Raw genomic sequence first — 112,554 nt, 5'->3', positions numbered from 1 at the left:
GGATCCCCGATGGCAGCTACGACCTGATGGTGATAGATGCCTTCAGCTCCGACGCCGTGCCGGTGCATCTGCTTACCCAGGAGGCCCTGACCCTCTACCTCCGCAAGCTCAAGCCCCAGGGCTGGCTGCTCTTTAACATCACCAACCGCCACCTGGACTTGGCGCCAGTGCTGGCCGCCTTGGCAAGAGCATTGCGGCTTCCCGCCTGGCAGCAAGCCCATGAAGAGCTCACCGCCGCCCAGCGCCGGGCAGGGCTAGCCCCTTCCCACTGGGTGCTGATGGCCAAAAGCCCTGGTGGCCGGCAAGACTGGGATCCCTGGCAGCCCCTTTTGCCCCAAGCTGGGGATCCCCTCTGGCGAGATGATTTTTCCAACCTGCTACATGTAATCCGCTGGCCCCAGCTTCCCCTGCTGGGAGATATCCAGATCCCAGCTCCGAAGCAGAATCCGGCTGTTATCGCTGCGCGACGCTTCGGCAATGCGTCAGCCTTATTCAGCAAGACGGCTAAAGAAATCTTTACAATGCAGATTTAGTATGAGTTATGATTGTTTGAAGCATAACTAATGTCTGCTCAGGAGCCTGGCTTATGTCTCCTTCAACCCTGCAAGCCCCTACTGTCGATTGGCAAGCCGTCATGGCTGAAGCCTCTGGAGCTTGTTTCGTGGCCATCGGCGGCAGCTTGCGGCCCAATTCTTTGACTTATCAGGCGCTAGAGGTGGTGCGGCGCGAGTTTGAGAGGTTGAGGCTTCTCTTGCACATCCTCGACCTGCGGCAAATGAAGTTGCCCTTTGCCGATGGTTCGAAATCCTACCCGGACTATCCCGACGTGGAGGTTTTGCGGGCAACAATGAAGCGGGCCGATGGGATCATCCTGGCTAGCCCTGAGTACCACGGCGGCATCAGCGGCAGCCTGAAGAATGCTCTCGATCTCTTGAGCTTTGAACACTTAGAGGGCAAGGTCTTCGGGCTGATCAGCGTTTTGGGCGGTGAGAGCAACAGCAATACCCTCAACCAGATGCGTTTAATTGTGCGGTGGGTGCATGGCTGGGCGATCCCGGAGCAGATTGCCATTGGTCGGGCTTGGAGCGCCTTCGATGAGCAGGGCAACCTCAAGGACGAAAACCTACGCCAGCGCTTGCAACGCTTTGTGCAGAGCTTGGTCACCAACACCTCCAAACTGCGCGGGTCCCGGCTCCCAGCTCCTTGAAAAGGGCCTAGGTTCCCCAGCAGCCCCATTTTCAAGAGGGGCTTCCCCTTTCCTGGGAGAGGGGCTGAAGCCCAAGTAACGGCATGGCTAAGGTGGGCCAAGAGAAAGCTGCGGCCGCTTTCCCTCTGCAGAAACCTGCATAACCCACGTCGGGCCATGGTTCAACCTCCTTCCCCCTATTCTTCCAGTGGAGCTGGCGCCATCTCTCCCCTAGTTGCCCTACAGGCAACCTTGCAACAGATGCGGGAGCAGAGCGATGCCAATGCCCTCATTCAGCTCACGCTGGAGTATGTCAAGGCGGTGTTTGGGGCGCCGCTGATCTGGCTGGCCTTTTATGACTATCAAAATCACCAGTTGCTGGGTCAGGGAGGGTTTAGCCTTGTGGAGGAGCCAACTCTCTTGCGAGGGGTGCATCCCCTGCAGCCGGGGGAGATCTTGGAGCAGGTGGTGATCGAGCAGCGGCCCATCAGCGTGCCCGATCTTTCCCAGGAGCCGCGCATGGGCCTTTGGCAGCGGGAAGCCAGGCGCCTGGGCGGGATCCAAGGCTGCTTCATCTACCCCTTTTCAGCAGCAGGGCGGCGGCGCTGCCTGGGGATCCTGATGCTGGGATCCCAGATGTGGGGGGTTACCACCCGCGAGGAAGAGAAAGCGCTCCTGGGGATTTTGCTGGGCCAGTTGGCCGCCTCTTTGCAGGAGCTGGAAAATGCCTGGAGGCAGCAGAGCGAAAAACGCTTTGAGGATTCGCTCCTGAGGCTGGGAACGGCGATATGCCAGGCGGGATCCCTGCAGGAACGGGTCAGCCTGGTGAGGCAGGAGCTGCAGACTTGCCTGGGCGCCGTCCATATCCAGGTGTACTGGCACGAGCGCAGCCGGGGGCGGTTTGTTCCCCATGGAAGCGCCTCTAGACCCAGCCAGCCACCTACTCCTGCCCCCATGTCCAAAGAGGCCAAAGCAGGAGCAGCGTCGCCAGGAGATGGCGGCCTTTCGCTGCGGGAGTTGGGAGATATGTACTACACCCTCGCCGATGGCCAGGTGGTGGTAGGCGGCACAGGGACGACCCGCTCCGAGATCCCCCTCAAGCTGATGCAGCAGTTGCGGGCCCAGGCGGCCTTGGCCGCCCCCATCTTGCTGGAGAAAGATCTGCTGGGGTTCATTTGGGTGCAATCGGATGTGCCCCGCACCTGGCAAGCTGTGGAGCGCCAGTTGGTGGCTGCCGCCGCCAGTGGGCTGGCCTTAGCCGCCCCCCTGGAAAATCTGGATCGCCGCATCCGCCAGTTGGCCGACGAGCAAGAGTTTGTGCAGCAGGTGGGCCGTTCGCTTTACAACCCGGCGGAGCTGCCGCAGGCTCTCCAGCAAGCCGTCGTCGGCCTGGGCCAGCGTCTGCAAGCCAGTGCGGTGGCCGTCCTGACAGTGGATCCCGATAGGCCGAACCCCCGCCTCTTCTCCGAGTACCGCAGCGAGGGCAAGCAGGCTCTGCCGCCGCAGTTCAGCTCCTTAAGCGAGCAAGACTGGCAGGATCTGCTGCGCAGCGAGGTGGTGGCGGCGGAAAACTACGACCAGGATCTGCGCCTGCTCTCCTGGCGGCAAGAACTGGCCCCTTTGGGGGTGCGCTCCCTCATGCTGACTCATACCGGCGCCAGCGGCACTGCCACCCCCGAAGGGCTGATCCTAGTGCTCCACCCGCGGCCAAGGGCTTGGAGCCGAGAAGAACGGCAACTGCTGCGCGGGACTGCCCAACAAGTGGGATTGCTCCTGCGGCAACTTCGGTCTCAGCAACGGCAGGAACGGCAAGAGCACTTGCTCAGCGGCCTGATCGCCACTTGTCTGACTTTGCAAAACCTGGCCACCCCTGAGGCTCTCTACGCCACCATCGCCCAACAGGCGGCCCAACTCCTCCAGATCCCTTTGGCGCTGGTGGTCAGTTGGCAGCCGGGGGAGAGCCGGGCCTGCTTGCAGCCGCCCTTTGCCGCTGCCCCCGAGTTCTGCCCCAGCGGCCCCACTGAGATCAATCGGCAGGATCCCTTGCTGGCCGCTGTGCTGCAGGCGAGGGGTCCCCTCCCGCTTGCCCAAGACCAGATCCCGGCTGCCAGCCGCGCCTGGTTAAACTCGGTGGGCCTGGGATCCTGGCTGCTGGTGCCCTTGGGGGAGACGGATCCCTCGTTGCCGGAGCCCCTGGGGGTTTTGATCCTGGGAGCAGAGGCGGACAGAGTCTGGGAGGCAGAGGAGCAGGCGGCTGTGACGTTGATGGCCCAAACCTGTGGCTGGACGCTGCGGCGCTTGCTTTGGGTGCAAACTTTGCAGGAGCGGCAGGAGGTGCTCAGCGAGTTGAATTGGTACAAGCACCGCCGCCTGCTGGATCTGCAAAATGCCCTGCTGGACGGCCTGCGCCGCCTTGGCCAAGTGCCGGGCATCCGGGGAGATGAGGCCACCCGCTGGCAAAAGGTGGTGGAAATCGGCAGGGAGCTGCGGGATCTGGCCGTCTTCGCCGAGCCGCTGTTGCAGACGGAAACGTGGCAGGTGCAGCCGCAGTTGCTGTCGGTGCCCCTAGCAACCTTGGTGCGCAAAAGCCTGCGCCGAGTGGAGGGCCTGACCCAAAAACGCAAGCTGTGGCCGCGCGCCCACGGCGACCTCAGCCTCGTCGTCCAGGGCGATGTCGGGCGATTGGAGATGATCCTCTGGGAAGTGCTGCTGGCCGCTGCCTTGCGCAGCCCGGAGGGGGGGCGGCTGGATCTGTGGAGCCAAGCCACAGAGGGCTATGCAGAGCTGCTGGTGGTGGATCAGGGCAGCTTCGATCCCCACCTGCTGACGGCCTTGCAATGGGATCCGCAACAGGTCATCTACGCCGATCCCCTCTTCCAATCGCCGCTCTCGGCGAGCCCCGGCCTGGAACTTGGCCTGTGCCAACGGCTACTGCAGCGGATGGGAGGGCAGCTCTCCTTCTATTCCTCTGGGGATGGGCGCTCCGTTGCCCGGCTGCTCCTGCCGCTGGCTGGCAAGGAACTGCGTCCCCCGGCCGTAGCCTCAGGGGGACAAGGCCCTCAGCAGCCAAAACAGGGGCAGCAGGGCCAGCGCCCCGCGATCTAGCTGCCGCAGGTGTAGGCGGTGCCAGCGCAAGGGGTGGTCGGGGCCGGTCAGCCCACGCGCCTGCATGGCCATGGCTGTCTGCTCTGCCCGCAGGAGCAGGTTTTCAAAAAAGCGCTCCACCAGAGCCAGCAGGGTTTGGATCCCGCCCCGGAAGCTGAGGGATCCCCAGCGGACATCGCGGGTGCGCACCGCCCGCACCAGGTTTTGCACCTCCTCCATCACCAGCGGCAGAAAGCGCAGCGCCAAGGTGAGAGTGAGGATCACCTCCGCAACTGGCCATCCCCAGCGTTTTAGAGGCTGCACCAGGTGGCCGATCCCCTCTGTGATCTCTTCTGGGGCTGTGGTCAGCAAAAACAAATTGGTGGCGTAGAGCAGCGTAAAGATGAGGGTGCCCAGCCGCAAAGCCACCGACAGGGAACGGCGGGACACCTGAAAGGTTCGCTCCCCTAGGGAAACCTGCAGCAAGCGGTAGCGGTAGGGAGTCGGCCAGGCACGGGTTTGCTCCCGCCAGGCCCGCTTGGCTGCTGCGCGGGATCCCTCTTCCACCCCCCCGTCATAGCCGGGGATGAGCCCATAGCCCACCACCTGCGCGTCCTGCCGCTGCGGCTGCGGGAAAACCCCCAACCCATCGGGAGCGAAGCTGGTGATCCCAAAAGTGAGCAGGCTGAGGGCTAACACCAGCGAGAGCTGGCCCGACCAGACCCGACGCGGCAGGCGGGCTGCCACCGTCAAGAACAACAGAACCGCCACCACGGCCAGGCGCCAGCCATTGCCAGCCAAAATTGGGCTGAGCAGAAAGCTGAGCAGCCAGGCCAGCTTCACGCGCGGATCGAGGCGGTGCAGCCAGGTGCGCGGCTCTTCCAGGTAGATTCCCAGCGGGGCATTGCGCAGAATATCCACTGCAGGCAAACGGGAGACAGGTTATCCCCCAAAAGGAGAACGGAAGCTGGCAGCAGGAAAGGCTTAGAGTCGCTCCACCAGACGGGTTGAGCCGGATTGGGCAGCGACCCATCCCCCTGGGGCCCCCTCTCGCTCAACGCGCAACCAGACAGGCACCTGTCCTTCGCCAGCCTGCACCTCTACCACCCGCAGCAAAGCTTGGCGCGGGGCGGCCCCGACGATAGCCCCAGTCAGGCTGGGCTGCTGGCGAATGTTAATGCCCTCATTGGCAATCACCCGCACCTGTCGCACACCCCGCCACTCGGCCAGAGGGCCGGTCAATTCAGGCTCAGGCGTGGGTTCTGGCTGGCCCGGAGCGTCGATGGCAACCGGCGGCTGCTCCAGTTGCACCTGGGGCTGCTCCAGCGGCGGCGCTGGCGGCGTGAACAGGCTCCTCAGCATCTGCCAGATCACCAGCAGGGAGAGGATGCCCACGCCGACCACTCCGGCCAAGCCGATGCCGAGGGGAATGGCAGGGCGCTCACCCCGACCACGGCGGGATCCCAGGCGGCTGCGGCGGTAACGCTCCACCTCCTGCGATCCCCACTCGTGGGCGTGTGGGATCCCTTCCTCGAAGGGGGGCTTGGCCGGCCCCTCGCCGCGCCGGTAGGCGGGCAAATCGGACATACGCGGGGGCTCTGGAGGAGGCGCTGTCCCTCCCCGCGGAAAGGGGGCGGGCGGGCGAGGCGATTCTTGTGTTTGCTCAGTTAGGCGTGGGCCACCCACCATAGCAGGCAAATGGGGTGCGGGGTGGAAAGATGGGGGAGATAGCGTCCCCGCCGGCGAGCTCTCGCGACTGGGCATCTCGTCCAGGTAAGCCTGAACCTGGGGGTTGTCGAAGTAAGCTTGCAAGGTTGCTTGGGCAGTTTCCAGGCCGCGAAACTCTGGGAACACCTCCTCTTGAAACCACCTTTCTGTGAAGCGGCACAGACCCGGCAGATGGTCAGGGGAGCCGGCGGAGTGTTCTTCGATAAACTGCAGGGCCTCTGTTTCTTGGCTGGAGCGCAGATGGTCAAGCGCCTCCTCGGTCTGCCCCAGCAACAGGCTGCAGATGGCCTGCTCCAGATGGACATCCTGCCGCTGGGCCAGGCGGGCCAAGTAGCCGCGGGCACGCCGCACCAAGGCCGGACGTTTTTCCAGATAGCCTGCTGCCAGCAACACCTGCACGGCCAAGTAGGCGGCCACCAGCGAGGGACGCTCGGCCTCTCGCTCAAACAGCTCCTGCTGTTCTTGGAGAGTAAGGTGACGGCGCACCCGCTGGATGAAGCGCAAGAAATCTTCTGTGCTGAGGCCAGAGCCATCCTGCCCACTTCCTTCAATGCCACCCCGCTCGTCCAGCATGGCTTTCAGGAGGGCAAGCCCTTGCTGCCGCGCCAGGACAGGATCGGCAAGCGCCTCTTTGCCGATTTGGGCGGGGGTGCTAGTCTCAAGGCTGAGGAGCTGCAAAATGCGGTAGGGACGCAGCTTGCCCAGATCAAGGCGGAGCTCTGCTTGCAGCTGCGGAAAAGCCTGATACTCCTCCAGCTCCGCCAGGCCCGCCTGCAGAGAGCGCGCCGCCTCTTCGTAGGATCCCTGTTGCCAGGCTTCCCGGCCCAGCTCCAACCGGGCGATGGCCCGCGCCAAAATGGCGTCAGAACGGGCAGGGTGGCCCTGCTCCAGCATCTGTTGAGCCAAATCTAAGGCCGCTTGGTACTCTCCGACTTCGCAATACAAACACAGCACTCCTGGCAAGAGGGGCTCTTCCACCGTCAGGGTGGGATCCGCCGGTGTCAGGTGTTCGTCGTAGTTTTGTCGCGCCTCTGGGTTAAGCAACACCGAGGCTGCCTCTTGAATAAGCTGAGCGCGAGCTTCCACGGCCTGCGGCGAAAACCCCAGCAGCCAAGAGCGCTCGCCCGGCTTGGGATCGAGCCGCTCTCGGTAGGCCTGCTCGATCTGATGCTCGTCCGCCCGTGGTGACAGCATCAAAACCCGGTAGTAGTCGAGGGGCACCCGCACCGTCATGGCTTTTGTCCGCTTTCCTGCTCGCGTCAAGGCGTCTTTGGACACCTGACCCCTATCGACTTAACTGTAGTCCTTTTCCTCGGCAAAAGGGATCCCCTCTTGCCTAGAGCCTACCAGTCCCAGCTCCCCGGCTCCCCCTTGAAGGGGCCTACGACCTTGGAGGTAATCCAGCCGCCGTAGAAATCTCCCGGCTGGGGCCGGACTCGTTCTCCATCCACCCGGCACTCCTGCACGCGGCCCGCATAAAAAGCGAGGTGGTCGCGGATGGGCCAAAACTCCGGGCTGGGATCCGGATAGCTCCAGGCGGCATCCACGGCCACCTGGGATCCAACTTGCACCGTCCAGTAGCGGGCAGATCCTTTGAACTCGCAGAAGGAGGTGCGGGCGCTGGGGCGGAGATACTCCAGCCGCACATCGGCGGGGGGGATGTAGTAGGTGGGCGGGTGGCTGGTTTCCAGGATGCGGTAGCAGCGGCAGCTGTGGGCGATGAGCTCGCCATTAAAGAAAACTTCCACCCGCTCGGCGGTTGGCTCCAGGCGGGGCGGGCGCGGGTAGTCCCAGACGGATTCTTGTCCGGGCCGGGGCGGGATGGGCCGGGGGCGCATGGGCAGTCTCCAAAACAGGACGGATGCACCTAGAGCAGGCGGGTGGCCTCTACCAGTTTGGCGTACTGCACCAGCAGCAGAGACTGGTGCTCCGGCAACACCTGAATCACCCCTTGCTGTTGCAGGCGGCCCAGCACCGCCGCCGCTACCTCCCGGCTGACCTGGCTGATATCGGCCAAATCCTGGAGGGGAGGGTAAACAATGCGCACGCCCTGCTCGGTTTTCTCGCCAAAGGCCTCTGCCAGTTGTACCAGCGCATGCACCACCCGCAGCGGGGGGCTTTGTCGATCCAGATCGGCCTGCAAATTGGCCAGGCGCAGGCGGCGGGAGAGGCTGCAAGCCAGGCGATAACACAGGTGCGGCTCCTGCAGCATCAGCGCCTTGAAGGTGGCCGCCGGGATCCCGGCCGCCCGCAGCGGGGTCAGGGCCAGCACATCCCGCGAGCGGGGGGCTTCGTCCAGCACCGCCATTTCCCCCACCCAAGCGCCCGGCCCGAGCAAAGCCAGGGTTTGGGCGCTGTCTTGTGTCCCTTCTGCTGTGCGAATCCCCACAGACCGCCGCACCTTGGCCCAGCCAGAGAGGATCAAATAAACGACGTTGCCCCAGGCATCCTGCATCAAGAGCGCCTGTCCTGCCGCAATATCCCGCAGCTTCACCTGGGATCCCAACCATTGCAGAGAGGCTGCTGAGAGTTGGGCCAGCGTCGGCACCGCCTTGAGCTCGGAGAGGAGGGCAGCAGAGACATCAGAATTCATGTCGGTTGACCCTAGCGCAAGCCCACTGTAGCCCAGTCGCCGGCTCAAGGGCTATCCTGCAGAGTGTTCGCCCTAGGTCGGGTCCCCTGCCCCAAAATCCGAGAGCTTGTAGCCGCTGCGGCCTCTGGAACCTTTGCAGCTGCCTTGAGTTTGGGGAGTGGGGGCCGAGCGGGAGGAACTCAAACTGCGCCATTATCGTCTAGCTAACAGAGGTTCTGCTTGGGAGGGGATCCCTCCGTCGTTGTCCTTCGATAATCTATGGGTACCTATGGATGCTGCCCTCAGCGACATCAGTGGCCAGCGCTGGTCGGTCTGGGTGAAGGACGTGCCTGTGCGGCCCGAAAAGCTCGCTGACGTGGATCTGGTGCTGCTCTGCCAGCAGGGATCCCGGCCCCACCGCGAGGCCTTCGCTGAGCTGATACGCCGTCACCAGGCCTATGTGGACAAGGTGCTCTACCACCTGGCCCCCGACTGGCCTGACCGGCACGACCTGGCCCAGGAAGTCTGGATCCGGGCCTACCGCCACCTAAAGCGGCTGCAGGAGCCGGCGAAGTTTCGCAGTTGGTTGGGGCGGATTGCCACCAACCTGTTCTATGACGAGCTGCGCAAGCGCAAACGGCAGCAGCAGCCCCTTTCTTTGGATGCCCCGATTTCGATGCGGGACAGTGAGGTGGAATGGGAGCTGCCCAGCGAGAGCCCTAGCCCCCATGAGCACCTCACCACCTGCGAGTTTTACGAGCAATTGCACCAAGCCGTCCGCGACCTGCCTCAGGTTTTTCGCCAGACAATCCTGCTGCGGGAAATTCAGGGGATGGCCTACGAGGAAATTGCCGAGATCACAGGAGTGTCTTTGGGCACCGTTAAGTCTCGCATTGCCCGCGCCCGCGCCCGCTTACAATCCACCCTAAAACCCTACCTCGATGGTGAATGACCATGGTTCGCGGCAACCTTAACCCCGACCGCGAGGACTCCCAGCCAGAACTGCCGCTGGTGGAGGAGCGCTTTGAACAGTTGAGCGCCTACCTGGATGGGGAATTGTCGCCCCAAGAGGCGCGGCAGGTGGAAGACTGGCTGGCCAGCGATCCCCAAGCGCGGCAACTGTACAGCCAACTGGCAGCCTTGCAGGCCGGCTTGGCCAACCTCAAGGCCCCAACTTTGGATCCTGGCCAAACAGAGCTGCTGATCAGCCGCGTGTTCGAGGAGCTGGACCGCAGGCCGGCGCTCGATCTGAGCTGGCGGCGGTGCAGGGGCACCCCTTGGGGACGGGTGGCAGCGGCTGGGGTGGCCTTGGCGGGAGCCGGCTGGGCGGGCTGGCGTTGGTCGCATCCCCAGCCGTTGGTGTCGCTAGAGGAGCCGCCGGTGCGGGTGGCCATCGTGCCTGCCTCTGCCCGGGTTGCCCAGCGCTATCTGTTCGAGCCGGGGCAAAAACAAGATGCCTACTCAATTTTGTTTGAGACAACGCCGAACCTCGGCGACGAGGTGAGCTGGGAATGATTCTGAGCAGGCTTGAGAAAGATTGAGGAGTGGAGGGTGGAAAAAGCTGTTCGCGGAGCTTGCGGTTTGGCAGTTTGCCTTTGGCTAGTTAGTCTGGGATCCTTGTCGGCCCAGGCTGACCCCAGTGGCAGCCATTTCGCAGCGCCGCAGGACTCACGTCCTTATCCCCATGCCCTGGAGCCCACCAACCTGCCCTCACCCAGATCCCGTCTCACCCAACCGCTGGCCGGCTCTCAGGCTTCCACCCCCGCCCAAAACCAACCGGCCTCTCCCGAGATAGAGCTATCGCCTTTTCCCGATTTCCCCCTCCTTAAGGAGTTGGATCCGCCCCTCCCCACCTTGGCCGACCTGGGCATTCATTGGGATCGCCTGGCTCTGCTGCCCGACCTCGAGCTGGCCGAGGAAATGGATAGGGAGTTCAGCCGCCGCTTGGCCCGCCTGAACCGGCAGATTGCCAACCAACAAGAGCGCCTCTACCGCCTGTTGCAAACCTGGGACTCTGACGAGGCCGATATCCGTCAAATTCAGGCCCAACTGAGCCAGTTGCGCACAGAACGGGATCGCCTGGCGCTGGAACACCTGTTGCTGCTGCGGCAGTTGCAAGAGAACTTCGCCCTGCCTCTACCGGCCCGCTCTGCCGCCAGCTCTCCCTGAGGTGGGCCCAAGTTATGATCGGCAGAGGGCAACCACTGACGGAGCTGAGCGATGGCCCAAGTGCCCAGCAACCCAGAGATCGAGCAGTTGGCCGCTGCCATTGGCGAGGAAGTTTACATCGATGTAGCCCGCTGGCACCTCTACCTGCGGGATGCCCATCTGCACACCCTCTTGGCAGAACAACTGGCCCCCCAGGTGAGGGCAGGCAAGGTGGATGAGGACGCGGTCACGGAGATCTTGCAACGGATCCCGGTAAAAGTGGGGGGTGGGCGCAAAGAATTGCCCCTGGCGGATCTGTTGCCGATGCAAAGCCTGCTGAACTTGTTGGATGTGCTGGAGGAGTTCAGCCGCAAATGGGCTCAGTAGAGGGGGAGAAAGCATTGCAGCATCAGCTCAATCGGCTCAAGCAGTCTAGGCGGTCGCTGCCTCCAGCCGGCACCTGGCTCAGGGCCGCTGGTTTTGCCTTGCTGCTGGGGCTGTTGTCGGCCTGTCAGGGAACCGAGTGGGGAGAGCGGCTGCAAAGAGCGGTGCGACCGGTGGGCCTGCCTCCCCCTCTCTCCGCCGACCGACCGGAGACGCCCACGCCTCTGCCGGGATCCCGCTCCCCCTCTGCTCCTGCCACCCCCCCTGCTTCCTTCACGCCCCCGCCCAGCCAGGTCAGCAGCCGTTTCACGGATCTGGAGCCCGGATCCCTGGTGGCCCGTGCTGTCTCTGATCTGGATCGGCTGGGTGTCTTTGCCGATATTGTTGGCAGTGAGTTTCAGCCGCAGCGTAGCGTTCGTCGCGGCGAATTTGCCCGCTGGTTGGTGCTGGCCAACAACGCCATTCACGCCGACCAGCCCAGCCGCCAAATCCGTTTGGGATCCGCTGGCGAGCGCCCCTTGTTTTTGGATGTGCCGGAGGAGGATCCCAACTTTCGCTACATCCAGGCCCTGGGAGCTGCCGGCCTGGTGGTCGGCGATGCCAACCGCGAGTTCCGCCCCAACAGCCTGCTGTCGCGGGCAGAGCTGATCCGCATGAAGGCACCTCTGGATTTGCCGCCCGGCCAGATCAAGGGATCCCGAGCAGAGCTGGAGGAGCGTTGGGGCTTTACCGATGCGGCCCAGATCCCCGACGAGGCCGTTGCCCCCCTGGTGGCGGATCGCAGCCTGGAGAATGCCTCCACGGTGTTGCGCACCTTCGGCCCCATCCGCACGTTTAACCCCTTTGAGCCGGTCAGCCGCGGGGAAGCGGCGATTGCCCTTTCGGCCTTTGGGGAGCGAACGGCTCAGGAAGCTGCCTTGCCAACCCCAACTCCCGCAGCCGAGCCCCCCGACCCTGAGCCTTCTCCTCCTGTTGCCGAGCCAGACCAGACCCCTTCCCCTCCTCCCACCCCTGAGGGCGACCCCTCTCCCAGCGCCACTGGCAACTCTAAACCTCCAGCCGTCACCCCAGGGGCAGGGGAAATTGTGACGCCGCGCGAGCCTCAGCCCTAAATTGAGGGCGATCCCAGCGTAGAAGCGGAGAGGGCCGCAGCGCTTAACCCCCTCTCCTGCTTCGCCCCCCTGAGGCTGGATTGCAAAAGGACCAACCCCCTGGCTGCTCTTGTTGTTGGCGGCGGAAAAATGCTAACTCTCTTGCTGCTCCACAGGGCAAGCTCCTCCCCGCCTATAAAATGGGAGAAGCCAACTTGGAAAATCGACAGGGATCCCGTCTGTGTCTGCGACTGTTCCCGAAATTCGCTCGGAAGACCTGCTGCGCTACACCGTAATCGGGTCGCGGCGGCCCAGCGTCTACTTTTGGGCGGTGGCGCTGACAGGGGGTGGGCTGGGCTTTACCCTGGCGGGTCTTTCCAGCTATTTCCACCGCAACTTGCTCCCCTTTTCCGATCCCGCCAGCCTGGTGTTCATTCCCCAGGGCATTGCCATGCTCTTCTACGGCGTGCTCGGATCCCTGGCGGGGCTGTATCAATGGCTGAGCCTGTACTGGAACCTGGGGGGCGGCTACAACGAGTTCGACCGCCGCACCCAGAAGATAACCCTGGTGCGGCAGGGCTTTCCGGGCAAAAACCGCGAGGTGCGCCTAGAATACGACTTTGCCGAGGTGCAAAGCCTGCGGGTGGAGCTGCGAGAAGGCCTCAACCCCCGCCGAGCTATCTACTTGCGAGTGAAAGGACGCAGTGACATCCCCCTCACCGGCGTTGGGCAGCCGCCTTCTTTGGCCGAGATTGAAAACCAAGCCGCCGAGATTGCCCGCTTTCTTAATGTCAGCCTAGAGGGTATTTGATCCCTTCTTCAAGATCCCCGTTGCTCTAACCACACCCTACCAGTCGACCTAAGCGAGAGGAAGTCCTGTGATCGTGCGACGGCAAGGTCATTGAGAAGGGGCTGGAACAGCGAAGTCAAATAGAGTTAATGCGGCGAAGCAGCATACTTTTGCTGCTATCTTACAGTAGATTTGACTTGCGACTAGTCAAAAAGCAAACCCAATGACAGCACAGGTACAACTTGAACTACAACTTGAACAAAGTATCCACGAGGTAGCGAAGCCGAGCAAGCCAGAATTGGTATGGAAGTCCAGTGATGGATTGTCCTGCCTGTACCATGGTGATAGTTTGGAACTCATGGCTTCGCTGCCTGCTGAGAGTGTGGACTGTATTTGGACTGATCCCCCGTATAACCTTTCAAATGACGGGATTACCTGTGTTGCTGGGCGCATGGTTAAGGTGAATAAAGGCGAATGGGATCGCAGCAAAGGTGTTGAGCTAGATCATGAGTTTAATAAAGCTTGGCTGGCTGCTTGCTATCGCTTACTTAAGCCCACAGGTACCATATGGGTCACAGGTACTTTGCACGTTTATCCATCTGTTGGATTTGCTATGCAGCAGCTTGGGTTTCGGATTATCAATGACATTATTTGGGAAAAACCATCTCCACCTCCGAATTTAGGGTGCCGCTGCTTTACTCATTCAACAGAACTAATTCTTTGGGCGACTAAGGCACGTAAAGGAAAGGAGCGTTACACTTTTAATTATGAGCAAATGAAGGCTGAAAATGGCGGTAGACAGATGAAAAATATCTGGCGAATTCCTCCTCCAGGTAAAGCCGAGAAGGTTTATGGAAAGCACCCAACTCAAAAGCCGGTTGCTCTAGTTTCCCGATGCCTTCGCGCTAGTACTAACCCTGGCGACTTGGTTTTCGATCCGTTTGCGGGTTCCTCCACGACTGGAGTTGCCGCTTTGTTGTTGGGTCGGAGGTTTATTGGTTGTGAAGCAGATGCACGCTATGTTGAACTATCAATTAGACGATTGAGCAACCTTGTTTGACTAAGTTGCCACCTGCATTGAAGCAAGACTGTCTATGGAAAGGGCAGAGGCGGTTAGCAGGCTCACTACGTTGGTAGGTCAGGATCTACGGCAGCTAGCAGACCAACTTAACGTCACGGTTTGGAGCAAAGACAATAAGAAAAACAAAGGCTGGGCTGGTCATACGATTGAGCGTTACTTAGGCTTGGCTCTCAACTCATCTCGATCACCCAACTTTGGGAGCTGGGAACTAAAGCTAGTCCCATTAGTAGTTCGAGTAGTTCGAGGATCAAGGGTACTTCGGGTAAAAGAAACAATGGCAATCACTATGATAGATCCTGTGGAAGTTGAAAGTAGAGAGTTTGAAGAAAGTCACCTCTTCAACAAATTACAGAGAATCGTTGTCGTAGCACGTATATTCGAGAGCCAAGCAGATGAGCGTTCTATTGTTCACTCAGTAGCTTCCTTCGATCTTAATGACCCCGAAATTTACGATCAGGTGAAAGCAGACTACAACCTTGTTCGAGAAACAATAAGAACCAAAGGATTTTCAAGTCTTAGTGGCAAGATGGGAAAACTTGTGCAGCCAAGAACGAAGGGACAAGGTCATGGAAGTACCTCTCGGGCATTCTATGCTCGCAAAGAGTTCGTCGCGCACATCTTAGGATTGAGAGAGGACTGATCGATTACCTTGCCCGCTCCACCTTTCTGGATAATTTTATGCTAGTTGCGGCCTGTGTATCCAAAGACAGCTCCTCGCCTATACCTCGACAAGTAACCTGAGTTTCCCAACACCATACTCAGCACTGTGCATGGAACACTCCCTGAGGCCGAAGTGCAGAGAGAGCAAGCTGCTTGATCCAGGGCTGATGAGGCAACTTTTTAGAGGGATGCCAAGCACTAAAGCTGTGGTCTCGAACGCTGCACAACACTTTGTCAACTTTGTGAAGACGAGGTGGGGAGAACCCCAAAAACTATCCTTTGCCAGCCTGAGCAGACGAACCCAGGGCTTCCTCGACTACCATCTGCGGTCTTTGACCCTGGAATGAATGCCTGGGCTGTCGGGAACCCCAAAAACGGGCTACGCTCCACTGCCTGAACAGAGAGGGTAAACAGGGGATTGGAGAGGATGCCAGCGAAGATGGTGGCCACCAGCGTCACCACCATGCCCACTCGCAGAGCCGGCATGCCCTCTGCCTGCCAGTCGGTTGGGGGGTAGTTTTGCACCGAAAGCGACATCTCCTGCGGCTCTTTTACCACCATGGTTTTCACCACCCGCACGTAGTAGTAGATGGAGATGACGCTAGTCACCAGGCCCACCAGCACCAGCGTGTATTCTCCTGCCTGCCAGCCGGCCCAGAAGAGATAGAGCTTGCCGAAAAAGCCGGCCAGCGGCGGCAACCCGCCCAGGGAGAGCAGACAAATGCTCAGGCAAAGGGTGAGAAAGGGATCCTTCTGATAGAGGCCGCTGTACTCGTTGATTTCGTCGGTGCCAGTCTTGAGGCTGAAGAGGGTGACACACAGAAAAGCCCCTAGGTTCATGGCCAAATAGACCATCAGGTAAAAAATCAAGCTGGCATAGCCCGCTTCGGTGCCCGCCACCAAACCGATCAAGACAAAGCCCGCCTGCCCAATAGAAGAATAGGCCAGCAGTCGTTTGAGGCGGGTTTGGGCAATCGCCACCACATTCCCCAGCACCATGGTCAAAATGGCCAGCACCGAGAGCACCGCCCGCCACTCTTCTGTCATCGCCGGAAAGACGGTGGCCAAAAAGCGAATGGCCAGGGCAAAGCCTGCCGCCTTGGATCCCACCGACAAGAAGGCCACCACCGGCGTCGGGGATCCCTCATAGACATCAGGAGTCCACTGGTGGAAAGGCACCGCCGCCAGCTTAAAGCCAATGCCGCCCAGGCAGAACACCAAAGCGAGGATCCCCACCAGCCCGGCATTGGCCAGGTAGGGCGCAATAGCCGCCAACTGGGTCTGCCCCCCCGACAGGCCATAAAGCAGCGACATGCCGTAGAGGAAGATAGCGGTGCTGCTGGCCCCCGTCAACAGATACTTCAGGGCCGCCTCGGAAGAACGCGGATCCCGCTTGGTGTAGCCGGCCATCAGGTAGCTGGCGATGCCCAGCGTTTCCAAGGAGACGAACACCATGATGAGATCCGTCGCCCCGGCGAGGAACATGCCCCCCAAGGTGGCCGTGAGGAGCAGCACATAGAACTCGCCCGTGGGCGCGCCTGCCTGGAGGAAGTAGCGCTCCGCCATCATCACCGTCAGGGCTGCCGTCGCCACCACCAGGCCGCGGAAGAGAATGCTCACCGGATCCGCGGCAAAGCTGCCCAAGAAGCTCTCCAACTGGGGCTGCTGCCATTGCAACACCAAGGTCACCAAGGCCCCAAGCAAACCAAAGAGGGAGAGGGCCGGAAGACTTTTGCGCGCCGCCGACCCACCCACCAAATCCACCACCAGGACGATCAACAGCGTGAGGGTAACCACCACCTCCGGCCAAATGGCGCCGGCATGCAGGTTTCCGGTTGGGGCGAAGACATCCATAGGGGAAGACTATGAAGAGAGATTAACGGGATCCAAAGCCAGCATACCGCGATTTCCGGCCTCCCTAGCTTGCTTCTGGCATTTCTTCTCCCAATTGTCTCCATCGACACTTCCTGGTTTCAAGAAAGCTTGGCGCTGGAGGTGAGCACCAATCGTAGGCGAGCGTGGATGAGGCTTAAGTCGGCCAAGCCCAGGTCGATCTCGCCGTCGATGACGATCCCGGTGTTGATCAGCCGATCCAACAGTTCCAGCAGGGATCCCTCGCCGTGGGGTTGGCCGGGGTAGTAGTCCCCCTGGCGGGGCAAGAGAGAGCCCAGATCCCCCAGATCTAGGTTGAGCTCTGCCGGGTCGATCTCCAGCAGGGCGCAGAGTTGCCGAATTTGCTGCCGCAGGGCCTGGAGGCTGCTGCCGGCCCGCTCGATTTGCTCGGCAGAAAGGCGGTTGGCCTCCATCTGCCGCACCACTTGCGCTTCCATCAACTGCCGCAGCAGCTCCACCAAGGTCAGCACCAGCGAGGCCAAACCGGCTTCCGGGCGTTTCCGGCCAGGGGTGAGCCGGGCCCGGCTCAAGTCTTCCGGGCTGGCCGGGCTGATAGCAAGGCGGGGGGAAGGAGCAGCCAACCACTGCTCAAAGGGCTGGAAGAGCTGTTCCAGGCTAAGCAAATGGAGGTGGGGATCCCGCGCCGCCTCTTGCCGCTCTTCGGGCAGGTTGTAGCCCCAGGCAGCCAAAAACAAGAGCACCTGCTCCAGGTCCGGCACCCTTTGCACCTGGCGCAGCGTCTGCAGGCGATCCTCGACAAACCAGAGTTCCTCAGGCGCTACCTGGGTTGCTGCTAGCAGCCGCCGGAGGGTGGTGGCCTTGGGGGCGCGCACCTCCTTGCCCAGGATACGGTGGCGCGGCAGTTGGATCCCTTCGCGGAGCAAAAGCTGCTGGATAAACCGCCCCTCCTTGGTGCTGAGAATGGCCAGGCGGGGCTCGCCAGCAGCCTGGATCTGGCGCATCCAAGCCGCCACTCCCGGATAAAAGCGGTGCAGCCCCAGCCAGCCCTGCAGATCTTCTTCGATCCAGCGATCCCGCACCTCATCCAGCCTTTGGGCTAAAGCCTGCTCGGAGATCCCCGCTCCCTGCAACAACCGCTGCCGCCAGCCGGGCCAGTCTTGGCGCAAAGCGTCTTCGGGGATCCCTTGCTGCAGCCCCCACAGCAGCAGGGGCATCTCCCAGCCGGTCTCGATCAGCGGGCGCAGGCGGTCGAAGGCAGGGCGCAACGACTCCAACTGGGCAGGAGCAAGGCCCCACACCTGGGCGCAGACCCGACAGGAAGAGGCAAAATACTCCGCCCGCCCGTCGCAGAGCACACCATCAAAATCCAGAGCCAAAATGCGGGGGGACATTCGCCGGGGCCTAGCGAACTCCATACCTGAGTCCCCCATAGAGCAAGTTGCAAAAATGGGGCCAGAGGCCAAGTTAATTTAACCAAACTGTTTTGCCGGATTGGCCCAACCTAGTTCGATTCCGAGATGCGAACAGACTTGATCTCCACCGGCTTGAGGGGACGATCCTGCGGGCCGGTGGGTGCAGTAGCAATTTTATCCAACACGTCCTCCCCCTCGATTAGTTGCCCAAAGATGGTGTAGTTGGGCGGCAGGGGATAGTCGGCATGCATGATAAAAAACTGGCTGCCGTTGGTGTTGGGGCCGGCATTGGCCATGGCCAAGGTTCCTCGCGTGTAGGGGCGCTGCACCGGCTCATCGGGAAAGCGGTACCCCGGCCCGCCTCGCCCCGTGCCGGTGGGATCCCCGCCCTGAATCATGAAGCCCCGAATGACACGGTGAAAGATGACGCCATCGTAGAAGTGATCCCGGGCCAAAAAGACAAAATTGTTGACGGCAAGGGGAGCTTCCTGCGGGAACAGCTCCAAAACCATCGTGCCGGCGGTGGTCTCCAGCGTGGCCGTGTAGGACTTGGCCGGGTCGATCACCATGGGGGGAGGACTGTTGTAGGTTTTCACGGTTTTGCCCAACTGTTGTGCCAGGAGCAAATCGTAAGAAGAATGCGGGCGGGCCAGAGCCGAAACAACGCCGGATCCCACCCAAAGCAGCACTGCCAGCAAAGCCAGCTTGAACAGGTGGGTGATGCCAGAGGGCACGCGCACGTTTCTTGCCAGAAAGCTCCGCCCCTATCCTACCAGGATCCGTCCGGCCTTACTCATCCCCCGACCGGAATGGGGGTTTGGCCCGCCGCACCAGCCAGTAGCTAACGGAGAGGGCTAGCGTTGCCGCTGCCAGCCCAATGAGATCTAGACTCCCCAGCTTCTCAAAATCAAAAATAATGATCTTGCGCGCCACCGCGATCAAAGAGGTAACAATCACCAGCTCCACCTGCACCACCTGCTTTTGCAAGTAGGCGGTAATGTTCTCCAGAATCTCCAGCGCGATCAGGATATTCAAAAAAAGGCCGAAAATCTCGATCAAAGTAGTGGAGAAAAACCCGGTTGGCTCCCGCAGCAGATCGGCCACCAGGAAGCGGGCCAAATCCACCACGGCCACCACAATCAGGCCGATCATCAAGATGGAAAGCAGCTTCGAGATCAGGCTTTCGATGCGGGTGATGGCCCGCAAAAAGGGATCCTCCTCTTCGGTTTCGTGAGGATTGTGCAACAGCCACTTGAGAAACCGCATCGACAACCCTTCCCCCCTGCGTCCGGGATCCCATTATCTGCCCTAACCGTTAGCTGGAAGAGATCCCTTGGGGCGACGGTTGCGACACCGCTCAGAACAGTATTTCACCTCTGACCAACAGTCGGCCCACTTCTTGCGCCAGGTGAAGGGCCTGCCGCAGGTGAGACAGATTTTGCTGGGCAAATCCGACTTTTTTCGGTGGCGGGGCATAGCGCGCTAGAAACGACAACTCTTGAATTAACCCCAATGCCCTAGCCTGTGTTCTGCAACTGCAGGGCTTGTGGCCGGGAACGGCTGCGCAAAGCAGCCTCGATCAGCCCCAAAAAGAGGGGATGGGGACGGTTGGGGCGGGAGCGAAACTCGGGATGGAATTGGGTGGCGATGAAAAAGGGGTGGCTGGGCAGCTCGATAATTTCCACCAGGCGGTTATCGGGCGAGACACCACTAATCACGTAGCCGGACTCGAGGAATAGGCTGCGGTAGGCGTTGTTGAACTCATAGCGATGGCGGTGGCGCTCATAGACAATTGACTCACCATAGAGCTTGGCTGCCAGGGTGTCGGGCAGAATGCGGCAGGGGTAGAGGCCCAGGCGTAGGGTTCCCCCCAAATGTTCCACATCTTTTTGCTCTGGCAACAGGCTGATGACGGGGTGGGGGGTGTCGGGATCGAACTCATAGCTGTTGGCCCGCTCCAGGCCGGCAATGTTGCATCCCCAGTCGATCACCGCACACTGCATGCCCAAACACAGCCCCAGAAAGGGAATGCCCCGCTCGCGCACGTGGCGAATGGTGGCCACCTTGCCCTCGATGCCGCGGTTGCCAAACCCCCCTGGCACCACTACGCCATCTACCCCCGCTAGCAGAGTTTCTGGTCCCCGCTCCTCGACTTCCTCAGAAGAGATCCAGCGCAGGGTAACGCCGGCATTGAGAGCCAGGCCCGCATGGCGCAGGGCTTCCGCTACCGAGAGGTAGGCGTCGGTAAGGCGCACGTATTTGCCGACAATGGCGATCTCCACTTGCTCTTGAGGGTGGTGCAGCCGCTGCACCAGGAGCTCCCACTCGCGCAGATCCGGCTGCTGCGGCTCCAGGTTGAGGATCTGCAAAACCCGCTGCGCCAACCCTTCCTGCTCCAGCACCAAGGGCACATCGTAGATGCTGGGGGCATCCTGGGCCTGGATAACACATTCCACCGGCACGTCGCAAAACTCGGAGATCTTCTCCTTGATGCTGCGGGGCAAGGGCTGCTCGCAGCGGCACACCAACACATCTGGCTGAATCCCAATCGAGCGCAGCTCCTTGACTGAGTGCTGAGTGGGCTTGGTTTTCATTTCCCCCGCCGCCTTGATGAGAGGCACCAGGGTAACATGCACATAGGCCACATTGGCCCGGCCCACATCTTTGCGAAATTGGCGGATGGCCTCCAAAAAGGGCAGAGACTCGATATCCCCCACCGTGCCCCCCACCTCCACCAGCACCACGTCGGGGTTGGTCTCGCGGGCCACCCGCCGGATGCGCTCTTTGATCTCCTGGGTAACATGGGGGATCACCTGCACCGTGCTGCCTTGGTAATCCCCCCGCCGCTCTTTGTAGATCACCGCCTGGTAGATGGCGCCGGTGGTGACGTTGTTGAGCTTGGACATGTTGGTGTCGGTGAAGCGCTCGTAGTGGCCCAAGTCCAAGTCTGTCTCGGCGCCATCGTCGGTGACGAACACTTCCCCATGCTGGTAGGGGCTCATGGTGCCGGGATCCACATTGATGTAGGGATCCAGCTTCAAAATCGACACGGTGTAGTTGCGGGACTTGAGCAGACGGCCCAGGCTAGCCGCTACAATGCCTTTGCCAATGCTGGAGACGACCCCGCCGGTGATGAAGACAAACTTGGCCATACCCCCGACCCTTGCCCTTTCTTGATGATTATGCCAGGGATCCCAGGGCTTCCTCAGCGCCGGGAGCGAATGGGGCCATTGTAGAGGATGGTGGTCTGAAAGGTGCGCCGATCCACCCGCACCTGGGTTTCAATGCTGGGCTGGACGAAGCCGGGCTCGCCGCCGCGGAAGGTGAAGATCCAGGCATCTTCCAACTCTTCAAAGGGCGCGTCGATGGCCGCCCCGTGCATGGCAGCTTCGGCGCGGTAGCGCTGCAAGCCCCCGTTGGCAATTTCAGCCGCTTGGCGGGCCAAGTTCTTGGCCCGGTTGAGATCGCGGAAGTAGCGGCTGATTTCCTCAAAAGTCCCCGTCGGCAGCGGCCTTGGCCGGGGGGGTGTGGGCGGCACAGGCCGCGGATCTGGCACAATCGGCAGAGTGGGAATATCCTGGCTAGGGGGCAGCGGCTCGACTGGAATCGGGGTTCTGGCAGGTTCTGGAAAAAGGGGGGTGACCACCTGCGCCTGGGCAGAAGGCAGGAATCCCCAGATTACAACGCCGCCCAGGCAGAGACGGAAAATGGACTTCATAGAGCCATGCCGATGTGAATTTTTCAATCCCCACTCTACTGAGCCTCTAGTTAGGAAAGTAGAGGCAAAAGCCCGGACTCTTTTTCCACCAGCAGCTAGGCACGTGGGTTGTCTGCGCAACCGGCTTTGTCCTCCCCTGGCGCCTGTTAGCATCCTGAAACGGGATCCTTTGCAGAAGTTGCCATGGAGTTTGTTACACTTGCCAAGACGGGGCTCCGGCTGAGCCGCGTGGGGTTGGGCACCTGGAGCATGACCGGGGATTGGTGGGGGCCGGCGGATCCCCAGGAGGCCTATGCCACCCTCCGCAAGGCCATTGACCTAGGGATTACCCTCTTTGACACGGCTCCGGCCTACGGCCGCGGCCTTTCGGAAGAGCTTTTGGGACGGGCCATCCGGGATGCCGGCTGCCGGGATCGAGTGGCGATCGCCACCAAGGCCGGCCTGCAGTGGATAAACGGCAAGGTGGTGCGCAACTGCAGCCTCAGTTGGCTAGCTCAGGATCTGGAAAACTCCCTTCGCCGCCTGCAAACCGACGTGATCGACATCTACCAGGTGCATTGGCCGGATCCCTTGGAGCCGCTAGAGGAGACAGCTGCCTTTTTCGGCCGCCTACTCCAGGAAGGAAAGATCCGCGCCATTGGGGTGAGCAACTTTTCTCCAGAGCAGATGGAGCGCTTCCGCCAGGTGGCTGTATTCTCCCTGATCACGATAGTTGGGACTTTCGTATCTGAGATGACACTTTTGCCGGGGTTGAGTGCCTAAACTGACTCGATAACCCTAGTAATTCTAATGATGCCGGTACTTTCAGAACTTGCCCGCAGCCAGGGTATTGATTATTTCCTGATCTCATTTACGGATTTGTTTGGCACGCAGCGCTCCAAGTTGGTGCCTGCTTCAGCAATTGACCGCATGGCCGATGGGCAGGCAGGTTTTGCGGGATTTGCTACGTGGTTGGATTTGACCCCTGCGGATGCGGATGTGTTTGCCCAGCCGGATCGCCAGCGCCTATTCCAATTACCTTGGCAACCAGAGGTGGGGTGGATGCCTGCGGATTTGATTCAGGCCAACGGGGAGCCTTTGGAACAAACGCCACGCTGGGTGCTGAAAAAGGTGTTGGCGCAGGCAGAACGCCTGGGTTTCCGGGTCAGGACGGGGGTGGAATGTGAGTTTATGCTCCTATCCCCTACGGAGTGGGCCATTTCCGATGGGCAGGATTGCCAAGCCAAGCCGTGCTACGACCAGCAAAGCCTGATGCGTCGTTTTGCGGTGATTCGGGGTATCTGCGATGGGATGCAAAAGCTGGGTTGGCATCCCTACCAGAGCGACCACGAGGATGCTAACGGGCAGTTTGAAATGAATTGGTTATTTGACGATGCGCTGGTTACCGCCGACCGTCATGCCTTTTTCAAATACATGGTGAAAAGCATTGCGGAACGGCACGGCTATCGGGCGACGTTCATGCCCAAGCCATTTCCCCATCTGACGGGCAATGGTTGCCATACCCATCTGTCGGTTTGGGATGTGACCGGGACAACCAATTTGTTTGCCGATGCCAAAGGGGAACTGGGTCTCTCGTCGCTGGCGTATTACTTTATCGGCGGGGTGCTGTACCATGCTCCGGCGTTGTGTGCCCTGACCAACCCGACGGTGAATTCCTATCGCCGTCTCCATGCGCCGCCTACGGCTTCGGGGGCCACCTGGGCACCTGCCACGATTAGCTACAGCGGCAACAACCGCACCCACCTGATTCGCATCCCTGAGCCGGGTCGGTTTGAGTTGCGTTTGGCTGATGGTGCGGCTAACCCCTATCTCCTGGCGGCGGGTCTGATTGCAGCGGGGCTGGATGGGATTTGTCACCAGCGTCACCCTGGTACTCGTTGCGACAACAATATCTACACCGACCCGATTCCCGGATTGCCGACTCTGCCTACGTCCCTAATAGAAGCGCTGGAACATTTGGATCGCAGTGCCATGTTTCGGGCGGCTTTGGGGGATGCTTTCGTTGATGCTTACGTGAAGTTGAAAAAACAGCAATGGCAGGAGTACAGCCGCCAGATTACTCCCTGGGAACGAGAAACAACCCTGGACTGCTAAAGGGTTGCCTAGGATACGATGGCAACGGCAATGTTTGTCTAAAATTACCGGGGAATATGTTGACTCCAATGGGCTTTTATGGCGGGTATGTCAGCCAATCGTACTGTGGAAGCGTGGCCATGTGATCCCCACCGTCTGATTCCAGCAGAAGTGCTCAAGCAACTCCATGTGCGCTCCGACCGGGCGGGATGGGTGCAATTACTGATGCACCTAGCAGTTATGGGGGTCAGTGGGAGTCTGTGGTGGACCCAGATGGGATGGCGCTGGTGGGTTGCCCTGCCTGCGTTGGTGGTTTACGGAACCAGTTTGGCGACCATGTTTGCGGCGTTGCACGAATGCGTCCATCGCACGGCTTTTGCCAGCCCCAAAATCAACGACGGTGTTGCTTGGTTTGCAGGGTTGCTGTCGTTTTATAACAGTACCTTTTACCGCTACTACCACACGTGGCATCATCGCTACACGCAAATTCCCGGCAAGGACCCGGAGCTAGAGGATGGCAAGCCCCAGAATTGGCGGCAGTATCTGCTGGAACTCAGTGGTATTCCCTGGTGGATCGGCAAGCTCAAGACGTACTTTTACCTGGCGACAGGACAACTGCAGCGATACCCTTACGTTCCCGAAGCGGCACGGGCAGAGGTGATCCGCTCGGTGCGGTGGCAGTTGGCTGTTTATGCCCTGGGGATGGCTATCTGGGTAGGGACGGGCTGGCCTGGGTTCCTGGTACTGTGGTTATGGCCTTTGGCGGTAGGGCAACCGATTTTGCGCTTTATTCTGCTGGCGGAACACACGGGCTGTAGCCAGGATGAGAATCCTTTGACCAACACCCGCACGACGCTTACGCTTTGGCCGGTGCGGTTACTCATGTGGAATATGCCCTACCATGCGGAGCACCATCTGTACCCTTCGCTGCCTTTCCATGCACTGGCTCAGGCCCATGCCTACCTGCGGCCCCATCTGGCACACGTGGAGGCGGGATACCTGAGGGTGCATTATCAGATCATCCAATCCTTGACCGGATGAGGACCCAGTTCTGGCAGTTGGAGCATTTTGAGCTACAGTGTGGCGTCTGTTTACCCCGGGTGACGCTGGCCTATGCCACCTACGGTCAGCTTTCTCCCCGGCGGGATAACTTGGTGCTGTACCCCACGTCCTTCGGAGCGCACCATTCGGATATTGATTGGCTCATTGCCCCCGATGGCATTCTCGACCCGGAACGCTGGTTTATTGTCATTCCCAATATGCTGGGCAATGGCTGTTCGACTTCGCCCAGTAATGACCCCAACTGTGGGCTGCGGGAAGATGGCTTTTGGTTTAGCCACTGGGACAATGTGCGACTGCAAGAGAGTCTCGTGCGGCAGCATTTCGGGGTTGAGCGGATTGCCCTCATCTACGGCTGGTCTATGGGGGCGCAGCAGGCCTATCACTGGGGGGCGCTGTTTCCAGAGCGGGTAGAACGGATTGCGGCTCTGTGCGGTACGGCTAAAACTACGGTTCACAACCGGCTGTTCTTGGAAAGTTTACGGGCGGCGCTGACAGCGGATGCGGCTTGGAATGGGCGGCGGTTTGTGGGGGTACCTGACCGGGGGTTTCGGGCTTTTGCCTACATCTACGCCAGTTGGGCGGTATCCCAGCCGTTTTTTAACCAGAGGCTCTATGAGGGGTTGGGGTATGCCTCGCTGGAAGACTACCTGGTTCGTGGTTGGGAGGCCAATTATCGCCGCCGTGATCCCCATGATTTGCTGGCGATGCTCGAAACCTGGATTCGCTGTGATGTCAGTGATAACCCCATTTACCAGGGCGACTACCAGGCGGCTCTCAGAAGCATTCGTGCCCATACGTTGGTCATGGCCGGGCAAACCGATCTCTATTTCACCCCCGCAGACTGTCGGGCCGAGGCGGAATACATCCCCAATGCGATGTACAAAGAGATTCCTTCCCTGTGGGGGCATCGAGCCGGTAATCCCTACCAAAATCCGGTAGATGCGGCATTTATTCGGGATGCCATCCAGGAACTCATCCACTGTTCCTGAGTAAGGGCAGTGCAACAAATGCTACAACAGGAGTAAGATACTCTTGTCAGCGGTACCGGAGCGGGGCACCCTGATACTGACAACCGCAAGGGGAGGCGAAACCATGAAGCGGGTTTTGGCGATTATTCTAGGCGGCGGTGCTGGAACACGGCTGTATCCCTTGACCAAATTACGGGCAAAACCTGCTGTACCCCTAGCTGGGAAATACCGTTTGATTGATATTCCTGTCAGCAATTGCATTAATTCAGAGGTGCATAAAATCTACGTTTTGACCCAGTTCAATTCCGCTTCGGGAACGTAAGGGTATCGCTGCAGTTGTCCTGTCGCCAGGTAAAAGTACGTCTTGAGCTTGCCGATCCACCAGGGAATACCACTGAGTTCCAGCAGATACTGCCGCCAATTCTGGGGCTTGCCATCCTCTAGCTCCGGGTCCTTGCCGGGACCCCTACACACGGCCCAGCCGCCCTATAACCTGTTTGAGCGCCAGATCGAAGCAGATGTCCTGCCCTACTGCCAGGCCAACGGCATTGCCACGCTAATCTACAGTCCCCTCTGCCGGGGGCTGTTGGGGGGAAGGCTGACTCCGCAAACCAAGTTTCCGCCTGGAGATCTGCGCGGCGGCATCGATCCCAAGTTTGCAGAGCCTCGCTACTCCCAGTACCTGCAAGCGGCAGAAGAGCTGAGCCGGCTGGCGCGGGAGCGCTACGGCAAAACGCTGCCCCAGTTGGCGGTGCGCTGGCTCTTGGATCAGCCAGGGGTGAGTGCAATCCTATGGGGAGCGCGCAAGCGCCAGCAGCTGGATGACCTAGCCGGAGTTTGGGGCTGGTCTCTGGAGGCGGAGGCAATGCAGGCCATCGACGAGATCCTGCAAAGGCACGTCCCCGAACCCCTTCCCCCCAGCTTTATGGCTCCTCCTACCCGCCCAGGGATCCCAGCTTCTCAGAATTGTCCGGAGAATCTGAAATAGGACCTCGCATGGCGCTGCAAGGGGTAATCCTAAGCTGGAGCGGTGTGGTGGCCGACGACGAGGGGCTGCACCTCCACGCCATCAACCAAGTGCTGCTGGAGGAGAACCTGCGTCCCTGGGATCTGGGATCCCCGGCGCAAAAAGAGCTCTATCGGCTACACCATCTGGGCCAACCGGATCGGGAGGGTCTCCTTGCCCTTTGGCAAGCCCAGGGACGGGTGCTCAGCCCCAGGCAGCAAGAAGGACTTTTGCAGCGCAAGGCCCTTTACTACCGGCAGGCGTTGCAGGAGCAAAAGGGATCCCTTCTTGTCCCCGGTTTGGCAGAGGCCCTAGAGAAGCTGGAGCGGCTGCAGCTCAAGGTGGGCCTAGTGAGCGGCCACGCCGCTGCTGAGGTGGAGGCTTTTTTGGAGCGCTTCCCCTGTCCAGCTCTGGCGCGGCTGACTCATGACTTTCGCTACCGCGTAACCGGCGAGGCAGGGGATCCCGCCCTATCACCGGGGCAGTTGCACCGTCTGCTTTTAGAGCGGATGGGGCTTTCCCCTCAGGAGTGCTTGAGTTTTGAAGCCACCTACGCCGGCATTCAAGCAGCTCGCTCGCAAGGGATCCCGGTCTTGGCCCTAGCCACCTTCTTCCCGCTGCACATGTTGCAGCGGCGGGCCAACTGGGCAGTGGATGGTTACCCCCAAGTGGAATGGGAGCGCCTCCAAACTTGGTTTGCCACTGGCCAAGACCGTCCTGCCGACCCTCCTGGCAAACCCTTAGCCAAAGGGCAGGGTTCTCCCTAGGGCAGGATCAGCATGCCGTCCCCAAAGGAGTAGAACCGATAACCCTCCCGGATGGCCTCTTGGTAGAGATCCAGCAAACGCTCTCGCCCGATCAAGGCTGCCACCAGCATCATCAGGCTGGAGCGGGGCAGATGAAAGTTGGTGATCAGCCCCTGCACCACCCGCCAGGAGTAGCCGGGGTAGATAAAGAGGTCGCTTTTTCCCTGCCAGGGTTGCAGGGTGCCGCAGAGGGCTGCCGTTTCCAGTGCCCGCACCACCGTTGTCCCCACGGCAATCACCCGCCTTCCCTGGGCCTGGGTTTCGCGAATAGTGGCCACCGTTTCCGCTGGCACCTTGAGCCACTCGCTGTGCAAGCGGTGGTCGGTTACTCGCTCCGCCTCCACCGGGCGGAAGGTGCCCAGGCCGATGTTGAGGGTGATGTAGGCAGTTTGGATCCCCTTTTGGGCCAGCCGCTCCAAGAGCTGGGGGGTAAAATGCAGCCCGGCGGTGGGGGCGGCCACCGAGCCCGGGTGTCTGGCCCAGACCGTTTGATAGTCTTCAGGTCGGACTCCCGCGCTTGTCGGATCAAGGGCGTGGGCAGCTTTCAGATAGGGAGGGAGCGGGATCCGCCCCACCCGCCCCAGGATCTGCTCAAAGGTATCCGCCCCTTCCCAGGTCAACTGCACCACCCGGCCACCCGTCTCCGCGTCCACGGCCAGCACTGTGGCCCCCAGTTCAGCCGGGGATCCCTGGCGATCCCAAAACCGGATTTGATCCCCCACCTTGACCCGTTTGCCTGGCCTAACCAAGACCCGCCAGATTTGCTCCTGCTTGGAGGTGTTGGCCGGGATGGGCTCCAGCAGCAAAACCTCCACCCGTGCCCCGGAAGCGTCCTTTCCCGGCAAAACCTTAGCCCCCCATAGCCGGGCTGGGATTACCTTGGTGTCGTTGAGAACCAGCAGATCCCCGGCCTGCAGGTAGTCGGGGAGGTCGCAGAAGCGGCGGTGCTCGTGCCTATCTGGGTACACCACCAGCATTCGCGCCTGATCCCGTGGCTCCACAGGGGCTTGCGCGATCCGCTCAGGGGGCAGGGAGTAGTCGTAGCTAGCCGTTAGGAGATCCGGGTTGAGCTCTCCAACGCTCCCTGGAAGAAGCTGGCCGGGTTCGGCTTGGCCAGCAGAAGCAGCCAGTAGGAAAGAATGGCTCATGGACAAACACAGCAGCACGCCTCCAGCATAGCCGACGGATGCCGGTTGCCAGAGGCTTTGTCCGGGAGGGATTGGGGGGAGGGTGTGCCACCTAGACCTTGGCCACCACCACCCGCTGGGGTTGATCCTGGTACTTGCCCTGGCGGTCGGCGTAGGTGGTCTGGCAGGGATCCCCTTCCAAGAAGAGGAGCTGCACCACCCCTTCATTGGCATACACGCGGCAGTCGGCGCTGGAAGCGTTGGAGAACTCCAAGGTGAGATAGCCCCGCCACCCCGCCTCGGCTGGGGTGAGGTTGGCGATCAGCCCTACCCGCGCGTAGGAGGACTTGCCAATGCAGATGACGGTGATGTTATCCGGGACTTGCAGCCGTTCTAGGGAGACGCCCAGGCCGTAGGAGTGGGCGGGGATGATGAAGTAGTCCCCCATCTCGTCGTGGTGCAGCTCCACAGGTTCCAGGTTTTTGGGGTTAAACCGCTTGGGATCCACCACCGTGCCGGGCACGTGGCGGAAGATCTTGAACTCCACCGGTGACAGGCGAATGTCGTAGCCGTAGGACGAGAGCCCGTAGCTCAAGACGGGCCGCATCTGGCCGTTCCACTCCACGCGGCGCACCAGCTCAGGACAAAACGGCTCGATCATCCCCCGTTGCGCTTGCTCGTAGATCCAGCGGTCGTTTTTTAACATGGCTGCAACAGGCTGCCCGACAGGCCAGAGAGTTTGGAGAAGAGAGCGCAGTCGCTGCTGGCAAGGCTACGAGCTGCTGACCCGCTAGGGATCCATTCTCGGCGGGGGGCCGCCCTCTGGGGAAGGAGGAACGAGGACTGGATCCCGCCGTGGACGTAGCTGGGTGATCAGATCGGCGCGCTCCAGGAGAGAATCCGGCATCTCCGGCCCGGTGATCACCATGTCCATCCAGACTGGGCGCTGATCGATCAAATCCAGCACCTGCGCCTCCGGGATCAGGCCCAGCTTGATGGCCAGGCCCAACTCGTCTAGCACCACCAAGCCATAACGGCCACTCCTGACCGCCTCCTGAGTAAATTGCCACAGCTCGTCCAGAGCCACCCGCTCCTCCGGCTCCAGGTGAGGCGTATCGATGCAGCGGTGCAGACGACAGCGGGCCCACTCCAGCGAGCTGCCCAGCAAAAGACGATTTTCCGGCCCCTGGTTGATCCCGCCCTTGAGAAATTGCACGATCAACACCCGCGTCCCCTGGCCGGCCAAGCGCAGTGCCTGAGCCATCACAGGAGTGAACATGCCCCGGCTGGGATGGGTGTAGAGCTGCAGGGATCCCTGGGGGATCAGCTGGGCAGAAAAGGCTCCGTCCCGCTGGAAAAAGCGGTCGCCGGCAGCAGGGTTGGCCTGGGCTGCAGGCTGTTTGATGCGGGCAACAGGAACGGCATCCTTGGGGGAGGGCATAGGATTGGGTGAGGCAGTGCGAACCACGGTTTTATCTCGTGAGGGGGCTAGGGGACAAGGCCCTTGGTCTGGGCGGCTTTGCCGAGGAACAAAAGCCCTATCCGTCACCGTTGCGGAGACGCGAAGGAGAGCCACAAGCAACTACCGCCTGCCAAGGCAAACGGCAACTGATGGGACGCAAGGCTTACAAGTGGTGGAAAACATTGACTACGGATTCCATGAAACACCACCTGTGCCTATTCGTCAACGAGTCAGTTCTGTTTCCCGTCGACACACAAATCGCCCCGAATACGGTGTTAGAAAGTATAATCCTTGCCCATCCTAGCTTTTTGCCAGGCGGAGGCGATGGGCGAGAAGAAAAGCTTTTGGATGAGATCTTAATAAAACTTCCGCCGAGGTGTAAAAGCTTAAGCGTCTAGCCATCTTGCTTAATCACGAAAATGTGCCCCAAAAAGATGCAAGCAAAAGATCACTTTTTCTAGATAAGATTAACTCTCAATACATGAGAAGGCCAATGACGGCGGCTTGCTCAACTCAATAGAAAAGAGACTTGAGGCGTCCCAGGAGCCTTGCTCGGCATAGACTATAGACTAATCCGCTTGATTGGAAGTCGAAGAACTTGTGTGCATTCCAAAGTAGTTCATTTGAGAAAGGTTGCGACCACAGAGCCAGAAGGTCTACTTTCTTAGGTCGATAAACGCAGATTGTTTACTGCCGTCATAAAGATGGTCTTTTGATAAGGTCTATCAGGATCGGCGGTTAATTGGAAAATAATGTAAAACTTATTGCAAGACCAATTTTTCGTACAGTTGGTTGTTTGATAGTTTTTCTGTTGAATTAAACTTCAGTATTTCTATATAGATTGCGTCGCTGTTTCCTGATCAAATGAATGGGAATTTCTATTGGGTTTTTGCCAACTTTATGAGGGTTCTGTAGGCAAGCAGGATCGCTGCAGACAAGGAACGGATCCGTAGCGGCTCCCGTCAGGGTTGCCGGAAAAAGCTGGGGTTGGATCCCATTTGAAGCCGGTCACTCCGCGCTCCAGATCCTTGGGTACCGATGTTGCCGGGATCCTATGGCGCAAGGGGGGCAAGGCTCTTTCTTCTCTGAGAAGCCTCCTTTAGTCTCAGAAAAGTAAGTAGAACCTTGGGGCTCTGCCTCAAGGGGCTGTCTAGGGGTGGCTTGACAAGGCCTCTACGAGTTCGTTTGTGGACTGCGCCTTCAGGCAGAGGGAGTGTCAAGCTGATTAAAAAGTAGCCAGAAAGCAGATGGGGATCCGACGCTCGAGCCGTACATCAAAAGAACCATATCCTGCTGCCGGAAGAGTTGTCTTGGTTTGCCGCTAGCGACTTAGGTTGGAGAAAAAACCCAAGCCATTGTGAACCCGGGGTAGGCGCCGCCGAGATCTCGTTGTATTGGGATCAGTCTCGCCGTCGGCTAGTCCGATCTCTGGCTCCAGATTGACGGCTTCTTCCCCCAGCACCAGTGTGGAAGAGCGGCCTCCATCTAGGTTCAAAGCGTGGCGACAGCCCAACTGCCGCAACAACTGCGCCATCTCCAACAGGGTGAGCCCTTGGTTTTCCTGGGCATTGCCGGCGGCCACCAGGAGCAGATCCCTGTTGTCCGGTTGCCCCTGCCGCAGACAGATGGCGCTGCGGGCAGCCTGTTGCCGGCGGAAGAGAGGCTGAAACCCCTCCAATTCGGCATCCAGGACCACCTGGCCGTCCAAGAGCAAGAGCGGCCCTGCCCCCAGAATGTGGGGGTAGGCTTCCAGCTCCAGCGGATCCACCGTCCAGTCCAGCCGGAGGCGATCTCCTGGGATCAGCTTGCCGGCTTCTAGAGCGCCCTCTAGCCCTCGTGCTGCCAGTATGTAGCCTTTGGGAGGGATCGGCACCGTCACTTTGCCGGCCACGCCTGCCGACAGGATCTGCTGCAGCCGGTCTTCTTGCACAATGAGGAGAACTTCGTCGTCCGTCTGGGTGGTGTAGGTGGATCCCCAATCAGGGGTGTACTGGGCGATCCCGGGCAGGATGTAGCCGCTGTTGATGCCGACCAAGGGGATCCGATCCCCCAAGTCGTTGCGCAGCTCTATTTGCATCCGCAGGCGGGCAAAGCGCACCGGCTCCAAGCCAGGGGGAGAATTGGCGGCGTCAAACCAGGCAATCGCCCCTCGGCCCAAGATGGGGCTGGAGATCCAGCGGCCTTCCAGGCGAATGGCCCCCAGCGGCTGGCGGGTATTGCGGTTAAAGAAGCCGCCGTTGATAGCAGCCACCGCTCCCCGTTCGCGGCTAAAAGCGGGCAGCTCCCCCAGGCCCACTAGACTGGCAGGGTCGGCCCAAATGGGGCGCAACTGGCCGGCGGCTAGGGAAACTGCCACGACGGAAACCAGGATCCGTCGATCCTCCAGCCAAACCATCCTTTGGTACAAAGGGATCCCCTCTACTACCCGCACAGGCTGCCCGTTGAGGAGCGTCTGGGCAGGGACAGGTAGGTTGCTGAGCAAGAGGAGAGCTGCCCCCGCCCAGGCCACAGCTTTGGACCAAGAGACCCACCTTGCCGGCACCACCCAAGGCGCCAAGTTGGGAAACTGCATCTGGCAGGAAGAGGGCAAGTTTTTGGCTTTGAGCAAGCTTGGCAGCTCCTATCCGCCGGCGGCAAAAGTGGCCATCAAAATCAAAGACAGCAGAATGCCCGGAAAAAGCAGCAGCACCAAGGTCAAAAACTCAGAAAGGGTCATGGGCTGAAGACGAGAAGAAGAGGCAGAGGCTACAGCTCCTAACCTAGCGATTCCGGCATCCCTTCCCATCCTCCCTTTGGGATCCCTTAACAGTTCTGAGGCTTTTCCCACCCCCTTCTGCCAGCGATATCCTGGCAAAGGGGAAGTCATCTTCGAGAGCTCTGATGGGCATCCAAGGCAGACGCATAGCCGTCGAACCCGACCACCTCCGACCCTGGTTAAAAGAGGCAGTCCTGGCGGGGGGTGGCGAACTGGTGCCGCTGGCGGAAGCGGAGGCTCTGGTGTGGGCCGATGCCTTTGACGTGCCCAAGCTCAAGCAGTGTCTTGCCGAAGGAAAGGGGATCCGCTGGGTGCAGTTGCCCTGGGCGGGCGTGGAGCCTTTTGCCCAGGCAGGGATCCTGGATCCCGCCTATGTGTGGACCTGCGGCAAGGGGGTCTATGCCCAAGCGGTGGCCGAGCATGCCCTGGCCCTCACCTTGGCCGGCCTGCGGGATCTCAAGCACCGCGCTCTGGCCCAGACTTGGCAGCCGGGATCCGGCACCAGCCTCTGGGGCAGCCGCGTGGTCATCTTCGGGGCGGGGGGCATTGCCCAGGCCCTGATCCGCTTGTTGCAGCCCTTCCAGTGTTCCGTTGAGGTGGTGCGGCGCAGGGCGGATCCCTTGCCGGGAGCCAGCCGGGTGGTGACGTTGGCGGAGCGGCAGGCAGTGCTGGCAGGAGCGGATGTGGTGATCCTGGCCTTGGCCCTCACCCCCGAGACAGAGGGGATCATCGCCTGGCCAGAGCTGGAGCAGATGGGATCCGGCTGTTGGTTGGTCAATGTGGCGCGCGGCAAACATATCGTCACCCCTGACCTGGTGGCCGCCTTGCAGGAGGGGATCATCCGGGGTGCCGCCCTGGATGTTACGGATCCAGAACCGCTGCCCGATGGACATCCCCTCTGGCGCTTGCCCAATTGCCTAATTACCCCCCACACGGCCATCACCGACGCCATGATTGTCCCTGCCCTCTCCGAGCGGGTGCGGGAAAATGTGAGCCGCTTTCGGCTGGGAGAACCCTTGCTGGGGGTGGTGGATCCGGTTCTAGGTTACTGAGCCCTCACCCTCTCCCGAGGGAAGCAGGGATCTAGGACTCGATGGGAATAGGATCCTGGGGAGGAGCCATCTCCTGGACGCGGGCGGCGATGGCCTCGGCCATCTCCTGGGTGCCCACAGGCTCCCCTTGCGCCAGGTCATAGGTGACGTATTTGCCTTCGGCAATGACCGACTGCACTGCCGCTTCTACCCTCGCGGCGGCTTCCCGCTCGCCCAGGTAGCGCAACATCATGGCCCCGGAGAGGATGAGGGCAGAGGGGTTGACCTTATTTTGGCCGGCATACTTGGGCGCTGAGCCGTGGATAGCCTCAAAAACCGCAATGCCATCGCCGATGTTGGCCCCTGGCGCCACCCCCAGCCCGCCGATCATCCCGGCGCACAGGTCGGAGATAATATCCCCATAAAGATTGGTGAGCACCAGCACATCGTAGAGCTGGGGCTTTTGCATCAGTTGCAGGCACATGTTGTCGACAATGAGATCTTCAAACTCGATGTCGGGGTACTCCTGGGCCACCTCCCGTGCCACCTGCAAAAACAGGCCGTCGGTAAACTTCATGATGTTGGCTTTGTGAACGGCCGTTACCTTTTTGCGGCCATTCTGGCGGGCGTATTCGAAGGCAAACTTGACAATGCGACGGCTGCCAAACTCCGAAATGGGTTTGATGCCAATGGCAGATCCCTCGCGGATGAACTTGCCAGAAAGACGCATCATCTCTTCGCGAGCGTGGGCTGCTTCGGGGGTGCCTCGCTCGAACTCGATCCCGGCGTAGAGATCCTCGGTGTTTTCCCGCACCACCACCAGGTCAATGTCTTGAAAGGGGCTTTTGATGCCGGGGAGGGACTTGGCCGGGCGCAGGTTGGCGTAGAGATCCAGCTCTTTGCGGATGGCTACATTGACTGAGCGAAAGCCCGTGCCTACAGGGGTGCCGATGGGCCCTTTGATGGCCACTCTGGTTTCCCGGATGGACTCCAACACCTGCGGTGGCAAAGGCGTGCCGTATTTCTCAATCACCTCTACCCCTGCTTCTACTCGGATCCACTCCAAGTCCACCCCGGTGGCCTCCAGGACTGTGGTCATTGCCCTGGTTACTTCCGGGCCAATGCCATCGCCGGGGATCAACGTTACACGATAGGCCACAAATCCTTCTCCTCCCAGGATTGACGCTGGCAGCTTGACGGGATCCCGCCTAGCGCCGGCCTTTGAGCCCGTGGGGGATCCCTGAGCTTAAACGAAGCTTAAACGACTATAAAACAGGTTGGGGCCATCCAACGCCAAGCTGCGGCAAAACTGCCGCCCCTAGAGGATCCGCAGCGGATCCACATCGAGGCTGACGCGAATCCCCTGGGGAATATGTCCAAGGGCGCGGCGCAGGTGGGTATCGATCTGGGCGCGATCCCAGGGCTGATCGGGAAGCTGTTTGAGGAGGATCTGCCAGCGGTAGCGGCCGGCAACCCGCTCCACTCGGGCCGGTCCTGGCCCCAACACCTCCGCCGGGATCCCTTGCAGGCCCTCAGCTAGGCGGCTGCAGTAGCGCTCTAACGCCTCCAGGCGGCTGCTGCTCAGGCGAATTAAAATCAACGCCCGGTAGGGAGGGTAGCCCCCCTCTTGGCGTTGGCGCAGCTCGGCCTGGACAAAGCCCTCGTAGTTGTGGGCCAGCACCGCTTGCAAGATGGGGTGCTCTGGCAAATAGGTCTGGATAATGGCCTGGCCTGGCAAGGATCCGCGGCCTGCCCGGCCCGCCACCTGGGTCAGCAGTTGAAAGGTGCGCTCGCCAGCGCGGTAGTCAGGCTGGTGCAGCAGCCCGTCGGCGGCTACCACCCCCACCAGCGTCACCTGGGGGATGTCCAGCCCTTTGGTGAGCATCTGGGTGCCCACCAGCACCTGGGCCTTGCCGCTGCGAAACTGCTCCAGCAAATCCCGGTGGGATCCCTTACGGCGGGTGGCGTCGCTGTCGTAGCGCAAAATCGCCACCTGCGGCCAGTGCTGCTGCAGCACCTCCACCACCTTCTGGGTGCCGGTGCCGAAGTGCTTGAGGTAGGGCGAGCCGCAGGCAGGACAGTGCTGGGGGTGGGGTTGGCGGGCGCCGCAGTAGTGGCAGCGCAGCTCCTGCCCGCCCTCCAGGTGAAAGGTAAGGGAGACGTCGCAGTGGGCGCAGGTGAGGACAAAGCCGCAACTGCGGCACAAGACAAAGGTACTGTGCCCCCGCCGGGGGACAAAGAGGATGGCCTGTTCCCCCCTCTTCAAAGTCTCGTGCAAAGCTTGATGCAGGCGGCGGCTGAGAATGCTGCGGTTGCCCGCCTGCAGCTCCTGGCGCATGTCCACCAGCTCCAGCCGGGGCAGGGTGGCCGGGATCCCCGCCTGGGGGATGCGCTGCGGCAAAGGGAGACGAACCCAGCGCTGCGGATCCTGCAGGTGGACCGCATAGGTTTCCACTGCCGGTGTGGCGCTGCCCAGAACTAGGGGACAGTTGGCTAGCTCAGCCCGCCACTCCGCCACCTGACGGGCGTGGTAGCAGGGCTGGGGCTGATCCTGCTTGAAGCTGTCGTCGTGCTCCTCGTCCAGAACGATGAGGCCCAGGTTGGCCAAGGGGGCAAACACCGCCGAGCGGGTGCCGATCACCACCTGGGGGACAGCAACCAACATCTGCCGCCAGAGGTCGTAGCGCTCGCCGGCTGAGAGGCCGCTGTGGTAGGTCCACACGCGGGATCCCAGCCGCGCCCGAAAGCGATCCGTCAGTTGCGGGGTAAGGCCGATCTCCGGCACCAGCACCAAGGCTGACCGCCCCTGCTGCAGCACCTGGGCAATGACTTGCAGGTACACCTCTGTCTTGCCGGAGCCGGTGACCCCATGCAGCAGAAAGCGTTGGTTTCGCCCCAGGGCTTGCTGGATGGCCGCCACTGCCTCGGCCTGGGCTGGCGTCAGAGGCTTGGGCAAATCTTTCTCCACAGGCCGCTCGGCCTCTCCCAGCCGCAGCAAGGGTCGCTCGTAGAGGTGCACCCGGCCTTTGCGGGCTAGGCTCTGCAGCACTGACCGGCTCACCCCCGCCAGGCGCTCCCACTCGACCAGCAGCAGCTCCCCCCCCTTTTGCTTGAGGATCTGCAGCGCTTTCTGCTGGGGCAAGCTCAGCCCCTCCAGCGAGTCCTCCACCAAGGTGGCCGCCTGTTGGGTTTTCACCCTGCCCCCCTGCTGCTCCTGCCAGAAGCTTTCCACCCAACCCCGCCGCTGCAGCTCCCGCAGAGCGACCTCGGCGCCAGGCACCTGCTGCTGGAGGTAACGCCAAGACAGCTCCCCTCCCTTCTCCCGCAGCAGCCGCAGCAAAGCCTGGGCAGCCGGCGAACATTCCCCTGGCGGGGATCCAACCAGGCGGATCCGCCGCTGGGAGCGGCTCAGCAAGCCCGGCGGCAAAACGGTGCGCACCACCTGGGCTAGGGGGGTGAGGTAGTAGTTGGCTACCCGCTGCAGCAGAGGCCAGAAATCCTTGGGCAGGATCCCTTTGGCCACCACCGCTTCAATCTCTCGCACCGACTGGGGATCTACTCCTGTCGGCAACTCCGAGCGCCAGCCCAGAGCCACCGCCCCCGCCACCTGTTGGCCAAAGGGAACGCTGAGGAGATCGCCCGCTTCTGGCTCCCATCCCTCTGGCACGCGGTAGGTGAAGCAGCCCCCCAAGTGGGGATGATCCACCCACACCTCCAGCCAGCGGGGAGGAGCAGGCTGCGCCACCGGATCCCTCACGGTCGGGGCAAGAACCGCGGCAGATCCACTGCCCGCTTATCAGGGCGAGCCAGCAAAGGCCGGGACTGTTCGCGTAAGCGGGACGGAGTCCATAGGGCAGACTTGGGCTTGGCGGCCTGGAGCGAAGCGAGAGACTCAGACCGTGTTGGCGTGTCGGCAGCATTGGGAGCCGCTGCACCAGCGCGAGGCGGGATGTCTATTCCCTTGCGCTCCAAAGCCGTCTTCAGGCTGAGCAGGTGCATCTGCTGCTGCTCGTACTTCTCTCTCAGGGAGCGGTTTTCTTCGGCGAGGGCGGCGCGTTCCGCCTGCAGGGCCCTCACCTGCCCCTCCAAGGCCTCTGTTTGCTCCTGCAGATGGGTGACGGCGATCTGGGCAGAGCGCAATTGCGATTGCCAGGTGGGTTGGTCGGCAAGCTGGGCCAGAGCTGCTTGGAGCCGCTGCTCCAGATCGCCGAGGCGCTGCTGGGCCTGGGCGTACCGTTCCTCCAGACGGCGGTGCTCCTGCTGCCAATGGGCAATTTCCGCCTGCGCTTGGGCGAGGGCAGCTTGCAGCGCTTCGACCTGGGCTTGCCACTGCTGTTGCTGCTCCCGGGAGTCCTGACGCCATTGCTCTTGCTGAGCTTGCAAAGCGGCCAGTTGCGCCTGGGCATCGGCCAGCGCCGCTTCCAATTCCTGCCGTTGTTCCTGCCAGCGCTGCTCCGCTTCCGCCTCTGTCTCGGCATAGCCCGCCAGACGCGCCTCGAGATGTTCCCGCTGTTCTTGCCAGGCTGCCCGTTGGTCGTTGTACAGAGCCCGCAGGCTGTTCAGCTCCGCCTGAGTTTCTGCAATTTGGGTGCGGGCCAACGAAAGCTCTGCCTTGAAACGCTGCAACATCTCCACCCGTTTTTCCGCCAGGTCTTGAGCTTCCACCAGAGAAGCCTGTAGCTCCTGCTGACGGTGTTCCCACTGACGGCGCTCCTGAGCATGGGCCAGCCGTAGCTGCTCGATCTGCTCCTGTAGGGCTTCGATATCTTGGCGCTGCCGCTCGTTGAGGCGTTGCCGCGCCGCCAGCTGAGCTTCCTGCTCCGAGAGCTGAACTTTTTGCTCTGCCAAAGTCTGTTGCAACTGGCGCAGGGCATGTTCCCGCTCCTGCAGCGCCTTTTCTTGCTCGGCCACCTTCTGGCGCAGGGCTCGGCATTCGGCTTCCCAAGCAGCGTCTGCAGGCGTTTGGGCTTTCAATTGCAAGAGCTCTATCTGCTGTTGCTGCTTGCGAGACTGCAGTTCCCTCTCGGCCAGTTGACTGTGCAGCGCCTCTACTTCAGCTTGTAGCTTTTCCTGAAGGGCACGCCGCTCCTGCAGCTCCGCTTCGGCTTCGAGTAGCCGAGCCTCCAACTGCTGCCGCTGCCTCAGGGCCGAATGCCGCTCTGGATTGGGATCCGATTCCGTTCGCGTAAGCGGGACGGAGTCCTTGGCCGACTGGCCGGCTTGAGCTTCGGGAAAGGTGGGATCCGAGTCGCCTGAGGAGGGAGCACGCATAGGTTAAAGCGAAGATGAAGAAGGGGAGGTACAGGATAAAGTTCCCTGCAGTATAGAGAAGTTTTCCGGTGGGTTCAAGCCAGGGGAGGGATCTTGTAAGGTTTCTTTCCGATTCCGAGGCCTGTTGGCCGCCCTTCTTGTCTTGGGGGCTCCTCATCAGGGAGTTGAGCTGGCAGCGGAACCTGATACATTTACGCTGAACACTGCTGAGCATTACTGCTCAGCGGTGAAGCGATAGCATTCTGTCCGTTTCCGTTGTCACTACGCGATGCTGACGCGACCGCGCTACTCGGACGGAGTCCAAACAGAAAGGCGGTATCCCGCAAAGCCCTGAGCATAACACCCAGAGCGCCTTGCCAATCTCGTGGTAGCCTATGGTTGCACTTTGGGCATCTAAACACCTTTGCGCCACCCAACTTGGTGTGGATGTGCCCGCACTTGGTACAGGTTTTGCTGGTGTACGCTTCCGATACTTCCACGACAACCACGTTTTTCTTCTTGGCTTGAAACTTCAGGAACTGCTTGAACCGATAGTGCGCCCAGGTGAGCATCGCCCTTGCTGTCTTGCTACCAAACTTCCTCCCTGCCTTGGCAACCATCTTGGCTGACTCGAAAGTGGGGAGGAATATCAATCGGTAGTTATCCGTTAGGAACGCCGCTACCTTGCGATGGCACTCGTCCACCAAGTTCCTGATTCTCTCCCGCAGACGAAACGCCGCTTGCCGCATTCGCCTACGCTTGGGTCTCGGTGCTTTACTCAGCCTAGATTGCAGATCGTCTAGGTGGTAGCACAGCCGAACGATCCTGCCAAAGTCTCCCTTGGCGATATCTACAAAGCCCGCCCCATCAAACCCTGTAAGGAAGCTTCTTACTCCAGGGTCAAGCGCAACAACCCCCTTTGCTAACGAACACTGCTCGTTCACGGGCTCAGGAAAGATGGCATACCATCTGTCTTTCACCCGCATTAGCTCAGTTCCACGTGCCCATTCTCTGGGCATCTCCTCGGATGCACGGAACGCCAAACCTCGGGTGAGTTTCGGATACCACGTCCCATTGCGAAAGTTGCCGGCGTTGAATTGCAGCGTATGCGACCTGTCCCGCACACTGCGAAACCTCGCGTCTTTGCTTCGGCGAAACGCCAACCACGCCTCGACGACCGCGTTCTGCTTGATGTGGCAGGGGGCGTCCTTCACCCACCCGGGCAGGTCGGAGCGCAGGATGATGTCCCGCAGCTTTCTGGCCGTTTTTGGGGCACCATGCTGACGCTGATAGGCAATCGCTTGGTTGTAGCAGTACCGGCACGCCGCTTGCCACCGATTCCAGACTTTAGCCAGCGCTGGCTCCGGATAAATCCGTATCTTTCTCGATTGCAGCCCGGTATTTTCTGAGTCCGTAGAGCCGACTGCTGAAGCAGTGCAGGATGGTGAGGATATCCTCAACCAGTTCCTGTTGGGGAGAAAGGTGATCGTCATCGAGAACCAAGATTTCGCACCCGTATTGACGGCAGTACCACTCAACGAACTCAAATCCAAACCGGCAGAGTCGATCCCTGTGAGCGACCACAATTGTTCCGACATCTCCCGCACGAACTCGTTCCAATAAGGCAAGGAACTTTGGTCTTTTGAAGTTGAGACCGCCGCCAACCTCTCCGACCACTTCGGCTCCAGGATAGAGGTCAACCAGTCTTGCAATCTGTCTCTCCAAGTCTGGTTTCTGCCCTCGACTGCTGACTCGGGCGTACAAAACGACTCGTTTGGCTTTCTTTGGCGTTCTGATGTAGCTGTCGAGGTCATACCTTCTTGCCCTACCAGATGGAGTACGTATTGCTTTGATCCAGCCTTTCTGTTCCCATCGCCTCAAGGTGTGGAGACACACCCCAAAATAATCCGCCGCTTCTCTCGGTTTTACATACCTAGCCATACCAAGCAGCCATACTGAACATATTGTACATTATTTTCAGTATAGTCCAGCATATCATTGACTAGAGTCATGCTCTATCAGTTCTGGATCGGCTCTGGGATCCCTTCTGCAACCAGGACGGCAGCGGTCTCGGGTTTTGGTGAAGTAAACCTAGCTTCCGTTCCGGGGTGCCCTGGGCTCGCCTCCAGCTTCGCCCTTGGGCTGGGCAGCGGATCCCGCTTTGCGGGCGCTTTTGCAGCAAACGGTGGCCGGCCCGATGGCCATAGCCAATCCCATGCTGTTTCCTCCGCCCAGGGATCCCTTGCCTTAGAATCAGGCTGGAAGGCCTCCCCAGCAAGGTCTGGTTTCCCCTTGGTTTGGACAGGCTGAGGGGAGTTGCTGTCAACCTCGCTCCTTTCCCCATGCAAGCCTGTACCCTGATTGCCCGCGCCAAGATCAATCTCTACCTAGAAATCCTCGGCTCCCGCCCCGATGGCTATTCCGAGGTGGCCATGATCCTACAGAGCATCACTTTGGCGGATCGCGTGCATCTCCAGCGCCGTCCCCACGGGATCCTCTTGATTTGCGATCACCCGGAAGTGCCGGCAGATGCCCGCAACCTGGCCTACCGCGCGGCTGAGCTGCTGCAAAGGGAATGTCGGGCTGAGCTGGGAGTGGAGATCCAGCTGGAAAAACAGATCCCAGTAGCAGCGGGCTTGGCGGGCGGCTCAGCGGATGCGGCGGCAGTTTTGGTGGGTCTGAACCAGCTTTGGGGCCTGGGCCTGACGGTAGGAGAACTGCAGAGCTTGGCGGCCCGTTTGGGATCCGATATTCCCTTTTGTGTGCAGGGGGGGACGCAGTTGGCTACGGGACGGGGAGAAGTTTTACAGCCGCTGGCCGACTGGGAAGGGATCCCGCTGCTGTTGGCCAAGCCCCGGCATCTAGGGGTTTCCACCGCCTGGGCCTATCAGGCCTTTCGGGCTCGCCACGCCGCTGCCTCGCCTTCTGGCGCGCCCTCCCGGCCCACCTTGCCTCAGGTGCTGGCTGCTCTGGAGCGTCGGGATCTGCTGGGCTTGGCCCGCAGTTTGCGCAACGATCTGGAGCAACCAGTTTTGGCCGAGCACGCTATCGTGGGAAAATTGCGCCAGGCCTTGCTCGAGGCAGGAGCGCTGGGATCCCTGATGTCGGGCTCAGGGCCGACGGTGTTTGGGATCATGGCCAGCCTGGAGAGGGCCGCCCAAGCCCGTGACAGTCTGTGCCACCACTTTCCAGAGGTGGATTTCTGGGTAACCCAGTTTGCTCCCACCGGTATTCTGCTGGAGCCGGATCCCCAGGCCCTCCGTCTCCCCTAGGGCCGGTCAGCTCAACTGGGCTAGCCCGGCCTTGGGAAAGGTGCTTTGCCCGCCCCGACCTCTGACTTGACAAGCTTTGGTAACAAGTAGGACATTGAAGCTCTACGGAAAGCAGCTCAAAACTGGCTTGGCCGCAGGCCGGAGAGGAAGATGAGCGAGAGGACGTTGTTCGACAAAGTCTGGGACGCCCATACGGTGCGGGTTTTGCCCTCGGGGCAGACGCAGTTGTTCATCGGCCTGCACCTCATCCACGAGGTCACCAGCCCCCAGGCTTTTGCCATGCTGCGGGAGCGCCATCTGCCGGTTCTCTTTCCGGAGCGGACGGTGGCTACGGTAGATCACATTATCCCCACCGACAACCGGGCGCGACCTTTTGCGGATCCCTTGGCAGAGGAGATGATCCAGGAGCTGGAGCGCAACTGTCGCCAATATGGCATCCGCTTCTACAACAGCGGCTCCGGCCAGCAGGGGATCGTGCATGTGATTGCGCCGGAGCAGGGGCTGACGCAGCCGGGGATGACCATTGCCTGCGGCGATAGCCACACGTCTACCCATGGGGCCTTTGGGGCCATTGCCTTCGGCATCGGCACCAGCCAGGTGCGGGACGTGCTGGCCACCCAAACTCTGGCCTTGTCCAAGCTCAAAGTGCGCCGCATCGAGGTGCACGGCAGGTTGGGGCCGGGGGTTTACGCCAAGGATGTGATCCTCCACATCATCCGCAAGCTGGGGGTCAAAGGCGGGGTGGGCTACGCCTACGAATACGGCGGCAGCACCATCGAGGCCATGAGCATGGAGGAGCGCATGACCCTCTGCAACATGTCCATCGAGGGGGGAGCCCGCTGCGGCTACGTCAATCCCGACGCGGTAACCTTTGAGTATCTAAAGGGACGGGAGTTTGCTCCTCAGGGATCCGACTGGGAGGAGGCAGTGGCCTGGTGGCAAAGCCTGGCCAGCGGCCCCGACGCCGTCTACGACGACGTGGTGGTGTTTCAGGCCGCAGAGATCGCCCCCACCGTAACCTGGGGAATCACCCCTGGTCAGAGCATTGGGGTGGACGAGCGGATCCCGGCACCGGAAGAGCTGCCGGAAAGCGAGCGGGAGCTGGCCAAGGAAGCCTATGCCTACATGGGCTTGCGGCCGGGGGATCCCATCGTGGGCACGCCAGTGGATGTCTGCTTCATTGGCAGTTGCACCAACGGCCGCTTGAGCGATTTGCGGGAGGCGGCCAAGATTGCCAAAGGACGGCGAGTAGCGCCTGGAGTGAAGGCGTTTGTCGTGCCCGGCTCGGAGCGGGTCAAGCAGGAGGCGGAACGCGAGGGCCTGCGCGAGATCTTTGAGGCGGCAGGGTTTGAGTGGCGGGATCCCGGCTGCTCCATGTGTTTGGCCATGAACCCAGACCGCCTCGTAGGCCGGCAGATTAGCGCCTCTTCTTCCAACCGCAACTTTAAGGGTCGCCAGGGATCCCCCAGTGGGCGCACCCTGCTCATGAGCCCGGCCATGGTGGCGGCGGCGGCCGTGAGCGGCAAAGTGGTGGACGTGCGGGAACTGCTCTAGCCAGCGGGGCCGTTCAACCTCCCCCGGCAGCCTGAGCGGCTGCCGGCTGCGAAGAAGGGGGCTAAGACTGGAGAAGCGGGTAGAAGTGCCCCACCGGCCCTTGTCCTGCGCCGATGGCCAGAGGATGCCGCAGGGCTTCGGTAACATAGGCCTTGGCTGCTAGCGTCGCCGCCAAGGGATCCTTGCCCCAAGCCAGTTGCGCCGCAATGGCTGCCGAGAGGGTACAGCCGGTGCCGTGGGTGTGGCGGGTGGGGATGCGCTCGCTTTTGAGGATCTCCAGCCGCTCGCCGTCAAACCACACATCCACCCCCTGCAGTTCCCCTGGCATACCTCCCCCCTTGACCAAAACCGCCTTACAGCCCAGGGCGTAGATGCGGCGGCCCGCCTCCTCCATATCCGCCAATGACTGCAGCTCCATCCCTGCCAAAATCTGGGCCTCGTAGCGGTTGGGGGTAACGACCTGGGCCAGCGGGATCAGCCGCTCGCGGATGGCCTGGATGGCGTCTTCTGCCAGCAGCTTGGCCCCGGTGCGGGAGACCATCACCGGATCCACCACCAGCGGCTGCAGGGCCCACCGCTCCACTTGGCGGGCCACCTCCCGCACGATCTCGACATTGAGCAACATGCCGGTTTTGATCCCTTGCACCCCGATATCCTGCACCACCGCCTCAATCTGGGCGGCCACCGCCTCCGGCGGCAGCGCATCCACGCGGTTGACCCCGAGGGTGTTTTGGGCAGTTACGCAGGTGAGGGCGGAAGTGCCATGGACGCGCTGGAAGGCAAAGGTGCGCAGATCCGCTTGAATGCCCGCTCCGCCGCCGCTATCGGATCCGGCAATGGTGAGGGCAACAGGGGGATGCTGCTCGGCCAACATTGGAGCCGACATTGGTTCAGATGTGGGGACAGACATTGGCCAAAGGACAAAAACTGCCGAGGGTACCGCTAGCCATTTCTGTCCTTCAGCGTAGCAACGAAATGATTCCCGCTAGCCTCTGAGGTCTTGGGAAAACTCTTTCAGACCCGATAGGCAACGCAGTTGCGAACGCGCCGGCGGCGCGGGCGCTATCCCCAACTCCCCTCTTCCTAAGGAGAGGGGTGGGCTGTCTTCAATCGGAATGGCCATCGTCGGTAGTAGCTACTACCTCCACCCAAGCCCTATCCCCCTCCACCGCCGTCAGGCTCCAGCGCAGAAGCTGAGCTGGCTGTCCTAGCTCCTGGGCCACCTGCTCGGTAAGGGATCCCTCCAGTCGAGCAGCAGAAACCGGCAGGCTTAGGGGCAGGGAAAGGCGGAGAAAGTGCAGCTTCACAGGCCGTTAGAACTCCTTTGAGTAACCCGCACAGAATTGCCCTCAACGGGGGTGGATATCCAAGCAGGGCTAGGAGCCAAACTGGAGACGATAGACCTCCTCCTCTTGGTCCGTCTCCACCTCTAGATCGGAAGTAGGATAGGCTACACACAGCAGCACAAAGCCCTGAGCCTTGAGTTCCGGCCCGATCCCCATGGCGTCAGGCTGGGCCACGGATCCCGACTTCAGTCGCCCTGCACAGGTGGTACAGACACCTGCTTGGCAGGAAGAGGGCAGCTCTAGGCCGTGTTCGAGAGCCGCCTGTAAAACTGTCTGATCTGCCGCCGCGGTAAACCGGTAGGTTTGGCCCCGGTGATGAACGGTTACCTGGTAAACCATAGCCGTCATCAGGAACGAACCCGCGAAGGAGTGCGGACCACCGTCAGCGACTGCGGCTGGCGCATTTTCTTTATCTGAACCTCGATCTTCTCAGCCCCCTCCGCCTTCAGGTCGGCGATGTAGCGACCTTTATGCGCCTCTGCTTCTTTCTCGCTGGCGAAGGGGCCGTAGTAATAGGTGCAGTCGTCGGTGGTGATCTCAACCCAGACTGCTAGGCCCCGCAGCCTATCCAACAGCCAGACCAAAGGGTTGCCCACGGGATCCATCCCCCCTATTAAGCGCAAAGGATGACTCAGGATCTTTTGCAATCACCTAGATTCTACTGCCTTCGTTGAGGATTTGTTGAGAAATGTTTCGACCTCGGTGGGGGGAGCGCTGCCGGTGGATCTCGTAGAGGGCGATGCCCGCCGCCACCGAAGCATTCAAACTTTCCGTGCGGCCCGCCAAGGGGATCGACAGCAGTTGGTCGCAGTGGCGCTGGGTGAGCAAGCTGATGCCTTCCCCTTCGGATCCCACCACCAAGGCAATAGGTCGGCGAAAGTCGGCGCTGTAGATAGGGGCAGCCCCCTGGCTGGTGGTGCCATAGACCCAAAACCCCTGCCCTTTAAGATATTCCAGGGCGCGATTTAAGTTCACCACCCGCGCCACCGGCAAAGTAGAGAGGGCCCCCGCTGCCACCTTCATCACCGTCGCAGTGACGCCTGCCGCCCGCCGCTGTGGGATCACCATCCCCTGCATGCCAAACGCCTCCACGCTGCGGGCAATAGCCCCCAGGTTGTGGGGATCCTGGATCCCGTCCAGCACCACCAGCACCGGATGGGGGCCGGACTGGCGGCTCTGTTCCACCAGCTCTTCCAGATCCACATAGCGGTAAGGGGTGGCCTGGGCGGCGATCCCCTGGTGGTTGGCTCCAGCGGTGAGAAGGTTTAGCCGCTGGAGAGACACCTCATCGATGACGGTACCCCGTGCTTTGGCTTCTTCCAACAAAGACCAAAATTGGGGGCTGTAGCGCAACCGCGGCAGCACCCACACTCGGTTAAGGGTGGCCTGGCTTCTCAGCGCAGCCAACACGGTTTGGCGACCGTAGATGATCTCTTGTTCAGGTTCGGCTTCGGGATCCCGGTTAACCTGCAGCTCCCCGTCTTCTGGACTGGCAACGGGAGGGCTGGGATTTGGCTGGGGGCGCTCCTGCTCAGCCTTGCGACGAAGCGGCTTTACGGGCGGCTCTTGCGCCGCCGGCTGGAGATGGAGCGGGGAGCCCCCCTCGCGCCGTTTGGTCTGCTTGGGCTTGTTGAAGGGTTGCCCCGCCCCTTGCCGCTGCAGCTTGCTCCGGCGAGACAGCCGTAAGGGAGGTTTGCATTGGGAAGGCTTGGGCATGGGCAGAGAACGGTGCAGAGTAAAAGCCGATCTTAACCTTCCCCCTCGCCTATCGTCTTGGCCAAAACATCGGTGAGAGCGAGAATGTGGCGTAGCCGCTCGGGATCGGTGAGGTAAAGGTAGCCCAAGATGGTTTCCAGGCCACTGGCATTCTGGTAGTCGGCCAAGGGCAAGTGGCGGGGTGGACGACCGCAGCCGTTGCGGCCCCAGCGGACGATCTCCCGCTCTTCAGGGCTGAGATAGGGCAAAAGCGCCAACAACAATCTGGCCTGAGCAGATCCGCGTACCCGCCTTACCACCTGCCGATGGTAAAGCTCTGGCCGAGTGGGAGGAAACAACTGCTGCCGTCGCACGTGCAGTTCGTAAATGGCATCTCCCAGGTAGGCCAGGGCTGCAGGCGACAGGCGACCGATCTCAGCCAAAGAGAAGCTTGCAGAAGTGGGATCGGACAGGAGATCGCTCACGACAGCTTACAAAAACTATTTGGCTATTTGGAAAAATGCCTAGAACCGCTGCCGTCGGTTCATAGCAAATTCGAGACTCCACTGGCTGGCTCAGTCTATGCTAGGGCAAGCTTCCTGCCTTCTGCCAGTCTCACTGCTGCCCTGAACTTTTCCCTCGCCTGCTCAGGTTATTGGATCACAAAGACGCTGCAAGCCTTGAAAAGCCAGCTGAAACCCCGTCAAGAAGCTGGAGAGCAAAATCCAGGGAAGCTGTGGGCAAGCGGGCCGGCATCAACGCGAAAAGCTGGAAAGCAGAGCCCATCTGGCCAAGCCGCCGCTCAGCAGAGGATGGAGAGACTCGCAAGGCCGTCCAAGACAAGGGGATGGATGGAGAGGGGAAGCCGCTTAACCAAAATTGGGAAACAACAGATCTCCATTGAGCAGAAGCAGGTAGGCGACGATTGCCCCGCCCATGCCCCCTACCAAAAAGCCGGCGGCCAGTTCGCTCCAAGATTGGGATCCCTGCACCGGCCCGTCGTTACGCTGCGGGGAGACGGTGCCGTAGAGAGAGAGAGCTGCCGTCATGATTAAGATCAGGCCACAGGCTCCCAGGAAACCGCTCAGCAGGCCGATGGGCTCGCTGCGCAGCGGCCCCAGCTTGGCAAAAGGCCCCACCAACCAATAGCCGTGGGCCATGCCAATTTCCAAACCCCGCCAAATGGAGCTCAATCCCGGCCGGTTGATGGGCAACCAGTCTATCAACAGACGGACAACAGGCGCGTGGTTGATCGGCGTCCAGAAATCGCCAATCTGCGGATCCCCTTCCGGGACGGCGATATATCCCCTATTAGGAGAAACGGTATCGGCAGTGGGTTCAACCATGTCGGCAACTCTGGTTCCAGTGCAAAAAGGGTTAGAAAAACCTCAAATTCCAAAAAGTCTGGCTTAAAAGACCAGGGATCCCTGTGGGTGTTGCTGGCGCGGCTGGGGATCCCTGGCTTGCGAGTTCAGAACGTCAAAATGTCGGGGAAGAAGCGGTTGATCTCGATGAACAGCGCAAAAACGAAGCTGGAAAACAAGATAAAGGCCACTGGAGCCGTGGTGAGAAACTTGGTGAAATCAGACATACATACCTCTCAAGTTGGATGGGTGAAGCTAAGCCAAAAGCCGAGGAGAAGCCCCTTCTTCAGCGAGGAGAGATGGGCACGGCCTCTTCCGGCTCCTGAATTTCGCCGCTGGCAATTTCCTTGAAAGCAGCGGCAGGCCAGGCCAAAGCCGTGAGGAAACAGCGCAGCGCCAAGGGGACGTCGATGATGCTTTCTTTCATCTCCGGCTCGTCGCTATTCCGGACAGCAATCAGATAGGAGCGCCCAGCCCAGCCCAGCCAGCCGGCGATGTAGAGGAAAAGCAGGCCAGGGATGAGAAACTCGCCTGCATGGCTCCAGCGGCCATCGGTAACCAGGTGGGGCAAGCCTTCTTCGCCACAGAGCAGCTTGCTGTAGCGCTCAAAGCGCTTCTCGGTTTGGGCCAACTTTTGCTGGTAGAGAGGAGCCAGGTTAGGGCTGGCATTGAGGATCTTCTCTTCGAGGCTGCTCAGCCGTTCGTTCATCAGGGCCTGAAAAGCGGGAACTTCGCTGCAAGGCTTCAGACCGATCAAGGGCTCTGCCTGCACAGCCTGGGCGAGGCCAAGCGCCAGGCAAAGGGCTAAAAGGAGACTCAAAAGGGTTCGCATAGCAGGATGTGTCCTTAAGCTAGGGGTCTAGGTCTGTTAAATGTGCAGGAATGCTAAGTGCAGCAACGGGCACTAAACGGTTAGTATCATACTCCCGAGTACCTCGCTCCAACGGATTGCGAGTTTTAGCTCACACAATTCTTAAGGAAACTCCCGCCTTTCCTCTATGCCCCGCCTCCTCGCCATTGAAACCAGTTGTGATGAAACAGCTGTGGCTGTGGTGGAGGCAGATGCGGCCTGGCCGACCTTTGCCCCACGGCAGCTCAGCTCTGTGGTGGCTAGCCAGATCGACCTCCATGCAGCCTACGGGGGCGTGGTGCCGGAGGTGGCTGCCCGCCGCCATGTGGAAACTCTGCCCTTTGTGCTGGAGTCCGCCCTGCAGCAGGCTGGGCTGGGCATGGCCGAGGTGGATGCTGTTGCCGTCACCTGTGCGCCGGGCCTGGTGGGATCCTTACTGGTGGGGCTGATGGCGGCCAAGACCTTGGCGCTGCTCTACAACAAACCTTTGATCGGGGTGCACCACCTGGAGGGCCACCTGTTCAGCGGCTTTTTGGCAGCAGCCGACTTGCGTCCCCCCTGCCTGGGCCTTTTGGTTTCAGGAGGCCACACCAGCCTGATCTGGATGAAGGACTACGGGGAGTACCAGACGATGGGCCGCACCCGCGACGACGCCGCCGGCGAAGCCTTTGACAAGGTGGCGCGGCTGTTGGGGCTGGGCTATCCGGGCGGGCCCCAGATCGACCGCTGGGCGCAACAAGGGGATCCCGATCGCTTCCCTTTGCCCGAGGGCAAACTGGATCACCCCTACGACACCAGCTTCAGCGGCCTGAAGACAGCGGTGCTGCGCCTGGTCCAACAGTTGCAGCAGGAAGGCCAGGAGCTGCCTGTGGCCGATATTGCCGCCAGCTTTCAGGCCTGCCTCACCCGCGTGCTCACAGAAAAAGCCGTGGCCTGTGCCGAGGCGCTGGGCCTCTCGACGCTGCTGGTTACAGGGGGGGTGGCCGCCAACCGGGAGCTGCGCGCTCGCCTTCTGGAAGCGGGTCAGCAAAAGGGCCTTCGGGTGGTGATCCCGCCCCCAAACCTCTGTACCGACAACGCCGCCATGATTGGGGCAGCTGGCCTTTGCCACTGGCTGCGGGGAGAGACCTCGCCCCTGGAGCTGGGGGTGGCCTCGCGCCTGACCCTGGAAGAGATCCCTGCCCTCTACGGCCAGGGGAGCGGCGGCTGCGGTCAGGCCCCGACGGGAGCTGCAGCAGCCGTCTTCTGACGTTGTCTCACCTCTAGGTAGATGAGCAGGGCATTGATGTCGGCGGGGTTGACGCCGCCAATGCGGGCCGCCTGGCCCACGGTCAGAGGCCGGACTGCCGCCAGTTTCTCCCGCGACTCTTTGGAGAGGGTGGGGATGGAGTGGTAGTCCAGATCGGGGGGCAGGGGGCGGTGGTACTGCTTGCTCACCTGCTCGATTTGGCTCTGTTGCCGCTGGATGTAGCCGCTGTATTTGACAGCAATTTCTGCTGCCTCCTGCTCAAAGGGATCCAGCTCCTCATTTCCCAACCCCAGCTCCAGCAGGTCGGCGTAGTGGATCGGGTTGCGGCGCAGGAGCTCGGCCAAGGTGGCGGATCCTTTGATCCCCTGGCCGGTCAGTTGGCTGAGGTGGATCCCGGCGGGGTCGTGGGCCTTGACCCGCTGGGTTTCTAGGCGCTCGATCTCGGCGGCAATGCGGGCCTGCTTGGCCTGGAAGAGGGCCCAGCGGCGGTCGTCGATGAGGCCCCATTCCCGCCCCAGGGGGGTGAGGCGTTGGTCGGCGTTGTCGGCGCGTAGGATAAGGCGGTATTCGGAGCGGCTGGTGAGCATGCGGTAGGGCTCCCGCAGCTCTTTGGTACAAAGGTCGTCGATGAGGGTGCCGATGTAGCTGGACTCCCGCGGCAGGGTTACCAGCGGCTTCCCCTGCACCAGGCGGGCGGCGTTGATCCCGGCGATCAGACCCTGGGCTGCTGCCTCTTCGTAGCCGGTGGTGCCGTTAATTTGGCCGGCACAGAACAGCCCCTGCACCTTCTTGGTCATCAGGGTGGGGTAGAGCTGGGTGGCCGGCAGATAGTCGTATTCCACGGCGTAGGCAGGCCGCAGCATGACGCACCGCTCCAGGCCGGGCAGGGAGCGCAGCATCTGGATCTGGATCTTTTCTGGCATCCCCGTCGAGAACCCCTGGATGTAGAGCTCCGGCAGATCCCGCCCCTCTGGCTCAATAAAAATTTGATGGCTTTCCTTGTCGGCAAAGCGGACGATCTTGTCTTCGATGCTGGGGCAGTAGCGGGGCCCCTTGGCCTCCACCCAGCCGCCGTAGACCGGCGTCTCGTGGAGGTTTTCGCGGATGATGCGGTGGGTCTCCGGCGTGGTGCGGGTGAGATAGCAGTCCATCTGCTCCCGCGGCACCCACACCTCCGGGTCAAAGCTAAACCAGCGCAGGTCGGGATCCCCTGGCTGCCGCTCCATCACGGAAAAATCGACGCTGCGGCGATCCACACGGGCAGGGGTGCCCGTCTTCAGCCGACCTGTCTCAAAGCCCAGTTGGCGCAGGGTGTCGGTCAGGCCTTCGACGGCAAATTCCCCCGCTCTGCCAGCAGGCTGCCAGTGGCGGCCAATCCAGATGCGCCCTCCCAGAAAGGTGCCCGTGGTCAGGATCACCGCCCCACAGCCGAAGACGCTGCCAAAATGGGTAACCACGCCCACCACCTCATCGTTGCGCCCCAGCACCAGGTCGGTGACAGTGCCCTCGCGGATGCTCAGATTGGGCTGGTTTTCCACCACCGAGCGCATTACCCGCGCGTACTCGCGTTTGTCGGTTTGCGCCCGCAAGGCCCATACCGCCGGCCCCCGCGAGCGGTTGAGCACCCGCTTTTGCAAATAGGTGCGGTCGGTAACTTTGCCCATCTCGCCGCCAAGGGCGTCGATTTCGTGCACCAGTTGCGACTTGGCCGGGCCCCCCACAGCGGGGTTACAGGGCTGCCAGGCGATCTTGTCCAGGTTCAACGTCAGCATCAAGGTATTACAGCCCAGCCGCGCTGCCGCCAGGGCCGCTTCACAGCCAGCGTGTCCCCCACCCACGACGATCACGTCGTAGTGGTCGAGAAAGTCCACGTTGTCCCGTCCAACTTTGAGCATAGGATCGCCTCCGCGGAATACCGGGATCCCCTATCCCAATTAGGTTGTTACAGCTTGTTTCTCCAGTCTAGCGACGGATAGAGGGCTATCCCCAAATCTCGGCAAGAGAAAGCCAGACCTCCACCAGTCTGCCGCTCCGAGGTTGCCCAAACCGGCTAGGATCCCGCTCTCCCCAGCCGGATCTAATTCAGACTATTTTAGTCGGGTTTAGTTGACGGGGTCGATCGCGGGTGATAAGATTGCCCTCGACGACGGGTAAACAAGATCCAGCCCTTTCTCCTGTCTGAGGCTTCCTATGACCCAAACCCTTTCCCACCGCCCGCTCAGCCCTGCCGATTTGCCGCCCAGCTCGGCCTTGCGCACCCTCCAGGTGGGCTTTAGGCGCTTGCGCTGTCGGGAATGTGGGGCCGAGTATGAGCCGGTGGCCAAGCACGTGTGCGACCTGTGTTTTGGCCCCCTGGAAGTGGTCTATGACTACGACTGGCTCAAGAGCGTTGTCAGCCGGCAGAGCATCCAGGCCGGGCCGCTCTCCATCTGGCGCTACCGACCTTTCCTGCCGGTCCTTTCGGAGCGGCCCATCGATGTGGGCACCGGCATGACGCCGCTGGTGAAGGCGGAGCGGCTGGGCCGGCGGCTGGGGTTAAAAAACCTCTACCTCAAGAACGACGCCGTCAACATGCCCACCCTCAGCTTTAAGGATCGGGTGGTGTCGGTGGCCCTGACCCGCGCCAAGGAGCTGGGCTTTACCACCGTTTCCTGCGCCAGCACGGGCAACTTGGCCAACTCCACGGCTGCCATCGCCGCCCACGCCGGCCTGGACTGCACCATCTTCATCCCGGCGGATCTGGAGGCGGGCAAGGTGCTGGGATCCCTCATCTACAATCCCACCGTCATGGCCGTGGAGGGCAACTACGACCAGGTCAACCGCCTCTGCGCCGAGGTGGCGGATCGCTATGGCTGGGGCTTTGTCAATATCAACCTGCGCCCCTACTACGCAGAAGGCTCGAAAACCTTAGCCTACGAGGTGGCGGAGCAACTGGGGTGGCAACTGCCGGATCAGGTAGTGATCCCGCTAGCGTCGGGATCCCTGTACACTAAGGTTTACAAAGGTTTTCAGGAGTTCGTGAAGGTGGGCCTGGTGGCAGAAAAGCCGGTTATTTTCCACGGCGCCCAGGCCCGGGGCTGTGCGCCCATCGCCCAGGCCTTCCGCGAGGGGCGGGATTTTGTTACTCCGGTTAAGCCGAACACCATCGCCAAGTCTATTGCCATCGGCAACCCTGCCGACGGCATCTACGCCCTGGAGATTGCCCGCAAAACCGGCGGCCAGATCGAGACGGCCACGGATCCCGAGATCGTGGCCGGCATCAAGCTCTTGGCCGAGACCGAGGGCATCTTCACCGAGACGGCTGGCGGCACCACCATTGCCGTGCTCAAACGCCTGGCCGAATCGGGCCAGCTTGATCCTGAGGCGGTTACGGTAGCCTATATTACCGGCAATGGCTTGAAAACCCAGGAGGCGGTGCAGGCGCACGTGGGCCATCCGCTGGTGATCTCGCCCAAGCTGGAGAGCTTTGAACAGGCATTGGAGCGCGCCCGCACTCTGGAGCGGCTGGACTGGCAGGAGGCTTCGGTTTGAAGCGAGAGGGATCCCCCTGGGCTCTTAACGGCGTCTTAATGAAGAACTGTTACGATCCCTGGCACAGACCCACTCGCTCAGGAGCTCTGCACCATGCCTATCCTCCGTTCTGTCCGTCACTTTGCGCGTCGCTGCTTGCCGGTGGCAGTGGCGGTGTTGACCCCCCTTGCTTTGGCTCCCACGGCTCGGCCTCAGGGGCTGAACACCATTGCCGTTGAGCTGGAAACTTTGCCCAGCAGCTACTCGACGTTGGCGACGGCTTTGCGGGCGGCGGGGCTGAACACGGCGTTGGCGGGGCCGGGGCCGTTCACGGTCTTTGCCCCTTCCGATGTGGCCTTTGGGCAACTGCCGCCGGGCACCGTGGAGACGTTGTTGCAGCCGGCCAATCGGGATCAGCTCACCCGCATCCTCACCTATCATGTGGTGCCGGGGCGGATTACCTCGTTTGACCTGCGGCCTGGCCAATCGGCCACTCTGACCACCTTGGCGGGGCTGCCGCTGCGGGTGCAGGTGGGAGCCGATGGCAGCATCCGGGTCAACGGGGCCAATGTGAACTTGGCGGATATTCCGGTTTCCAACGGGGTGATTCACGGCATTGACGGGGTGCTGCTACCCTAGTCTTCTAAGGTTGGTCGCTGGACGAAGCATTGGCTTATGGCAGTCAAGGTGTTAATTCCCACCACGCTGCGGGTGCTCACCCGGGATCAGGAGGTGGTAAGTTGCGAGGGATCCACCGTTCGGGAATTGCTGGAGGCCTTGGAGCAGACCTATCCGGGCATCAAGGCGCGGCTGTGCGATGAAAAGGGGGAATTGCGCCGCTTTGTCAATCTCTATGTCAACAGCGAAGACATTCGCTTCCTCCAGGGATCGGACACGCCTCTACAGGATGGGGATGAGGTGAGCATCGTCCCTGCTGTTGCCGGGGGATGAAAGTTGCCGAGCCGGCTGTGGCTGCTTGGGAGTGGTTAAGCAAGCCGGCGCCGCTGGTGGCGCCTACGTTGCTGGGCATGGTGCTGGTGCGGCAATTTGCCGATGGGCTGCAGGTGCGGGCGCAGATTGTGGAAACGGAAGCCTACACCGCCGGCGATCCGGCATGCCACGCCTATCGCCGCAAGACCCGCCGCAACCAGGTGATGTTCGGGCCGCCCGGCCATCTCTACGTCTATCGCATCTACGGCCTCTACCACTGTCTCAACATCGTCACCGAGGCGGAAGGGATCGCGTCAGCGGTTTTGATCCGGGCAGCCCAGTTGGATTGCCTGCCGGAGTGGATCCCGGCGAACAAGCGCTTGAAACCGGCGCGGGTGGCGGCGGGGCCGGGCCTGCTCTGTCAGGCGTTGCGCATCGACGGATCCCACAATGGCTGGCGGCTGGAACCGGTGGCAGCCGGCCAGGAAGGCATTTGGCTAGAGGGATCCCCTGCTTGGGAGGCACAGTTCCCCATTGTCCAAACTACCCGCATCGGCATTACCCGCGGGGTAGAGCTTCCCTGGCGCTGGTACATTAAGGGGCATCCGGCGGTGTCGCACTATTAGTGGGGGCAAGCCGACAATGCTGCCGCAAGGCAAAGACTCCTGGCAAAGGCTGTCTGGGCTGGTCAGCGGCGTTGTGCTGCTCCTGCCCGCGTTGGCCCAGCCGGTTGCAACTTCTCCAGGACTCTTGACAATGCAAGCCCAGCGCCACTCCCCCTATCGCACCAGGTTGCAGCGCTGGCATGCCCCCCAAGGTTTTCAGGGCTGGTCAGCCCGCGGGATCCGGCTGAACGCCCAAGGGCAATTGGTCTTAGATCCAGAGAGCTGGCGGCAAGAAGTCAGCCTTGAGGAGCCGCAGTCGCCATTGCGCGGACGTCCTTTTCATCCCCCCGGCAGCTATTGGGTGGGAGAAGCCATCAGCCCGGAAGTTCCCGCCAGCTTTCCTCTGGTGGAAGCAATCGTCTCCTGGAATGCCACCACCCCTCCCGGCACCTGGCTAGAAGTGGAGATCCGGGCCAAGCTTGCGGGTCGCTGGACGAAGTGGTATCACGCCGGCGTGTGGGCTGCCGATCCGCCCACCCTGGCCAGCCACTCCGTGCGCGGGCAGGAAGACGCAGATGGCAACCTGCACACGGACTTGTTGGTGATCAAGGATACCCACAACGGGGCAGAGGCTTTCCAAGTCAGGGTGCGCCTGTTCACGCAAGAGGCGGGCCGCTCTCCCCTGGTGGATCAGGTGGCGGTTGCCTTTTCCAACCAGCCGGCCCAGCCCGACCGCCTCTCCCCTGGGGATCCCAGCCGCTGGGGCCAGGTCTTGGAGCTGCCCTTGTGTTCCCAAATGGTCTATGCCGACGGGGGAGCAGCTTGGTGCAGCCCCACTGCCTTGGCGATGGTGATGGCCTACTGGCAGCGGGATCCCCCCCCCTGTGAGCCGTTGGTGCGCGCCGCGGCGGCCGGGGTGTACGACCGGGTTTACCAGGGCCACGGCAACTGGGCCTTCAACGTGGCTCATGCCGCCGAGCGGGGTTTGGCCGGCGTGGTGGCGCGGCTGCAGAGCCTGGCCCAGGCAGAAGCCTGGATCGCGGCCGGCGTGCCGGCTATCCTCAGCTATGCCTGGGGCGAGGGCGAGCTGGAGGGGGCGCCGATCCCCAAAAGCAACGGCCATCTGGCGGTGCTGGTGGGGTTCGACCGCCAAGGGGATCCCATCCTCCACGATCCGGCGGCCAAGACCAACGAAGAAGTTCGCCGCACCTACCGCCGCGACCAGCTAGAGCCTTTGTGGTTGGCCCACTCCGGGGGTACCGTCTATTTGATCTATCCGCGAGGGTGGCCAATTCCGGACCCATAGGTTAGCCCTGGCCTTCCACCGGGCTGGAGGCTTCTGCTCGAAGAGGCTGGGATATCGAGCGCACAAAAACGAACATGGCTTGGCGAGCATCCGATTGCCATCTGGCTTTTCGACGGGGATTTGAGTAAGGATATTAAGAAGTGAGGAGTGCAACTCACCCTTGGGTGAGACGGCTTAAGCATGGATAGGGTTAGGGTTCAAGGCCTGCGAGGCTGGCTGAGGGGTTTCCCTATGCCGAGCAGGCGGTGGGGCGCGGCTGTCCGCAGAAAAAGTAGCGGGGCAATTTCTGCCGGCTTTTACGTGAGTTGCTATCGACATGGAGGTTTGGGTTCCCGCCGCTTCCCAGTTTGTGGGAGAGGATGAGCTGCATCATGCCACGACGGGCTTCCCCTGCACCGCTATCTTTGCCGGCGCTGAGTGCTCTGGTGCTGGCCCTCTCGGCCTGCGGCGAGCTCTCTTCCTCTAATTTGTCTCCCAGCGTCGTTTCCCCCTCTGCCCTGCAGCCGGTTTCCACCCCAACTCCCCTCGCCCCCGCCGCTCTCACACTCGAACAGGCCCGCCAATCGGGTTTGGCGGTGCCCAACAACCGCATCGTCCTGCTCCTCCAGGAACAAGGATCCGATCTGGTGGCCCAGCTCCCTGCCTCCGAGGTGGATCGCTGGCTGGCTCGTACCCCCACCTGGCCGGGGGTGGAGGGGATCGATCTCAGCATTACCCTGGGCAGCTATCGCCAGACCGCCAACGCGCCCCTGCGCCTAGGGCAGCCGGCCACCTTCACTTTTACCAACCCACCTGCCGGGGAAGCGGAGCTCAGCGCCATTGCCTACCGGGGATCCACCACCTTGGCACAAGGAAAGGGATCCCTGACTCTTTCTGCCCGCTCTGGAAGCGCTGACAGCAGCAGTCGCCGCCTGAGCCTGCTGGTGCTCTCCGAGGTGGAAGTGCCGCTGCTGCACGCAGGGGCAGGGGTGCCGGCGCCTGGCCAGCCGTTGTTGCTGTCGGGGGAAAATCTGGAGCGGGTGGAAAGCGTTCTTTTTGCCTCAGCCGCCAATCCGGAGCGCATCCTGAGGGGGGAAATTCGCTCGCGCAGCCGCAACAGTCTGACGGTGATGCCGCCAGCCTCTCTTTCCGGCACTGTTTGGGTGGCCGTTGCCGATGCTGCAGGGCAGGGGTTGGGAACCCTGGTTTACGAGTGGCCGGCCCCTACCCCCTCACCCACCCCTACTGCGGCAGCAGCCTCAGCCTGGCGGGTGGAGACCTTGCTGCATGGCCGCACCTCCTCGGCAGTTAACCCCGGGAACAGCGCCTCCGATAGCGGCGGCGAGTCCAGACTCTCCCTCGGACAGATCGGCGGCATTGCCGTCGACCCGGAAGGATTCTTTTACTTAGCTGACCCGGCCCAGCACCGGATTTTTCGGCTTTCTCCCGAAGGGGAACTGGAGGTGTGGGCGGGCAGTGGCAAGGCCGGCCATCGAGACGGAGCAGCGGATCAGGCGCAGTTCGACTCTCCCCAGGGGCTGCTCTGGGATCCCAAGGGAGGATTGTGGGTGGCCGACAGCGGCAACCATTGCCTGCGCTACATCAGCCGACAGCGGCGGGTGAGCACCTTTGCCGGCACTTGTGCAGCCGGCCACCGAGATGGAGAGCGCGACGAGGCGCAGTTTCGCGAACCCTTTGGCCTGGCCCTGGGTCTGGACGGCAGCCTTTACGTGGCCGATCGCGCCAACCGCCGCATCCGCCGCATCACTCCCACGGGCAAGGTGACGACGGCCGCTGGCACCGGCCAGCCGGGATCCGCGGATGGGCCGGCAGACCAAGCCCAGCTTCTGGAGCCGACAGCTCTGGCAGTGGACAAGGCGGGTAACCTCTGGATTGCCGATAGGCATCGCCTGCGCCGGCTCTCTGCCGACGGACACCTGACCACCCTCTCCCAGGCGGAAGCAGGCTACCGCGATGGCCCTCTGGCGGAGGCCCGTTTTCAAACCCTTGCGGGGCTGGCTTTCGACAGTGCGGGGGTCCTCTGGCTGACTGACCAAGACAACCGCCGCATTCGCCGTCTTCAGCCCAGCGGGCAGGTCTCTACCCTGGCCGGGGGGGATGAGCCGGGCTGGCAGGATGGCCCGGTGGTCTCAGCTCGCTTCCAGCGGCCTGGCTCTCTACTTGCCTTGCCAGACGGCAGCTTGGTGGTGGTGGATGCTGGCCTGCCTGGCTTGCGGCGTCTTAGCCGCGTCGTCCCCCAGCCCGCCACTCCCGTTTCGAGGGGATCCCCCTAGCCGCGGCGGTAGCGGGCCAGGGCCGCTTCGTAAGCCCGCCGACTGGCCTGCAGGGACTTTTCCAGATCCACCACGGGGCGGGGATAGTCCACCCCTAGCCGCACGCCAAACTGCTTTTGCTCGGCGGCGCTGAGGCGGTAGGGCTCGTGGATCTTGTCCCCCGGGATTCCGGCCAGCTCCGGCAGCCAGTGGCGTAAGTAGTGGCCCTGGGGATCGTAGTCGCGGGATTGCTTGGGAATGTGGAAGTAGCGAAAGCCGCGGGCATCGTTGCCCACGCCGGCGGTGTAGTTCCAGTTGCCGTAGTTGCTGGCCACGTCGTAGTCAATCAGCAGCGACTCAAACCATTCCGCCCCCAGACGCCAGTCGATCCCCAGGTTTTTGGTGAGGAAGCTGGCCACATTCTGCCGCCCGCGGTTGGACATGAAGCCGGTGGCGGCCAGCTCCCGCATGTTGGCGTCCACCAGGGGGTAGCCGGTCTCGCCGCGGCACCAAGCCTGGAAGCGATCCCCGTCCTGCTGCCAAGGGATGGGGATCCCCTGGATCCCTGCGGGGCGAAACAGCTTGGCCCCATGCTTGGCCAAGATGAAGCGAAAGTAGTCCCGCCACAGCAGCTCAAACACCAGCCAGTAGGTGGATTCGTTGCGCACCCGCTCCTCCTCGTAGCGCTTGACTTCGGCGTAGACAACGCGAGGGGAGATGCAGCCCAACGCCAACCAGGCAGAAAGGCGCGAGCTGTCGTTGGGATCCAGCATGCCGTTGCGGGTTTCTTTGTAGACGCGCAGCCGGTCCAGATCCCAGATATAGGTCTGCAGGCGCGCCTGGGCAGCGGTGCTGCCGCCGGTATAGACAAAGCGGGCGCGGGGATCCGGCGGCGGCAAGCTCAACCCCAGCGCCGCCAGGGTGGGCAGGGGGCCAGGATCTAGCCCCGGCGGCAGGGGCGGCAGGGAAGGGATGGGCAGGGGAGCGCGAACTTCGGCCTTGGCTTCCACCTGCTGGCGAAAGCGGGTAAACACCTCCGGCAGGTCTGCCAGGGCAAAGGGGAGATCTTCGGGGTGGTAGAGGGTGTGACCCCAGTCCAGATGGAGCCGGATCCCCAAGGGCTGCAGCGCTTGCTGCAGGGCCTCAGCAACCGCCTCCTCCTCGGTGCCCACCTCTTCGTGGGCATAGACGGCCTCCACCCCCCACTCCCGCGCCAGGGCCGGGATCACCTGCTCCGGCTGGCCTTGGCGAATGACTAGGTCAGAGCCGCGGGCCCGGAGCTGCTGCCGCAGGTCGGCCAGGCTCTCCAGCAGGAACTGGGCGCGGAAAGAGCCGGTCTTGGGAAAGCCAAAGGCCGTCTGTCCAAAGTGGCGCGGATCTAGGCAATAGAGGGGAATGAGGAGAGATCCCTGCTGGCAAGCCCGCGTCAGCGGCTGGTGATCTAGCAGGCGCAAATCGGTGCGAAACCAGAGCAAAACGGCCATTCTAGACGGATGCCAGCGCTTCCGCTTCTTCTTGGGGATCCCTCCTGGGTCGCCCCAGTTCCGGGCTGGGGACGAAATGGGGCACCTGGGCAGCGGGGATGTGGATGGGGGCCTTGGTGCGCGGGTGATAGGTTTGCCGGGCCGGGCGGTAGCGCAACGAGAAGGTGCCAAAGCGCGCCAGCCGCACCGATCCTCCTTCCGCCAGACATTGGCTGATGCTGTCTAGCATTGCCTCCAGAGCAGCGGCAGCCATTTTGACGGTCAGGCCATCCACCTGGGCGGCCATCTGGCGGGCCAGCAAACGACGATTCAAATGGGGAAGAGAAGCCACGACCACTTATCCAGACAACGGCAACGGGACAACAGCGGCCCTGAGCTTGATGCTCCCAACCTGATATGGCGAGAACTCCATCGGAAAAGAGAACGGCATCTCCCAGGCCGGCTACCTGAAGCTGAAATGTAGGCTTGAGGAAACTGAGAGCTGGGGCGGCCACCTTGCGGCAACTTACACGCAGAGAGGATCCGACACCGCAACTGCCACTAATCCACTGTCTAGCCGGTAGCCAGACTGCTCAACTCGGCTCATCCTTGGCGTGGCCGGAATCGACCACTTCCAGCTCGCTCTCGAAAAACCAGTGCCGGGAGCGATCGGGAAATTCCAAAATGTAGCCGATGCCACTGCCATCGACCACCCGCCGTGCCAGCACCACAGCCTCCTTGCCCACCAGCGCGCTCACCTCTTCTTGTCCGCGATCCTGAATAGAGCGCACCCTAACCTTATCCCCAACTTTGATCACCATAGTCGATCAGGGTAACCGCGAAGAGCTTTACCACTCAAGATGGTACGCCAAAAAGGATCCCTGCCGGAATCTGGCCCGACCGGGCTGAGGCCAACGGGGATTGGCTAGGATGGAAAAAGAGCGTTGTGCCCCCGACTGCCCCTGTGATTGCCCTCTCCCTCAAGCCAGCCCACTGCTCCTGGAGCGTTATCAGCTTTCCCTCCACCCTCTATACCCAGCCGGTTCTGGATTTGTTGATTGCCAAAGTTCCCCCCCCCTGGAGGGCGGAGGTGCGTTTGGGCCTGCAAGAGGCGATCATCAATGCCGTTCGCCACGGCAATGGCCTGGATCCCAACAAGAGGGTGATCGTCGAATACGCCAGCTCCGAGCCGTTTTATCAGTGGCTGGTGCGGGATCAGGGATCCGGCTTTCGTCCCCAGGAGGAGCTAAACCGCTGCCGCTGCGGCATCCTGGAAACGGAAGAGTCAGGGCGGGGAATGCTCCTGCTCACCCAAATTTTCGACTTTGTGCAGTGGAACGAGACGGGCAACCAGCTCTACTTGGGCAAGTACATTCACCCCGGCTGCCGGGATCCCTGGATAGTTTGACGGGCTCCACTCAGTACCACTGCCAAAATAGCTTGCCCCTCTGGAGGAGCCAGTGCCCCCGATCCGGATAGGGAGCCTCGGACAGCGTCAGGGCAGTGGTGGCGAAGGCCAGGCGCGTGGACGACCAGCGGGATCCCTGCAGTTGGGGCAGCCAAGTTTCCGGTAGAACCCCCAGGGATCCGTACCCATAGCCCAGGTTGCGGTGGGGCAGGGGGGCCACCAGGCTGCGCCAGGCGCGGCTGGCGCTCAAGGGAGGATCCGCCAGGGCCGCTTCCAAAGCCGCCAAAGAAGAAGCCAGGTAGGAGTAGCCTTCCCGGTCGGTGTGGTACACCTGGGCCGAGAGAGGCGATGCTTCCGGGATGGCGGGCAGGGCTTGGGGAAGAGCCTCTGCCGCCTGCACCCGGGGAGAGCCTCCCCTGCCGCTGACCTGCAGCAGCCCACCGGCCAAGAGGGGGATGTCTTCTCGCGGCGTGGAGTGGCTTGGCTGGGGTTGCGGCTGGGCCGCCGGCTTGCTCCAGACAGTGGCGGTGCCATGCTTAGTTGCAATCGACACCACCTGCCAGCCCTGGGCGATTGCCCGCTCATCCAGCGTTGGCGCATCCGGCCTCTTGCCAACCCACAGCCAGGCCAGTTCCCCATCCGTGGGCAAAAAGGCAAGGGCGAACTCTCCCCTTTCCGGCAACAAGTGCTGCCAGTCCAGCTCCACCTGCAATTGCAACTGCTGCAGCCATTGGCCGGGATCCAGCCGCAGGCCGAAGAGGCTCAGGGGTTGCATCCGCCCCAAGCTCTGCCAAAGGTTGGCCCAGTTCTGTCCGGAAATTAGCGCTAGCGTCTCGTCGGGCAGATGCCGAATAACCTGCGGATGAAAAGCTTCTACCGTCGGCAAAGCGAACTCAGCAGGCGTATGCCAAAGGGCGGCAGTTTCGGCCACCAACCCCCGAAAGTTGACCCCCAGCCCCAGCCCCACTGCCTGCAACGCCAGAGCGTCGGGAGAGGGCGATTCCGGATTTTGCCAGAAAGCCCAACCCACATGCGCCTCCTGTAGCGGCTGGATCACCTGCCGAAACTGCGGCTTGCTCACCAACGACAACTGCGGCAACTGCCACGCATCGATGGCGGCGCGAATGGCAGCAGCCTGTTCTGCCAGCAGCACATAGCGCTCGCCGAAAAGGGCTGCCGTGAACCCCTGCAACTCCGGAAGCGGGCTGGACACCACCTGAATGCCCTTGTAGGTATCCACCTGCACTGGCAAGCCGGCCAAGCTCTGCCGCTCCCACAACAGGTTCAGCTCGAATTGGGCAAGCGCCGCGTCGCGAGTTTCCAAGGCAACCAAGGTGCCCCACTCCGGCAAGCTGGCCAAGAGGGTGCTTTTCCCCAGCCAGGGCTGCACCTCCCGCTCGAAATTCAGGGCTCCCCCGGCCAGCATGGCTCCCAACCAGCCCGGGCCTGCGCCGGAGAAAAACTTCCGCCACTGCTGACGAGTGGCGCGTCGCTGGGAAGCGGGGGTTGCCGCTTGCCAAAATGCCTGCAAATCCTCGAGAGGGGCGGCCAGCAGCAACAGCGCCTGGGTGGAACGGGGAGCTAGGCCCACAATCGGCGGCAGCGCCGGGCGAGATAGCAACAAAGCCAGAGGGCTTTGGGTGAGCAGCCAGGTGATAGCCCACACCACCAGGGCAGCCAGAAGGCCCAGACCGATCAGGATCCCGCGCAAGAGTTGCCGTTGTCCCATACCCACATCCACAGCCTGAAAGACGCGCCGTCTTGCCTCGATGCCAGTACCTCGGCACGGCGTAACCATCTTACCTGCGAGGGGAAGTTTGCGCGCCTTGCTTGCCTTTGGCCCGAACTCGGAGTGAGCGATAATGGGTGCGGCGTTTGCAGCGATGGCTCAGCGATGCGCATTTCCTTGAAGTGGCTGCGGGAATTGGTGGACTTTGAGCTTTCCCCGGAAGAATTGGCAGAAGCCCTCACTCTGGTGGGGTTTGAGGTGGAGGAGATTGAAGATCGCCGCAGTTGGGCAGAAGGGGTGGTGCTGGGCAGGATCCTAGCCGCCGAGCCCCATCCCAATGCTGACAAGCTGCGCGTTTGCCAGGTGGACTTGGGATCTGAGCAACCGGCCACCATCGTCTGCGGAGCGGCCAACGCCCGCGCCGGCTTGCTGGTTCCTGTGGCCACGCCGGGCACTCATCTGCCCGCTGTGAACCTGACCATTGCCAAAGCGGAGAAACGGGGAGTGCTCTCGGAAGGCATGATCTGCTCTTTGGCCGAGCTGGGGCTGGAGAGGGCTTCGGAAGGGATCCACGAATTTCCGCCTGATTTGGATCTCAAGGCCCACCCGCTGGGGTCTGACGCCCGCCCGCTGCTAGGCCTGGACGATGTGGTGTTGGATCTCACTTCCACCGCCAACCGCGCCGATGCTCTGAGCATGGTGGGGATCGCCCGCGAGGTGGCCGCCCTCACCCGCAACCCGCTGCGCCTGCCGCCGGTTCAGCCCCTACAGGCCAAGCCCATCCCCAACTTCAACCTGCGCATTGCCGACGCCAAGGCCTGCCCCGCCTACAGTGGCGTGTTGATCGAGGGAGTGAAGGTCGGCCCTTCTCCCGACTGGCTCAAGCATCGCCTGGCCGCCGCTGGCATGCGCTCCATCAACAATGTTGTCGATGTTACCAACTTGATCTTGCTGGAATGGGGCCAGCCCCTGCACGCCTTCGATTGGGATCGCCTGCTGCAGGTCATAGGCAAGAAGAAGCCCACTATTGAGGTGCGCTTTGCCCAGGCGGGAGAAACCCTGAAAACCCTGGACGGCCAAACCCGCACCTTGCACCCTGAAAGCCATCTCATCGTGGCCGGCGGCCAGCCGGTAGCCCTAGCAGGTGTGATGGGGGGAGAAGAGACAGAAGTGAGCTCGGCCACCACCAGCATTTTTTTGGAGGCCGCCCTCTTCGACCCGGTGGTGACGCGCCGCTCGGCCCGCTCGCAGGGACTGCGCACGGAAGCCTCGGCCCGCTATGAGCGGGGGGTTAATTTTGCCACCCTCGACCTGGCGCGGGATCGGGCGGTGCAGTTGATTTTGGAGCTGGCGGGAGGATCGGTGGTTGGCCTCACCAACTTTGACCAACGGCCACCGCTGGAGCGGACGCTGAAGCTGCGGCTGTCGCGCCTCATCGACGTGTTGGGGGAAGAGGTGCGGCCAGAGGATGTGGAGGAGATCTTGCCGGCCTTGGGCTTTCAGCTTTCCCGCTGTCAGGCAGTTGCCCCGGAGGCTCCCCCCCTCCCTGCTACGGAGACAGCAGGCGTGGCCGGCTGCGTTTGGCAGGTGTCTGTTCCCCCCTACCGCCTGCGGGATGTCGAACGGGAGATCGACTTGATTGAGGAATTTGCCCGTCTCTACGGCTACGACCGCTTCTCGGAAACCCTGCCCACGGAGCCGCAGGTGGGATCCCTCTCTGCACGGGAAACTTTGACCCGGCAAATTCGCGAGGTGATGCGGGGCATCGGCCTGACGGAGGTGTACCACATCTCCCTCTGTCCGGCAGAGGAGGACAGCTCCTTGGTCAAAATCGCCAATCCGCTTTCCCCCGAGTACTCCGCTGTGCGCAAGGCGCTGTTGCCGGGCTTGGTGGAGGCTTTTCGCTTCAACTGGGATCAGGGCAACGGCCCGCTGCAGGCTTTTGAGATTGGCCACGTCTTTGCCTATGCCCCTCCCTCCAGCCCTGAGCCCTATCAGGAGGCGGAGCACTTGGGCGGCATCCTGGGCGGGGACCTCAACCCCAATGACTGGCGGCACCACAACCGGCCCATGGACTGGTTTGAGGCCAAGGGGCTCTTGGTCTCGGCGCTGGAGCGGCTGGGGTTTACTTCTGAGTTTCGCCCGGATCCCCCTGAGGCGCAATCGCCGCTGTTGCACCCCGGTCGCCAGGCCGGCATCTGGATCGAGGGATCCCGCATTGGCCTATTTGGGCAGTTGCACCCCCGCCTTTGCCAGGAGAAGGATTTGCCGGAGGAGGTCTATGGGTTTGAGGTGGATCTGGATCCCTTGTTGGCCAGCCTGGAGAAGCGGGGCCTAGTGCAATTTTCCCCCTTTTCGCCTTTTCCGGCCTCGGATCGGGATATCGCCTTCTTTGCGCCGCTGGAGCTGTCGGTGGCAGACATCGAGAAAGTAATCCGCCAGGCGGCAGGCCCTCTGCTGCAGTCGGTACAGCTTTTCGACGAGTACCGCGGCCAAGGGGTACCGCCGGGGCAGCGCAGCCTCGCCTTCCGACTGGTGTACCGCGCTCCGGATCGCACCCTCACCGATGCCGAGGTGGAAGCTGCGCAAAACCAGGTGAGGGCGCAGCTAGAAAAACACTTTCCCGTTACCCTGCGCAGCTAATGGCTTGCTGTTTTTGGCAGTGGCCGGCGAGCGCCTTGCTGTTTGGCAAAGAGAGGGGCTGCCGCTTGCAAAAAACCTAACCCGGAGCCCGACGTTTGTCTGCAGGCAATATTACGATCTTCTGGGTCAAGGTTTCGTGTTGTGAGGGACGTCCGGCAGTGCAGACCAACGCTTCTCTCCCCGCGGCGACCGGTTCGCAGGCTGTGGCCTGTGATCCCCTGACGCGGGCGCAGATCCTCATCGAGGCTCTGCCCTACATCCAGCAGTACCAGGGCCGTGTCATTGTCATCAAGTACGGGGGCGCCGCCATGGTGCACCAGGAGCGGCGGGCCGAGGTGCTGCGGGATATTGTTTTTCTGGCCTGTGTCGGCATTCGGCCGGTGCTGGTGCATGGCGGGGGGCCGGAGATCAACAGTTGGCTCCAGAAGCTGGACATCCCCTTCAAGTTTGTGGACGGCCTGCGGGTGACCGATGCGGCCACCATGGAGGTGGTGGAGATGGTGCTGGTGGGCAAAGTCAACAAACAGATCGTGCAGCTCATCAGCCTGGCCGGCGGCTCGGCGGTGGGGCTGTGCGGGCGGGACGGCAATTTGATTCGAGCCCGCTCCCAGGGCCGGGCGGAAATCGGCTTTGTGGGGGAAGTCAGCAGCATCAACCCCCAGTTGGTGCAAACTCTGTTGGAGGGCGGCCAGATCCCGGTGATCTCCAGCGTGGCCGCCGACGAGACAGGCCAAGCCTACAACATCAACGCCGATACTGTGGCGGGAGAGCTGGCGGCCTCTCTGGGGGCAGAAAAGCTGATCCTTCTCACCGACACCCCTGGCATTCTCAGAGACCCTGAGGATCCCAGCTCCCTGATTACGCTCCTGGATATCGAGACGGCCCGCCAGCTTATCCAGACAGGGGTGGTCAGAGGGGGCATGATCCCCAAGGTGCAGTGTTGCATTCGCGCTCTAGCGCAGGGGGTGCGGGCTGCCCACATTCTGGACGGGGGATCCCCCCACTCTCTGTTGTTGGAGCTACTGACCGATGCCGGGGTGGGCACTAAGCTGATCCCCTCTCAGTTTTCTGCCCAGTTGCGGGAGCAGAGCATGCCTCTAACCCCCAAAACCCTGAACTTTGCTGAATTTACTGAGCTTTAGGCGGTTTGGCAAAAGTCATTGAGAGGGATATAGTAGACCAAGTTTCCCCCTGATCCTTGAGTCCACCGCAACGGTTGCCGGGAAGTGAAGGGGGAAAGCGCTCGGGGGGTATTCCTCAGGGCTTTGCGGGATACCGCCTTCCTGCTCAGAGATAGGCAGGATGCGATCGCTTCTTTCCTGAACCATGTTCAGGAGAGTTCAGCGTGAATGTATCAGCAACGGCTTCCGCTAAGGCTTGTCTTCTAGGCCTCTTTGAAACCTGCCCCGGCAGGCCCTGAAACTGCCGGTTTTCCATCTGTCCCCTAGCAACAAGCGGCGCCCCCAACCCCCCTCTCCCAGAGGGAGAGGGGACGGGGGTGAGGGCCAAGCCTCATCAGGGAGAGAGCTTAGAGTAGATCAGGGCTCTCCATGAGTCGTCTTCATCTTTTTGGGTGTAAGTCCGTGAGCCTTGCCACCTCTTCCCCCGATGCCGATTTGAGTAGGGATCCCCGCAGCGACTGGCGGCTGCTGCGGCTGCTCTGGCCCTATGCCCGTCGGCACCTGAAGCTGTTGTTGGCGGCCTTGGCCTTTTTGCCGCCCCTGGCCCTAGCCGATGCGGTGCAGCCGTTGATCCTGCAGCGGGCCCTGGACGGCCCCATCGCCCAAGCGCTTGCCCAAGGCGACAGTGGGATCCTCGCCGGCCTCTGGCCCTACGCGGGCCTGTTGATCCTCACCCTGCTGGCCCGCTGGGTTTTTCAGGCCCTGGAAGGGTATAGCAGCCAGAAGCTGGGGCAGTTGATGACCCGCGACATCCGCAACGATCTCTTCGCCCACGTGCTGGCCCTGCCGGCCCAATTTTTCGATCGCACCCCGGTGGGCAAGTTGATCACCCGCATCACCAGCGATGTGGAGGCCTTGGGAGATGTGTTTTCCACCGGCGCGGTCGGCATCGTCAGCGACCTCTTTACCCTGCTGGTAATCGGGGTGGTGATGCTCAGCCAGCGCTGGGATCTGGGCCTGCTGCTGATCCTCATCGTCCTGCCAGCCAGCGCTGTAGTGGTCGAGCTGCAGCGCCGCTTTCGCGATGCCAACTTTCGCGTGCGGGAAGAGCTCTCTAAGCTCAACGCCTGGATCCAGGAAAACGTCTTGGGCATTGCCGTGGTGCAACTGTTTCGGCGGGAGCGGCTCAACAGCGAGATTTTTCAAACCATCAACCGCCGCTACATCCAAGAGGTGGATCAGACCATCCTCTACGACGCTGCCCTTTCCGCCGTTTTGGAGTGGGTTGCCTGGCTGGCGGTGGCCGCTCTCCTCTGGGTGGGCGGGCAGCAGGTGCTGGCAGCCGGCAGGGGGGAGTGGCTGGGATCCCTGCCCCGAGAACCTCTCACCTTCGGCAGCCTCTACGCCTTCATCCTCTTTTCCCAGCGCTTTTTCAACCCGCTGCGCCAGTTGGCGGAAAAGTTTACCGCCCTGCAGGCGGGGTTCACCGCCGTGGAACGCATCGACCACATCCTCCGCCTGCCCGTCGCCATCCGGGATCCCGTCAGCCCCCGCCACCTGCCCCCAACCGCCAAAGGAGAGGTGCAGTTCGAGCATGTTTGGTTTGCCTACAACCCCGGCGAGTGGGTGCTCAAAGACCTCAGCTTCACCATCCGCCCCGGCGAAAAGGTCGCCCTCGTGGGGCCCACCGGCGCTGGCAAAAGCTCCATCATTCGCCTACTTTGCCGCCTTTACGAAGTAACTCGCGGCTGCATCCGCATCGACGGCGTGGACATTCGCCACCTGCCTCAGGCCGAGCTGCACCGTCACCTGGGCGTGATCCTGCAAGATGGATTCTTGTTCTCTGGAGATATCCAGCAAAACATCACTCTAGGAGAGGAGGGCGAGCTGGCAGAAGTGGAGCGGGTGGCCCGTCAACTCCACCTGCACGAGCTCATCCGCGATCTGCCCCAGGGCTACGCCACCCCCGTGCGGGAGCGGGGCAGCAACCTCTCCAGCGGCCAAAAACAGCTCATCAGCTTTGTGCGGGCCCTGTGGCGGGATCCGAAAATCTTGGTCTTGGACGAGGCCACCGCCAGCCTAGATGTGGGCACCGAGGCCCTGATCCAATCCGCCCTGGAAACCCTGCTGCGGGATCGCACCGCCCTGATCATCGCCCACCGCCTCTCCACCATCCGCCACGTGGATCGCATCCTCGTGCTGCAGCGAGGGGAACTGAAAGAACAGGGATCCCACGCCGAGCTCATGGCCCTCAACGGGCTCTACGCCCACCTCTACCGGCTGCAAGATTTGGGCAGCTAGCGACCAGAACCAAAGCGAGACCGAAGCGCCCGCAGGGTGGTGAAGCTGGCATCCGCAAGCGCGATGCGGGCTTTGCAGAGGAGCAGATTGCCATTATCTAAAGCCGTGTCTTTCAGGCTGGCCAAACCGTCGCCGGCCTGCACCAGAAACCGACGGCTCCAGGTGGAGAAGTTTTTGCTGAAGGTGTTGATCAGGCGTTCCATGGGGACTGCTCGTTCCGCTTTGAGTCTCCTACTTAGCCTACTCCGCCGGCAAGCGATCTCCGCAAGCCTGAGCAATTCCCGAGAAAATTGTTACAGATTATTAAAAACTTGCTGTCAAGGCGGCAGACTAGCTATCATGAACCGCAAGTCCGGCATGCAACGAGAAACAGTTAGCCATGAGTCAGCGGCCAGAGGTTGTGGAAGGCGCAGAGGCCAAGCAAAAGGTGACGTTGTATCTCCCACCCGAGTTGCACCGGAATCTGAAGATTCGGGCTGCCGTGGAGCGGGAGCCGATGTCGGCAGTAGCGGAGAAGGCCCTCACCTTCTACCTGCTTCACCCGGAGGTCATCGAAGGGGTGCAAGGCAGCGCCTACCGCGTCCACCGCTGCCCTGAGTGCGGCCATCCGTTTGTCATCCGCAATGGGGAGGTGGTTTCGCTTCACCAGCAGTCCGCTTCTGAAGCCATCCTCGAAGAGGTGGAGCCGGAATACTGGGGAGCGGCCTCGGCCTCCGAAGAGCAACGACAAGACGAGCTGGTGCCCTGCTAAGGCTTTTTGCGCTGTTTCAAAGGTATGCCTCTTTGTGAGCTTGAGCAGACAGGAGGGGTATAAAACAAGGGTTAGTAAAGAGCAAGTCAGGATATCTCAAGTACTTTGAAGACAGGCAAACTCCAGACGCCGTTTTCCTTCCTTTCTGTCGGTTTCGCTTAGATTTCCCTCCGCGCAGTTGGTGTTTCCCATGCAAGAGCTCAGCATTCTCATCCAAGCTCAATACCCACTGCTCTACCTGGTCACTCCAGAGGAAGAACGGGCGGAGGCAGCTCTGGCGGCGATCGCTCGCACCCTCAAGCCGCAGCGGCGCCTGTTTGTCTGGACGGTTACCCACGGCATTGTTGAATACGGCAACCCCCGCAGCCTCACCCAGCACAACACCCAATCCCCCCAGCCGGCTATTCAGTGGGTGATGGAGCAAAAAGATCCCGCCATCTGCGTCTTCAAAGATCTGCACGACTTTTTGGACAACACCGAAGTCAAACGCTGGCTGCGCGATGCCATCGCCAGCTTGAAGGGATCCCACAAAACCATCTTGCTGATGTCGCCGGTGCAGGTAATTCCCGTCGAGCTGGAAAAAGACATTTGCGTGGTGGACTTTCCCTTGCCGGACATGGCCACCCTGGAGCGCACCCTCAACCGGCAGTTGGAGCAGCTTCCCCGCGGCGGATCCCTGAGCCCTGAGGCGCGGGAAAAGCTGGTCAAGGCAGCCCTTGGCCTAACGCAAGACGAGGCGGAAAAAGTTTACCGCAAGGCGGTGGTGATGCACGGCCGCCTCAGCGAGGCAGAGGTGGATATCATCCTCTCTGAGAAAAAGCAGCTGATCCGGCGCAACGGCATCCTCGAATTCATCGAAGAAGACGAGACCATCGACGCCGTCGGCGGCCTAGAGGAGTTAAAGCGCTGGCTGCTGCAGCGCTCTGAGGCCTTTACCGAGCGGGCCCGCGCCTATGGCTTGCCTCAGCCCAAGGGACTCTTGATTCTGGGCGTACCTGGCTGTGGTAAGTCCTTGATCGCCAAGACCACCGCCCGCCTCTGGGGCCTGCCGCTGCTGCGCCTGGATATGGGCCGGGTCTACGATGGCTCTATGGTCGGCAAGTCGGAGGCCAACCTGCGCAGCGCCCTGCGCACTGCTGAATCGCTGGCGCCGGCCATCCTTTTTATCGACGAGCTGGACAAAGCCTTCGCCGGAGCGGCAGGTTCCAGCGACTCCGACGGCGGCACCTCCAGTCGTATCTTTGGCTCCTTTCTCACTTGGATGCAGGAGAAGCGCTCGCCGGTGTTTGTCATGGCCACGGCCAACCGCGTGGATCGCCTGCCGGGCGAATTCCTGCGCAAAGGCCGTTTTGACGAGATTTTCTTCGTGGATCTGCCCAACATTAACGAGCGCATGGAGATTTTCCGGATCCACCTGAAGAAGCGGCGGCGCGACATCAGCCGCTTTGATCTGCGCCAGCTAGCCGCCGCCTGCGAGGGCTTCTCCGGCGCGGAGATCGAACAAGTTTTGATTGCTGCCATGTACGAAGCGTTTGCCCAGAACCGCGAATTTACCCAACTGGACATTTTGGCAGCAACGAAAGCAACTCAACCGCTATCTCGCACCATGACGGAGCAAGTGGTAGCGTTGAGGGAATGGGCCCAGCAGCGGGCTCGGCCTGCAGCAGCCTCTGTAGCCGAGTACCAGCGGCTGGAGTTCTAGCAGGGGGGTGAAAGGCCAGAATCGCCTTGGCAGAGGCAGAGACGGCTAAAGCTCAACCTTCCCCGCTAGGCGTTGCCCATTGTTTGTGTTGATGTTCCAACCCCTACACATACACAAAGGAGAGAAACACCATGTCTCATTTTAGCACCTTGCGCACCAAGATCACCGATGGCCAGATCCTGGTTAACTCCCTGCGCGATCTCGGCTACACCGTTAAGCTGAACGCCGATGTGCGTGGCTACAACGGCCAGCGTGTTCGTGCCGACATCGTGGCCCAGTTGGAGGGCGACTACGATCTGGGCTGGTCCAAGAACCCCGACGGTTCCTACGACCTGATCGCCGATCTGTGGGGCGTGGCCAAGAAGCACAACCAAACCGAGTTGATCAACTCCATCAACCAGAAGTACGCCGTCAACAAGACCTTGGCCGAGGTGAAGCGCCCTGGCTTGAACAACGCCAACGTTAAAGTGGTGATGCACTAAGCCGGATCCCGTCTCGCCATTGCTGCGGCCATCTGCGCCGAGCAGATTAAAAGAGGGGCTGAACTCAGCCCCTACTTTTTTGCTTTTTGCTGCTTTTGGGTTAATGAGCCGAGCTACCCTACGCTTCGCTAAGGGCGGCGATGCCGGGCAGCTCTTTGCCTTCCAGCAGCTCCAGGCTGGCGCCGCCGCCGGTGGAAATGTGGGTCATTTTGTCGGCTAGGCCCACTTTTTCCACAGCCGCCACCGAGTCGCCGCCGCCGATAATAGTGATGGCACCGGCCTGGGTGAGGTCGGCCAGGGTGCGGGCAATGGCTTCTGTGCCAGCGGCAAAGCGGTCGAACTCAAACACACCCATCGGCCCGTTCCAGACTACGGTTTTGCACCCTTGCAGGGCGGCCTGGAAGGCTTTGACCGATTCGGGGCCGATGTCCAGGCCCATCCAGTCTTCCGGAATGGCGTGGATGGAAACCGTCTGGGCGTTGGCGTCTTTGTCAAACCTATCGGCGACCACCACGTCCACCGGCAGCAGCAGCTCCACGCCCCGCGCTTTGGCCTTCTCCATCAGGGAGCGGGCCAGATCCAGCTTGTCGGTTTCCACCAAAGACTTGCCGGTTGGGATCCCTTGGGCTTGGTAGAAGGTGAAGATCATGCCGCCGCCCAGCAGAAGCTTGTCCACTTTTTCCAGCAGGCGCTCGATGACGCCAATCTTAGTAGAGACTTTGGAGCCGCCGATGATGGCCGCTAGCGGTCGCTGGGGGTTCTCGATGGCGCCTGATAAAAATTGCAGCTCCTTTTCCACCAGGTAGCCGGCCACAGCGGGCTGGAGGTAGGCGGTGACGCCGGCAGTGGAGGCGTGGGCGCGGTGGGCGCTGCCAAAGGCGTCGTTGACAAACCAGTCGGCCAGGGAGGCCAGCTTGCGGGCAAATTCTGGATCGTTGGCTTCCTCTTCGGGGTGGAAGCGGACGTTTTCCAGCAGGGCCACCTGGCCGTTTTCCAGAGAGCTGACCACGGCTTCGGCCTCAGGGCCAATGCAATCGGGGGCAAAGGCCACCGGCTGGCCCAGGAGCTGGGCAAGGCGGACGGCCACAGGGGCGAGGCTATTGCCCTCGCGGGCGATCTGGATGGCGCCGGTCGCCTTGTCTTTCTGGATGGGGCGGCCCAGGTGGCTGGTGAGGATGACCTTGGCGCCCGCCTGGGCCAAGGCTTGGATGGTGGGCAGGGAGGCGCGAATGCGGGTGTCGTCGGTGATGTTGCCCTGGGGATCCAGAGGGACGTTGAAGTCGGCCCGCACCAGCACACGCTTGCCCTTGAGATCAAAGCCGGATGACAGCAGGGATCCCAGTGTTTGTTTGGCCATCGTCGTCCCTCCCCCTGGAGCCAAGAGAATTTTTTTCTAGTTTTTCTCCCGTATCCTACCAGGGATCGGATCCCGGCGGGAAACCCGGGCTCTGGAAATCCTCTCCTCCCTGCCTGCGGCCTGAGCGATTGTAACGGTTTGCAAATAGAATGAAAGTGTTGCTTGATCGTCATCATCATGCGTGTTGCCATTGCTGGGGGAGGGCTGGCGGGGCTGGCCTGTGCCAAGTATCTCTGTGATGCCGGGCATCAGCCGCTGCTGTTTGAGCGGCGGGAGGTGCTGGGGGGGCTAGTGGCCGCCTGGAAAGATGCCGACGGGGACTGGATCGAGACGGGGCTGCACAACTTTTTCGGCGCCTACCCCAACACCCTGCAACTGTTCCGGGAGCTGGGCATCTCCGACCGCCTGCAGTGGAAGGAACACAGCTTGATTTTCAACCAGCCGGACAAGCCGGGCACCTACTCCCGCTTTGACCTGCCGGACATTCCCGCTCCCTTTAACGCCATTGTCGGCATCCTGCGCAACAACGACATGCTCACCTGGAGCGAAAAGGTGAAATTTGCCCTGGGGCTGGTGCCGGCCATGGTGCGCGGCCAGCGCTACGTGGAGCAGATGGATCGCTACAGCCTCTTAGAATGGCTGCGCCGGCAGGGCATCGATGAGCGGGTCAACACGGATATTTTCATTGCCGTCTCCAAGGCGTTGGCGTTCATCAACCCGGACGAGATCTCGGCCATGGTGCCCCTGACGGCTCTGAACCGCTTTTTGCGGCAAAAGGACGGCTCTAAGATTGCCTATCTGGATGGCGCCCCGCCGGAGCGGCTTTGCCAGCCGATGGTGGACTCCATCGTGGCCCGCGGCGGCCAGGTGCATTTGAATGCGGCATTGCAGGCCATCGACCTCAACCCCGATGGCAGCGTGGCTGGCTTCCGCTTCGCCACCCCTGCCGGGCCCTTGCAGGTCACTGCCGACGCCTACGTGTCGGCCCTTTCGGTGGATGCGCTCAAGGAGCTGCTGCCGGCTCGGTGGTGGGAAATGCCCTATTTCCAGCAACTGCGCGAGCTGGAAGGGGTGCCGGTGATCAGCCTGCAGATTTGGTTTGACCGCAAGCTCACCCACATCGACCACTCGCTCTTTTCCCGCTCGCCGCTCTTGAGCGTGTATGCCGACATGAGCAACACCTGCCGCGCCTATGCGGATCCAAAGCGCTCGATGCTGGAGCTGGTGCTGGCCCCGGCTGCCGAGTGGATCGAGCGCAGCGATGAGGAGATCTTTGCCGCCACGCTGGAGGAGCTGAAAAAACTCTTCCCCCAGCACCTCACCGGCCCCAACCCCGCGCGGGTGCGCAAATGGGTGGTGGTGAAAACGCCGCGCTCGGTCTACAAAGCCACGCCAGGTCGGCAGCAATACCGCCCCACCCAAGTCACCCCCATTCCCAACTTCTTCCTGGCCGGCAGCTACACCTTGCAGCCCTTTCTGGGCAGCATGGAGGGGGCTATCCTCTCCGGCAAGTGGGCGGCTGAGGCCATCAGCAAAGGGATCCCGTCTCAGCCAGCTTCTGCTTCGCCTGCGAGCTTGGCGACAGCAGGGGTTTAATGCCGCCGAAAGGCAATTTCCTGGAACTTGAGCGTCTGGGCTATCCAGCCTGTCCGCTTTCCCGTAGTGTTGAGATGTGCCCTCGCTGTCCCCATCTGGCCCCGCGCCCCTGGAGATAAGCCCGATGAGTCCGCTGGAGCAATCTTTTGCCCTCTGTCGCCAGATTACGGCCAAGCACGCCAAGACGTTCTATTTGGGATCCCTGCTCCTGCCCCGACCTAAGCGGCGGGCCATCTGGGCTATCTATGCTTGGCTGCGACAGACGGACGAGCTGCTGGACGGGCTGGAGGCCAGCCAGGCTGAGGTGGAGGTCACCCGCAGCAAGCTGGAGCAGTGGGGATCCCACCTGGAATCTTTGTTCCAGGGGGGGGAGCCGCAAGTTCCCACCGACCTGGCCCTCATCCACACCATCCGCACCTACCGCCTCTCGATTGAGCCCTTCCGCGAGATGCTGCGGGGGCAGAGCATGGATCTGGACATTCGGCGCTATGCCACTTGGGAAGAGCTGCGGGTCTACTGCTACCGGGTGGCCGGGGTAGTGGGCCTGATGTGCTCGGAGATCATGGGGTTTGTGCCGGGCCGGGATGGCCGCGAGGAGGCGGTGGCGCTGGGGATCGCCATGCAACTGACCAACATCTTGCGCGATGTGGGGGAAGATGCCCGCCGCGGGCGGATCTACCTCCCTCTAGAGGATCTGCGCCGCTTCAACTACTCGGAGCGGGATCTGTTTAACTACGTCATCGACGAGCGCTGGATGGCCCTGATGGACTACGAGATCCGGCGGGCTCGAGAGCTCTATGCCCAAGCGGAACGGGGGATCCCCACGCTGCAGCCGGACTCCCGCTGGCCGGTGGCGGCATCTCTGATGCTCTACCGGCAGATCCTCAACGCCATTGAGCGCAACCACTACCAGGTGTTTCGCACCCGCGCCTATGTGTCTACCCTGAGCAAGGCGCTGGCGCTGCCGGTGGCCTGGTGGCGGTCGTGGCGCTCCAACTACTACGGCTACTAGCTGCGCTGGCAAGAGGAACATCTATGCTGAACCAGGCCTTGCACCGACCCTATCGGCAAATCTGGGAAGACAGTTTAACCATCTTCTGGCGCGACTGGCTGGATCTGCGCGGGCGGGTCTGGCAGGTGGTGGCTTCGGGGCTGGTGGCCCCCCTCATCTACATCGTCGCCTTTGGGGTCGGGCTGGGCGGATCCCTGCGGGCCGAGGCTTTGGCCGACGTGGCCGGAACCACCGTAGCCGGTTCTTACTTGCGCTTCATTTTGCCGGGGATGGTGGCTCTTTCGGCCATGACCATCAGCTTTGCCGGCACCACCTTCTCCATTTGCGGATCGCGGCTGTTTACCAAAAGCTTTGAGGAATTGCTGTTGCTGCCGGTACACCCGCTGGCGCTGCATTTGGGCAAGGTGCTGGCGGGCATTGTCCGCGGCTTGCTCACGGCTTTGGGGGTGTTGGCGGTGGGGGTGCTGGGCACCGGTGCTTGGGGCCTGCTCCATCCCCTGTCGCTGCTGGTGCTGCTTTTGGATTGCGCCGTCTTTGCCGGCATTGGGGTAATCGCCGGCTTGAAGGTGCCCAGCCTGGAGAGTGTGGGGGTGCTGACTAACTTTCTGATTACGCCCATGTCCTTTCTGGGGGCCACGTTTTTTGATCCCAGTCAGTTGCCAAGTTACCTGCAGGTCTTGGTCTATTGCCTGCCCCTTTCCTACGCCAGCATCGGCATGCGGGCAGCCGCCTACCAGCCCCTGGCGGAGTTCCCTTGGTACACCGTGGCGGTGCTGGCAGGGTTGGCGGCCATCCTGGCCCTGGTGGGAGCTTACCTGTTTTCCCACCAGCAGGATTAGTTGCCCTTGCCAAACACCTCTGGGTAGCGAGCCAGTTGCTCCCGCAGGTCTTGGTCGTAGCGCAGGGCAATTACTCGGTAGCCGTGCCCCAAAAGCTGAGAGCGCAGTTGGCGATCCTGGGCAGCCTGGGCGGGATCGTCGTGCACTGCGCCGTCGCAGAAGATGCAGATGTTGGGATCGTAGAAGAAGTCGGCCACGCAGCGGGGCTCGGCGAGGGCTTTCTGGGCCTCATCGGGAAGGCGATAGCCCCCTTCAGCCAGCAGCTCCAGGAAGGGGCGCTCCAGTTCCGAGCGGGGATCGATGAGCTGGCGCAGCCACTCCAGGTGCTCCTGGCGGGAGCGGCCCAGGGGACGCAGCTCGGTGCGGCTATGGGCCAGCTCCCCCAGAAGATCTCGAATCTTGTATCGGTCGAGCTCCAGCGCCTCCCGTTGGTTGGCGTAGCTGAGCAGACACTCGTAGCAGGCTGCGCGGCACTCGGGCCGCAGGTCTTGGATCCCGGCTTCTGAGAGCTGGAAGTGGCAGATCTCTAGCGCCGCCTGGGCCACTTCGGCAAGGGCCTGGGGTTCCTCCACCAGCCGCCGCAGGACGCCGGCTCCCCCTTCTGCCGTCTCGTAGAACAGCAGGGCCCGATGGGATCCCTGGCCGATGGACTCGGCCGCCAGCTCCGTCTCTTCCAGCTCAAAAGTCTCTTCGATCCCCCGCTTGAGGGCGTAGCGCAGGGTCGTTTCTAGCGCCTGCAGGTTCCCCCCGCTGGGCTGAACCAGCCGCACCAGCAAGAGGTTTTGGGTAGCGCGCACTGCCAGGCGGATGGGCTGCAAGGACATCTGGCTAGACGAGCTGGCTCTATGGCCCTCCAGCTGAGCTCGAGAAGGGACTTCGCCGTTGTCAAAGTTGACCAGGAAACCTCGCCCCCCACTGCCCCGCCAGCCGGAGTTGATGCGCAGTAGCGTGGCGGCTGGGGCATAGCGCAACTGCAGCAAGGGAGTTTCGCCCCTTAGCACGTCGGCTTCCTGGACGCGGTAGCCCGAACTTTCGGGAGCAAACTGAAAGAAAGTCTGCAGCTCGTATCCCTGTCGCCGCCGCTCTTCTTCGTCGGCAGTAATGCGATCCCGGCGCCGCATGCGCACATTAGGCATTTCCAGAAGCTGCGTTAAAAGGCTATTTTGCCCATCGAAGCGGGTACCGCAGACGGGGCAGCAATCCAAGGAGGGATCCCCAAAGGCCCCACAGCTAAAGCAGAGCTTGTGGCTGCTTTTGCGCTCCTCCAGGCCGCCGGGCGGAGCCTGAAAGGCCACCGATTCCCACTGGCAGCCCTCGTGGTAGAGGAAGTTGTGGGGGGCAAACTCGCGAATGGCCAAAAACCGGGGCCGGGCGATGAACTCCCCTTCGCTGCCGCGGGGCACCCAGGCGCGCACGGGCAAGGCGGGGAAGTTGTAGCCGGGCAGGAACCCCTCGCTGGCTAGGTAGCGGTAGGGGTAGAAGTCGCTTTCCTCCCGCTGGGTATCGATTTGCAACAGCAGGTTCCGCTGGCGCAGAGCCTCCTGCTGGCGGCGCCTGGCTTCCTGCTGGTCTTCCCGGCGGCGAGCCGTCTGCAGTTGCTGGTTAGCGGCTTCCAACTGTTGCGTGGCGGCCCGATAGAGCTCCCGCCAGCGGTCAAAAGCGCGGTCAAAGGCGCGGGGGGCTTCTTCAATAACCTGCTGGATCCAGCGCCGGCTAAACCAGCCGCTGCGCTCTAGCACTTCCCGGTCAGCAGCCAAGAGCGCCTCCACCCGCTCTGCCACCTCTTGGCGGGCTGCCTCCCCTAGCTGGATGGAGGCAACCACCTCTTCCCGCAGGGGCAACTCTGGCCGATCCAAGTCGATGACCGTTTCGATGGAGTTGCCCAAGGGCAAGCGCACCTGGGCCAGCCAGACGGCGTGGATGTGGGCCCGCAGCAGCGACTCATTGGCCAAGTCCAGGCGGGGAGGTCGCACCCGTCCAGCCACCATTTCGGCCCGGCGGCGAAAGTAGTACTGGTCGTGGCTGTTGAAGGCGCCGCAGTAGCTGAGGATGAGCCCCGGCTGCCCCTGGCGACCGGCCCGACCGCTGCGCTGGGCGTAGTTGGCTGGCGTTGGGGGAACGTTGCGCAGGTGCACCAGATCCAGATCGGCAATGTCGACCCCCAGCTCTAGGGTGGGAGAGCAAATGAGGTAGGGAAGGCGGCGCTCCCCGGGCTCATTGCGGAAGCGTCTCTCTCGCCGCTCCCGCTCCCCCGGCTGGACCACCTGGGCGGTGTGCTCTCTGGCTTCCAGGGATCCCAGCCCTGCTGCCCCGGCCTGGTAGAGGCGCTGGAAAAAGAGATTAACGGGGCGGCGGGCAGAGGAGTAGCCGCTCTGCTCGGCCCGGCGGGAATACAGAGGATCTGGCGGCGGCGAGCCATTGCCCAGGCACCAGCGCAGACAGCCAGCGTTGAGCTGGTAGGCTTCCTGGCCATTCTCCGAGTGGCGCCGCAGCAGGTCGTAGCTAACTAGGAGAGAAAGCAGGGATCCCAGAAGCTCGTCGTAAGCTTCTCTGGTCAGCTCGAGATACTTGATGAGAAAGCGCCCAATAGCGCTGCGGTGGCCCAGGCTGAAAGTTGTTATGTCCTTTCCGTCGCAGCTTTGGCGGGCAAACCAGGTGGCCGTCCGCAGCTCGTCGTACTCTTCTAGGCCCCAAAACTCGTTGAGATGTTGCTCGGCCCGCCGGCGCAGCGTTCTCTGGGGTTCTTTCTCGAGCAGACGGACATCGATGGCCAATTTCCGCCGAAACTGATCCAATACGGCCCGCAGCAGGCCCTCTCGCTCGCCAACGGTTGCTTGGCCAAACCAGGGGTGAAGGGAAGCCAGGGCAGGGCTTTGGCAAAGCTCTTTGAGCCCGCGGTATTCGATTTTCAGCAGCCCCACCTGTTCCAGGTTGGGATGGGTGACCCGCCAGCCGCGCCGCAGATCTTCGTAGAGACGGTATTCTGTCAGGTCTGTAAAGGTCTGCCAAACGTCCTGAGCAAGGGAAGACTGGGGATCCAAATCGGGGTTTTGGGTAATGTCGGCAAGGCTCAAGCCTGAGGCCTGCACCACTGCCGGGGCTACCTCTGAGAAGTCCAGCTCTTTTTTCTCCTGCAGGGCAGCATAGAGCGCGGCCCGCAAAAGGGCCACGTGGACAAAGTCGTTGAAGTGGCCGGCCTGCAGGGAGGCGTCCTGGCGGTTGTCGGTAAAAGTCAGCAGCTTGCTGCAAGCGGCCTGGGTTTGCTCGGCATGGCGCAGCAGGGAGGTGGCAAGGATGGTGGTGGCGCTGGAGCGGCCTTCGCTAGAGAGGGAAGCCAGCTTGACAAACTCCCGCTCGCGGCCACTGTAGTACTCGCCGCAAGCTAGGCAAAGAGAAAAGGGCTGGGGCTGCCACCACATCTTCTGCGCCTCCGCCTGGGGGTACTCGGAAAAGGAGCCATCCGGGCGCACCCAGACCGCTTGGGGGACGCGCTTTCCCCAGTTGGGCCAGAGTCTGCCCTCAGGGGTGTACCAGTCTTCGGGGATCTGCTCCAGCGACCACTCGTTGTCAAGAGGATCCAAGCTCAGGTAACCGGCTTGCTGGTCTTCGTCCTGCTCTACCTCTTCTCCCACGGGATAGGGCAGGAACTGATCCCTGGACTTGAGGACGTGGTAGTAGTCCTGCCCACACTGGCGGCAGAACTTGACGGGGAAAAAGAGCTTGCCCTCCCCCGCCTGCATCTGCCCTTCTAGGGAAAATTGCCGCTTTTCCCGACTCTCCAGGGTGGCGTAGAGGGTGCGGCCCTGGGAGATAAACTGGTGCAGCTTGAAGGCCACTCCTCGGCTGCGGTCGTCTTTGAGGCTGCTGGCGTGGGCAAGGAACTGGCGCAGCGTTGCCGCACAGTTTTCGCTAGCGGTGCCGGTCAGTTGGGCCAGTTGGGCGGCCACCTCGGAGAGCTCCCTGGGCACGCGGCGCTTGATGCCGTCGGGACTTAACTCTAGGCCCAGCTCGTACTCCAACCAGCGCATCAAGGGGTGGCGGCGCAGGCTAGCTAGGTCGGTGGGCCAGGGGGGATCGAGGGCGGGTTTGAGCTCTTCAGGTGAAGGCGGGCCACCTTCGCTCAAAGGGGCCAGGGTCTCCTCGATAATCTGCTCCGGTGTGAAGGGATGGCCAAAGAAGCGGCTGGCGAAGTCGGCCACGGTCTGGCGGCGCTCCAGGGCACTGGCCTCGGGGCGGGAGATCATGGTGGCGCTGGTGCCAATGTGCACCAGGTTCTTGGCGGCGCAGCGTCCCTTGAGGCGGCGAACCAGCATGGCCACGTCGGCCCCCTGCCGACCCCGGTAGGTGTGCAGCTCGTCAAAGACCAGAAAGCGCAGGCCGTTGGGGCTGAGGAAGCGCTGATCTTCGGGGCGCACCAACAGTAGCTCGGCCATCACGTAGTTGGTCAGCAGGAGCTGGGGTGGATCCCGGCGCAGATCTTCCCGGTCGCTTTCTGCAGTTTCCCCGGTGTACTTGGCAAAGCGCAGGGGAAAAGGGCGACCGTAGCGTCGCTCGTAGCGTTCGCGCAGGGTTTGCAGGGCCTGGTATTGGGAGTTCACCAGGGCATTCATGGGATAGACCACCAGGGCCGTTACTTGGTGTGGGGATCCCCCCTGGCGAATCCAGTTGTCAATGATGGGCAAGAAGTAGCAAAGGCTTTTGCCAGAGCCGGTGCCGCTGGTAACGACAAAACTCTTGCCTGCTAGGGCCTTGGCAACAGCTTCCTCCTGGTGGCGGTAGAGGCGGAAGGGTCTGCTATCCTCAAAGCGGAAGATGCGGGCTGTTTCTTCAGTAATCCGCCCCGTTTCAGCCAACTCATCAACGGTTGGGCCGGCTACGTAGGCAGGGCTAAGCTGCACAAGCGGCTCTGGCCAGAGGTGGATCCCTTCTTCCAGGGCTTGGTCTACAAACGCCTGTGCCCGTGGGTCGGCAATGAGAAAAAAGGAGCGGACGAAATTGGCGTAGTCCTTTAGAACCCTCTCGTGCAGGTCAAAAATGGTGGCCATCGGGGCTCTCCAAAGCCATTTTGGCTAGGTTAAGCCTAGCAGGTGTTCTAGCGACTGCAAGAGGATCGCCCTGAGGCTTGGGCTGGGAGATCTTAGGGAGAGGAGAGGCGTTGCTCGTGCAGATCTCCCTCCCATTTCAACTTGCCGCGTAAGTTGCGGATCTCGGCTTGCTCGTAGAGCCGAATGAGGGTGCGCAGCGCTTCGTGAATTATCTCGCGCTTGGTCTTGAGGCCGGTTAGCTGGCGAGCCCGCTCGATCAACTCGATCAGCTCGTCATCCAAGACAACGTTAGTCCGCATGGGAAGCTCCCCTGTTTACGCATAATGATTAGTGTTGCGCCAGCTTCTCCCATGCCTCTAGCACCAGCCGCCGGGTGCGGTACTCGCCAAATTGGCGGATTTCTTTTTCCTTGAGCACGCGAAAGGTTTCGCCGGGGAAGGTGCTAGCAGCAGCGCGGGTAGCGTAGCCAGCCGGCTCGAGCGGGTCTGCCACCTCTTCCCGCGGGTCGAGTATGTCTTCCAGTTCGCGTTCGGTGAGGTCTGCCGGGTCGAGGATGTAGCGCAGTTGCTTGCGGGTGAGGCCGTAGAGCCGGGCGTAGTACGCATCCAGTTCAGCGCGGAGGATGGCGCGGCGTTCCTCGTTCCAGGTGAACGGCGGGAAGGGGAAGCCCTCACCCAGTGCTGCGGGCGAGGGGGTCGGGGGGTGAGGTCTAATCACAGCCCGCAATCCTTCGTCTGCCTCTCGCCATACGTCGTCGGGGAAGGGTTTCATGTCCCACGCGGTGTAAACCAGTTCCAGCACGCGCGGGACGATGAAGCGCAAATCTCCGGCAGTGTAGACGGAGGGCGGCAGGACGGGGAGTTGGCGGAGGATGAAGAATCCAAGCGAAGTACCGCCAATTTTCTGGCGAGTGACAAAATCCAAGACCAGACTGCTGAAATTTGCCAACCATGCTGTAACAAGCACAGCAGATTGGGATTCAGGGAAGATAAGGGGTGCTTTATGTCCCACCCCCACCCTCGGCAGCAGGCTGAAGATGGCGGTGCGCTCATCCGTAGAACGTGCCACATCCCGGAAGCCGAGCAGCCAGCCGCGTCGCCACTCCTCCAGGCGGGCTTGCACCGCCTCGGCGGGCACCCAGTACCAGGGCTGGACAACAAAGTGCGGGTCGGCGTGCTGGTGCTCATCAGGCGTGGGCAGTTGGGTGCTGGAGCGGTCGCGCACGCCCTCATAGGTGCCGTAGCGGTGGTCATAGTGCCAGATCATCTTGGCTTCGTAGAGGGGGAGGTAGCCCTCACCCCCTTTCTCCCCCTCTCCCCAAGCTTGGGGAGAGGGGGACGGGGGGTGAGGGGATGGATGCTCGTAGGAATGGGCAGTGACATAGGCAGCAATCTCTTGGAGGACTTGTTCTGTGTGGTCGAATATCTGCTCATTGGTAAAGCGCAGAATGGCAAAGCCATGTTCGCGCAGGATTTCCTCCCGCAAACGGTCGCGTTCCTGCTGAGTGGGTTCGCGGTGCACGGCGCCATCTATCTCAATGATCAGGCGGGCATCGTCACAGAAAAAGTCAGCGATGAATTGTCCAATCGGATGTTGACGCCGGAATTTTCGGCCTAGCAGCCGACGGTCACGCAACAATTCCCAGAGCAGGCTTTCGGCGGTCGTCGCCTCGCGACGCAACTGCCGCGCCCTGGCAATCAGTTCCCGGCTGGCCCTGGGTAACTTGTACTCCCCCTCTCCCGCAGCGTGGGAGAGGGGGCTAGGGGGTGAGGGCACAAACCGGTTCCCCACCAGCCGGTAACCTTGCTTTTCCAGCTCTGCACGGGTGCGGAAGAGGTGCGAGTCGTTGGACATGTGGAACATCGCCATGAAGCGCACGTCCCAAGGGTTTTCACCCGTGCGTTCGTTCACCAGTACCGGCACGCGCTGGTAGATGGCGCGGGTGAGGTCGGCGTCTTGCCGGGTGCGGAAGACCGGCAGGGTGCGGGTGTTGGGGTTGATGACGGCTAAGTCGTGTGGTGCCAGAGGCAAAAGTTTCAACGGATTCCGTATATCTTCAGGACGGTGGCAGAAAAATGCGAAATGAATCTGTCGTTTTGGATCGCCTGTCCCGCAGATCGTGAGCAAGCAAAACTTCATTAGTGAAATAACCGACGGAAATAACTTTTCACGATTGTCAAAGTCGAACAGGCTGAGCAGTTGCCCTTTTTCCACCAGATCGGCGAAGAAGAACTGATTGGTGGCGTCGGTGGCAATGCCGGTAGGAATGATGATGCCGGCCCGTCCGCGGGGGCTGAGCAGGCTACGCACCCGTTCGGCAAAGACCGAGTAGGTGTTGATGTCGCCGCGCCCGGTGAGGGGATATTGACCACTGCCCCGTAAAAAGCGGCTGGTGCTTTCGGCGCCGTGCAGGGCACGCTGGTAGTCCTGCCAGAGGGCGGGGTTGGTCTTGGGTAGGTCGGCGATCAGCCGTTTGCGGGCGGCGGCATTCGGAGCCCGAGCAATGGCGGTATTGCGGCTGGCAAAGAACTCTTCTTCCTGCAACTTGATGCGTTCCCAGGGTGGATTGCCGAGGATCACATCAAAGCCGCCACTTTCAAACACCTCCGGGAACTCCAGCGGCCAGTGGAAAAACCGGTTCTCGACGGCGAGGGCCTGAGCAGTGGCAAGGGCCTGGGAGGGGGTTCTCTCCTGCAGTCGATCAGCCACGGCTTGGGTGGTAATGGCCCTAGAGAAGTCAGGGATCAAGGGCTGGAAAAAAGCGGCTGTCCACAGGTTGCAGGCTTCCACTAGCTTTTGGTGTTGCGGGTCTTGGCAGTAGCGGCTGTAGAGCTGCTGCTTGCGGCTAACCTCTGCCGGGGAGTTGTCTGGAATGGCTTCTAGCTTCTGTCGCTCCTGGCTAAGCTCAGCCACCACCTGGTCAGTGTCAAAAGCAAGGGAAAGCTGCCCTGTTTGCAAACTCTGGCACTCGGTGCGATTGCGCTGCTTTAGCGAGCGGGCAGCCTCCTTGGAGTCAGCGCTAACCGGGGTAAAGGCTTCATCGGGGATGCCCTTTTCCAAAATCGCCAAATCCAAGACACCCACCAGCGAATCGCCGCACTTGATGTGGTGATCCAGGAAGGTGAGGGGCTTGCCGGCGCAGTGGGCCTCCAGCCACAGGGCCACGCGGCAGAGTTCCACCGCCAGCGGGTTTTTGTCCACGCCGTAGATGCAGTGCGCCACCACGTCGCGGATGGCCTCGCGCACGGTCTCAGGGGCAGGCTCGTCTTCCCCGGTGCGAACCTTGGCCAGCTCCTTGCCCAGACGCCGGGCAGCCGCCAGGAGAAAATGTCCAGAGCCACAGGCGGGATCCAGAACTCGCAGCGAGAGGATGGCCCGTTCCTTTTCCTCGCGGCTGGCTGCAGACTTCAGCCGCTCCTGTAGCACCGGCTCTAGGGCCGAGCGGACAAGTTCCGCCACCAGATCTGGCGGGGTGTAGTAGGAGCCGGTGCTTTTGCGTTCGGAGCCGTAGCTGAGCTCAAACTGAGGCGTCGCCTGCGCAGTAAACAAGATCTGGGGCCGGTAGTCGAGCAGGCTTTCGTAGACGGATCCCAGCTCTTCCACATCGAGAGCGGCATAGTTAACCCGGCGCGGCGGGGAGGTCGCGTTTTCTCGGTAGTAGGCCAGATGCCAGAAGGCCTGCAGCAGATCCCGGTTGCTCAGGCTGCACTCATCCAGCTCCAGAGGGGCAAACAGCTCTCCGTTGAGAGGAGCAGCCCCCAAAAGCTGGGCCAGCTCCTCTTGGGAGAGCACCCGCCAGAGCACTCGCAGGCTGCACCAGAGATCCTCATGTTCCGTAAAGGCGCTCCGCCGCTCCAAAAGCTGCCGCAGCCGACCCACGCCGTAGTGATCCCGGTAGAGAGGACTGGCGCTAATTAGCCCCCGCTCCTCCGAGACCAAGAGAAACAAAAAGCGATAGACCAGCCGCAGCAGTTGTCGGTAGAACTCCTCCGGGGTGAGGCGGTTCAATCCAGAAGAGGCCAGCCGCTCCCGCAGTTGGGAGTTTTTGGGATGGGCAAGAAAGCCGTTGGCCAAGCCCTTGAGGCATTCTTCCACCCCATCCCGCAGCCGCTCGCGGACTCGCCCCCCCTGTTCCAGAGCTTGCTGGTAGTACTTCTCCAGCCAACACTCCCGCGCCTGCTCCGCCCTTTGGGGCAGGTGGCTGCGGTGCAACAGGCGAAACAGGATGGCAAAGTCGTTAAAGCGCTGCTCCTCCAGGATCTGCTGCAGGTCAAACTCCACATAGGCCTGCCGGCGCACAAAGGTGCTGTCTCGCAACAGGCGGAGGATCAGCCCGTTGGTGACGATGCCCCAGAGGTGCTCGCTGCGGTTGAGATACTCCTGCAGCAGCGAGTGAGGGGCTAGACGCGGCCTGCCAGTAGGAGCCAGCCGTCCCAGCTCCTGGCGCACCCCCACAATGTGCACCGGCGGAGCGTCCTCTGCTTCGCCAGCTCGGTGGGAGATGGCAAAGGTGGCGCCGTCAATCTCGTAGGCCCGCTGGTTGTAGCGCAGCTCGTAGCCCAGAAGGCTGAGAAAGGGAATGACCCAGGCATCGCGGGTAACCGACGTGGCCGGATCCCCTTCTGGCAGACGGGCCAGCCGACGGCGGAAAACTTCCCACTGGGTGCGGGCATCGGCAAAGACGCTGGCCATCTCCTCGGTCAGGCTGCGCTTGTCGTCTAGCCCAAAGTCTCTCGGCTTCTGGCCCGGCAGCTCGCCGGCCAAAAGCTGCTCCAGGATGTCCGGCCCCAAGAGGCCCCCTTCAAGGCGTAGTGCAGGAAATTGGCTCATCTGGACAGCAGAGGTTGTAGGACAAGAATTCCCAGCAGATCCGGGGGAAACTGCGGCTTAACCTCCAGCCCGCGCACGCGCTGGGAGATAGCCTGTCGGATGCGCCTGTGGGCATCAGCCAGCTCGCCAGCCCGCCGGCAAATGGCCTCCCGGATCCCTTGCTGAAGGGGGTGTCCTAGGCCCCAGTTTTCTGCAGTCGGCGGCCAGGGGCTGAGGCTGTCTAGCACATGCTGCACCAACTCCTGCTTTTCCGCGAGCGGCAGGTTGGCATCTGGCGTGGCTTTGGCCAAAAGCTGGAGCGCTGCCCCAGTTTCCAGCCAGCGGGCTGCGCCTCTTTCCAGGCCAACCCCTCCCAGCACCAGCACCTCCTCCGCCAGCAGAGGCTGAGCCAGCGGCTGCTCCACCAGGTAGCGCACGCGCAGCAACAAGAGGGTGGTGAGCTCGGCCACAGCCCGCGTCCGCACAACCCCGCAGCGGGAGACGACGGCCTCTTCAGGATTATCTAGAGCCTTCTCCAGCAAAAAGTGGGCCAGGGCAGCGATGAGGCGGTGGTTGCGGCCAACGTACTCCGCTCCTTCTGGCGTGGGGGAGACAAAGCTAATCCGCCAGTGTCCACCCTTGGGCTGGGGCAGGGCTGAACGAATGGCCTCCGGCAGGGTTGCCGTGCCCTCTCGGCTGAGGTTGACCTGGAAGACTCCAGACTGCCGGTCAGGGATCACGGCCAGGCCCAGGCGCTGGGCGGCAGCGAGAAAAAATTGCTGTACTGCCTGCGGATCCCCCAGCACGGCGTCTGTAGCCTCCAGTTCCCGCTGCACTTCTTCAGGCTTGAGGGATCGCTGGGCAAAACGGGTGCGGTTGCGCCGCTCCTGCTCGGCAGAGCGATCCCACCGGGCGTGAAACCGGCTCACCTCTGCCATCCCCAGATCCAGCTCCAACTGGCGCTCCCCTGAGCCGGATCCCTGGCGCAAAAAAAGCGCCTCCAGCACCGCCTGGGTAACGCTTTCACTCGCTTCGGGAACAGGCACGTGGGTGCCAAGGGTGCGGCGAATTTCCCGCGCCTTGTCCAGCAGCACCTTTAGCACCACGCCGTCCACAGGGTTATCTCGCCCAAAAAAACGAATGACCTTGACCCGGGGGGCCCGTTGGCCGTAGCGATCCACCCGCCCCTCCCGCTGCTCCAGCCGGTTGGGGTTCCAGGGCAGGTCGTAGTGGATGACGGCTGTCAATTTTTCCTGCAGGTTGATCCCTTCCGAGAGGCAGTCGGTGGCCACCAGCACCCGTGGCTGGTCAACGGCCATTTCCGCAATCTTGGCCTCCCGCTCCTCGTCGCCCATGCGGCCGGTTACGCAGGCTACCTGAGTTGCGGATCCCAGGTGTTGTCGAAGGTGGTCGGCAAGATACTCCGCCGTGGCCACATAGCGGCACCAGAGAATGGGGTGAAAGCTCTCTTTGAGGAGCCGCTTCACTAGCTCGATGGCCCGCGCCAGCTTGGTGTCTTGGTCTACGCCACGCAGTTGACCAGCCAGGCGGGCGAGCTCGCGCAGCCGGCGGCGGTCGCTGTCGGGCAGAGTTTGATCTGCTGCTTCGAGGGCTGGCAGCGGTAATTCGTCGTCAGTACGCTCTTCTGCTGACTCGAACACCCAGCGGCTAAAGCTCTCCTCGGCCTCTTCAGCTTCTTCCTCCCGGGAGCCTGCACCGCGATTGGCCAGCGCTGCCAAGGCCGCTGCCGGACTGGACATGACACAGCGCAAAAGAGCCAGCGCCCCCCAGTAGCGTACTCGCCGCCGCCGCTGTTCCATCTGCTGGCCGGTGCGCACCAGCTCCGCGCAGAAGGCATAGGTGCGCTCAAACAGCTCGCGGTAGCGGGGCGAAAGGTCATAGGTCTCATCTTCAGCTTCTCGGCTTGGGAAGCAGGCGGTTTCTTGCCAGGTCTCCTTAATGTCCCGCCGCGTGCGCTGGACAAAGTGACGGGCCAGCTCGAGGCGCTGGCTCTCAGTGAGATCCTGAAAGTCCCACGCCTCAAACTCAGGCCGCAGCAGCCCCAGCAAGGAACGGAAGGCCTCTGGGATGCCGCTGTGGGGAGTAGCCGTCAGCAGAATCAGGTGGCGGTTGGGCGCTTGGGCAATGGCTCTCAAAAGGGCATGCCGCTCCTGCTGAGCTCTGCCGGAACTGGCCGCTGCCGCACCGTGCACTTCGTCGGCAATGACCAGCTCAGGACAAAACTGTAAAAATTGAGGGCGGTTGCGCTCTGTTTTGACAAAATCAATGCTGGCCACCTGCACCGGGAAGTATTCGTAGAGGCTCTGTCCCAGCGGGGTTTGCCGCTCCAGTTGCCCTACCGTCCCCGAGCGGATAACTACCGGCTCGAGGTGAAACTTCTCGGCCAGCTCCCTGGCCCACTGCTCGCACAAATAAGGCGGGCAAAGGACACAAAAGCGCCGGATCTCGCCGCGATCCAGAAGTTCTCTGGCTATCAGCAGCGCTTCGATGGTCTTGCCCACTCCCACGTCGTCGGCAATAAACAGCCGCACCGGATCAAGGCGCAGCGCCATGAGCAACGGCACAAACTGGTAGGTTCGGGGCCGGATGGAGATGCGCCCCAGCGAGCGAAAGGGAGTGGCGCCCTCGCGCAAGATAAGCCGCGCTGCCTGCCAGAGGAGATGGGCGGCTGCAGCATCGGCAACTCGGTCGGCGCAGGGCAGCGGGAAGAAGGCCGGCTCGATGCGCTCAAAGGGCAAGGTGCCGCCTACAAGGTTCATCAGTTGTCGGTGAATGTGAATCGCATCCTCTGGCGTACCAGTAAGGGGCCGCAGCACTACCCCTTCTTCGGAATCAGCGGGGAGCACCACCCACTCGCGGTGGCGGCAGCAAACAATTGAGCCAGGCTGCATCGATCGGGATCCCTAGAGAGCTTTCTCCATTTGAGATTTGTATACATCTTTGCCGCTTTCCGGGAATGACTGCCGAGCTTCTGCGGCTTTTTTGAGAACCCCCTACAGCCTGCCTGGACAGAACTTCTGCCGGCGCCATGGCCGGCAAAAATTCTACGTGTTGGAAAATGGCCCAGTTGGGTCTCGCCCAAGCCTTTTGCAGGGATCCCTCCTACCCAAAACGTGGGGTGACGGTAGGATGAAACAGAGCTGGCCCCAAGCACTTCCAGCCGCTTGCCCGATGAGCAGCAGCCGTTATCCGTTTGAGCGCGTTCGCGAGCACTTGCTCTTTCAGTCTTTGGAAGATGCTGAGTGGAAGGCATTGACGGCTGCCCTACTGCCCAGCCGCTTTTCCCCCGGCCAGGTGATCTTCCAAGAAGGGGATCCCAGTAGCGACCTATACGTAGTTCTCAGCGGGATCGTGGAGCTGCGTCGCCAGTACATGCGCCATCCCGGCGATTATTGGCTGGCCACGCTGCATGCCGGGCGCGTGTTTGGGGAACTTTCCTTGCTGACGGGACGGCGACGTTCCTTTACCGCGGTGAGCCTGACCGAAGTGCAAACCCTGCGCCTCTCCCGCGAGGGGCTGCTCCTATTGCCCCTGGAAGTCCAGCTGAAGCTCTACCGCGCCTGGACCCAGATCATCGGCGAGCGCGTCTTTTGGCTCGACAGCATGTTCGCGGATCTGCTGGAACAGCGGGGAGCCGAAAACGTGGCCTCGGCTATGGCCTTGCTGCAGCAGCGCTACCCCGCTTGAGGAAAGCCAACCCCTGCAGGCAGGCCGGGATCCCTAAAGTTAAATATCAGTTGATACTACTCAAAAAAGAGGCCAGAAATAAATCAAGCGGTGGGATCCCAAATTTTATCTTCAGAATAGCCAGGGGTTGCGGTATTATGTGCTAAGCAGCCCCAAAGCACTTCAAGCAGCGAGGTTAAGAGCAGTGGTCAGGGTAGCCATCAACGGATTTGGTCGTATCGGTCGCAACTTTTTGCGGTGTTGGCTGGGTCGCTCCCAGTCCAATCTCGATATTGTTGCCATCAACGACACATCGGACGCCCGCACGGCTGCCCATCTGCTCAAATACGATTCCATTCTCGGGCCGCTGCAAGGGGCGGAAGTGGAGGCCGTCGAGGGTGGCCTGCTGGTTAACGGCAAGCATATCCACGCCGTTTCCGATCGCAACCCCAGCAACCTGCCCTGGAAAGAGTGGAAGGTGGATCTTGTTATTGAAGCTACAGGGGTGTTCGTAGACTATCAAGGGGCCTCTAAGCACCTTGAGGCGGGAGCCAAAAAAGTAGTGATCACCGCTCCGGCCAAGGGGGGCGACATTCCCACGTTTGTATATGGCGTTAACCAACACACCTATGACCCGGTGCGGCACAACATTGTCAGCAACGCCAGTTGCACCACCAACTGCCTTGCCCCCATCCTCAAAGTGTTGCTGGACAAGTTCGGCGTCTTGCGGGCCACGATGACCACCACCCACAGCTACACCGGTGACCAGCGGATTTTGGATGGCGGCCACCGCGATCTGCGACGGGCGCGGGCGGCGGCGTTGAGCATGGTGCCCACCACCACCGGGGCGGCCAAGGCGGTGGCGCTGGTGATCCCCGAACTGAAGGGCAAGCTGAACGGGGTGGCGGTACGGGTGCCCACGCCCAACGTGTCGCTGGTGGACTTGGTGGTGCAGACGGAGCGGCGCGTGATTGCCGAGGAGGTGAACGCGGCTCTCAAGGACGCTTCAGAGACCACGATGAAAGGGATCATTGCCTACTCCGATATCCCCTTAGTCTCCATCGACTACCGCGGCCACGACTGCTCGGCGATTGTGGATGCCGAGATGACCAGCGTGCTGGACGGGGATCTGGTGAAGGTGATGGCCTGGTACGACAACGAGTGGGGCTACTCGCAGCGGGTGCTGGATCTAGCTGAATATATGGCTGCTCACTGGGTTGAGTAGGCTGTTGTTTCCTGCCTCAATCCCTCAGAGGCGGAGAGGGAGAATTCGGCAAAAACCTGCCAGCGCTTGCCGTCATGGAGGAGGAGGGTCAGGGCAGAGGCGAGAAAGGATCCCTGGAAGAGGCGAGCCTTGAACTGCGGCCAGGCGGCGCGGAACTGGGCCGGCTGGAGATCCCGGAAGGCCACAGTCATGTGGGGCACAAAGGGACGGGCTGGAGCCGTTGCTTCTTCTTGCTTGAGAAGGAGGCTCATGTGCCGCTGGGCCTTGGCCTGAAGCTGTTGCAGCTCGGGGGAGGGCTCGACGTGAATATAAATAACCCGTGGCGGGAAGGCGCCGAAGCCACAGAGCTCAACGGCAACTGGCGCCTGCTCCTTAGCAAATGCTTCTAGGGATCCTGTCAGGGCCGCCAGCTGGGCAGTGGGCCACTCGAAAGGAGGCACCAGGGTGATGTGAGGGGGCGAGCGCAGGGCTGCGCGGCTGGCGAATTGCTCGGCAAACTGTTGTTTAATGGCGGTCACTTGCTCCTGCAGGTCTGGTGGGGGAAGGAGGGCGAGAAATAGCCGCTGTTGGGGAGCATCGATCAGCATTGCCGGACAGGTGAGGGATCCTTTTATCCAGGCTAGGGCAGCACATCCCCAGGCCTCTACCCCATTTCCTAGGGGTCAGAAGGTTTGTCGGGATGCCCGACGTCTTCTTTAACTACTCATATAATTATCTAGTGATTATTCGGTGGCAGTAGGAGACACGGATCCTCACATGACCCAGCTTTCCGCTCCCCTTCCCACGCCGGCAAGCCCATCTGCAGAACCTCAGCCGGATCCGATTCCGTCTTACCATTGGCATCTGTTCCTCTGCGCCGACCAGACCAAGCCCAAGTGCTGTGAAAAGGCGGTGGGGCTGGAAGCCTGGGAATACCTGAGGCTGCGGATCCAGCAGTTGAACCTGGAGCTGGCGGGCGTGGGCCCTCTGCGCGTCAACCGCACCAAGGCCAATTGTCTGCGGGCCTGCAACTACGGTGTTCCTGGGCCGGTGTTGTTGGTGTACCCCGGCGGGTTCTGGTACCACTCGGCCACGCCGCCGGTGATAGAGCGGGTGCTGCAAGAGCACATCTTGGGGGGAAAGCCGGTGGCCGAGTATCTGGTTGCTCAAGATACTCTGATTGCCCCTCAGCGCCCCTGATCCAGGAGGGCATGGATGGCCTCCACGCAGGCCGCGGTTGCCTGCTGCAGCTCAGCTTTGTCGCTGGAAGCCGGCGGGGGGATCAGCCTGCCGATGCGCACCGTGATGGGGCAAAACAAGCGCGGCCAGCGGGATCCCTTGGGCAGCACCTTCTCGGTGCCCCAGAGGGCTACGGGGAGCAAGGGTGTCTGGGTGCGCGCTGCCACCAAGGCTGCCCCCAGGTGAGGCTGGGGGATGCGGCCATCGGGGGTGCGGGTGCCGTTGAGAAAGATTCCTACCGCCCAGCCCTGGGCCAGGGCTGCCTCTGTGGCCCGCAAGGCGCTGCGATCCGCACCTCCCCTTTTGACCGGGTAAGCCCCGTAGAGCCGGATCACCTGCTTCAGCACCGGCACCTGGAACAGATCTTCTTTGGCCATGAAGGCTACCGGGCGGCGCACCGCATTGGCCACCAGCGGCGGATCCAAGTGGCTGGCGTGGTTGCTGACGATGATCAGGGATCCGTGGCGAGGCACGTTTTCCTGCCCATAGGTGCGCCCAAAATACAGTCCCCGAAACAAGGGGTTGACCACCAGCCACTTGAGCAGCCAGTAGGCCAACCAATCCCGGCGGCGATAACCCATCTGTGAGTCCAACGATCCCTGCCACTCCGGCAGCAGTTCCCTTTCTGAGTGTAGTGGAGGGTGGGTGGTAAACTACCCGGCTCCGACCGCTAAGCGGTACGGAGCGGGCTTTCAGTAGCCCTGAGCCTGTTCTGCTTTACCAGAGAACAAAACAAGCCCGGACCTCTAGGCTGGTTTACGGCAGCCCCCAAGAGCGCAATCACATTCGCACCATTCAAATCCGCATCTCCTCCCCATCCACAGTGCCCACACTTGAACGACTTGCCACTGCGGTAGGACTGCGCAGGATCGGGATGGATGTGTAAACACTTGTGACAGGTCTGCGACGTGTAAGCAGGCGGCACAAGAACCAGAGAAACCCCTGCAACCCTCGCCTTGTATTCCAGAAACTGGCGTAGCTGGTAGAACGCCCAACTGTTGGCCCTGCGCCTTTCGGTTTTGCTGCGGGGTTGTTGATTGACTCTTTCCCGGATCCCTGTCAGGTCTTCCAGAGCAATAGCGCTGTTGGTAGCTTTTGCCCTAGAGACAATAGCTTTGGAGATGCGATGATTGACCCACGTTTGAAAGCGTCTCTCCTTGCCAGACAGCCGTTGCAACAGTTCTCTGCATCTGCGCCGCGAACTGCGTGTGCCCTTACTGGCTTTGCGTTGGAGTACCGCCCTCAACCGGGAGTAGTGGTCTCGGACTCTGCTCAACTGCTGTCCATTCCAGTGATCTCCTTCCGATGTATGAGCAATATCCGTCCTGCCCAAATCCACCCCGATCACCTTGTCGGTATCTTGTTGCTTGGGCGGGTTTTTCTCTACGCAAATCTGGATGTAGTAGGAGCCATCCTTCCGCTGGACTAGGGTGGCCGATTTGGGGTTAGAGCCAGCCAGCATTCCCCTCTGGTAGTTACCAATGGCTAGCTCAAAGCGTTCTCTCCCTTCCACCGTGGTCAGCGACACCGTCCAGTCTTTCTCGCGGAACGAGAAGATACGAGCGTCGTAGGTAGCGAACCTACGCTTGAACTCTTTAACTGGACGGTTGCGCTGTCTCGCCACTTTGCGGGCGCCGGCCACCCGCCTGCACACCTGTTGAGCCAAGTTACTGGACAAGCCGAACCGGGCTCGAATCTCGTAGTAGCAAAGGGATTGCAACTTGACCGCGTTGACGATCTTCTCCGGCGTGTTCTGGTTGACCCAGTTCAAGGCTTGGCCAAAGGCCTCCATCGTCGCGTCCAATTTGGCGGCTTGTGACGGGAACGCCTTGAGCTTACAGGATATGGTCAGGACTTGGCTCATAAGTCCATTGTACTTCATCAAAGCGCATTCCTCCCGGCACTGACCCTACGGGTACAGTGCGGGGCTCCTGCGATTTCTAGCTGAAAGGGATCCCTGGGCTTCAGCTCTCCAAATCGGGATCCTCACCCAAAGCCCGCAATCTTGCCGCCAGACGCTCCGCCCGTTGATGTTCTCGCTCCGCCCTTTGGCGTTCTTGCTCGGCCCGTTCCCGCTCCAACTCAGCCCGTTCATCGCCGGTCAGCAGCAACTGCCCTTGGGCATCACACCAGCGCAGCCAGCGAGCTTGTTTCCCCTCAAAAACGCCTTCCCACACCGTCAGGCCCAGCCCCACCTGTTCTAGCCAGGTCTCGGTCATTTCCGCGTAGTGGCGGCCCCGCAGTTCGAAAATGCGCAACTCCTCTGGCCCCAGCTCATGATTGGGATCGAAGACCGCGTAGTAGCTAACTCGCATCTGCTCATAACGGCTCAGCTTGCCTTCCAGCTCGTCGCCTTCGCGGTTGGAGACGATCTCGATCACCACATCCGGCGGCTTGTCAAATTGCCAGAGCAGGTAGCAACGGTTTTGCTTCTCCCACCATTGCTCCGGCACCGTGACGTCCAGGCTGAGAAAAACATCCGGCACAATCGGGGGCCGACCGATGGCGGTGTAGATGCCTACATTTGCCGCTGCTAAAAAGGTTTTGCCGCGCAAAGCGCTGTAGAGAGCTCCAGTCAGGAGGCGCTGCTGTTTTTCGGAGGCGAAATTATCCACCGGGGTATCGTCCTCCGTCACAAGGTCGGCAACGTCGGGAACCAGCAGTTCAGTATCCATGGGCAGATGGGGGTGGGGATGCTAGCGATCTTAGCTGCTCACCTCAGGGATCCTCTGCTCCCTGAGAAACAGAGAAAACAGAGTCCTCGAGCAAGCCCAGGTACAATCGAGAAAGCTTTACTTAACGATGATTTCTTTTTCTTCGCTGCTCGATGCAGATCGACATCCGTCCTGCGGAAAACTCGGACAGTGCGGCTCTGCTCCACATTTTGCAAGTGGTCTTTGCGGAGTATCCAGGCTGTGTATTGGACATCGAAGAGGTGCCGGAGTTGCTTCAGCCTGCCACAGCTTTCGCGGAGATGGGGGGATCCCTTTGGGTGGCGCAGCATCAAGGTCAGGTGGTCGGCTGTGTCGGCCTTGTGCCCGATGGGATCCCTGGGCGCATGGAGCTGAAAAAACTCTACACCCTGCCCGCAGTGCGCGGTCGGGGTTTGGGTCGGCGTTTGATTGAACAGGCCGAATTTGCGGCTCGGCAGCAGCAGGCGGACTCTCTGCATCTGTGGACAGATACTCGCTTCACGACAGCTCATCGGGTCTATGAACGGCTCGGCTATGTGCGTCTGCCGGAAATTCGTGAATTGCACGATCGCAGCAACTCTGTGGAGTATCACTACGAAAAGCATCTCCATTGAGGGTCGGGCTGTTGAACTGTGATGCGTTGGTGATTGGCTGTGGAGTGGTGGGCTGTGCCATCGCCTACGAATTGTCTGCGGCTGGCCTATCGGTGGTTGGGATCGATGCCGGGGATCCTGCCGCCGGCTCGACAGGGGCAGCTCTGGGGGTATTGGTGGGCATTTCCAGTCGGCAAGCGGGTGGGGAGACGGTTCAGCTTCGCCTGAAAAGCCTGGAGCTGTTCGATCCCCTAATTGCGCGGTTGGAGGAAGACCTGGGCCGGAGTTTGCCCGTCAATCGGCGCGGCATTCTCAAACTCCTCAGGGAGGAGGAAGTGGAAGCTTGGCAAGAGACCCTGGCGGCCCGCCGACAAGCAGGTTACCGCCTAGATCTGCTCAGCCCTGCCGAAGTGGGATCCCTGCAGCCCGGCCTGCGCAGCGACCTGGCGGCGGCCATCTACTCTCCCCAGGATCGACAAGTCCAACCCAAGCTCCTAACCCAGGCTCTCTTGGAAGCAGCCCAACGCAAGGGATCCCGCTTTTTCTTCCACCAGCCTGTCCAGAAGATTCAGCGCAGCTCGGATCCCCCCTTTCGCCTGCAAACGGTTTACACGCCCGCTCTCACCCTCTCGGCAGGGCACGTCATCCTGGCGGCAGGTCTGGGCAGCTCTCCTCTGGCCAAAGAGCTGGGGCTGCAGGTGCCGCTGCAAGCGGTCAAAGGTCAGGCCCTGCGGGTCAAAGCCCCCGGGATCCCCCTGGGGCCCGTGGTCACCGACGCGGATCTGCATCTGGTTCCCCTGGGGGATGGATCCCTGTGGGTGGGGGCAACCGTGGAGTTTCAGGCCCCCCATCCCCAGCCGACGCTGCTGGCCTTACAGGATCTGCTGGCCCACGCCATCGGCATCTGCCCGGCCCTAGCCGAAGCCACCCTGCTGGAGCACTGGGCCGGCCATCGACCCCGACCGCTGGGGCAGCGCGCCCCCATTCTGGGGCCGGCTCCCGGCTATGTCAATCTTTTGGTTGCCACCGGCCACTACCGCAATGGAGTGTTGCTGGCCCCGATTAGCGCCGCCATCCTGAGGGATTTGGTGCTGAAAGGGGAAACAGCCCTGTGCGATCTAAGCGCTTTTGCCCCAAGACCTAAACAGGGCTGAGCTGGCCTATCCACTGAGGTAGCAAGACTTATGTCAGAATAGAAGGTTGCCCGGCTCAGGCCGGGCCAGTGTGTGATCTGTCGAGTCCTGCAAAGGAGAAAAGAGCCTTGCCGAAATTTGCCCTGAAAGCCCTCTGGCTGGAAAACGATTTGGCCATCGCCGTGGATCAGGTGGTGGCCAAAAACCGCAGCCCCCTCACCCGCTACTTTTTCTGGCCGCGGGATGACGCCTGGGAACAGCTCAAAGCCGAGCTGGAGAGCAAAACTTGGATCAGCGAGGAAGATCGCATCACTCTACTCAACCAAGCCACTGAACTGATCAACTACTGGCAAAACGGCGGACGCGAGCGCCCCATCAGCGAAGCCCAAGCCCAGTTCCCCGACATCCTCATCGGCGGCAACGCCTAGCTCTCCCCTCCCCGCCGAGGCCGCGACTCCAAACCCAACCCATCTTGATGGGGATCCTGCTTTTGGGCTAGATTAGCACTCGGGATTTCAGAGTGCTAACTTTGGGCTCGGCCAAGCCAATGGATCGCCGGGGCCCTTCTGGGATCCCACTCCGCCTGGCAGCGCTAAGCGGCCCAGTTGAAACTAAGAGGATCGGGGATTCTATGGCAAAACAGATTCTGTTTAGGGAAGAGGCCCGCAAGGCATTGGAGCAGGGCATCAATCAACTGGCGGATGCAGTTAAGGTTACCATTGGCCCGAAAGGGCGCAACGTCCTTCTGGAGAAAAAGTTCGGCGCCCCCCAGATCGTCAACGACGGGGTCACCATTGCCAAGGAAATTGAATTGGCGGATCCTTTGGAGAACACCGGTGCCCAGCTGATGCGGGAAGTGGCCACCAAGACCAACGACGTGGCCGGAGACGGCACCACCACAGCCACCATTTTGGCCCAGAGCATGGTGCAGGAGGGGTTGAAGAATATTTCGGCAGGAGCCAACCCTGTAGCTTTGCGGCGCGGCATCGAGAAGACCACTGCCTACCTGGTGGAGCAAATTGCCGCTCAAGCTAAGCCTGTGGAAGGCCGCAAGAACATCGCCGAGGTAGCTACCATCTCTGCCGGCAACGACCCGGAAGTGGGGGAGATGATCGCCAGGGCCATGGATGCCGTGGGGCGAGATGGGGTGATTACGGTCGAAGAGTCCAAGTCCTTGGAAACCCAATTGGAAGTTGTCGAAGGGATGCAGTTCGACCGCGGCTACATTTCCCCCTATTTCGTCACCGATACGGAGCGGATGGTGGCCGAATACGAAAATGCCTATCTGCTCATCACCAGTAATAAGCTCTCCAATCTTCAGGATCTGGTGCCTGTTCTGGAGCGGGTAGCGCGAGAGGGACGGCCGCTGCTGGTGATTGCCGAGGATGTGGAGGGAGAAGCCCTGGCCACTTTGGTGGTCAACAAGCTGCGGGGGGTGTTGAACGCGGTGGCGGTGAAGGCGCCGGCTTTTGGGGATCGGCGCAAGGCCATGTTGGAGGACATTGCCATCCTCACCGGTGGGCAGCTCATCTCCGAGGATATCGGCATCAAGCTGGAGAACGTCACCCTGGACATGATGGGGGTGGCCCGCAAGATTACCGTTACCAAAGACAAGACCACCATTGTGACCGACGGCAGCACCAAGGCGGCGGTGGAGAAACGGGTGGCCCAGATCCGCAAGCAACTGGAGACCACCGATTCCGAGTACGACCGCGAGAAGCTGCAGGAGCGGATCGCCAAGCTGGCCGGTGGGGTGGCGGTGATCAAGGTGGGAGCTGCCACTGAAACGGAGCTTAAAGACCGCAAGCTGCGCATTGAAGATGCCCTCAACGCCACGCGGGCGGCAGTGGAGGAAGGGATCGTCCCCGGTGGCGGGGCAACGTTGCTGCATCTTTCCAAAGGGATCCCGGCCTTCAAGGCCAACTTGAACGCAGAAGAGCAGGTGGGGGCGGACATTGTCTGCCGGGCTTTGCAGGCGCCGCTCTATCAGATTGCCCACAACGCTGGCCTGGAGGGGTCGGTGGTGGTGGAAAAGGTTCTGGAGAAGGAGATGCCCTTTGGCTTTGATGCCCTGACGGGCACCTATGTGGACATGTTTGCTCAGGGGATCGTGGATCCGGCCAAGGTCGTACGCTCGGCGCTGCAGAATGCCGCTTCCATCGCCGCCATGTACCTCACCACCGAAGCCATTGTGGTGGAAAAGCCCGAACCCAAGACGAAAACAGGAGCGAGCCGCTCCGGCGGTGCGGGGATGATGTAACTCCCCTAAACCATGCCCTTGTGGCCTAGGCCCCTATTCAGGGGCTTTCTCCCGTCTCCGGTCGCAGCAGGGGGAAGGCGATGACATCGCGGATGCTGGCAGCGTCGCACAGCAGCATCGCCAGACGGTCGATGCCGATGCCCAGGCCACCGGTGGGGGGAAGGCCGTACTCCAGGGCAGTGAGGAAGTCTTCGTCCAAAAAGTGGGCCTCTTCGTCTCCGGCTGCCTTCAGGGCCGCCTGGGCCTCCAGCCGCTGCCGCTGATCCACCGGGTCGGTCAGCTCCGAGTAGGCGTTGGCCGTCTCCCGCCCGACGATAAACAGCTCGAAGCGCTCCGCCAACCCCGGCTTGCTGCGGTGGGGCTTGGTGAGCGGACACACCTCCAGGGGATAGTCGAGAACAAAGGTCGGCTGGCGCAGGCGGCTCTCGCAGCAGTGCTCGAAGGCTTTGACCAACAGCTTGCCAGGGGAGTCGTGGGGGGAGAGATCGGGGATCCCCTGCTGGGCCAGGGCGGGCAAGAGCTCGGCGGTGGATCCCTTTTCCACGTCGATGAAGATGCCGGTGGCCTCCTCCACCAACTCCTGGATCGTTACCCGCCGCCAGGGTGGGGTGAGGTCAATGGTCTCCCCTTGGTAAGTAATTTGCAGGGATCCCCGCACTGCCAGGGCGGCGTTGCAGACCAGGGCTTCGGTCAGCTCCATCATCGTGTGGTAGTCGGCAAAGGCTTGGTAGGCCTCCAGCGAGGTAAACTCCGGGTTGTGGCGGGTGGAGATGCCCTCGTTGCGAAAGACTCGCCCAATTTCGTACACCCGCTCGATCCCGCCCACCACCAGCCGCTTCAGGTGCAGCTCGGTGGCAATGCGCAAGTAGAGATCTAGATCCAGGGCGTTGTGGTGGGTGATGAAGGGACGCGCCTCCGCCCCGCCGGGGATCACCTGCAGCACCGGCGTCTCGATCTCCACAAAGCCCCGCTCCTCCAGGGTCTGCCGCAGGGAGCGGACGATCTTGGCCCGGTCGAGCAAGGTTTGCTTGACCTCGGGGTTGACGATGAGGTCAACGTAGCGCTGGCGGTAGCGTTTCTCCACATCCCGTAGGCCGTGCCACTTATCGGGCAGGGGCAGCAGGGCCTTGGTCAGCACCTGGTACTCGTCCACCCGCACCGACAGCTCCCCTTTCTCGGTGCGCTTGAGACAGCCCTTGGCCCCCAGCCAATCGCCCACGTCAAGCAGCTTGTCCAGGTTCTTGAAGGCCAGCTCCCCCATGTGCTGCGTCAGCCGTTGCTTTTCCAGGTAGAGCTGGATGGTGCCAGAGCGATCCTGCAGGGTAAAGAAGGCCAGTTTGCCCATGACCCGCCGCGCCCGGATCCGCCCGGCCACCGCCACCTGCACATCCTCCCGCTCGGCGCCGGGCTCGAGATCGGCAAATTGCGCCTGCAACTCGGCAGCCAAGTGGGTAACCGGGAAAGAATAGGCGTAGGGCAGGATCCCTTGCTCCTGCAGGTGGCGGGCCTTTTCCAGGCGGGCGGCCCGTTGGGCAGCTTCGCTGCTGCTGGGGAGAGTGGACATAGGGGTAAAAGGGATAGAGGATTTCAGGGACGGACGGGATCCTTTTTTACGCTTCCGGCGGCGCGATCCCGTGGGAACGCAGCAGCTCCAAAAGTCTTTCGGCCCGTTGGCGTTCTCTTTCAGCCCGTTGGCGTTCTCTCTCGGCCCGCTGCTGCTCTAGGGCGGCCTTTTCGTCGCCGGTGGGTAAAACTTGGCCCTCTCGGTCACACCAGCGCAGCCATTCCGTGTTGACGCCCTCGAAGGATCCCTGCCAGAGGGTCAAGCCCAGGCCAATCTCCTCCAGCCAGGTGGAATCGAAGGGAACCAACTCTCCCCCCCGCCGCTGAAAAAGAACCAGTGGGGATCCCTGCAGCTCCCGCAGTTGCCGCAAAGGATCGTAAACCCCGTAGTAGCCCACGCCGGCGCGGGCGTAGTCCCTGAGTTTGCGGCCCAGCTCTTCTCCCTCGCGGTTGGAGACAATCTCAATGACCACGTCGGGAGGCTTGCCCATCTCCCAGACAAAGTAGGTGCGATCTTCCTTGCGCTCGAAGCTGGCGGGGGGAGCTACCTCCAGGCTGAGCATGACATCGGGCACGAGCGGCGGCTGCTTGAGGGCGTAGAACAGGCCGACGTTGGCCGTGGCCAGGAAGGGGATCGGCTCGCCGCTGTCTTTGGCTCTGGGCTGAAAGGAGGCGTAGAGGGCGCTCGTGAGCAGGCGCTGCAGCTTCTCCGAGTAGATGCTGTCCACAGGCTGGTCGTCCTCGATCACCAGGTCACTGATATCGGGTGGGGGCGGCGGTGGAAACTCCGCTGCCGGCGTCGAGGGCTTGAGGGGGCTAGAAGGTGCAGAAACCATGATGCCGGGATCCTTTGCAGGGCCGCTGCTAGCGACTGCTCGGTTGTTGGTCAATCGAGCCGATATCGAACCATCTCGAGGGTAGCAAAGGTTTTGGGGAAAAAGGCGACCAGAGAGCTTCTCCAATCCACACCAGAGATAGAAGCCCAACCCTGGGCCGAGGGCCTGCCTCCTGGAGCGGGGCAAGAGACAAAAAATCCTGCCCGACCTCCTCAGCTTTGGCCGGATCCCTTTTGGAAAGCAGCTAGCGCTCCGCCTGGGCGTTCAAGCTGGAGACGATCAGGTACACCACGAAAAGAAACAGGGCTACCAACGCCATAGGTCGATCCTTAGGTCAGTCTCTTGCGCCAGGGTCTGTAGGATAGTGTGCCCATCCGGGCCGGGATCCGGTTGCTGTTGTCGCACAAACCTTTATTCTATGACATTTTCCCGTAGCTTGGTTCTTGGGGGAGCTCGACCGCCCAACTGGGCAAGTTGGGGATCCCTTCTCACTGGCCAGGCTCGGAGCTGGGCAGAGCCACCAGCAGAGCTTCCAACACCCGCTGCACCCGGCTCAAGCGCAGGCCAGAGTCGGCCAAAACGGGGCTGTTGGGGATGATGGCGTGGCGGAACCCCAGCTTGGCGGCTTCCTTGAGGCGCTGCTCCAACTGCGCCACCGGGCGCACCTGTCCCCCCAGGCCCACCTCGCCGATCAAGACCGTAAAGGGATCCACCTGGCGATCTCGGAAGCTGGCGGCCACGGCCACCGCCACCCCCAAGTCGGCAGCTGGCTCGGCCACCTGGATGCCGCCGGCGGAGGCAATGTAGGCGTCGTATTTGGAAAGCGGGATCCCCACCCGTTTTTCCAGCACCGCCAAGATCTGCAAAAAGCGGTTGAGCTCGATGCCGGTGGCGGTGCGGCGGGGGGAGCTGTAGCTGGTGGGGCTGACCAGGGCCTGCACGTCCACCACCAAGGGGCGGGTGCCCTCACAGGCGACGATGGTGGCCGTTCCCGGCGTGGCCTGATCCCGGCTGCTCAAAAAAAGCTGCGAGGGATTGTCCACCTCCACCAAGCCAGAGGCGGTCATCTCGAAAACGCCGATTTCCTGGGCCGCCCCAAAGCGGTTTTTGACGGCGCGCAGCAGGCGGTGGCTCTGAAAGCGATCCCCCTCAAAGTACAAGACGGTGTCCACCAGGTGCTCCAGCACCTTGGGCCCGGCCAGGGATCCATCTTTGGTAACATGGCCAACGATGAGCAGGGCCACCCCCAGTTTTTTGGCCACTCGCATCAAGAGGCCGGCGCATTCCCGCACCTGGGAAACGGATCCCGGCGCCGAGCTGAGCTGCCCCCAGAAGATGGCCTGGATGCTGTCGATGATTGCCACCTGGGGCTGTAGGGCCTGGATCTCGGCCACAATGGCCTCCAGGTCGGTTTCCGCCAATAGGTAGAGCTGCTCGCTTTCTATCCCCAGCCGCAAGGACTCCGTCCCGCTAATGCGAGCGGCGCGCAGCTTGATCTGCTGGGCCGATTCCTCCCCCGACACGTACAAGATGGGCCCCCGCTTGGCGAGATGCGCAGCAGTCTGCAGCAGCAGGGTGCTCTTGCCAATGCCTGGATCGCCGCCGATCAACACCAGGGATCCCGGCACGATGCCACCTCCCAACACCCGGTCGAACTCGCCGGAGCCAGAGGAGAGGCGGGGGTGGCTCTCCGAGGAGACTTGGGAGAGGGGAAGGGCCGACAGGGGCATCCCGTTGCCGCGGCTGCGCTGGGGAACGAGCCGCTGCGGTGGCCCAGACTTAGAAGAGGGGGCGACGACCACCTCCGTCAGCGTGTTCCAGGCGCCACAGTTGTCGCAGCGGCCCAAAAACTTGGGGTAGCGCTCGCCGCACTGGCTGCACTCCCAGACGGTTTTGGCCTTGGCCATGAACAGGGATCCCGCCTCTTTCTTAGGATACAAGGACTCCGACCGGCTGCCGCTAGCTGTGGGGCAGGGGAACGGCGGGAATGGGCACCTCTGGCAAGGCCAGGGATCGGCACTGGGCGTGGTGGCGCAGCAGATGGTCACAGAGCACCAAAGCCACCATCGCCTCCACCATCGGCACCGCCCGCGGCAGCACGCAGGGATCGTGGCGCCCCCGCGCCGCCAAAACCGTCTCCTGCCCGTCGAGGGTGACGGTGCTTTGGGGCTGGCGAATGGTGGCGGTGGGCTTGAAGGCCACCCGCAGGACGATGTCTTCCCCGTTGCTGATGCCCCCCTGGATGCCGCCGGAGCGGTTGCTGCGGGTGCGCCAGCCGCTGGGGGTCATGTAGAACTCGTCGTTGTGCTGCTTGCCCGTCAGGTAGGTGCCGGCAAACCCCGAACCGATCTCAAACCCCTTGCTGGCCGGCAGCGACATCACCGCCTTGGCCAGGTCGGCCTCCAATTTGTCGAACACCGGGCAGCCCAGCCCGCGGGGCACATTGCGGGCCACACATTCCACCACTCCCCCGAGAGAATCTCCTTCCCGCGCCGCTGCTTCAATTTTTTCAATCATCGCCGCCGCCGCGGCTGGATCGGGGCAGCGGACGATGTTGGCCTCCACCTGCTCTGCAGTTACCGAGCTGGGATCCACCTGGGCCTCTACGTCTTGGACCCGCTGCACATAGGCCAGGATCTCTACCCCTGCTGCCAGGCGCAGGATCTTCTTGGCGATGGCCCCGGCGGCCACCCGGCCAATGGTCTCCCGCGCCGAGGCCCGCCCTCCCCCCTGCCAGTTGCGGATGCCGTACTTGGCCTGGTAGGTGGCATCGGCATGGGAAGGGCGGAAGGTGGTGGCCATCTCGCTGTAGTCCTGGGGGCGGGCGTCCTGGTTGCGCACCAGGATGTGGATGGGCGTGCCCAGGGTAAAGCCCTGAAAAACGCCGGAGAGGATCTCGCAGCGATCGGCTTCCTGGCGGGGAGTTGTGATGTGGCTCTGGCCGGGACGGCGCCGATCCAGCTCCGCCTGGATGTCGGCCTCGCTCAAGGGCAGCCGCGGCGGGCAGCCGTCCACCACCACCCCCACCGCCCCCCCGTGGGACTCGCCGTAGGTGGTGACGCAAAACAAGACGCCGAAGGAGTTGCCGTTGGCCATGGGATCCCTGAGCAAGAAGCTGCCCGCTCGCAGGCGGCTGGGAGAGACTGTCTTCTATTCTGCACCAGAAGGCTTGCGGACGACGCGGTGCAACTGACGGCAGCCGGCAATCCCCCGCAACACCAGGTGGGGATCCCAGCGCAGCTCTGCGTCAAGGGGCCGCAGGTGGGGGTAGAGTAGCTCGCCATCGCCGCCGGTTACTAGCAGCGGGCCTTGGGGAAAGCGGCGGCGCCAGTCGGCCAGAAAATCCCGCAAGCCGGCCAGCAGGGTATGAAGAATGCCGCTGCGGATGGCGGCCCCAGTGTTCCTGGCCCAGCGGGGGGGTATGGGAGCGCCGGGATCCCACTCCACTTTGGGCAGCCGGGCGGTGTGGTCGGCCAGCGCCTGCGCCTGCAACCCCAGGCCGGGCAGGATCGCTCCTCCCACCAGGGATCCCTCGGCGTCAGCTCCCGTCAGGGTCAAGGCGGTGCCGGCGTCGATGACCAAGCAGGGCCAGCCGTAGCGGATCCCGGCGGCCCACAGAGCCAGTGCCCGATCCAGCCCCAGCCCGGGATAGGGATCCCGCAGCGGCACCTGGGAGAGCTCAAGGCAATGCACCCAGGGGGATCGGGGCGGCAAAGGGGCAGAGCCAACGGCAGCTAGCCACAGCTCCGTCTCTTCTGGCCAGGATAGGGGTTGGTGGGCGGGAAACTGCTCCACCTTCACCAAGCTCTCGCCAGCAAACCAGCCCCAGCGCACGTGGGTGTTGCCCACCACGGCGGCCAGCCACCGCTCTGCCTCAGAACTCATGCAACAGCTCCGCCTCCACGCGAAACAGCTCCACCGGCTGATCGGCAGGGATCCCGGCCAATTGCTTGGCGGTGGAGAGCTGCCAGGCCGTCGTCAGAGCCTCTCCGGGCAGCAACACCGCCCCCCGTGTCCCCGCGCGAATGAACAGGCCCATGCGGGTGGGATCCACCTGCTCCAGAGAGGGGATGGGCACCACCCGTCGCACGATGGCCACCTGAATAGAAGCCGACTCCAGCTCGCCGGGTTGCAGGGGCCGATAGCGCCAGTCGCGAGTAACAGCCCCCACCGCCGCCCGGATGGTGGCCCTGGCCAGATCCTCGCCGCCGGGATCCAAGCTGCCCCAACAGCCGCGGGGCCGTCCCTCCCTGGTCACCGTAACAAAAACTCCCGCCGGGCGCCGCCAGTGGGGCGGGATCTCTTCTGGAGCAGGCAGCACCTGGCCAGTGGCGAAGTAGTGGGCGATGGCCTGCCGCGCCAGGGCCGGCAGCGTCTTGGGCAAGGGTTGCGGCTGGACGGGAGCAGGGATCCCCTCCGTCCCGCCGTTGCGGGGCAAGGCGCCTGCCGGGGAACTCGTGGCCGGGGACGGGATCCCGCCAACGCGCCCAGAAACCTCTGGCCGGGATCCGGCCAGCAGCCCTAGCCCTGCCCCCAGAAACAAGGCCAGCAGGCTGAGCGATCGAATGGCAAAGGTGGACACGAGCTGAGGATCTTGCCAACCCAACTCTAGGCTAGGCTATGCCCCCGCTGCTGCAAGTACTTGAAAACGGTGTTCAGATCCTTGTCGCCCCGCCCAGAGCAATTGACCACTACCCGCTGCTGGGGACCAAGCTGAGGGGCCAGGGTCTTCAGGTAGGCCAGGGCGTGGGCCGTCTCCAGGGCGGGGATGATCCCCTCCAGGCGCGACAGCAGCAGCAGCGCCTCTACCGCCTCGTCGTCGGTAACGGCGTAGTACTCGGCTCGCCCAATTGCTTTTAAGTAGCTGTGCTCCGGCCCCACGCCGGGGTAATCCAAGCCGGCGCTGATGGAATGGGCCTCCTGCACCTGGCCTTCTTCATCTTGCAGCAGGTAGCTCATGGCCCCGTGCAAGACCCCAATGCGACCGCGGCTAAGAGTAGCAGCGTGGCGGGAGGTGTGCAAGCCCTCCCCGGCAGCTTCGATGCCGATAAGCCGCACTTGGGGATCCTGAACAAACTCGTTGAACAACCCCAGGGCATTGGAGCCGCCGCCCACACAGGCCAGCAGCACGTCCGGCAGGCCTCCCCATTTCTCTTGGCACTGCTGCCGCGTCTCCTGGCCGATGATATCGTGAAAGGTCCGCACCAGCTTCGGGTAGGGGTGGGGTCCGGCCACCGTGCCGATGACGTAGTGGGTGGTCTCCACGTTGGTTACCCAGTCGCGGATGGCCTCGGAGAGGGCATCTTTGAGGGTGGCCGTGCCGGATTCCACCCCCCGCACCTCAGCGCCCAACAGGCGCATCCGCTGCACGTTGGGGGCCTGCCGCTCCATGTCCAGCGCCCCCATGTAGATGACGCATTCCAGGCCAAAGCGGGCGCACACCGTTGCCGTGGCCACCCCATGTTGGCCGGCGCCGGTCTCGGCGATGATCCGCCGCTTGCCCATGCGCACCGCCAGCAGCACTTGGCCGAGGGCGTTGTTGATCTTGTGGGCGCCGGTGTGGTTGAGGTCTTCGCGCTTGAGGTAGATCTGGGGGCCGCCGTAGTGCTCGGTAAGCCGCTGGGCAAAGTAAAGGGGACTGGGCCGACCAACAAAATCCCGCAACAAGCTGTGGAACTCGGCGCGAAACTCGGGATCCCGCCAATGCTGCTCAAAGGCTTCCTCCAGCTCCGTCAGGGCGCTCATCAGGGTTTCCGGCACAAAACGGCCCCCAAAGGGCCCAAACCGGCCCCGAGGATCCGGACGCACCTGCGGGTCAAGGGGATCCCAGGTGGCAGGGGCAGCAAGAGGAGTTGAGGTCATGGCAAATGGATTGGCGCGGGCTTGACAGCCGGCAATAGGAGACAAGTTTCCCTATTCTACAGAAGATGGAAACTCGGGAAGGCCACTGTCCAAGCTATCTTATTTGCCGCCCTGGATGGTGGGATCCCGCCGAAATCACCTTTGAACAGGGGGCTTCCAAGGATTTTTACGATCAGGCCGTCCGATTTTGGGGGCGGCCTTTATGGACAAGCATCTGCAAGAGTTGCTCCAGCAAGAAGATCAAAAGCGCAGGGACGAAGAGCTGCGCCGCACCTATGCCCTTTCTCAAAAGTCTCAGGGAGCGGCAGTCTTTTTGTCGTTATTGCTGGCTTTTGCGGCCTACATTTATACGCGGCGATGGAAAGCGCTAATGATCTTTTTGGGGTGGTGTATTTTTGTCGGCGTGTTGTTTAGCGATGAAGAAGGAGAAGTTTCTCTCCCTGGACTTTTTCTGGCCTCCACCTGGGCAGCGGTGGACAACTGCGCCGCCATCCAGCGAGCTAGAGAAAAAATTGAACTGCTACGCTCCGGGCAAAGCCCCGATAGCAACCGGCAGACTTAATCGACCTCAAATCAACAAGCTGGAAACCCTTCCTTACTCCCCTCTCCCTGTGGGAGAGGGGCTGGGGGTGAGGGATCCCTTTGCCAGCAGCAGGTTAGGACAAGGGAGCCTAGAATGGCCGCAGATCCGAGGAAACCAAAACCATGAAGCCTGCTGCTTGCCTAGCCTGTCTGCTCGCCGGTCTCCTTGGGGGGGAAGGGATCCCGGCCCTGGCCTCACCCGCTCTTTTGGTGCTGGCCCAGTCCGGCTTTCAGCCCTACATCAATGTCCGCTTTGGCTATCGCCTCGACTATCCGGCTGATTTTGTCCCCCAAGGGGAATCCGACAGCGGCGACGGCCAGGTGTTCATCGGCAAAGAGGGGGCCGAGCTGCGCGTTTGGGGTGGGTACAATATTCTTCAAGCAACGCCCGCCAGCGCCCTGCAAGAGGAGCTGCAGCGCAGCCGGGAAAGCCGACGCCGGGTTACCTATCAAGTTGCCGGTCGGGATTTTTTCGTGGTCTCCGGCTACGAGCCAGACGGCCAGCGGATTTTTTACCTCAAAAAGCTCGTCAGCCCCTCTCTAGAGGCTGGCTTTGAATTGGTCTATCCGGCCAGCCGGCGCGAGCGCTACGACCGGGACGTGGAAGCCATAGCCCGCTCCCTGCGCTTTGTGGATCCCTGACCCAGGCCCAAGTTGGGGCATGATCGTAGGGATCCCTGGCAAAACCCCATGGCCGAGAGACCGCTGGACAGTTGGCTGCGGGAACGGATGCAAGCCGTTGGCCTCTCCTCTTGGCAGGCTCTGCAAGCCCGGGCGGGGATCAGCCGCCGCGCCCTCGATCAGGTGCGCCAAGGGCAGTGGGGATCCCTGCGCCTGGAGCAACTGCAGAAGCTGGCTGCCGCTTTAGAGTGGGAGTTGGGATCCCTGCTTGGCGGTGGCGACCCTAGTCCAAGGGGCTCGAACACTGCAGAAGCGATCTTTTCCCTGCTGCAGCCGCTGCTGACCAGCTACCCCACCGTCCGCGAGATTGCCCGGCGCAAGCCCGATTGGCCGGCCCAAAACGTGACGGCCCTCTTCCGGTCGCTGGATGCCCTGCTGCAGCAGTGGGGGTATGAAGCCATCGGCAGCCCTCTTGAGTCCGTCCCCTTCGACCCGCAACTGCACCAGCCGGATCAGCCGGACATTCGGCCAGGGGATCCCGTCTACATCCGCTTTGTCGGCTACCGCCGGAAAGACTACATCCTCTGCCCGGCCAAAGTCAGCCGCTCGCTGCCCGGAGGATTGAGCTGATGGCACCTGTCCCCAAAGCAACGCTGGCTATCGATTTCGGCACCAGCAATACTGTGGTGGCAGTTTGGGATCCCGTCCAAGAAGCGCCCCGCCTGCTCAGCTTTCCCGGCCTTTCCCGCCCGGGCTACTCGGCCATTCCCAGCCTGGTCTATGTCAAGGGAAAAGGCCAGCTCTTGGTGGGGGAAACGGTGCGGGCCGGGCGTTGGGGGGCAGTGGAGCCGCAGCGGCTGTTTCAGGGCTTCAAGCGGGATCTGGTGGCGGAGTTTGTCCCCCCACCGCGGATTCTCGATGGGGAGCGCTACGACGCCGAGAGGGTGGCTCAGGCTTTTTTGCAGGCGGTGATGGAAGCCGTCCAGCAAGAATACCTGCAGCCGCAACAGGTGGTGTTTACCGCTCCCGTCGGCTCCTTTGAGCGCTACTTGAACTGGCTGCGGGGGGTGGCCGGGGATCCCGTTCAAATTGTGGACGAGGCCACTGCCGCTGCCCTGGGCTATGCGGTCGGCCAGCCGGGATCCGTGGTGCTGGTGGTGGATTTCGGCGGCGGCACCCTGGATCTCAGCCTGGTGCGCACCCTTGCCCCCCAGCCGGGCAACCCCGTCCTCAAGGCAGAGGTGATCGCCAAGGCCGACGCCTACGTGGGCGGGGTGGATATCGACATCTGGATAGCCGAATACCTGCTGGGTCAACTGGGGCTGAGCCGGCAGCAGCTGGGGGCCCTGAGCTGGATGACGCTTTTGGAGCAGGCAGAACAGCTCAAGATCGCCCTTTCTGCCCAGCCGGAGGCTGTGGGCAGTTGGTTCGACGACGAGACTCTAACTGCCTATGAGCTGCGCTTGAATCGGCAGGCGCTGGAGGAGATTTTAGAAACCCACCAGCTCCTCGACCAGATCCGCCAGTGCCTAGACGAGGTGCTGCTCAGCGCCCAGGCAAGGGGAGTGGGCAAAAGCCAAATTGAGCAGGTGCTCCTGGTGGGAGGCAGCTCCCAACTGCCGGCAGTCCAAGAGCTGCTCCGCTCCTACTTCGGCAAAAAGAAAGTCCGCTGCGAGCGCCCCTTCGACGCCGTGGCCCTGGGCGCTCTGCAGGTGGGCCGCCAGGTCAAGCTCGAGGATCGCCTGCACCACAGCTACGCCATCCGCCTCTGGGATCCCTGGCAAAAAAGTTACATCTACTATCCCCTCTTCGAGCGGGGCAGCCCCTACCCTTGCCGACGCTCCGAGCCCTTGATCTTGCAGGTGGCCAACGATGGCCAGACCGAAATTCGACTCGATGTGGGGGAAGTGGCCCAGGTGGCCCAGGCCGAGGTGGTCTATGACGAGCTGGGGCGCATGAGCAGCCGCCAACTTACCCGACAAACCGATTTTCGATCCCTGGGTGCTGAGCCGGCTTGTCTGGCCCGCCTGCAGCCCCCAGGTCGGGCAGGAGAAGATCGCCTCAAGGTGGAATTTGCCGTCGATGCCTCGCGGCGGCTGTTGGCCACTATCTTCGACTTGCAAACCCAGCAGCTTTTGGTAGAAGCCCAGCCCGTAGCCACCCTGAGTTAGAGAAAGGCACTCAGCTTCTTTATCGCGCCAAAACCCAAACAGTGCCGCCTGGCCCTTCTCCCCCCTGGGAGAGGGGCTGGGGGTAGTCGCAATGGCAGCGTGGAGCGCTTGGGCGGATCCCTTGTTGAACAATCGCCTATTTTGCTGTAAAGCGCGGGGGAAAAGTCTTAAGCTCATCCAGAATGACTGTATATCCCGTGCAGTGGCTTTGTAATGACTTGACAGATATAGTCATCATTAAATAGATGCAACGTTTCTCTACGTCGTTATTGCTACGCAACGCTGTCGCGAAGGCGCCGGCAGCGCGAAGCACTATCTCTAGCTCCCCTCTCCCCCTGGGAGAGGGGCTGGGGGTGAGGGCCGACTCCCCTGAGCTCAATCTCTCAAGAATTAGCAACGACTGGCCCTACTGCTGACAGGTAAACTAGCTTCCCGTCGTAGAACAGCGCTGAGCCTTGGTCGCCTTGCTGCGAGTCTGCCCGGTACTGATACATTTACGCTGAACACTGCTGAGCATTACTGCTCAGCGGTGAAGCGATAGCATTCTGTCCGTTTCCGTTGTTACTACGCGATGCCGACGCGACCGCGCTACTCGGACGGAGTCCAAACAGAAAGGCGGTATCCCGCAAAGCCCTGAGCATAACGCCCAGAGCGCCTTGCCAATCTCGTGG

99 protein-coding genes and 2 pseudogenes (1 of these 101 only partly in view) are annotated in these 112,554 nt (G+C 61.6%); 49 read left to right on the top strand and 52 right to left on the bottom strand.

Features of this window, described 5'->3' with window-relative positions; genetic code table 11:
• The 3 genes from ACVWXC_RS00505 to ACVWXC_RS00495 form a co-directional block, all read left to right on the top strand.
• Positions 1–533, top strand: partial view of a fused MFS/spermidine synthase gene (locus ACVWXC_RS00505; RefSeq protein WP_011430342.1) — the 3' portion only. The gene continues 1,744 nt to the left of window position 1, outside the view; the window shows 533 of its 2,277 coding nt (coding positions 1,745–2,277); its start codon lies beyond the left edge, outside the window; its stop codon occupies positions 531–533.
• A 101-nt stretch (positions 534–634) separates the two neighbouring features.
• Entirely contained in the window at positions 635–1,207 is a 573-nt protein-coding gene (locus ACVWXC_RS00500; protein WP_457391265.1) for an NADPH-dependent FMN reductase, read from the top strand.
• A 156-nt stretch (positions 1,208–1,363) separates the two neighbouring features.
• A complete protein-coding gene (locus ACVWXC_RS00495) occupies positions 1,364–4,291 on the top strand; it encodes a GAF domain-containing sensor histidine kinase (RefSeq protein ID WP_457391188.1) in 2,928 nt (975 codons plus the stop codon).
• Here ACVWXC_RS00495 and ACVWXC_RS00490 read toward each other — a convergent pair.
• The 4 genes from ACVWXC_RS00490 to ACVWXC_RS00475 form a co-directional block, all read right to left on the bottom strand.
• Positions 4,229–5,191 (bottom strand): energy-coupling factor transporter transmembrane component T family protein, encoded by a 963-nt coding sequence (locus tag ACVWXC_RS00490; RefSeq protein ID WP_011430339.1) that lies wholly within the window; start codon positions 5,189–5,191, stop codon positions 4,229–4,231. The genes ACVWXC_RS00495 and ACVWXC_RS00490 overlap by 63 nt on opposite strands.
• Before the next feature lie 63 nt (positions 5,192–5,254).
• Complete coding sequence (locus tag ACVWXC_RS00485; protein ID WP_457391186.1) at positions 5,255–7,276, bottom strand: SH3 domain-containing protein; 2,022 nt, start codon at positions 7,274–7,276, stop codon at positions 5,255–5,257.
• A gap of 65 nt (positions 7,277–7,341) precedes the next feature.
• Positions 7,342–7,836, bottom strand: a complete 495-nt coding sequence (locus tag ACVWXC_RS00480) for a DUF427 domain-containing protein (RefSeq protein WP_011430337.1) — start codon at positions 7,834–7,836, stop codon at positions 7,342–7,344.
• Positions 7,837–7,865: 29 nt separating this feature from the next.
• Positions 7,866–8,591 carry a Crp/Fnr family transcriptional regulator gene (locus ACVWXC_RS00475; protein ID WP_099812102.1) on the bottom strand — a complete coding sequence of 242 codons (726 nt, stop codon included), beginning with the start codon at positions 8,589–8,591 and terminating at the stop codon, positions 7,866–7,868.
• Between the two features lie 268 nt (positions 8,592–8,859).
• Between ACVWXC_RS00475 and ACVWXC_RS00470 the strand changes: the two genes are divergently transcribed.
• The 8 genes from ACVWXC_RS00470 (at position 8,860) to ACVWXC_RS00435 (ending at position 14,704) form a co-directional block, all read left to right on the top strand.
• Positions 8,860–9,522 carry a sigma-70 family RNA polymerase sigma factor gene (locus tag ACVWXC_RS00470; protein WP_011430335.1) on the top strand — a complete coding sequence of 221 codons (663 nt, stop codon included), beginning with the start codon at positions 8,860–8,862 and terminating at the stop codon, positions 9,520–9,522.
• Between the two features lie 2 nt (positions 9,523–9,524).
• A complete protein-coding gene (locus tag ACVWXC_RS00465) occupies positions 9,525–10,085 on the top strand; it encodes an anti-sigma factor family protein (protein ID WP_083759162.1) in 561 nt (186 codons plus the stop codon).
• 36 nt (positions 10,086–10,121) lie between these two features.
• Positions 10,122–10,739, top strand: coding sequence for a hypothetical protein (locus tag ACVWXC_RS00460; RefSeq protein ID WP_011430333.1), 618 nt, complete (start codon positions 10,122–10,124; stop codon positions 10,737–10,739).
• Between the two features lie 51 nt (positions 10,740–10,790).
• Positions 10,791–11,105, top strand: coding sequence for a DUF3181 family protein (locus ACVWXC_RS00455; protein WP_011430332.1), 315 nt, complete (start codon positions 10,791–10,793; stop codon positions 11,103–11,105).
• Positions 11,093–12,214, top strand: coding sequence for an S-layer homology domain-containing protein (locus ACVWXC_RS00450; RefSeq protein ID WP_099883948.1), 1,122 nt, complete (start codon positions 11,093–11,095; stop codon positions 12,212–12,214). The genes ACVWXC_RS00455 and ACVWXC_RS00450 overlap by 13 nt, the downstream gene beginning before the upstream one ends.
• 220 nt (positions 12,215–12,434) lie before the next feature.
• Entirely contained in the window at positions 12,435–13,004 is a 570-nt protein-coding gene (locus tag ACVWXC_RS00445; protein WP_457391182.1) for a photosystem I assembly protein Ycf4, read from the top strand.
• 202 nt (positions 13,005–13,206) lie between these two features.
• Positions 13,207–14,043 (top strand): DNA-methyltransferase, encoded by an 837-nt coding sequence (locus ACVWXC_RS00440; protein ID WP_457391180.1) that lies wholly within the window; start codon positions 13,207–13,209, stop codon positions 14,041–14,043.
• 34 nt (positions 14,044–14,077) lie between these two features.
• Positions 14,078–14,704: an MvaI/BcnI family restriction endonuclease gene (locus ACVWXC_RS00435; protein WP_457391178.1), complete on the top strand. Its 627-nt coding sequence runs from the start codon at positions 14,078–14,080 to the stop codon at positions 14,702–14,704.
• A gap of 254 nt (positions 14,705–14,958) precedes the next feature.
• On the opposite strand, the gene ACVWXC_RS00430 is transcribed toward ACVWXC_RS00435, so the two are convergent.
• From ACVWXC_RS00430 to ACVWXC_RS00400, 7 genes are all read right to left on the bottom strand, one after another.
• Entirely contained in the window at positions 14,959–16,578 is a 1,620-nt protein-coding gene (locus tag ACVWXC_RS00430; RefSeq protein ID WP_457391176.1) for an NAD(P)H-quinone oxidoreductase subunit N, read from the bottom strand.
• Positions 16,579–16,697: 119 nt separating this feature from the next.
• Positions 16,698–17,969, bottom strand: a complete 1,272-nt coding sequence (gvpJ, locus tag ACVWXC_RS00425; protein ID WP_228375199.1) for a gas vesicle protein GvpJ — start codon at positions 17,967–17,969, stop codon at positions 16,698–16,700.
• A gap of 110 nt (positions 17,970–18,079) precedes the next feature.
• Entirely contained in the window at positions 18,080–18,559 is a 480-nt protein-coding gene (locus ACVWXC_RS00420; RefSeq protein ID WP_011430327.1) for a peptidylprolyl isomerase, read from the bottom strand.
• 220 nt (positions 18,560–18,779) lie between these two features.
• Entirely contained in the window at positions 18,780–19,256 is a 477-nt protein-coding gene (locus ACVWXC_RS00415) for a phosphate-starvation-inducible PsiE family protein (RefSeq protein ID WP_457391174.1), read from the bottom strand.
• Between the two features lie 42 nt (positions 19,257–19,298).
• A complete protein-coding gene (locus ACVWXC_RS00410) occupies positions 19,299–19,466 on the bottom strand; it encodes a DUF2256 domain-containing protein (RefSeq protein ID WP_071813515.1) in 168 nt (55 codons plus the stop codon).
• 41 nt (positions 19,467–19,507) lie between these two features.
• Positions 19,508–21,142, bottom strand: a complete 1,635-nt coding sequence (locus tag ACVWXC_RS00405) for a CTP synthase (protein WP_457391172.1) — start codon at positions 21,140–21,142, stop codon at positions 19,508–19,510.
• Between the two features lie 53 nt (positions 21,143–21,195).
• Positions 21,196–21,708, bottom strand: coding sequence for a hypothetical protein (locus ACVWXC_RS00400; RefSeq protein ID WP_457391170.1), 513 nt, complete (start codon positions 21,706–21,708; stop codon positions 21,196–21,198).
• Positions 21,709–21,891: 183 nt separating this feature from the next.
• Between ACVWXC_RS00400 and ACVWXC_RS00395 the strand changes: the two genes are divergently transcribed.
• From ACVWXC_RS00395 to ACVWXC_RS00365, 7 genes and pseudogenes are all read left to right on the top strand, one after another.
• Positions 21,892–22,470 carry an aldo/keto reductase gene (locus tag ACVWXC_RS00395; RefSeq protein WP_240527658.1) on the top strand — a complete coding sequence of 193 codons (579 nt, stop codon included), beginning with the start codon at positions 21,892–21,894 and terminating at the stop codon, positions 22,468–22,470.
• 27 nt (positions 22,471–22,497) lie between these two features.
• On the top strand, positions 22,498–23,802 hold the full coding sequence (glnT, locus tag ACVWXC_RS00390; RefSeq protein WP_457391168.1) for a type III glutamate--ammonia ligase: 1,305 nt from the start codon (positions 22,498–22,500) through the stop codon (positions 23,800–23,802).
• Positions 23,803–23,889: 87 nt separating this feature from the next.
• The gene (locus ACVWXC_RS00385; RefSeq protein ID WP_099816140.1) at positions 23,890–24,822 is read left to right on the top strand and encodes a fatty acid desaturase family protein; all 933 of its coding nucleotides are present in this window, start codon (positions 23,890–23,892) and stop codon (positions 24,820–24,822) included.
• Positions 24,819–25,832, top strand: a complete 1,014-nt coding sequence (locus tag ACVWXC_RS00380; protein ID WP_099816139.1) for an alpha/beta fold hydrolase — start codon at positions 24,819–24,821, stop codon at positions 25,830–25,832. Before ACVWXC_RS00385 ends, ACVWXC_RS00380 begins: the two co-directional genes overlap by 4 nt.
• A 103-nt stretch (positions 25,833–25,935) precedes the next feature.
• Positions 25,936–26,124, top strand: a pseudogene (locus tag ACVWXC_RS00375) (sugar phosphate nucleotidyltransferase); the annotation flags it as partial.
• A gap of 141 nt (positions 26,125–26,265) precedes the next feature.
• A complete protein-coding gene (locus ACVWXC_RS00370; RefSeq protein ID WP_457391165.1) occupies positions 26,266–26,799 on the top strand; it encodes an aldo/keto reductase in 534 nt (177 codons plus the stop codon).
• Between the two features lie 8 nt (positions 26,800–26,807).
• Positions 26,808–27,584 (top strand): HAD family hydrolase, encoded by a 777-nt coding sequence (locus tag ACVWXC_RS00365; RefSeq protein ID WP_457391163.1) that lies wholly within the window; start codon positions 26,808–26,810, stop codon positions 27,582–27,584.
• On the opposite strand, the gene queA is transcribed toward ACVWXC_RS00365, so the two are convergent.
• The 4 genes from queA to ACVWXC_RS00345 all read right to left on the bottom strand — a co-directional run bounded on the left by queA (position 27,581) and on the right by ACVWXC_RS00345 (position 32,820).
• Complete coding sequence (gene queA, locus ACVWXC_RS00360) at positions 27,581–28,771, bottom strand: tRNA preQ1(34) S-adenosylmethionine ribosyltransferase-isomerase QueA (protein ID WP_099835927.1); 1,191 nt, start codon at positions 28,769–28,771, stop codon at positions 27,581–27,583. The two genes, ACVWXC_RS00365 and queA, sit on opposite strands and share 4 nt — an antisense overlap.
• 91 nt (positions 28,772–28,862) lie before the next feature.
• Entirely contained in the window at positions 28,863–29,456 is a 594-nt protein-coding gene (dcd, locus tag ACVWXC_RS00355) for a dCTP deaminase (protein ID WP_011430319.1), read from the bottom strand.
• A gap of 84 nt (positions 29,457–29,540) precedes the next feature.
• Positions 29,541–30,191: a cob(I)yrinic acid a,c-diamide adenosyltransferase gene (locus ACVWXC_RS00350; protein ID WP_099812110.1), complete on the bottom strand. Its 651-nt coding sequence runs from the start codon at positions 30,189–30,191 to the stop codon at positions 29,541–29,543.
• A 1,342-nt stretch (positions 30,192–31,533) separates the two neighbouring features.
• Positions 31,534–32,820 (bottom strand): phosphodiester glycosidase family protein, encoded by a 1,287-nt coding sequence (locus ACVWXC_RS00345; RefSeq protein ID WP_240527662.1) that lies wholly within the window; start codon positions 32,818–32,820, stop codon positions 31,534–31,536.
• Between the two features lie 272 nt (positions 32,821–33,092).
• On the opposite strand from ACVWXC_RS00345, the gene ACVWXC_RS00340 reads away from it, so the two are divergent.
• Positions 33,093–34,019, top strand: a complete 927-nt coding sequence (locus ACVWXC_RS00340; protein ID WP_011430313.1) for a D-isomer specific 2-hydroxyacid dehydrogenase family protein — start codon at positions 33,093–33,095, stop codon at positions 34,017–34,019.
• Between the two features lie 31 nt (positions 34,020–34,050).
• Here the strand turns inward: ACVWXC_RS00340 and ACVWXC_RS00335 are convergent, their stop codons facing one another.
• The 5 genes from ACVWXC_RS00335 to ACVWXC_RS00315 all read right to left on the bottom strand — a co-directional run bounded on the left by ACVWXC_RS00335 (position 34,051) and on the right by ACVWXC_RS00315 (position 41,189).
• Entirely contained in the window at positions 34,051–35,157 is a 1,107-nt protein-coding gene (locus tag ACVWXC_RS00335; RefSeq protein WP_099812112.1) for an isocitrate/isopropylmalate dehydrogenase family protein, read from the bottom strand.
• Positions 35,158–35,316: 159 nt separating this feature from the next.
• Positions 35,317–37,743: a primosomal protein N' gene (gene priA / locus ACVWXC_RS00330; RefSeq protein WP_228375198.1), complete on the bottom strand. Its 2,427-nt coding sequence runs from the start codon at positions 37,741–37,743 to the stop codon at positions 35,317–35,319.
• An 8-nt stretch (positions 37,744–37,751) separates the two neighbouring features.
• Positions 37,752–39,269 (bottom strand): coiled-coil domain-containing protein, encoded by a 1,518-nt coding sequence (locus ACVWXC_RS00325; RefSeq protein WP_011430310.1) that lies wholly within the window; start codon positions 39,267–39,269, stop codon positions 37,752–37,754.
• A gap of 191 nt (positions 39,270–39,460) precedes the next feature.
• On the bottom strand, positions 39,461–40,708 hold the full coding sequence (locus ACVWXC_RS00320; protein WP_457410455.1) for an RNA-guided endonuclease InsQ/TnpB family protein: 1,248 nt from the start codon (positions 40,706–40,708) through the stop codon (positions 39,461–39,463).
• Positions 40,596–41,189, bottom strand: a complete 594-nt coding sequence (locus ACVWXC_RS00315; RefSeq protein WP_457410452.1) for an IS607 family transposase — start codon at positions 41,187–41,189, stop codon at positions 40,596–40,598. The genes ACVWXC_RS00320 and ACVWXC_RS00315 overlap by 113 nt, the downstream gene beginning before the upstream one ends.
• A gap of 401 nt (positions 41,190–41,590) precedes the next feature.
• Here ACVWXC_RS00315 and ispE point away from each other — a divergent pair, with 401 nt between their 5' ends.
• Positions 41,591–42,520: a 4-(cytidine 5'-diphospho)-2-C-methyl-D-erythritol kinase gene (ispE, locus tag ACVWXC_RS00310; protein ID WP_099812544.1), complete on the top strand. Its 930-nt coding sequence runs from the start codon at positions 41,591–41,593 to the stop codon at positions 42,518–42,520.
• 150 nt (positions 42,521–42,670) lie between these two features.
• Complete coding sequence (gene leuC, locus ACVWXC_RS00305; protein WP_099812543.1) at positions 42,671–44,074, top strand: 3-isopropylmalate dehydratase large subunit; 1,404 nt, start codon at positions 42,671–42,673, stop codon at positions 44,072–44,074.
• Between the two features lie 61 nt (positions 44,075–44,135).
• Here the strand turns inward: leuC and thiD are convergent, their stop codons facing one another.
• From thiD to ACVWXC_RS00260, 9 genes are all read right to left on the bottom strand, one after another.
• A complete protein-coding gene (gene thiD / locus ACVWXC_RS00300) occupies positions 44,136–44,960 on the bottom strand; it encodes a bifunctional hydroxymethylpyrimidine kinase/phosphomethylpyrimidine kinase (RefSeq protein WP_228375400.1) in 825 nt (274 codons plus the stop codon).
• Positions 44,961–45,180: 220 nt separating this feature from the next.
• Complete coding sequence (locus ACVWXC_RS00295; protein WP_011429198.1) at positions 45,181–45,381, bottom strand: hypothetical protein; 201 nt, start codon at positions 45,379–45,381, stop codon at positions 45,181–45,183.
• A 69-nt stretch (positions 45,382–45,450) separates the two neighbouring features.
• Complete coding sequence (locus ACVWXC_RS00290; RefSeq protein ID WP_168173317.1) at positions 45,451–45,768, bottom strand: 2Fe-2S iron-sulfur cluster-binding protein; 318 nt, start codon at positions 45,766–45,768, stop codon at positions 45,451–45,453.
• Positions 45,768–46,025, bottom strand: coding sequence for a DUF1816 domain-containing protein (locus ACVWXC_RS00285; RefSeq protein ID WP_011429200.1), 258 nt, complete (start codon positions 46,023–46,025; stop codon positions 45,768–45,770). Before ACVWXC_RS00285 ends, ACVWXC_RS00290 begins: the two co-directional genes overlap by 1 nt.
• Positions 46,026–46,071: 46 nt before the next feature.
• Positions 46,072–47,136 carry a 23S rRNA (guanosine(2251)-2'-O)-methyltransferase RlmB gene (gene rlmB / locus ACVWXC_RS00280; RefSeq protein ID WP_011429201.1) on the bottom strand — a complete coding sequence of 355 codons (1,065 nt, stop codon included), beginning with the start codon at positions 47,134–47,136 and terminating at the stop codon, positions 46,072–46,074.
• A gap of 32 nt (positions 47,137–47,168) precedes the next feature.
• Positions 47,169–47,600: a ribonuclease III domain-containing protein gene (locus tag ACVWXC_RS00275; protein ID WP_011429202.1), complete on the bottom strand. Its 432-nt coding sequence runs from the start codon at positions 47,598–47,600 to the stop codon at positions 47,169–47,171.
• Positions 47,601–47,984: 384 nt separating this feature from the next.
• Positions 47,985–48,461 carry a photosystem I reaction center protein subunit XI gene (locus ACVWXC_RS00270; protein ID WP_011429203.1) on the bottom strand — a complete coding sequence of 159 codons (477 nt, stop codon included), beginning with the start codon at positions 48,459–48,461 and terminating at the stop codon, positions 47,985–47,987.
• 125 nt (positions 48,462–48,586) lie between these two features.
• Positions 48,587–48,706, bottom strand: coding sequence for a photosystem I reaction center subunit IX (locus ACVWXC_RS00265; RefSeq protein WP_011429204.1), 120 nt, complete (start codon positions 48,704–48,706; stop codon positions 48,587–48,589).
• A 59-nt stretch (positions 48,707–48,765) separates the two neighbouring features.
• Positions 48,766–49,311, bottom strand: a complete 546-nt coding sequence (locus tag ACVWXC_RS00260; RefSeq protein ID WP_011429205.1) for a photosystem I reaction center subunit III — start codon at positions 49,309–49,311, stop codon at positions 48,766–48,768.
• 166 nt (positions 49,312–49,477) lie between these two features.
• Between ACVWXC_RS00260 and tsaD the strand changes: the two genes are divergently transcribed.
• Positions 49,478–50,578 carry a tRNA (adenosine(37)-N6)-threonylcarbamoyltransferase complex transferase subunit TsaD gene (gene tsaD / locus ACVWXC_RS00255; RefSeq protein ID WP_457391575.1) on the top strand — a complete coding sequence of 367 codons (1,101 nt, stop codon included), beginning with the start codon at positions 49,478–49,480 and terminating at the stop codon, positions 50,576–50,578.
• Here the strand turns inward: tsaD and mnmG are convergent.
• Positions 50,542–52,473 (bottom strand): tRNA uridine-5-carboxymethylaminomethyl(34) synthesis enzyme MnmG, encoded by a 1,932-nt coding sequence (gene mnmG, locus ACVWXC_RS00250; protein ID WP_414401911.1) that lies wholly within the window; start codon positions 52,471–52,473, stop codon positions 50,542–50,544. The genes tsaD and mnmG overlap by 37 nt on opposite strands.
• Positions 52,474–52,768: 295 nt before the next feature.
• On the opposite strand from mnmG, the gene thrC reads away from it, so the two are divergent.
• The 6 genes from thrC to ACVWXC_RS00220 all read left to right on the top strand — a co-directional run bounded on the left by thrC (position 52,769) and on the right by ACVWXC_RS00220 (position 59,202).
• Positions 52,769–54,109 carry a threonine synthase gene (thrC, locus tag ACVWXC_RS00245; protein WP_457391572.1) on the top strand — a complete coding sequence of 447 codons (1,341 nt, stop codon included), beginning with the start codon at positions 52,769–52,771 and terminating at the stop codon, positions 54,107–54,109.
• A 93-nt stretch (positions 54,110–54,202) separates the two neighbouring features.
• Positions 54,203–54,727 carry a fasciclin domain-containing protein gene (locus tag ACVWXC_RS00240; RefSeq protein WP_099812536.1) on the top strand — a complete coding sequence of 175 codons (525 nt, stop codon included), beginning with the start codon at positions 54,203–54,205 and terminating at the stop codon, positions 54,725–54,727.
• A gap of 36 nt (positions 54,728–54,763) precedes the next feature.
• A complete protein-coding gene (locus tag ACVWXC_RS00235; protein ID WP_011429210.1) occupies positions 54,764–55,039 on the top strand; it encodes a ubiquitin-like small modifier protein 1 in 276 nt (91 codons plus the stop codon).
• Positions 55,036–55,644, top strand: coding sequence for a DNA-3-methyladenine glycosylase (locus ACVWXC_RS00230; protein WP_049749704.1), 609 nt, complete (start codon positions 55,036–55,038; stop codon positions 55,642–55,644). The genes ACVWXC_RS00235 and ACVWXC_RS00230 overlap by 4 nt, the downstream gene beginning before the upstream one ends.
• 16 nt (positions 55,645–55,660) lie before the next feature.
• Positions 55,661–56,929, top strand: coding sequence for a peptidase C39 family protein (locus tag ACVWXC_RS00225; RefSeq protein ID WP_457391568.1), 1,269 nt, complete (start codon positions 55,661–55,663; stop codon positions 56,927–56,929).
• A gap of 371 nt (positions 56,930–57,300) precedes the next feature.
• The gene (locus tag ACVWXC_RS00220; protein WP_457391566.1) at positions 57,301–59,202 is read left to right on the top strand and encodes an NHL repeat-containing protein; all 1,902 of its coding nucleotides are present in this window, start codon (positions 57,301–57,303) and stop codon (positions 59,200–59,202) included.
• Here the strand turns inward: ACVWXC_RS00220 and ACVWXC_RS00215 are convergent.
• From ACVWXC_RS00215 to petP, 3 genes are all read right to left on the bottom strand, one after another.
• Positions 59,199–60,665, bottom strand: coding sequence for a DASH family cryptochrome (locus ACVWXC_RS00215; protein WP_457391564.1), 1,467 nt, complete (start codon positions 60,663–60,665; stop codon positions 59,199–59,201). The two genes, ACVWXC_RS00220 and ACVWXC_RS00215, sit on opposite strands and share 4 nt — an antisense overlap.
• 1 nt (position 60,666) lies before the next feature.
• Positions 60,667–60,996: an HU family DNA-binding protein gene (locus tag ACVWXC_RS00210; RefSeq protein ID WP_240527754.1), complete on the bottom strand. Its 330-nt coding sequence runs from the start codon at positions 60,994–60,996 to the stop codon at positions 60,667–60,669.
• 241 nt (positions 60,997–61,237) lie between these two features.
• Positions 61,238–61,465, bottom strand: a complete 228-nt coding sequence (gene petP, locus ACVWXC_RS00205; protein WP_240527287.1) for a cytochrome b6f subunit PetP — start codon at positions 61,463–61,465, stop codon at positions 61,238–61,240.
• A 143-nt stretch (positions 61,466–61,608) separates the two neighbouring features.
• Between petP and ACVWXC_RS00200 the strand changes: the two genes are divergently transcribed.
• Complete coding sequence (locus tag ACVWXC_RS00200) at positions 61,609–62,052, top strand: ATP-binding protein (protein WP_099834683.1); 444 nt, start codon at positions 61,609–61,611, stop codon at positions 62,050–62,052.
• Positions 62,053–62,062: 10 nt separating this feature from the next.
• Here ACVWXC_RS00200 and ACVWXC_RS00195 read toward each other — a convergent pair whose 3' ends face one another.
• Complete coding sequence (locus ACVWXC_RS00195) at positions 62,063–63,850, bottom strand: DUF3352 domain-containing protein (RefSeq protein ID WP_457391561.1); 1,788 nt, start codon at positions 63,848–63,850, stop codon at positions 62,063–62,065.
• A 96-nt stretch (positions 63,851–63,946) separates the two neighbouring features.
• Here ACVWXC_RS00195 and pheT point away from each other — a divergent pair, with 96 nt between their 5' ends.
• The 3 genes from pheT to ACVWXC_RS00180 all read left to right on the top strand — a co-directional run bounded on the left by pheT (position 63,947) and on the right by ACVWXC_RS00180 (position 69,846).
• Entirely contained in the window at positions 63,947–66,424 is a 2,478-nt protein-coding gene (gene pheT / locus ACVWXC_RS00190; RefSeq protein WP_457391559.1) for a phenylalanine--tRNA ligase subunit beta, read from the top strand.
• Positions 66,425–66,627: 203 nt separating this feature from the next.
• On the top strand, positions 66,628–67,566 hold the full coding sequence (argB, locus tag ACVWXC_RS00185; protein ID WP_457391583.1) for an acetylglutamate kinase: 939 nt from the start codon (positions 66,628–66,630) through the stop codon (positions 67,564–67,566).
• Between the two features lie 441 nt (positions 67,567–68,007).
• On the top strand, positions 68,008–69,846 hold the full coding sequence (locus ACVWXC_RS00180) for an ABC transporter ATP-binding protein (RefSeq protein WP_011429221.1): 1,839 nt from the start codon (positions 68,008–68,010) through the stop codon (positions 69,844–69,846).
• Here the strand turns inward: ACVWXC_RS00180 and ACVWXC_RS00175 are convergent.
• Positions 69,843–70,049: a hypothetical protein gene (locus tag ACVWXC_RS00175; protein WP_041438058.1), complete on the bottom strand. Its 207-nt coding sequence runs from the start codon at positions 70,047–70,049 to the stop codon at positions 69,843–69,845. The two genes, ACVWXC_RS00180 and ACVWXC_RS00175, sit on opposite strands and share 4 nt — an antisense overlap.
• A gap of 176 nt (positions 70,050–70,225) precedes the next feature.
• Here ACVWXC_RS00175 and ACVWXC_RS00170 point away from each other — a divergent pair, with 176 nt between their 5' ends.
• The 3 genes from ACVWXC_RS00170 (at position 70,226) to ACVWXC_RS00160 (ending at position 72,781) form a co-directional block, all read left to right on the top strand.
• Positions 70,226–70,597, top strand: a complete 372-nt coding sequence (locus tag ACVWXC_RS00170) for a hypothetical protein (RefSeq protein WP_099812529.1) — start codon at positions 70,226–70,228, stop codon at positions 70,595–70,597.
• 190 nt (positions 70,598–70,787) lie between these two features.
• A complete protein-coding gene (gene ycf46 / locus ACVWXC_RS00165) occupies positions 70,788–72,299 on the top strand; it encodes a stress-responsive protein Ycf46 (protein ID WP_011429223.1) in 1,512 nt (503 codons plus the stop codon).
• A 131-nt stretch (positions 72,300–72,430) separates the two neighbouring features.
• Positions 72,431–72,781 carry a DUF1257 domain-containing protein gene (locus tag ACVWXC_RS00160; protein WP_011429224.1) on the top strand — a complete coding sequence of 117 codons (351 nt, stop codon included), beginning with the start codon at positions 72,431–72,433 and terminating at the stop codon, positions 72,779–72,781.
• Between the two features lie 118 nt (positions 72,782–72,899).
• On the opposite strand, the gene ACVWXC_RS00155 is transcribed toward ACVWXC_RS00160, so the two are convergent.
• The gene (locus ACVWXC_RS00155; protein ID WP_457391556.1) at positions 72,900–74,138 is read right to left on the bottom strand and encodes a phosphoglycerate kinase; all 1,239 of its coding nucleotides are present in this window, start codon (positions 74,136–74,138) and stop codon (positions 72,900–72,902) included.
• Positions 74,139–74,315: 177 nt separating this feature from the next.
• On the opposite strand from ACVWXC_RS00155, the gene pds reads away from it, so the two are divergent.
• The 3 genes from pds (at position 74,316) to ACVWXC_RS00140 (ending at position 77,585) form a co-directional block, all read left to right on the top strand.
• Complete coding sequence (gene pds / locus ACVWXC_RS00150) at positions 74,316–75,734, top strand: 15-cis-phytoene desaturase (protein ID WP_011429226.1); 1,419 nt, start codon at positions 74,316–74,318, stop codon at positions 75,732–75,734.
• A gap of 124 nt (positions 75,735–75,858) precedes the next feature.
• Positions 75,859–76,746 (top strand): phytoene synthase, encoded by an 888-nt coding sequence (locus ACVWXC_RS00145; protein ID WP_041438059.1) that lies wholly within the window; start codon positions 75,859–75,861, stop codon positions 76,744–76,746.
• A 23-nt stretch (positions 76,747–76,769) separates the two neighbouring features.
• Entirely contained in the window at positions 76,770–77,585 is an 816-nt protein-coding gene (locus tag ACVWXC_RS00140) for an ABC transporter permease (protein ID WP_457391553.1), read from the top strand.
• Here ACVWXC_RS00140 and ACVWXC_RS00135 read toward each other — a convergent pair.
• From ACVWXC_RS00135 to ACVWXC_RS00120, 4 genes are all read right to left on the bottom strand, one after another.
• Entirely contained in the window at positions 77,582–82,630 is a 5,049-nt protein-coding gene (locus ACVWXC_RS00135; RefSeq protein ID WP_457391551.1) for a DEAD/DEAH box helicase, read from the bottom strand. The genes ACVWXC_RS00140 and ACVWXC_RS00135 overlap by 4 nt on opposite strands.
• A gap of 92 nt (positions 82,631–82,722) precedes the next feature.
• The gene (locus ACVWXC_RS00130) at positions 82,723–82,929 is read right to left on the bottom strand and encodes a type II toxin-antitoxin system VapB family antitoxin (RefSeq protein ID WP_011429230.1); all 207 of its coding nucleotides are present in this window, start codon (positions 82,927–82,929) and stop codon (positions 82,723–82,725) included.
• 28 nt (positions 82,930–82,957) lie between these two features.
• On the bottom strand, positions 82,958–87,460 hold the full coding sequence (locus ACVWXC_RS00125) for a DUF559 domain-containing protein (RefSeq protein WP_457391549.1): 4,503 nt from the start codon (positions 87,458–87,460) through the stop codon (positions 82,958–82,960).
• Positions 87,457–90,351: a helicase-related protein gene (locus ACVWXC_RS00120; RefSeq protein ID WP_099812524.1), complete on the bottom strand. Its 2,895-nt coding sequence runs from the start codon at positions 90,349–90,351 to the stop codon at positions 87,457–87,459. The genes ACVWXC_RS00125 and ACVWXC_RS00120 overlap by 4 nt, the downstream gene beginning before the upstream one ends.
• A gap of 280 nt (positions 90,352–90,631) precedes the next feature.
• Between ACVWXC_RS00120 and ACVWXC_RS00115 the strand changes: the two genes are divergently transcribed.
• Positions 90,632–91,147, top strand: a complete 516-nt coding sequence (locus tag ACVWXC_RS00115) for a cyclic nucleotide-binding domain-containing protein (RefSeq protein ID WP_011429233.1) — start codon at positions 90,632–90,634, stop codon at positions 91,145–91,147.
• Between the two features lie 184 nt (positions 91,148–91,331).
• Positions 91,332–92,351, top strand: coding sequence for a type I glyceraldehyde-3-phosphate dehydrogenase (gene gap, locus ACVWXC_RS00110; RefSeq protein ID WP_011429234.1), 1,020 nt, complete (start codon positions 91,332–91,334; stop codon positions 92,349–92,351).
• Here gap and ACVWXC_RS00105 read toward each other — a convergent pair.
• Complete coding sequence (locus tag ACVWXC_RS00105) at positions 92,336–92,938, bottom strand: 2'-5' RNA ligase family protein (protein ID WP_011429235.1); 603 nt, start codon at positions 92,936–92,938, stop codon at positions 92,336–92,338. The two genes, gap and ACVWXC_RS00105, sit on opposite strands and share 16 nt — an antisense overlap.
• Positions 92,939–93,107: 169 nt before the next feature.
• Between ACVWXC_RS00105 and ACVWXC_RS00100 the strand changes: the two genes are divergently transcribed.
• Entirely contained in the window at positions 93,108–93,530 is a 423-nt protein-coding gene (locus ACVWXC_RS00100) for a (2Fe-2S) ferredoxin domain-containing protein (RefSeq protein WP_011429236.1), read from the top strand.
• Here ACVWXC_RS00100 and ACVWXC_RS00095 read toward each other — a convergent pair.
• The 3 genes from ACVWXC_RS00095 to ACVWXC_RS00085 form a co-directional block, all read right to left on the bottom strand.
• Positions 93,518–94,150, bottom strand: coding sequence for a lysophospholipid acyltransferase family protein (locus ACVWXC_RS00095; RefSeq protein ID WP_457391546.1), 633 nt, complete (start codon positions 94,148–94,150; stop codon positions 93,518–93,520). The genes ACVWXC_RS00100 and ACVWXC_RS00095 overlap by 13 nt on opposite strands.
• 89 nt (positions 94,151–94,239) lie before the next feature.
• Entirely contained in the window at positions 94,240–95,433 is a 1,194-nt protein-coding gene (locus ACVWXC_RS00090; RefSeq protein WP_457391544.1) for an RNA-guided endonuclease InsQ/TnpB family protein, read from the bottom strand.
• Between the two features lie 100 nt (positions 95,434–95,533).
• Positions 95,534–96,244 (bottom strand): Uma2 family endonuclease, encoded by a 711-nt coding sequence (locus tag ACVWXC_RS00085; protein ID WP_414330056.1) that lies wholly within the window; start codon positions 96,242–96,244, stop codon positions 95,534–95,536.
• 152 nt (positions 96,245–96,396) lie between these two features.
• Between ACVWXC_RS00085 and ACVWXC_RS00080 the strand changes: the two genes are divergently transcribed.
• The 4 genes from ACVWXC_RS00080 to groL all read left to right on the top strand — a co-directional run bounded on the left by ACVWXC_RS00080 (position 96,397) and on the right by groL (position 100,248).
• Positions 96,397–96,876, top strand: coding sequence for a GNAT family N-acetyltransferase (locus ACVWXC_RS00080; protein WP_457391542.1), 480 nt, complete (start codon positions 96,397–96,399; stop codon positions 96,874–96,876).
• A gap of 11 nt (positions 96,877–96,887) precedes the next feature.
• Positions 96,888–98,009: an NAD(P)/FAD-dependent oxidoreductase gene (locus ACVWXC_RS00075; RefSeq protein WP_457391540.1), complete on the top strand. Its 1,122-nt coding sequence runs from the start codon at positions 96,888–96,890 to the stop codon at positions 98,007–98,009.
• Between the two features lie 77 nt (positions 98,010–98,086).
• Positions 98,087–98,416: a 30S ribosomal protein PSRP-3 gene (locus tag ACVWXC_RS00070; RefSeq protein ID WP_071813546.1), complete on the top strand. Its 330-nt coding sequence runs from the start codon at positions 98,087–98,089 to the stop codon at positions 98,414–98,416.
• A gap of 203 nt (positions 98,417–98,619) precedes the next feature.
• A complete protein-coding gene (groL, locus tag ACVWXC_RS00065) occupies positions 98,620–100,248 on the top strand; it encodes a chaperonin GroEL (protein ID WP_011429241.1) in 1,629 nt (542 codons plus the stop codon).
• A 37-nt stretch (positions 100,249–100,285) separates the two neighbouring features.
• Here groL and lysS read toward each other — a convergent pair whose 3' ends face one another.
• From lysS to trpB, 7 genes are all read right to left on the bottom strand, one after another.
• Positions 100,286–101,812, bottom strand: a complete 1,527-nt coding sequence (lysS, locus tag ACVWXC_RS00060; protein WP_011429242.1) for a lysine--tRNA ligase — start codon at positions 101,810–101,812, stop codon at positions 100,286–100,288.
• Between the two features lie 46 nt (positions 101,813–101,858).
• Positions 101,859–102,647 carry a Uma2 family endonuclease gene (locus ACVWXC_RS00055; protein WP_240527750.1) on the bottom strand — a complete coding sequence of 263 codons (789 nt, stop codon included), beginning with the start codon at positions 102,645–102,647 and terminating at the stop codon, positions 101,859–101,861.
• 488 nt (positions 102,648–103,135) lie between these two features.
• The gene (gene radA / locus ACVWXC_RS00050; protein ID WP_011429244.1) at positions 103,136–104,554 is read right to left on the bottom strand and encodes a DNA repair protein RadA; all 1,419 of its coding nucleotides are present in this window, start codon (positions 104,552–104,554) and stop codon (positions 103,136–103,138) included.
• A gap of 52 nt (positions 104,555–104,606) precedes the next feature.
• The gene (aroC, locus tag ACVWXC_RS00045; protein WP_457391537.1) at positions 104,607–105,743 is read right to left on the bottom strand and encodes a chorismate synthase; all 1,137 of its coding nucleotides are present in this window, start codon (positions 105,741–105,743) and stop codon (positions 104,607–104,609) included.
• 54 nt (positions 105,744–105,797) lie between these two features.
• A complete protein-coding gene (locus ACVWXC_RS00040) occupies positions 105,798–106,532 on the bottom strand; it encodes a pantothenate kinase (protein WP_414402768.1) in 735 nt (244 codons plus the stop codon).
• The gene (locus ACVWXC_RS00035) at positions 106,522–107,229 is read right to left on the bottom strand and encodes an AMMECR1 domain-containing protein (RefSeq protein WP_228375405.1); all 708 of its coding nucleotides are present in this window, start codon (positions 107,227–107,229) and stop codon (positions 106,522–106,524) included. Before ACVWXC_RS00035 ends, ACVWXC_RS00040 begins: the two co-directional genes overlap by 11 nt.
• A gap of 26 nt (positions 107,230–107,255) precedes the next feature.
• Positions 107,256–108,509 carry a tryptophan synthase subunit beta gene (gene trpB, locus ACVWXC_RS00030; protein ID WP_457391581.1) on the bottom strand — a complete coding sequence of 418 codons (1,254 nt, stop codon included), beginning with the start codon at positions 108,507–108,509 and terminating at the stop codon, positions 107,256–107,258.
• A gap of 202 nt (positions 108,510–108,711) precedes the next feature.
• Between trpB and ACVWXC_RS00025 the strand changes: the two genes are divergently transcribed.
• The 4 genes from ACVWXC_RS00025 to ACVWXC_RS00010 all read left to right on the top strand — a co-directional run bounded on the left by ACVWXC_RS00025 (position 108,712) and on the right by ACVWXC_RS00010 (position 111,883).
• Positions 108,712–109,071, top strand: coding sequence for a hypothetical protein (locus tag ACVWXC_RS00025; protein ID WP_011429249.1), 360 nt, complete (start codon positions 108,712–108,714; stop codon positions 109,069–109,071).
• A gap of 143 nt (positions 109,072–109,214) precedes the next feature.
• Positions 109,215–109,733, top strand: coding sequence for a hypothetical protein (locus ACVWXC_RS00020; RefSeq protein WP_457391534.1), 519 nt, complete (start codon positions 109,215–109,217; stop codon positions 109,731–109,733).
• A gap of 48 nt (positions 109,734–109,781) precedes the next feature.
• Positions 109,782–110,342 carry a helix-turn-helix domain-containing protein gene (locus ACVWXC_RS00015; protein WP_071813492.1) on the top strand — a complete coding sequence of 187 codons (561 nt, stop codon included), beginning with the start codon at positions 109,782–109,784 and terminating at the stop codon, positions 110,340–110,342.
• Entirely contained in the window at positions 110,342–111,883 is a 1,542-nt protein-coding gene (locus tag ACVWXC_RS00010) for an Hsp70 family protein (protein ID WP_099812520.1), read from the top strand. The genes ACVWXC_RS00015 and ACVWXC_RS00010 overlap by 1 nt, the downstream gene beginning before the upstream one ends.
• 494 nt (positions 111,884–112,377) lie before the next feature.
• On the opposite strand, the pseudogene ACVWXC_RS00005 reads toward ACVWXC_RS00010, so the two are convergent.
• A pseudogene (locus tag ACVWXC_RS00005) lies at positions 112,378–112,554 on the bottom strand (RNA-guided endonuclease InsQ/TnpB family protein); the annotation flags it as partial.

This window comes from Thermostichus sp. OS-CIW-20 (assembly GCF_054061455.1).
The sequence above is the reverse complement of the archived record's forward strand: the minus strand, read 5'-3'. Positions and strand labels throughout refer to the sequence as shown.

What these genes read in the sequence shown, in the direction of transcription:
- dcd (WP_011430319.1), bottom strand. Translation starts at nt 29,456, where the DNA reads ATGTTAAAAAACGACCGCTGGATCTACGAGCAAGCGCAACGGGGGATG.
- lysS (WP_011429242.1), bottom strand. Translation starts at nt 101,812, where the DNA reads ATGTCCACTCTCCCCAGCAGCAGCGAAGCTGCCCAACGGGCCGCCCGC.
- ACVWXC_RS00450 (WP_099883948.1), top strand. Translation starts at nt 11,093, where the DNA reads ATGGGCTCAGTAGAGGGGGAGAAAGCATTGCAGCATCAGCTCAATCGG.
- ACVWXC_RS00025 (WP_011429249.1), top strand. Translation starts at nt 108,712, where the DNA reads ATGGACAAGCATCTGCAAGAGTTGCTCCAGCAAGAAGATCAAAAGCGC.
- ACVWXC_RS00315 (WP_457410452.1), bottom strand. Translation starts at nt 41,189, where the DNA reads ATGGCTAGGTATGTAAAACCGAGAGAAGCGGCGGATTATTTTGGGGTG.
- pheT (WP_457391559.1), top strand. Translation starts at nt 63,947, where the DNA reads ATGCGCATTTCCTTGAAGTGGCTGCGGGAATTGGTGGACTTTGAGCTT.
- ACVWXC_RS00440 (WP_457391180.1), top strand. Translation starts at nt 13,207, where the DNA reads ATGACAGCACAGGTACAACTTGAACTACAACTTGAACAAAGTATCCAC.
- ACVWXC_RS00405 (WP_457391172.1), bottom strand. Translation starts at nt 21,142, where the DNA reads ATGGCCAAGTTTGTCTTCATCACCGGCGGGGTCGTCTCCAGCATTGGC.
- gvpJ (WP_228375199.1), bottom strand. Translation starts at nt 17,969, where the DNA reads ATGTCCCCCCGCATTTTGGCTCTGGATTTTGATGGTGTGCTCTGCGAC.
- ACVWXC_RS00285 (WP_011429200.1), bottom strand. Translation starts at nt 46,025, where the DNA reads ATGGATCCCGTGGGCAACCCTTTGGTCTGGCTGTTGGATAGGCTGCGG.
- ACVWXC_RS00240 (WP_099812536.1), top strand. Translation starts at nt 54,203, where the DNA reads ATGCCTATCCTCCGTTCTGTCCGTCACTTTGCGCGTCGCTGCTTGCCG.
- ACVWXC_RS00465 (WP_083759162.1), top strand. Translation starts at nt 9,525, where the DNA reads ATGGTTCGCGGCAACCTTAACCCCGACCGCGAGGACTCCCAGCCAGAA.
- ACVWXC_RS00225 (WP_457391568.1), top strand. Translation starts at nt 55,661, where the DNA reads ATGCTGCCGCAAGGCAAAGACTCCTGGCAAAGGCTGTCTGGGCTGGTC.
- thiD (WP_228375400.1), bottom strand. Translation starts at nt 44,960, where the DNA reads ATGTCGGCTCCAATGTTGGCCGAGCAGCATCCCCCTGTTGCCCTCACC.
- glnT (WP_457391168.1), top strand. Translation starts at nt 22,498, where the DNA reads ATGATGCCGGTACTTTCAGAACTTGCCCGCAGCCAGGGTATTGATTAT.
- ACVWXC_RS00020 (WP_457391534.1), top strand. Translation starts at nt 109,215, where the DNA reads ATGAAGCCTGCTGCTTGCCTAGCCTGTCTGCTCGCCGGTCTCCTTGGG.
- ispE (WP_099812544.1), top strand. Translation starts at nt 41,591, where the DNA reads ATGCAAGCCTGTACCCTGATTGCCCGCGCCAAGATCAATCTCTACCTA.
- ACVWXC_RS00470 (WP_011430335.1), top strand. Translation starts at nt 8,860, where the DNA reads ATGGATGCTGCCCTCAGCGACATCAGTGGCCAGCGCTGGTCGGTCTGG.
- ACVWXC_RS00480 (WP_011430337.1), bottom strand. Translation starts at nt 7,836, where the DNA reads ATGCGCCCCCGGCCCATCCCGCCCCGGCCCGGACAAGAATCCGTCTGG.
- ACVWXC_RS00115 (WP_011429233.1), top strand. Translation starts at nt 90,632, where the DNA reads ATGAGCAGCAGCCGTTATCCGTTTGAGCGCGTTCGCGAGCACTTGCTC.
- ACVWXC_RS00340 (WP_011430313.1), top strand. Translation starts at nt 33,093, where the DNA reads ATGGGCATCCAAGGCAGACGCATAGCCGTCGAACCCGACCACCTCCGA.
- ACVWXC_RS00140 (WP_457391553.1), top strand. Translation starts at nt 76,770, where the DNA reads ATGCTGAACCAGGCCTTGCACCGACCCTATCGGCAAATCTGGGAAGAC.
- tsaD (WP_457391575.1), top strand. Translation starts at nt 49,478, where the DNA reads ATGCCCCGCCTCCTCGCCATTGAAACCAGTTGTGATGAAACAGCTGTG.
- ACVWXC_RS00475 (WP_099812102.1), bottom strand. Translation starts at nt 8,591, where the DNA reads ATGAATTCTGATGTCTCTGCTGCCCTCCTCTCCGAGCTCAAGGCGGTG.
- groL (WP_011429241.1), top strand. Translation starts at nt 98,620, where the DNA reads ATGGCAAAACAGATTCTGTTTAGGGAAGAGGCCCGCAAGGCATTGGAG.
- petP (WP_240527287.1), bottom strand. Translation starts at nt 61,465, where the DNA reads ATGGTGATCAAAGTTGGGGATAAGGTTAGGGTGCGCTCTATTCAGGAT.
- ACVWXC_RS00145 (WP_041438059.1), top strand. Translation starts at nt 75,859, where the DNA reads ATGAGTCCGCTGGAGCAATCTTTTGCCCTCTGTCGCCAGATTACGGCC.
- aroC (WP_457391537.1), bottom strand. Translation starts at nt 105,743, where the DNA reads ATGGCCAACGGCAACTCCTTCGGCGTCTTGTTTTGCGTCACCACCTAC.
- ACVWXC_RS00135 (WP_457391551.1), bottom strand. Translation starts at nt 82,630, where the DNA reads ATGGCCACCATTTTTGACCTGCACGAGAGGGTTCTAAAGGACTACGCC.
- ACVWXC_RS00170 (WP_099812529.1), top strand. Translation starts at nt 70,226, where the DNA reads ATGAGTCAGCGGCCAGAGGTTGTGGAAGGCGCAGAGGCCAAGCAAAAG.
- ACVWXC_RS00215 (WP_457391564.1), bottom strand. Translation starts at nt 60,665, where the DNA reads ATGGCCGTTTTGCTCTGGTTTCGCACCGATTTGCGCCTGCTAGATCAC.
- ACVWXC_RS00235 (WP_011429210.1), top strand. Translation starts at nt 54,764, where the DNA reads ATGGCAGTCAAGGTGTTAATTCCCACCACGCTGCGGGTGCTCACCCGG.
- rlmB (WP_011429201.1), bottom strand. Translation starts at nt 47,136, where the DNA reads ATGCCCAAGCCTTCCCAATGCAAACCTCCCTTACGGCTGTCTCGCCGG.
- ACVWXC_RS00220 (WP_457391566.1), top strand. Translation starts at nt 57,301, where the DNA reads ATGCCACGACGGGCTTCCCCTGCACCGCTATCTTTGCCGGCGCTGAGT.
- ACVWXC_RS00160 (WP_011429224.1), top strand. Translation starts at nt 72,431, where the DNA reads ATGTCTCATTTTAGCACCTTGCGCACCAAGATCACCGATGGCCAGATC.
- ACVWXC_RS00130 (WP_011429230.1), bottom strand. Translation starts at nt 82,929, where the DNA reads ATGCGGACTAACGTTGTCTTGGATGACGAGCTGATCGAGTTGATCGAG.
- ACVWXC_RS00105 (WP_011429235.1), bottom strand. Translation starts at nt 92,938, where the DNA reads ATGCTGATCGATGCTCCCCAACAGCGGCTATTTCTCGCCCTCCTTCCC.
- ACVWXC_RS00120 (WP_099812524.1), bottom strand. Translation starts at nt 90,351, where the DNA reads ATGCAGCCTGGCTCAATTGTTTGCTGCCGCCACCGCGAGTGGGTGGTG.
- ACVWXC_RS00400 (WP_457391170.1), bottom strand. Translation starts at nt 21,708, where the DNA reads ATGAAGTCCATTTTCCGTCTCTGCCTGGGCGGCGTTGTAATCTGGGGA.
- ACVWXC_RS00365 (WP_457391163.1), top strand. Translation starts at nt 26,808, where the DNA reads ATGGCGCTGCAAGGGGTAATCCTAAGCTGGAGCGGTGTGGTGGCCGAC.
- ACVWXC_RS00325 (WP_011430310.1), bottom strand. Translation starts at nt 39,269, where the DNA reads ATGCGTGCTCCCTCCTCAGGCGACTCGGATCCCACCTTTCCCGAAGCT.
- ycf46 (WP_011429223.1), top strand. Translation starts at nt 70,788, where the DNA reads ATGCAAGAGCTCAGCATTCTCATCCAAGCTCAATACCCACTGCTCTAC.
- ACVWXC_RS00015 (WP_071813492.1), top strand. Translation starts at nt 109,782, where the DNA reads ATGGCCGAGAGACCGCTGGACAGTTGGCTGCGGGAACGGATGCAAGCC.
- ACVWXC_RS00350 (WP_099812110.1), bottom strand. Translation starts at nt 30,191, where the DNA reads ATGCCCTCCCCCAAGGATGCCGTTCCTGTTGCCCGCATCAAACAGCCT.
- ACVWXC_RS00420 (WP_011430327.1), bottom strand. Translation starts at nt 18,559, where the DNA reads ATGGTGATCGACCCGGCCAAGTCCTACACGGCCACGCTGGAGACCACC.
- radA (WP_011429244.1), bottom strand. Translation starts at nt 104,554, where the DNA reads ATGGCCAAGGCCAAAACCGTCTGGGAGTGCAGCCAGTGCGGCGAGCGC.
- ACVWXC_RS00495 (WP_457391188.1), top strand. Translation starts at nt 1,364, where the DNA reads ATGGTTCAACCTCCTTCCCCCTATTCTTCCAGTGGAGCTGGCGCCATC.
- ACVWXC_RS00415 (WP_457391174.1), bottom strand. Translation starts at nt 19,256, where the DNA reads ATGCGGTTTCTCAAGTGGCTGTTGCACAATCCTCACGAAACCGAAGAG.
- ACVWXC_RS00265 (WP_011429204.1), bottom strand. Translation starts at nt 48,706, where the DNA reads ATGTCTGATTTCACCAAGTTTCTCACCACGGCTCCAGTGGCCTTTATC.
- ACVWXC_RS00040 (WP_414402768.1), bottom strand. Translation starts at nt 106,532, where the DNA reads ATGAGTTCTGAGGCAGAGCGGTGGCTGGCCGCCGTGGTGGGCAACACC.
- ACVWXC_RS00260 (WP_011429205.1), bottom strand. Translation starts at nt 49,311, where the DNA reads ATGCGAACCCTTTTGAGTCTCCTTTTAGCCCTTTGCCTGGCGCTTGGC.
- trpB (WP_457391581.1), bottom strand. Translation starts at nt 108,509, where the DNA reads ATGACCTCAACTCCTCTTGCTGCCCCTGCCACCTGGGATCCCCTTGAC.
- ACVWXC_RS00155 (WP_457391556.1), bottom strand. Translation starts at nt 74,138, where the DNA reads ATGGCCAAACAAACACTGGGATCCCTGCTGTCATCCGGCTTTGATCTC.
- mnmG (WP_414401911.1), bottom strand. Translation starts at nt 52,473, where the DNA reads ATGCTCAAAGTTGGACGGGACAACGTGGACTTTCTCGACCACTACGAC.
- ACVWXC_RS00175 (WP_041438058.1), bottom strand. Translation starts at nt 70,049, where the DNA reads ATGGAACGCCTGATCAACACCTTCAGCAAAAACTTCTCCACCTGGAGC.
- ACVWXC_RS00430 (WP_457391176.1), bottom strand. Translation starts at nt 16,578, where the DNA reads ATGGATGTCTTCGCCCCAACCGGAAACCTGCATGCCGGCGCCATTTGG.
- ACVWXC_RS00290 (WP_168173317.1), bottom strand. Translation starts at nt 45,768, where the DNA reads ATGACGGCTATGGTTTACCAGGTAACCGTTCATCACCGGGGCCAAACC.
- ACVWXC_RS00090 (WP_457391544.1), bottom strand. Translation starts at nt 95,433, where the DNA reads ATGAGCCAAGTCCTGACCATATCCTGTAAGCTCAAGGCGTTCCCGTCA.
- leuC (WP_099812543.1), top strand. Translation starts at nt 42,671, where the DNA reads ATGAGCGAGAGGACGTTGTTCGACAAAGTCTGGGACGCCCATACGGTG.
- pds (WP_011429226.1), top strand. Translation starts at nt 74,316, where the DNA reads ATGCGTGTTGCCATTGCTGGGGGAGGGCTGGCGGGGCTGGCCTGTGCC.
- thrC (WP_457391572.1), top strand. Translation starts at nt 52,769, where the DNA reads ATGACCCAAACCCTTTCCCACCGCCCGCTCAGCCCTGCCGATTTGCCG.
- ACVWXC_RS00195 (WP_457391561.1), bottom strand. Translation starts at nt 63,850, where the DNA reads ATGGTTACGCCGTGCCGAGGTACTGGCATCGAGGCAAGACGGCGCGTC.
- ACVWXC_RS00380 (WP_099816139.1), top strand. Translation starts at nt 24,819, where the DNA reads ATGAGGACCCAGTTCTGGCAGTTGGAGCATTTTGAGCTACAGTGTGGC.
- ACVWXC_RS00230 (WP_049749704.1), top strand. Translation starts at nt 55,036, where the DNA reads ATGAAAGTTGCCGAGCCGGCTGTGGCTGCTTGGGAGTGGTTAAGCAAG.
- ACVWXC_RS00100 (WP_011429236.1), top strand. Translation starts at nt 93,108, where the DNA reads ATGACCCAGCTTTCCGCTCCCCTTCCCACGCCGGCAAGCCCATCTGCA.
- ACVWXC_RS00435 (WP_457391178.1), top strand. Translation starts at nt 14,078, where the DNA reads ATGGAAAGGGCAGAGGCGGTTAGCAGGCTCACTACGTTGGTAGGTCAG.
- ACVWXC_RS00010 (WP_099812520.1), top strand. Translation starts at nt 110,342, where the DNA reads ATGGCACCTGTCCCCAAAGCAACGCTGGCTATCGATTTCGGCACCAGC.
- ACVWXC_RS00270 (WP_011429203.1), bottom strand. Translation starts at nt 48,461, where the DNA reads ATGGTTGAACCCACTGCCGATACCGTTTCTCCTAATAGGGGATATATC.
- ACVWXC_RS00125 (WP_457391549.1), bottom strand. Translation starts at nt 87,460, where the DNA reads ATGAGCCAATTTCCTGCACTACGCCTTGAAGGGGGCCTCTTGGGGCCG.
- ACVWXC_RS00055 (WP_240527750.1), bottom strand. Translation starts at nt 102,647, where the DNA reads ATGGTTTCTGCACCTTCTAGCCCCCTCAAGCCCTCGACGCCGGCAGCG.
- queA (WP_099835927.1), bottom strand. Translation starts at nt 28,771, where the DNA reads ATGAGCCATTCTTTCCTACTGGCTGCTTCTGCTGGCCAAGCCGAACCC.
- ACVWXC_RS00455 (WP_011430332.1), top strand. Translation starts at nt 10,791, where the DNA reads ATGGCCCAAGTGCCCAGCAACCCAGAGATCGAGCAGTTGGCCGCTGCC.
- ACVWXC_RS00500 (WP_457391265.1), top strand. Translation starts at nt 635, where the DNA reads ATGGCTGAAGCCTCTGGAGCTTGTTTCGTGGCCATCGGCGGCAGCTTG.
- ACVWXC_RS00410 (WP_071813515.1), bottom strand. Translation starts at nt 19,466, where the DNA reads ATGCCCCGCCACCGAAAAAAGTCGGATTTGCCCAGCAAAATCTGTCTC.
- ACVWXC_RS00080 (WP_457391542.1), top strand. Translation starts at nt 96,397, where the DNA reads ATGCAGATCGACATCCGTCCTGCGGAAAACTCGGACAGTGCGGCTCTG.
- ACVWXC_RS00095 (WP_457391546.1), bottom strand. Translation starts at nt 94,150, where the DNA reads ATGGGTTATCGCCGCCGGGATTGGTTGGCCTACTGGCTGCTCAAGTGG.
- ACVWXC_RS00085 (WP_414330056.1), bottom strand. Translation starts at nt 96,244, where the DNA reads ATGGATACTGAACTGCTGGTTCCCGACGTTGCCGACCTTGTGACGGAG.
- ACVWXC_RS00395 (WP_240527658.1), top strand. Translation starts at nt 21,892, where the DNA reads ATGGAGTTTGTTACACTTGCCAAGACGGGGCTCCGGCTGAGCCGCGTG.
- ACVWXC_RS00385 (WP_099816140.1), top strand. Translation starts at nt 23,890, where the DNA reads ATGTCAGCCAATCGTACTGTGGAAGCGTGGCCATGTGATCCCCACCGT.